This window comes from Isoptericola halotolerans (genome assembly GCF_045689585.1).
GTDB lineage: Bacteria > Actinomycetota > Actinomycetes > Actinomycetales > Cellulomonadaceae > Isoptericola > Isoptericola halotolerans_B.
In genome coordinates this window covers 1,526,406-1,641,748 of the sequence record NZ_CP140108.1, presented here as the reverse complement: position 1 = coordinate 1,641,748, position 115,343 = coordinate 1,526,406, and the positions used below count along the sequence as shown (strand labels likewise).

Below are 115,343 nucleotides of genomic sequence, written 5' to 3'. Positions count from 1 at the left end.
CGAGAGACTTCCCACGGTGCCGCGGCGGGCGCGGGCGGTAGCATCCACACCTGTCCGGTGCGCCACCCTGTGTCCTGCAGCCAGCCGAGGAGCCCTCCCGTGTCCGACACCCTGGAGCACATGGCCGTGGCCGTGCAGGCCGCCCCGAGAACGCACCCCTGCGCGTCCAGTACGCCCGCCTGCTGCTCGAGCACGACCGCCACGCGGAGGCGCTCGAGAACGCCAGCACCGCCCTGCGTCTCGACCCGGCGGACAGCGCCGCCCTCGCCCTCGTCACCGAGGCCGCGGCCGCGCTGACGGCCCCAGCGCCGGCGGCCCCGGACCCGGCACCGGACGTGGCGGCGTCGGAGGCTCAGAGCTTCGACTGGGAGCGGGTGGAAGCCGAGCTGGGCGTCGACGTCCCGCAGCCGTTCGTGGAGGACGCCCCGGCAGGACCGGACGACGCGCCGTCCCTCGTTCCGGTCCACGACGACGCACCCTCGGCGGAGGGTCTGCTCGAGGTCTCGCACGAGACGATCACGCTGGACGACGTGGGCGGCCTGGAGCCGGTGAAGAAGCGCATCCGCGAGGCGTTCCTCGAGCCGATGCGCCACCAGGAGATCGCCAAGGCGTTCGGCAAGTCGCTGCGCGGCGGGCTGCTGCTGTACGGGCCTCCCGGGACGGGCAAGACCTTCATGGCGCGGGCGGTCGCCGGCGAGCTCGGCGCACGGTTCCTCACCGTGACGCTGGCGGACATCCTCGACAAGTACATCGGGCAGAGCGAGCAGAACCTGCACGCGCTCTTCCAGCGGGCCCGGGCGCTCGCGCCGGCGGTCCTGTTCCTCGACGAGGTCGACGCGATCGGGGGCAAGCGGACGCAGTACTCGGGGTCGTCGGGGATGCGGACCGTCGTCAACCAGCTCCTGCAGGAGATGGACGGCATGGGATCGGACAACGACGGCCTGTTCGTGCTCGGCGCGACCAACCACCCCTGGGACGTCGACAGCGCCCTGCTGCGGCCCGGCCGGTTCGACCGCATGATCCTCGTGCTCCCGCCCGACGCGCCCGCGCGCCGGGCGATCCTCCGCCACTACCTGGAAGGTCGCCCCGTCGCGGGGATCTCGCTGTCGACGATCGTGGACCAGACCGACGGGTTCTCCGGTGCGGACCTGGAGCACCTGTGCGCCTCGGCCGCCGAGAAGGCGATGACGGACTCGATCGCCAGCGGCGAGATCCGTCCCATCAACATGGACGACGTCCGGGCGGCGCTGACCGAGGTGCGCCCGTCGACGACGGCATGGCTGCAGTCGGCGCGCAACGTCGTGTCGTTCGCCAACAACGACGGACGCTACGACGAGCTGGCGGCGTACCTGCGGTCGCGCCACATGCTGTGAGCACCGGGTCCCCACCCGGGCACGACCCGGTGGCCGGGCAGGTCACTCGCGCCGAGATGCTGGTCGACGCCGGCCGGCCCGAGCAGGCGCTCGAGGGCATCACGGCCGCGCTGGCGGAGCACCCGGACGACGTCCGGCTGCACCTGACGGCGGGCTGGCTGCACCTGCGCCTGCAGCGGTCCGCGGACGCGCAACGGATCCTCGAGCAGGTCGTGGTGGGCTCGCCGGACCTCGCGCAGGGACACGTGCTGCTGTCCGTCGCCCAGCAGAACCGCGGCCGGCTGACCGAGGCGCGCGCCGCCGTCGAGCGCGCGCTCGAGCTCCGGCCCGACGATGCGGCGACCCTCGTCCAGCACGCCGACGTCCTCGTGAGCGGCCGCGTGCGACCCCAGGACCGCAAGCTGGCGAGGGGACAGGCCGCCCGGGCCCTCGAGCTCGAGCCGGAGAACCCGAGCCGGCTCCTCGGCGCCGCGTCGATCCACACGCGGCTGGGCGAACGCGACCTCGCCCGCGCGCTCGTGCGCCAGGGCCTGGCGACGGCCCCGCAGCACGAGGGCCTGCTCTACGCCGACGCCCAGCTCTCGGTGGACGACGGGCAGCACTCCAAGGCGCTCGTCGGGGTCCTCGCGCAGAACCCCGAGCACGCCGAGGCGGGGTACGTGCTGTTCCTGCGCGTCTGGCAGCGGCTGCTCGCGCCGATGGACACGGCGATCGTCGTCGTGGCCACAGCCGTCCTCCTGCTGGCGTGGACCATGCGGAACAGCATGGTCGGACTCCTCCCGATCTGGGCCGCGGTCCTCGCCGTGCTGCTCGTCGTCTCGGCCTTCCGGTCATGGTCGGTGCTGCGCCACGTGCCCCGGGTGCTGGTGCGCCGCAGCCTGCTCGACGGCACCTGGCCCGGTCGCCTCGGCACGGTCGGGCTGGTGACCGGGTGGGTCGCCGCGGTCCTCGCGCTGGCCGCCCTCCTCCTGGTGCGCGACGCCGTCGCCGTCCGGTGGTTCCTCGTCCTGCTCGCCCTCGCGCTGCTGATAGCGGGGGCGGGTGCGGTCATGCTGCCGCGCACCATGGTGCGGCACGCGCGGGACGCCGGGTACCTCGGGGCCTCCGGGCCGGGCCTGGTGCGCGTGGACGCGCTGCGCGGCAGCTTCCGGGCGACGACCGCGCGCCGGGCCGTGCTCGTGGCGCTCCTCGCGCTGCCCGGCGCCGTGACCGCAGCGGGTGCCGCACGGCCCGACGCGCTGCCCGTCGCGGCTCTCGGTGCCGTCACGTGGCTGCTCCCCGGCGTGCTGGTCGTCTGGCAGCTCCGTGCGCTCGGCGCCGCCCTGCGCCGGGAGGGCGCCGAGCCCGCCGCCACCGGGGGCTCCCGGCGTGGCGCGCGCGACACCGTGGGCGCCGCGGGCCTCGTCCTGGCCATCGTGGCGCTCGGCGCAGGCGGGCTGCTCGCCGTCGCGCACGTGCCCGTCCTGCCGAACGAGCACGACGCCGCCGGCCGGTACGTCGCGACGTCAGGCTCCGGCGGCTCGGACCCGACGTGCGGAGGGTCGCGCTACACCCGGATCAGCTGCGTCCTGCGGGAGAACCGGGAACGGATGGAGGAGTGGGAGGACCGCGAGCCGATCGACATCCCGACCTTCGACCTGGACGTCCCGGAGATCCCCGACGTCGAGGAGCTCGACGTGCCAGCGCTCGACGTCCCGGACGGAGGGACAGGCTGAGGTCAGTCCCAGACGAGTGTCAGCACACGTTGCCCGTCCGGCACGGGCGGCACGTCGCAGAACTCGTCATGGTCGTAGGAGAGGCCCTCCCAGACCGGCTCCGCCTGCAGCTCCTCCACGCCGAGGCGAGCGTCCACGACGTCGTCGGGCAACGCCGTGCAGATCGCCACCGACTCCGCCGAGATGTCGTCGTAGCCGTCCTCGAACATCTCCTCGTGCAGCTGCACCCGCACCCACGCCACGGCGTCGTCGGCCTCCATCGCCCGCAGCCGAGCAGCGATCTCGATGAGGCCGGGCCGTCCGTAGCCGTGCTGGTTCGGCGCGATCGAGTCCTCGACGTCGTTGCCGTCGAAGAACTCGGCGAGGGTGAGCAGCGGGATCCGGTTGCCACGGTCGGCGGCGCGCGCCAGGATCTCTTCACGAGTGATCACGAGGACGATGCTAGAGCGCGGGCACACCGCCGCTGTACCTGACCCTCGACGAGAGGCATGCATGAGCACCGTCCTGTTCTGCCCGGTGATGTTCAACCTGGCCGAGACCACGCGCATGATCCAGGTCGCCCGCGCCCTCGACCCGGCACACTCACCGGTGTTCATGGGCTACGAGCACGACTACGTCGACCTGGTCCGCGACGCCGGCCTCCCGTACCGCGCGTGCCTGCCGGCCTGGTCGCGGGCGCAACGGGAGCAGGCGCTGGCGTTCGACCAGGGCCGGTCGGTGCGCAGCCCGTTCACCACCGCGCTGGTGCGCGACCGGGTGGCGGTCGAACGCCAGATCGTCCGGAAGACCGGGGCCCGTGCGGTGGTGACCGGGTCGAACCTCACGTCGTTCCTCTCGGCCCGGGCGGAGGGCGTCCCGCTGTTTTACCCGGTCCCGTTCGCGCTGACCGGTCCGCAGGTCGAGCAGACCCGCCGGATGGGGCTCGTCCCAGGCCGGAGCGGCCCGGCCCGTGCCGCCGACCGCGTCGCGACGTCGACCTTCCGCTGGATGTACACCACGGCACCGCTGGCGCCACGGGCGTTCACCACGGTCGCCCGGGAGAACGGGGTACCGCCACTGCGCACGGCGGCCTCGCTGCTGCGCGCCGACCACAACCTGCTCACCGAGATGGACTGGGAGCTCGACGGCTTCGACCTGCCGGACGACTTCGAGCAGGTGGGCCCGATCTTCGCCCACCTCGACGCGCCGCTGCCGCCCGTGGTCGAGGAGCTGGCCGCCGCACCGGAGCCGTTGGTCTACCTCGGGCTCGGGTCGTCGGCGAGCCGGGCCCTGGTGCTGCGGACGGCGCGAGCTCTCGGCGAGCTGCCCGTGAACGTCGTCGCGCCCGTGCGCCACTACCTCGAGCCCGAGGACGTCCTGCCGCCCACCGTGCACGTCACCGACCTGCTGCCTGCTCACCGCCTCGGCGGCCTGGTCGACGCCGCGGTGCTGCACGGCGGTCAGGGCACGGTCCAGACCGCGTGCGCGACGGGCGTGCCGTTCGTCGGCATGGGTCTGCAGCCGGAGCAGACGTGGCACGTGCGCCGGTGCGCCGAGCGCGGCAACGCCGTCGCCGTCTCACCGCGGCGGGTCGGGACGCAGGACTTCCGCACGGCGGTGCACCGCGTGCTGCACGACCCGGTCGTCCGGGCCGCCGCTGCCGAGGTCCGGGAGGCCTACGCGGGGGCGGACGGCGGCGCAGCCACCGCCCGCGTCATCGAGCGCCACCTCGCCTGAGGGAACGGCCGACCGGTAGCGACCGGTCGCGACGATCCGCCACCGTGGCAGCATGCCGCGCCACGACCGTCACCGGGACGACGAGCACTACGCCCTGCGCACGTTCCGCCGGAACGGCTCGGCGGTCTCGCTGACGGAATAGGAGAGCCGCTCAGCGCACCCGCGCGACCGCGAAGCCGTCCCAGCCCTTCGAGCCGACCGTCTGCAGCGCCGTCGCCTCCAGCCGGGGATCGCTGCCGAGGCCGCGCAGGAACGCTCGCGCGCCCTGGACGCTCGGGTCGTCGCTCGACGGGTCGACGACGGCGCCGCGGCGCACCACGTTGTCGCCCACGACGACGCTCCCCGCGTGCGTCAGCCGCAGCGCCAGCTCGAGATAGGCCGCCATGTTCGCCTTGTCGGCGTCGATGAACACGAGGTCGAACGGCTCGGTGCCGGCGTCGGCCAGGCCGGTGAGGACGTCGAGCGCCGGACCGACCTCGATCTGCACCCGGTCACCGACGCCGGCCCGCGAGAGGTTCTCCTGCGCCACCTCGGCGTGCCTCGGGTCGAGCTCGACGGTGGTGACGTGCCCCTGGTCCCCGACGGCTCGCGCGAGCCAGATGGTGCTGTAGCCGGCGAGGGTGCCCAGCTCGAGGACCCGGCGTGCGCCGGCCATCCGGGCGATCAGCGCGAGGAAAGCTCCCTGGTTGGGGGCCACCTCGATGGGCGGTAGCCCTCGCTCCCGTCCCAGCTCACGAGCGGCGACCAGCGCCTCGTCCTCGGCGACCAGCTCACCGGCCAGGTAGTCGTCGACGTCGCTCCACTGCGCCCCGGTGTCCATGCCCCGATCCTGGCACGCCAGGCTGGTCGGGGCACGGACCCGCTGCTCACTGCCCGAGGAACGCCCTGGCGAACGCCCGCCTGCCGTCGGAGATCAGCTCTCTGCCGAAGACGGCCGCGACGGTGGTCCCCCAGAGATACTGGGAGACGTAGGAGTAGACGTCCCGCGGCCCGGGGCCCATGTCTCGCCACCGGCCACGGAGCTCGGGGACCCCCCGGACGTCGACGAACATCGGGGCGATGCTCGGACCGCCGGTCGGCGGGTAGTGGCCGGGGACGTGCGGGACGTACTCCATGGCCGAGAACGCCGGGGCGCCGACCTGCGCGGCCTGGAGCACGTCGTCGAACGACGCCTGGGTGGCCTTGATGGCTTCGGCCAGGTTGTCGGCCGCCTTCGGCTCGAGCTCGACCCGGTCCCCGTAGGCCACCCAGCCGTGAGGCTTGCGCCCCGAGGCGACGTGCAGGCCGACGGCGTTCTCCTCGCCGTGCATCGCCCGCGAGAGCAGTCCGCCGATGGTCTGCCGCGACAGAGCGCCTTCCCCCGTCCATGCCGTGTCGTTGAGCAGGCGGCGCGGCGTGCGGACGTGTCCAGACGCGAAGAGGTCCGTGAGGAAGTGGTCGGCGAACGCGTTCATCGCGAGGGCGCGGTTGAGGTCGTGCGGCGCCATCGCGCACGCGGCCGCGTGGCCGGCCAGGTAGGCCTTCTCGGCGTCGGCGCCGAAGTGGTCCATGTTCGCGATGGCGAGGCGGATGAACCTCCCGGGCTTGGCCCAGAGCCCGTAGGCCCCCTCGCTCGCCGGGGCACCACCGGTCACCTCGTTCCACTTGTAGCTGAGCGAGTCGCCGAGGTCCCCGAACACTCGCTCGGGGCTGGCCGGGCGGTCCACGACGACGGCCTGCCACTCCTCGTCCATCAGGGCGAGGACGGCCCGCAGCTCGTCACGGTCTCCACGCCACAGCGTGTCGAACGCCTCTCGGAAGAGTCGCTCGCGGTCGGCGAAGGTGGCTCCGTCGCTGATCGGCTTCTCTCCCGGGACTCCGTAGAAGTCGCCCCCCAGCGCGACCACCTGGCCGTACGTGAGGGTCTCCGGCAGCCCTCCGGGGCCGGTCGGGTCGAGCTGTACCGTCACCACGCCGTCGCGCGTCTTGACCGGGGCCCCGGAATGAGTGAGCCGGACGTGGTCGCCGACGTACCGGTGCTCTGATGCCTCCATGCTTCCTCCTCTGTCGAAGCGGTCACTCCACAGGGAGGGGTCAAATGACGCGACAGGACACTGTGGCCGGGTGAAAGATGCCTGAGTCGATGATTGCTGTCAGCAACCCTGCAGAATTCTCGTGGCAGACGCCACGGGCCTCGCACTACGATCTCCGGCCATGGGAACACTGTGCTGCGCGCCGTCGACGGCGCTGCTCTTCCGCGACCGCCGCGCCTGACGGCGCGTCCGCGGGTCCACCACGCCACGCGCCGTCGTCCGGGACGTCCTCGCACCCCGGCCGCGCGTCATCTCGTCATGTCCTGACGCCCGTCGGGGTGCCCCGTACCTCTCGCTCGGAGCGCACCCGTGTCTACCCGTTCTCGCCATGGCGGCCGCCATGAGCTCGGCCAGAACTTCCTCGTCCACCACCCCACCGTCGACCGCGTCGTCGGTCTCGTCGCCGTGACCGACGGCCCGGTCCTCGAGATCGGGGCCGGCGACGGCGCCCTCACCGTCCCGCTGGCCCGCCTCGGCCGCGACCTGACCGCGATCGACCTCGACGAGCACCTCGTCCGCAGGCTGCGACGCCGACTGCCTAGCGTGCGCGTCGAACACACCGACGTCCTGCGTCACCCGCTGGACCGGCCCGTCGTCGTCGGCAACGTCCCGTTCCACCTGACCACGCCCGTGCTGCGGCGCCTCCTCACCCGCGACCGCTGGCAGCACGCGATCCTGCTCGCCCAGTGGGAGGTGGCCCGCAAGCGGGCAGGTGTGGGAGGGGCGACGATGATGACCGCACAGGCCGGTCCGTGGTTCACGTTCACGCTGCACGGCCGGGTCCCGGCACAGCACTTTCGACCTGCCCCCGGGGCCGACGGCGGCCTGCTGGCCGTGGCCCGTCGCACGGAACCGCTCGTCCCGGCCCGGGAGCGCAGCGGCTACGAGGCGTTCGTCCGCCGGGTCTTCACAGGGCGGGGCCGCACGCTGGCCGACGTCGTCGCCGGAGCCACCAGGTCAACCCGCCGCGAGGCGCACGCGCTGCTGGCCTCGTGCGGCGTCGCCGCCCGGGCGCTGCCGCGAGACCTGGACGCCGGGCAGTGGGCGCGGCTGTGGCGAGAGCTCCCACGGCGGCAGGGGGTGCGTCATGCGTAAGACGCTGCTTACATATATCCATGGACGTCTTCGAGGCCCTCGGCACCCCGCACCGGCGCCGCATCGTGGAGCTGGTGTCCGCCGAGGAACGCACCGCCGGGGAGATCGCCTCGTACTTCGCGATCTCCCGCCCCGGCGTGTCCCAGCACCTGACCGCCCTGGTCTCCGCCGGGGTCCTCACCGTCCGCAAGGCCGGCCGCGAGCGCCGCTACTCCCTGCACGCCGACGCCCTCGCCGAGGCAGGCTCCTGGCTCGAGGCCCAGCAGACCCGTTGGAACGACGCGCTCGACAGGCTCGAGCGCGAGATCGCCGCCGACGAGACCGGCACAGCATGACCACCGACACCACCCGCGGAACCCTGGGTCTCGACCCGTCCTGGACCGCGCAGATCCAGTTCGTCCGGCACCTGCCCGTGCCCACGGAGCGCGCCTGGGCGTGGCTCACCGACCCCGAGCTCCTGGAGCGCTGGCTGCCGGGCTGCCGGGCTGCCGCATCGAGCCGCATGTCGGGGCGGAGCCGTGTTCGACTTCGGTGAGGAGGGCACGGCCACCGGCGAGGTCACCGCGGTCGAGGAGCCCTCCCTGATCGAGCACACCTGGGTCTGGGACGGTGTCCCCGACTCGGTGGTGCGCTGGGAGCTGGCGGCCGACGGAGCGGACGACCCCGTGGCGGCCACGTGGTCGTAGATCGAGGACGTGGCCGCTCTCTACGCGATGTGACGGCAGCAGGACCCCGGTGGGCCGCGCCCGATAGGTTCGGGCCATGAGCCCCGTCGACGCCGCCGCCGTCAGGCACGATCGTTCCACCCTGGAACGCTGGGGACGACGCGCCTGGGCGTTCGTGGGGCTGGCGCTGGCGGCGGTCGCGGTCTACCTGGGCACGTCGCTGATCTCGGGGCTCGTCGTGCCGCTGATCGTGGCGCTCGTGGTGGGCGCGCTGTTCGCCCCGCTGTGCTCGCGGCTCACCCGGTGGATGCCCCGCTGGCTCGCCGCGATCATCGTGCTGCTGGTTCTCCTGCTCGTCGCGGCGGGGACGGTCGGACTCGCGATACGTGGCGTCGTGCAGCAGGCCCCGGAGATCGGCCGGCAGCTCACCATCGGGTTCGACGCCGTCCAGGTCTGGGCGGCTGACCTCGGCCTGGAGCTCCCGGAGGTCGACGACAGCGAGGCGGGCGGGCTCCCCCGGTGGGGCACCGTGCTGCTGTCCGGATTCACGGCGCAGCTCGGCAACGTGTTCTCCGGCACCGCGGCGCTGGCGATGGGCACGTTCGTCGGCCTCTTCCTGCTCTACTTCATCCTGGCCGACTGGGACTCCTTGACGCGGTGGACCGCCCGCCACCTGGGCGTCGCCGAGGACGTCGGCGCCGGGATCATCGACGACGGCACCTGGGCGATGCGGCGGTACTTCCTCGCCCTGACGGCCTCCAGCGTCGTCGTGTCCGTCATGGTCGGGGTCGCCGCCTGGCTCCTCGACCTCCCGCTGGCCCTCACCATCGCCGTCGTCACGCTCATCACCTCGTACGTGCCGTTCCTCGGCGCGATCGTCTCGGGGGCGTTCGCGGTGCTCATCGCGCTCGGCTCCGGTGGCCTGGTGCCCGCTCTGGTGATGCTCGCCGTGATCCTCGTCGCCCAGAACGGCGTGCAGACGATCATCCAGACCTTCATGACCCAGGGGGCACTCCGGCTCCACCCGATCGTCATCCTCGGCTCGACGATCGCGGGCGGCGCCCTGTTCGGCCTCCTGGGCGCCGCGCTGTCGACACCCGTGGTCGCCATCCTCATCAAGATCGTCGAACGGCTGCGTGCCCTCGAGCGGAGGGCCACGGGACCGGCCGGCGCACCGAGCGCCGACGACGCCGCACCGGCCCCGCCGGCGCGCGACTAAACTCGGACGATGCTCAACCCGTTGCGCCGCGCCGTCGCAGGCCTCTTCTGGCGGCTCAGCCGGTGGACCCTGCGCAGCGAGCCGGCCCCTCGCCAGGCCGGCATCCTCGTCGGCGCGCCCCACACCTCCAACTGGGACTTCGTGCTGATGCTCGCCATCTCCTGGCGGCTCGGCCTGGACATCCGCTGGCTGGGCAAGCACACGCTGTTCGACGGCTGGAAGGGCCCGGTCATGCGCGCGCTCGGCGGCATCCCCGTCGACCGCCGCGACCCGTCACGCGTCGTGCGCGACGTCCTGGATCACGTCTCCCGGGGCGAGGTCTTCCATCTCGTGGTCACCCCCGAGGGCACCCGCTCCGGCGACGGCTGGAAGTCCGGCTTCTACCGGATCGCCCGCGAGGCCGGGCTGCCCGTCACCCTCGGCTACGTGGACCGCACCACCATGACCACCGGCCTGGGCCCGACCCTCGACCTCACCGGCGACGTCGGTGCCGACATGGACCGCATCCGCGCCTTCTACGCCGACAAGGCCGGGTACAACCCGCAGCTGCGCACCGAGCCCCGGCTGCGCTCGGAGTCCGACGACGAGTAGCTAGGCTCGCCGTCGTGCCCCTGCCGATCTCCCTGCCCGACGGCGTCACCCTGCGCCTGCTGCGGCCCGACGACGGGCCGGCGCTCGCCGAGGCGTACACCCGCAACCGCGAGCACCTCGCGCCGTGGGAGCCTGCGCGGACCGAGGCGTTCTTCACCGCCGAGCGCCAGACCGCACAGGTCCTCGTCGGGCTCCGCGAGCACGAGGCCGGACGGCAGTGCCCGCTGGTCCTGGCCCGCGGCGACGCGATCGTCGGCCGCGTGAACGTCAGCGACGTCGTCCGTGGCGTCTTCCAGAACGGGCACCTCGGCTACTGGGTCGACGCCGGGCTCGCCGGCCGCGGGATCATGACGGCCGCCGTGCGGGCCACCGTCGGCCTGGCCCGCGACGACCTCGGGCTGCACCGCCTGCAGGCGGCGACCCTCCTGCACAACACGGCGTCCCAGCGGGTGCTCGAGCGGGCCGGGTTCGCTCGCATCGGCCTGGCTCCGCGGTACCTGCGCATCGCCGGACGCTGGGCGGACCACCTGCTGTTCCAGCGGATCCTGCACGACGAACCCGCCTGACCGCCAGGGGCCGGCGGTCAGGCGGGAGCGCGGGGATCACGGCTGCGCGTGCGCCACGATCACGGGGCACGGAGCCTCTCGCCCGAGACGGTCGGGCACGGACCGCAGGACGCGTCCCATGACCGGGGTGTGCCGGCGTCCGCCGACGACGAGCACGTCGTGGCGGCCGAGGCGCGAGGCGACGACGTCCGCGTCCGACCCGTGCTCCACCTGGACGGACCAGTGCACGGTCGGGTACTTCTCCTCCCAGCGCCTCAACTCCTCCTGGAGCCGCTCCTTCGCCTCGTCGCGGTACTCGTGGACCCAGCCGCCGGCGATCGCGTACGGGCCCGCGAGGAACTCCTCCGTCAGGGCGTGGACCGCGACCAGCGGAGCACCGGCGTGCCGGGCCTCGTCGAAGGCGAGGTCGAGCACCCGGCCCAGGTGGTCGTCGAAGTCCACCGCGGCGACGACCCGCCACACCGGTCCGACGACGTCGGCCGCCGAGGCGGACCGCAGCGCGACGGGGTCGGTGGGGACCACGGCGACCGTGCCCTTGGCCATCGCCAGGAGCGCCGCGGAGACCGAGCCGAGCACCAGGCGGTCCAGGGCGTTGAGACCCCGCCGCCCGACGACCACCAGCTCGCTGATCTCGGAACGCTTGACGAGCACGCCGGCGGGGGCCCCTTCGACGATCTCGTGGTCGACGTCCTCGGCGGCGGGCACAGACCCCGGCCTGCGACGACGCAGCTCGGCGAGGCGACGCATCGCCTGGCCCGACACGTCCTCGGCGGACTCCCGCAGGGACGCCAGCCCCATCCCGTAGGTGTCGGCGAGCGGCATGGTGGTCACCTCGAAGGCGGTCAGCACCGTCAACCGTTCCCGGCGTCGGACCGCTTCCGCGGCGGCCCACTCGAGCGCCTGGTCGCCGGCCGACGAACCGTCGACCCCGACCACCACTGCGTACCTCTTCGTGTTCATGGCGTCCTCCTCGTGTCCTGGACACCAGTACGCCACGCGGGCACGGGCCGGCAGAAGAGGCCGTCGACCCCGCCGCGCGGGACCAAGGTCCCGGGCCGGACAGGCCCGGCAGCGCTAGCGTGGCCGCATGAGCGACGACGCGGACGTGCTGCTGGGTGCGGTGCTGTCCGTGGGCCGCGGCCTCGACCTCGAGACGACGCTGCAGCGGGTCGTGCAGGCCGCCGCCGACGTCGTCGACGCCCGCTACGCCGCACTCGGGGTACTCGGCGAGGACGGGCAGATCGCCCAGTTCATCACCGTCGGGCTCACCGAGAACGAGATCCGCGCCATCGGTGCGTACCCCCGTGGCCGGGGACTGCTCGGCGAGCTGATCCGGCACCCGGTGCCCCTGCGACTGCCCGACATGGGCGCGGACCACCGCTCGGTCGGTTTCCCCGCCCATCACCCCCCGATGCGGACCTTCCTGGGTGTCCCGCTCCGGGTGCGCGGCAGCGCGTTCGGCAACCTGTACCTCACCGACAAGCGCGGCGGTATGGAGTTCAGCACCGAGGACCAACGGCTCGTCGAGGCGCTCGCCTCGGCCGCCAGCGTCGCCGTCGAGAACGCCCGGCTGTACGACGAGGCCCGGCTGCGGGAGCGCTGGGCGCACGGCAACGACGAGATCTCCCGCCGGGTCCTGGAGGGCGACGCGCCGCAGGAGGTGCTCGACGCCGTCGCGCGCGAAGCGTTGCAGGTCGCCGCGGCGGACGTGGCCGTGCTCGCCACCGTCCCCGACGAGTCCGACCGCCTCCGGGTGCGCTCGGCCCACGGACCGGGCACCGAGGGCCTCGTCGGCACCGACGTCCGGCTCGAGGGCACCTTCGCCGCGGAGGCCTACGTCTCCGGCCGGCCCGTCGTCACGGCCGACGCCGCCTCCGACCGGCGTCAGACGCTCTCGTTCAACCCGCCCAGCGTGGTGGGCCCGCTCGCCGCGCTGCCGCTCGGGGGGCCGGGGCGGACGGCCGGGGTCCTCACCGTCGGGCGCCGGCTGGGGACCGTGCCCTTCCCGCGGGTGGTCGTCGACGCGCTGGCCGCGTTCGCCGCCCAGGCGGCGGTCGCGCTCGAGCTGTCCGAACGCCGGCGCGACGGCGAGCGGCTCGCGGTCGTCCGCGACCGGGACCGCATCGCCCGCGACCTGCACGACCTGGCGATCCAGCGCCTGTACGCCACCGGGCTGTCCTTGGAGGGCGTCGGGCGGCGGCTGCAGGACGCCGCCCCCGCCGACGCCGAACGGGTGAACCGGGCCGTGGGCGATCTCGACGAGACGATCAGCCTGATCCGGACCACGATCCGCGGGCTGCGCCCGTCCACCGGGGGCGCGCGCAGGGTCGGCGTGCGCGCCCGTCTCGTCGCCGAGGTCGACGCGGCCACCCGCACCCTCGGCTTCACACCCGCGCTGCGCATGTCCGGGCCCGTGGACACGCTGGTGGCCCCGGACGTCGGGGACCACCTCGTGGCCGTGGTCCGTGAGGCGCTGTCGAACGTCGGCCGGCACGCCGAGGCACGCACCGCGAGCGTCGACCTCGTCGCCGGGGACGAGATCAGCCTCACCGTGCGCGACGACGGGGGCGGGCTCCCTGCCGACGCCGCCCGGAGCGGGCTGGCGAACCTCGAGAGACGCGCCCAGGAGCTGGGCGGGACGTTCGCGGCCGAGGCCGCGCGGCCGGGGACGCTGCTGCGCTGGAACGTCCCCCTGGCGCCTTGACGTCGTCGTCGGCTCAGGGCCGTTCGAGGCGGGTGGCGAGCACGGCCGCTTGGACGCGACGCTCCAGGCCGAGCTTCGCCAGCACGCTGGAGACGTAGTTCTTCACCGTCTTCTCCGCGAGGTACAGCTCGGCACCGATCTGCCGGTTGGTGAGCCCCTGGCCGATGAGGGCCAGCACCCGGCGCTCTTGGGTGGTGAGGTCCGCCAGGGGGTCGGCGTCCGGCCGGTCCTGGGACCGCATGCGTTCCATGACCAGCCGGGCCGCCCGGGGGTCGAGCGTGGACCCCCCGGCGGCGACCGTCCGGATCGCCGCGAGGAGGTCGTTGCCCCGCACCTGTTTGAGGACGTAGCCCGCCGCGCCGGCGAGGATCGCGTCGAACAGGGCCTCGTCGTCGTCGAAGGACGTGAGCATGAGGCACGCGACGTCCGTGGTGGAGCGCAGCTCGCGGCACACGCTCACCCCGTCGCCGTCGGGGAGCCGGACGTCCAGCACCGCGACGTTAGGCCGCAGCGCCGGGATGCGGGCCAGCGCCTCGGAGGCCGACCCCGCCTCGCCGACGACCTCGAGGTCGGGCTCGGCCTCGAGGAGGTCCGCGACACCGCGACGGACGACCTCGTGGTCGTCCAGGAGGAAGACCCGCACGGTCTGCTCGCTCATGGTCATCAGGCTACGCGTGGGCCACGATGACCGGGCACTCGACGTCCCGCCCGAGGCGGTCGGCGTCCGACCGGAAGATCCGTCCGAGGACGGGCGCGTGCGGCCGACCGCCGACCACGACGAGGTCGTGCCGGCTGAGCCGCCGGGTGAGCACGTCGACGATCGACCCGCGTGCCATCTCCATGGTCCGCTGCACCGTCGGGTGCTTCCGCTCCGCACCGACCAGCCTGTCCTGGAGGCGGGCCGTCGCCTCGGTCTCGTACTCGTGGACCCAGGCGGTCTCCATGGCGTAGGGACCGGCGATGAACTCCGAGTGGAGCGCGTGGACCAGGAGCAGCGGGACGCCGGCGTGCGCGGCCTCCTCGAAGGCGAGGTCGAGCACCCGTTCCAGGTGGTCGTCGAAGTCCACCGCGGCGACGACGCGCCACACCGGACCGACGACGTCTCCCGGGCAGTCCGTCGTCGCCGCGACGGGGTCGAACGGCACGACGGCCGCCGGCCCGTTCGCCCGGGCCGACACCACCGCGGAGACCGAGCCCAGGACGACCCGGTCGAAGGCGTGCAGACCACGTCGGCCCACGACCACGAGCGCGCTGCTCCCGGAGTGCTCGACGAGCGCGCCGGCTGCCGAACCGTGCACCGTCTCCCAGCTGGTGTCGTCGGCCTCGGGCACCTGGCCGGCACACTCCTCGCGGGCCTTCGCCAGCCGCTCGGCGGCCCGTCCGACCACCTGGGTGGCCTCGTCGTGCATCGCCTCCGGCCCGATCCCGTAGCCGGTGCCGCCCGGGACGGTCGAGACGTCGTACGCGCTCAGCACGGTCAGCGTGGTGCCCCGGCGGACGGCCTCCGCCGCCGCCCAGAAGAGCGCCTGGTCGCTGTCCGCCGAGCCGTCCACGCCGACCACCACTCCGTGTCGCTCGCTCATCGCATCCTCCTCGGTCCTGTTCCTCCATCGGGTGCGGGACCCGGACCTGCCCGGCACCAAGTGCCGCGGCCCCCGGGCCCCACCGTGCCGACGACCCCGAGTCCGGAGGCCCCGGGGAGTGTCAGCGGTGCGATCGGTCCCGCGCCACGCTCAGCGCAGGATCGGGTAGCGCTGGACGAGGTCGGTCGCGGCCCAGCGGCGGCCGAGCCCGAGCGTGTCGCCCGCAGCGACGGCGGCCAGACCGATGAGCAGGACGGCCTCGATGAGGTGGTCGTCCAGGAACGGGTTGACCTCGATCGGCAGCGCGGCCATCCACATCATGACCAGCAGCAGGGCGCCCGAGACGGCGGCGATCCGCATCCCGATGCCGAGCGCGAAGGCCAGGCCGATGCCGAGCAGGCCGAGCATGAACAGCCAGTCGATGACGGCGACGCCCGCGAGCGCCCCGAAGAACCCGGCGAACGGGCCTTCGACGTTGCTGAGGAAGCCCTCCGTCGGCGAGCCCCCGGTGAGCCAGGCGTTCTCGGCCGGCGTCGACAGCCCCAGCCCGAACGTCTTGTCCGCGAAGGCCCACAGGAACTGGAAGGCGATGAGCAGGCGGAGCACCGCGAACGTGTACGCGGCGGCGGGCGACAGCCTGCGCTCCGGCGTGGTGGGGACCGACTGCGGACCCCGGACGGTGGTCGTCATGGCTTCCTCCTCCGGCCGGGGAGCCCGGCCTTCGCTGCCCGGGTCCGTCCCCGGGCGACGAGACCAGCATCGCCGCCACGGACCCCGCCACGGCAGGGTGCAACGGCCCTGACCTGGGGGTACGTCGGCCCTGCGCGACGGGCCAAAGGTCCCGAGCCGGGCACGTAAGTCTCGGCGCGTCGCGGACACTACGTGGCGTGAGCTTCTCCTCCCCCGGTGACACGGCACCGGCCGAGCTCGACGGCGATCCCGCCGAGCGCCTCGCCGCGCTCTGGGATACCCATGCCGTCCGCGTCTAGGCCTACCTGCTGCGCCACACCGACCCGGACGCCGCCCAGGACCTGCTGTCCGAGACGTTTCTCGTCGCCTGGCGGCGCCTCGACGACGTCCCGGCCGACGCCCTGCCGTGGCTGCTCGTCGTCGCCCGCAACCTGCGGCGCAACGCTGCACGGTCCCAGGTCCGCCGCCGCCTGCTGACCGCCGAGCTGACCTCTCTGGAGAACGCCGCGCCGTCGGCCGCCGGGTCACCCGAGTCGGAGGTCGCCGAGCGGGACCTGCTGCTCCGCGGTCTGGTGACGCTCACCGAGCGCGAGCGCGAGGCGATCCTGCTCGTGGCCTGGGACGGTCTCGCCCCGTCCCAGGCCGCGGAGGTCGCGGGATGCACGACGGCGGCCTTCCACGTCCGCCTGCACCGCGCCCGACGGCGGTTGGCCGCGTCCGTCGCGGACGTCCCACCCGCCCTGCGTGCTGTCGACAGCACCTCGTCAGCCACCCGGAGGTCGGCATGAGCATCCCCCGCATCGACGACCGGCTCGCGCGCCTAGCACCGACCTCGTCCCCCGACCCCGAAGGTCTCGCGGCGGCGCGTGCCGCCGTCTTCGACGCCGCTGTGGAGGATCGGACAGGTTCACGTCGAGGCCGGGTGCACGAGCGCACCCAGGTCGTCGACCTCCACGACGAGTCGCTGGACGACGTCGTCGCCCCGCTCGGTGCCGCCCGGCGGCGGAACCGGCACCTCGGGGTCGCGGCTGCGGCCGCCGGCGCCGTCGGGGTGATCAGCGTCGGGCTCGTGCTCCTCCCCGGAGAGGTGGGGTTCGTCCCCGCGTCGCCCGGGGCGACGTGCGGCGACCAGCTCGTAGGCAACCTGGGCCTCCAGCCCGAGACCGCCGAAGAGCTGACCTGGCGCACCGTCGCGAGCGAGTCCGGCGGCACGGCCGACACCACCCTCCTCGTGCTCGACGGCGGCGGTGTCGCCGGGGTGTGCTCCGACGTCCGCGGCGACGGCGGCACGACGACATCGACCACCACCTGGTCGCTGCCCGGCGCCGAGCCGGCAGCGGACGAGATCCTCCCCCGCGGAGTCACGAGCGGCCCGGCGCCGGTCGTGTGGGGCGTCGCCGGCGCCGGGGTCGACTCGGTCGACGTCGCCCTGGAGTGGTCCGACGACGGCGGCTCGATGACCGGCGACTCCGGAGTGGTCGTCGAGGCCCGGATGACCGACGACGGCTACTGGTCCGCGTTCTTCTCCCCCGAGGATCGCGTGCCGCAGGACGCGGCGGTCGCGCTCACGTGGCGGCTGGCGGACGGCACCGAGGGGTCGATGTCGTTGGACGAGGCGTGGCCGGGCGTCGATGCCACCACACCCTTGGCCGAGGCACGGCGCGAGGAGTGCCCGAGCGGGTCGTCGTCGTCCGGCCTGCGGCCGGTGTTCGAGGAGGTGCGCGACGAGGTCGGCGTGACGCTGCTGGGGGACGGTGTCCGCAGGACGGTGCTGTGCGCCCAGGACGCCGACCCGCCCTACACCCAGCGACTCACCAGCGGCGGGACGGCCTCGGCACCCGCTCCTGCGGCCGACGAGGCAGTGGCGGACTCCGGCGGCGGGGGCGGCCATGCCGCGGCGCTCGTCGGCCGCGCCGGGGAGGACGTCGCCCGGGTCGAGGTCACGACGACCGACGGCCTCTCGCTCGACGCCGAGGTCGTCGACGGCTACTGGATGGTGTGGGTCGAGTCTCCGGCAGCCTCGGACGACAACGGCCTGTGGCAGGACGCCACGCTCCGGTGGCACCTGACCGACGGGTCGCCGGGCGGCGCAGGCACCGTCTTCGGGTGAGTCCCTACCCGCCGACGGGCGTCTTCGCGCCGTCGGTTCCGTCGTCGGCCACGTCTCCCGGCGAGGCGTCGTCCGGCGCACGCTCCGCCGTCGTGCCGGGCGCGGCGAGGACCGCGACGACCTGGGGCTCGGTGAGGACCGCGGGACGACGACGACGGCGGCGACGCACCAGCAGCACCGGCACGAGCACCAGGAGCGCGAGCAGGACCAGCCCACCGACGACGATGCCGATCCCGACCCAGAGCGCGCGGCCGGCCTGCTCGGCGGTGTCGCCGGCGAGCGCCTGGGCACGGTCGAGGTCGCCCGCGTGGAGAGCCGCACGGGACTCGGCCGCCGACGCCTCGACGTCGAGCACGGACTCGCCGAGCTCCGTGACCGGGTCGCCCTCGGCTGCGACCGCGTCCGAGGCGTCGCCGACCTGGACGATCGTGGCGGCGGCCTGGGGCAGGAGCGTCGCCAGCGCCTCGTAGTCCTCGGTGGACTCGGCGTCCTCGTAGGCGCCGCTGACGGCCACGGGCACGTCGAGCCCGGTGGTCTCGGCGGCGTCCTGGACCGCGACGGCGTCGGGTGCGACGGGCTCGAGCGCAGCGACGGCGGTGGCGGCGTCGTCGAACTTCCAGTCGGTCATGGCTCGCCGCAGGCCGTACGGCGGCTGCCACCCGCCGTCCGCCTCGTCGAGGCTCGCATAGGCCGCCCGGGCGTCGACACGTTCGTCGAGCAGCTCGACGCCGTCGTCGTCGACGACCCACTTCTCGTAGGCCTCGGTGCCGTCGACGCCGCCACGCTCGGCGACGAGGTCGAGGAACCGCTGCCAGTCGATCCGTCCCCGGTTGTCGACGTCGTTGCCGGGCCGTTCGTAGGCACCCACGCCGGCATAGGCGGCGGAGACCACCTCGGTGAACTGCTCCTCGTCCACGTCCTTCAGCAGCGAGTGCACGGCGGTGTACGCGGCCGCGTAGGCGTACGTCTCGGTCCGGGGCTCTCGCTCGGTCTCGGTCCAGTCGACCAGCGGCAGGGCACCCTTGGCGTCGCGCTTCGGTGTCTTGCGGGGTTCTCCTTCGCCCTCGACGGCGTCGATCACCCGGTACGCCGTCACCTCGGTGAGCCCCTCGTAGAGCCAGCGCCCCTCGAACCGTGCGTCGTCGAACCAGGCATGGCCGAGCTCGTGGAAGAGTGTCGCCTCGTCGAGCTCCTCGCCCAGGACGATCTCGTTGCCCGCGTCGTCGAACCAGGCGTAGCCGAGCACCTGGGGCGAGACGTCCTCGCGGACGACGTCGATGCGCCCGGGCCACTCCGCCCCGAGGTAGCCCTCCAGGAGGGGCAGCCCCACGGTGACCCGGTCCGCCGCGAACTCGCGCCAGGTGTCGTCGCCGGGGAAGCTCTGCAGCGTCAGGGTGGCGTCGCCCACCGTGACGTCCTCCGTGTCGGTGCGCTCCGGGTCGCGCACGGACACCGCCGCCCACGTGCCCCACTCGTCCGTGTGCTCCTCGAGGGTGTACACGCTCCGCTTGCCCTGCTGGTCGACGGCGAAGTCGGCGGTGGCGTCGAACTTCATCGAGCTCGGTGCCACGACCTCGACGCTCACCTTGCCGGGGTCGCCGGTGGCCTGTGCGGGGAAGGTGGCGTACCCGGGACCCACACGGCTCCACCGCTCGGAGCGGATCGGCGCCCCGCCGATGTCGTACGTCCACTCGATGGTGCGGGTCCGTCCGTAGTTCAGCGGCGAGAAGGACGCCGTGGCCCACTGGACGTTCGGGTCCTCGGGCTCGTCCTCCAGGTTCACGGTCAGCGATGCACCGCCGCTGGTGGCCCGCACGTTCTTCGCGCTGGCCGGCACCCCGATCCCGTACGCGTCGAAGTAGTAGATGTACGAGCCGCTGTTCGGCGTGACGTTCGTGATGGTGGTGGTGATCTCCGCGGTCACGGACCCCTTGGCCTTGACCACGTACCGCGCACGGGACTCCTCCGTGAGGCCGTCGGCCGCCGCCGCGGGGCCGACGGCGGCCGGCGCGAGGAGACCCCCGAGGGCCAGCCCGAGCGCGACGACGGCTGTCGCCACGCGGCGGAGCGGGCGCCCCGATCGATTCCGGGTCCGGTCCGCGCGCGCCACGTCTGCTCCGTCGTGTTGTCCTGCGACGACCCCCTGGCCGTCGCAGGTGATCGTAGCGGCACCAGGTGACCGGTCGGTATCCGGTCGGGCACGACCTCGGGTCGCGCGCACCCCCTCGGTGCGGTAGACCGGACACATCGGTCTGGACATCGGGGGATGCCATGAAGAACGAGGCAGGTGCGACCACCATCGCGCTGTTGACAGCGTGCTCGGACCCGGATCTCGGGATCCGGTCACCCGTCGTCCAGGAGCTCCTCGACGAGGCCAGCCGTGATCCCCAGCTCGCCCGTCAGGTCATCACCACGATGCTCACCGCCTCCGTGATGTCTCTTCATGCCTACACCGACGCCGCCCACCGCGACCCGTCCGAGGTGCTGCAGAGCCTCGGCCTGTCGTGGTCCGCCCGCAGCTGATCAATGGGGCCTGCTGACCACCGGTCAGGCAGCGGCAGCTGGCGTAGGCAAGATGATGCTGAGCCGCATGGTCGCCGACGGTGAGCTGGAACGAGTTTTCCACGGCGTGTACGCCACACCATCGGCCGCGGCAGATCGGAACACCGAGACCAGGGCTCAGTGGCTGGTCCTGGACCCTCACAGGCTGGCCGAGGACCGCCTGGCAGAGCCGCACGTCGCCGGTGTCATCTCCCACGCGACCGCAGCCGCTGCGTACAACATCGGGACCTGCCCTCCGACGAGGTCGAGATCACGATGCCACGACGCCGGCAGACTCGCCGCAGCGGGCTGCGCATCCATGTCATGAACCTCGACCCGCAGGACGTCAGGCTTGTCGACGGCCTGCCCACGACCACACCGGAGCGCACGATCGCGGACCTGGTGCGATCCGGGCACGACCTGAGCCACGTCGCCACCGTCCTGGGTGACGCGGTACGCACCGGACAGACGACGACCGAGAGAGCGCGTCAGGCTCTGCGACGAGTACACGGCGAGAGGTTCACCCGGGCAACCTGGCCGATGATCCTGCGGACCGCCGAGCTCGACCCCCTCCGCGTCCTCGAGCAGCTCAGACGCTGGGCGAACGATCCTGGACAGTCAGCGATCGCGCCCGAGCCATGAGCAAGCAGACGGGAGGCCGAAGGACGCACTGGTACGCGAGTACGCCTTCGACTGACGTGCGTGTCCCACCGTCAGTGCATGCGGGTCGCCACGGCCTCGGCGTTGCGCATGACGCGCAGCATGTTGCGGCTGGTGAGCTGACCGAGGTCCTCGTCGGACCAGCCGCGCCCCGCGAGCGCCTCCAGCAGCGCGGGATATCCCGACACGTCGGCGAGCTCGGGCGCGAACCCGTCGGCGCCGTCGTAGTCCCCGCCGAGGCCGACGTGCTCGATCCCGGCCACCTCGCGCACGTGCTCGACGTGCGCGACGACGTCGTCCAGGCGGGTCGGCGGTGCCGGGTGCTGCTCACGCCACCGGGCCAGGAAGGCGCTGAACCTCGGGTAGTCGCCGGCGCGGATGCCCTCCGCCGCGGCCGCCTCCTCCGCTCCGGCCTTCCACTCCGCCACCTCGGGCGTCACGAAGTGCGGTACGAAGGTGACCATGCAGACCCCGCCGTTGTCCGCCAGGCGGGCCAGGACGTCGTCGGGCACGTTGCGGGGCACGTCGCAGACCGCGCGGGCGCTGGAGTGAGAGAAGATCACCGGCGCCTCGCTGACGTCGAGCGCGGCGTGCATGGTGCCGACGGCGACGTGGGAGAGGTCGACGAGCATCCCCAGCTTGTTCATCTCCCGCACCACCTCACGGCCGAACCCGCTGAGGCCGCCGTGCCCGCCGGGCAGGTCGGTGGCGGAGTCCGCCCACGAGGTGCTGTCGTTGTGGGTCAGGGTCATGTAGGACACGCCCAGGGCGCAGAACATGCGCAGCACCCCGAGCGAGCCGTCGATGGAGTGACCACCCTCGGCGCCCAGCAGGCTGGCGATCCGGCCGTGGGCCCAGGCCTCCTCGACGTCGGCGGCGCTGGTGGCGAGCTGGAGCTGGTCGGTGTTGCGCGAGACCATCCGGTGCACGGCGTCGATCTGCTCCATCGTGGCCACGACCGCCTCCGCGCCGGGCAGCGTGGTCGGCACGTACACCGACCAGAACTGCGCGCCCACGCCACCGGCCCGCAGCCGCGGGATGTCGGTGTGGGTACGGCCCTTGGTGGAGCCGGAGATGTCGAGGCGGTCCCAGTCGTAGCCCACCTGCTCGCGGGCCTCCCACGCGAGGTCGTTGTGCCCGTCCCAGACGGGTTGGTCGGCCAGGAGGTCCCGGACTCGTTCACTCACCATGAGGTGACAGTAGCCCCGGGACGCCCCGATAGAGTGCTCGTCCCGCCCCCGCCGTCGTCAGGACCCGCTTCATGACCACCCCGCAGACCATGCACATCGGAGCCGTCGCGGACCGCACCGGCTTGTCGTTGCGCACCCTGCGGCACTACGACCAGGTGGGTCTGCTGCCGCCGTCGGCGCGCTCGGAGGGCGGGTTCCGCCTGTACACCGAGTCCGACGTCGAACGCCTGCTCCTGATCCGCCGCATGAAGCCGCTCGGGTTCTCGCTCGAGGAGATGGCCGACCTCCTCGCCGTCGCCGACCGGCTCGGGGGCGGCCCGGACGGCACCGACGTCCCCGACGGCGAGGAGGAGGCCCTGCGCGCACGGCTCGCCCGGCACGTGGCCGCCGCGCAGGAGCGCCGGGCCGCGCTGGCCCGCCGGCTCGACATGGCGGACGAGCTGATCTCGCTGCTCCGGGAGCTGTGAGCCGTGCGGACGTTCGAGGAGCTGGCGGCGGAGGCGACCGCCGCCGACGTGTCCGGCTAGGGATTCGCCTGGCTGGACGGGCGGGCCCGCGAGGAGCGCCCGCCGTGGGGCTACGCCCGCCTGCTGGCCGAACGGCGGGGGCAGGTGGGCTCGGCGCTCGACCTGGACACGGTCGCCGCGGCCGAGCGCGCCGGGCTCGTCGTGGATGACGTGCGGCGTGCGAGGTGCCGGATGGAGCTCGACGACGTCGGTGCCGTCATCTGGCCGCTGCGCAGGTGCGTCTGGCGGGTGCCCGACTTCTCGGTCGACCGGTACGAGGACACGCTGCGCGAGCTCGACGCCGAGATGCGCGCGGGCCGGCCGGTCGTGGCCCGCTCGACACGGCACCTGGTCGAGGCCCGACGCGACTAACGGCGTCGTCCGCGAAGCTTGTCGATCTCCCGGCGCTCGCGCTTGGTCGGCCGGCCGGTGCCGCGCTCCCGGAGCCCGACGGCCGCACGCTCCTCGCGCGTCGGCACCGGCGGGCTCTGGTCCTCGTAGGCCTTGACGGCGATCGGCGCGCCGACCCGCTTGGGGATCAGCTCGCGCACCACGACGACGCGTTCGCGCAGGGGGTCACGCCAGGTGATGCGGTCGCCGACCGCCACCGACGTCGCCGGCTTGGCGACGGTGCCGTTGACCCGGACCCGGCCGGCGCGCAGCGTGGACGCTGCGACGGAGCGGCTCTTGAAGAGCCGCACCGCCCACAGCCAGATGTCGACCCGCATCCGTCCACTCTGCCACGCGCCGCCGTCGGCGCCCTACCCCACGACGGCGGCGGTGACGATCCGCGGGTCGGCCGCCGTCACGACGTACCTCGTCCCGGTCAGCGCGACCGTCGCCCGTGGCGTCGCCGCCCCGGGCAGGTCCGCCCGGGCGACGGCCTTCTCGTTCGAGATCGCGCCACCGGTGGTGTTCTCGACGCTCTCGTGACCCGTCCCGTCGGTCGCGGCCGCGTGGGCACCGACCCAGACCTCCACGTCGCCGGGCTCGACGACGCGTTCGAGCCGTCGGTCGGTGAACGCGAACCGGGCCGCCGGCACCGAGAACGCGACGACCGCCGACTCGCCCGGCTCCAGCGCGATCCGCTCGTAGGCCAGCAGCTGCACCACGGGGCGGGGCAACGAGCCGACGACGTCGCGCCCGTAGAGCTGGACGACCTCCGCACCGGCGACGTCCCCGGTGTTGGTGACGCGCACGGACGCGACGAGCGTCCCGTGGGTCGGCGCCGCGGCGTCGACCTCCAGCTCGGAGTACTCGAACCGGGTGTAGGTCAGCCCGAAGCCGAACGGGCGCACCGGGGTGGAGTCGGTCGACGTGACGTCGCTCGGCCCGCCGAGGACGGGGTGCAGGTAACTGTACGGCTGGGCACCGGCCGACCGCGGCAGCGACACGGGGAGCCGCCCGGACGGGTTCACCGACCCGGTGAGGATCCCTCCGATCGCCGCGCCGCCCTCCTCGCCGGGGAAGAACGCCTGGAGCACCGCCAAGGGTCGCCGGTCGCCGTCGAGCGCCCAGTCGATCGCGTACGGACGCCCCGAGACGACCACCATCACCACGGGGGTGCCGGTGGCGACGAGGGACTCGACGAGCCGGCGCTGCACGCCGGGCAGGTCCAGCGACTCGACGTCGTTGCCCTCGCCGACGGTGCCCCGCCCGAAGAGCCCGGCCTGGTCACCGACCACCACGACGGCGACGTCGGCGGACCGCGCGGCGGCGACCGCCTCGCCGAACCCGGACGTGTCGTCGCCGTCGACGTCGCAGCCGCGCGCGTGCACCAGGGTGGGCTGCTGGACGCCCGCGTCCGCGAACGCGCCGCCCAACGACTCGAAGACGGTGGAGATCTCGAAGCCCAGCGGGTGCTCGGGGTGGTGGGCGAGCACGTGGTTGGCGAACGAGTAGCACCCCATCAGCGCGTCGGCACGGTGGGCGTTGGGCCCGACGACGGCGACCCGCCCCGGCGCGCGGGTCCACCCGCGCAGCGGGAGCACGCCGTCGTTGGACAGCAGCACCACGGACTCCTCCGCGAGCCGCCGGGCGACGGCCCGGTGGCGCGGCGAGTCCAGGTCCACGCTGCTGGGCGGCTCGCCCGCGAACGCGTCGAGCTCGAGCAGCCCGAGCTCCTCCTTCTGGGTCAGCGCACGCAGCACCGCACGGTCGACCAGCGACTCGTCGACGCGTCCGTCACGGACGGCCGCGGCGAGCGGCTCCAGGAACGCGTCCCCGGTGGGCAGCTCGATGTCGAGGCCGGCCGCGAGCGCCTGTCCCGCCGCGTCGCCCCGGTCCCCCGCGACCGCGTGCATCACCTGCAGGAACGCGACCCCGAAGTAGTCCGCGACGACGACGCCGTCGAACCCCCAGCGGTCGCGCAGCACCTCGGTGAGGTACTCGTGCGAGGCGTGCCCGGGCACCCCGTCGGTCTCGTTGTAGGAGGCCATGACGGCCCGTGCGCCACCGTCGCGCACGGCCATCTCGAAGGGCGGCAGGTAGACGTCGGCGACCTCGCGGGGGCCGGCCGAGACCGGTGCGTGGTTGCGTCCGGCCATCGACCCGGAGTAGCCGACGAAGTGCTTGAGGGTGGCGTGCACCCCCGCACCCTGGAGTCCCTTGACGTAGGACGTCCCGACGGTGCCCACCAGGTAGGGGTCCTCGGCGATGCACTCGTCGACGCGTCCCCACCGGGGGTCGCGCACGACGTCGAGCACGGGGGCGAGGCCCTGGTGGACGCCGAGGGTGCGCATCGACTCGCCGATCAGGGCACCCATCTCCTCGACGAGCGCGGGGTCGAACGACGCGCCCCAGGCGAGCGGGGTCGGGAACGTGGCGGCCTGCCACGCGGCGAGCCCGGTCAGACACTCCTCGTGGACGAGGGCCGGGATGCCCAGCCGGGTCGACGCCTTGAGGCGCCGCTGCTCCTCCCAGAGCCAGCGGGCCCGTTCGACGGGGTCCACGGGCCGGGTGCCGTACACCCGGGTGTAGTGGCCGATGCCGTGCCGGGTGACCTCGCCGAGCCGGTCGGACCCGACCTGCCCGGCGGCCATCTCTCCCTGCATGGGGGCGACGACCTCGCCGCCCTGGTCGAGCCAGTACCCGACGAGCTGGCCGAGCTTCTCCTCCAGGGTCATCTCCGCGTGGAGCGCGGCGACCCGGTCGGAGACCTGGGGGCCGACAGGTGCCGGCCCGGTCGAGCCCTCGGTCACGGTCTCGGTGGGCATGCGGTCCTCTCTCTGCGCGGTCATCCCTTCACCGCGCCCTGCAGTCCGTTGACGATGCGCTTCTGCATCGCCAGGAAGAACACGAGCGCCGGGATCATGGCGAGCGTGGTGAAGGCGAAGACACCGGCGGTGTCGGAGGAGTGCTCGGAGGAGAAGTCGGCGACGCCGAGCGGCAGGGTCTTCATGTCTCCCTGCAGCAGGAGCAGCGGCAGCAGGTAGGCGTTCCACGAGCCGACGAACGCGAGGACACCGACGGTGACCATGCCCGGTCCGGACAGCGGGATGAGGATCCGCCAGAAGAACCCGATCCGGCTGGTGCCGTCGAGCTGCGCCGCCTCCTCCAGCTCCTGGGGCAGCGCCTTGAGGAACGGCCGCAGGATGACCACGGTCATCGGCAGGGCGAACGCCGCCTGCGGCAGCGCCACGCCCCACCAGGTGTTGCCCAGCCCGAGGTTCTGCGTGAGCAGGATGAACAGCGGGATGACGGCGACCGTGGCCGGGAACAGGAGCCCGGCCACGAAGACCATGAACAGCGCCTCGCGCCCCTTGAACGTGTACCGCGCCAGCGGGTACGCCGCCATGACGCCGAAGACCACGACGATCGCGGTCGTGACGACGGCGACCACCACCGAGTTGAACGTGTACTGCCAGAACGACGGGTTGGCGACCACGCCGGCGTAGTTGCTGAAGATCCACGGGTCCGGCAGGGCCGCGGGGTTCTCCGTGAGCTGGCCGTTGCTGCGGAAGCCGCCCAGCACCCCGTAGACGACGGGTCCGAGGGTCGCGCAGACGACGACGAACGCGATCGCGTAGACGACCGGGTTGCCGCCCTGGAACTTGCCGGCGCTGCCCCCGCGGCGCCTGGCCGGCGGGTTCTTCGTGACGGCGGGTGTCTGAGTCGACGTGGTCATCACGCCACCCCCTTGGCGTCTCGGCGCAGGATGAGTCGCTGGTAGAGCACCGCCATGACGAGGGCGATGAGGAACAGGATCACGGAGGCGGCGCCGGCGATCCCGAAGTTGTTGCTCCGGGTGCCCTCGTTGACGAGGAAGACCGCCATGGTGCTCGTGGCGTTGGCGGGACCGCCCTTGGTGAGGATCCACACCATGTCGAAGAGCTGCAGGGACCCGATCATGGACAGGAACCCCCAGGTCCGGATCGTGGGGCCGAGCAGCGGGATGGTGATCCGGCGCTGCACCTGCCACCAGGAGGCGCCGTCGAGCTGGGCGGCCTCGTAGAGCTCCTCGGGCACGCCCTGCAGCCCGGCGAGGAAGAGGATCACGGCCAGGCCGAGGTACTTCCACGTCAGGATGGCGATGACGGTCCACAGCGCCAGGTCCATGTCGCCGAGCCAGCCCTGTGCCGGCGGCTCGATGCCGACCGACTGCAGCATCGTGTCGATCACGCCGTACTGCGGCTGGACCAGCTGGAACCAGATGACGCCGGCCACGACCTCGGCGAGGACGTACGGCACGAAGATGATCGTCCGCAGCGCGCCCTGGCCCCACATCCTGCGGTTCAGCAGGAGCGCGATCGCGAGCCCCAGCGGGAGCTGGACGGCGATCGACATCACGACGATGATGAGGTTGTTGACGAGCGAGCCGACGAACACGTCGTTGCCCAGGATCGAGACGTAGTTCGCGAGCCCGACGAAGTCCACCAGGGGACCTCGCCCGTTCCACCGGAACACCGACATCTGGACGGCCGTGATGACCGGCCAGACGACGAAGAGGACGAGCATCGCGAGTGCCGGCGTCACGAAGAACGCGATCTCGAGGTACTTGCGTCGTTGTGAGCGCTTGGCCCGTCGCCCCCCAGCCGACGGCCCGGCGGCCGGGCGACCCTGACGGGTCGCACCGGCGGCCGGACCGGAGGAGGTGACAGGCGAGGCGGCCGTCGCGACGGACGCGTCGTCTGCCATCTCGGTCACCCCTGCGCTGCCGCGGCTTCTTCGATGGCGTCGACGACGTCCTGCGGGCCCGCCTCGCCGGCGAACATCAGGGCGATCTCGTCGTTCATCGCGTTGCCGACGGACTGACCCAGGCGGGTGTCCAGGTAGAGCTGGGTCTCGCCACCGCCGTCACGGACGGGGATGAGCTGGGCCAGCGTCTCGTTGGCCACCGAGCCGGTCGCCGCCGGGTTGGTCGGCAGGCCCATGTCGAGCTCGGCGAAGCCGGTCTGGACCTCGTCGGAGAGCAGGTACTCGGCGAAGTCGACGGCAGCGTCCGGGGCGTCGTTCGACACCGCCCAGGCGTCACCGCCACCCATCTGGTCGCTGGGCTCGCCGGCCTGGCCCGGGAAGGTCGGGAAGGCGAACCAGCCGAGCCAGTCGGGCACCTGCTCGTCCTCGCGCAGACCGCCCACGACACCGGGCTCCCAGTGGCCGGCGAGCTCCATGCCGACACGTTCGCTGGCGAGCAGACCCGAGGCCGACGTCGGCCCCTCCTGCGCTCCGGTGGCCAGGAAGCCCGGGTTGAAGGGTTCCTTGGCGATGATGTCCTGGACGTTCTCGCCGGCCTGGAGGAAGCACTCGTCGGAGTAGTCGCCCGACTCGATGGCGGCCTCGACGGTCTCGAACTCGCACTCGCGCACGACGCCGTAGTACCAGTAGTGCGCGGCGGGCCACTTGTCCCCGGCGCCGACGGAGAGCGGGTCGACGCCGGCAGCCTTCAGCTGGTCGATGTAGCCGTAGAACTCGTCGATCGTCGGGTTGTCCGACACGTCGGTGATCCCGGCCTCCTCGAAGAGGTCCATGTTGTACCAGAAGCCCACCAGCCCCATGGAGAACGGCAGCGCGTAGACGCCGTCGTCCACGGTGTACTGACCGGTGAACGCCGAGATCGTCTCGACGGTGCCCGACGCGTCCTCGGTGAGGTCGCGCAGGAGTCCGGCGTCGACGTCGTTCTGCAGCTCGCCGCCACCGCGGCTCATGAAGACGTCGGGGATGCCGGAGCCGGCCTGCATGGCGGCCTGGAGCTTGGTGAGCATGTCCTCGTGCTGCATGGCCTCGACCTGGACCGTCACGCCCGGGTTGGCCTCCTCGAAGTCGGCGGCGACCTGGTCGTAGTAGACCTTGCCCTCGCCGGTGTTCGAGTTGTGCCACCACTCGACGGTGGAATCGCCACCCTCGGCGGTGGTCTCGCCGTCCGTCGTCTCCTGGTCGGCCGTCCCCTGTCCGGCGCAGGCGCCTGCCAGCAGGGCGACGGTCGCCCCGAGCGCGACGGCGGTCGCGCCTCGCATCTTCCTCGTCATCGTGGAACCCCTTGGTCGTCGTCGACAGTGGTACTTCGGTGGTGCAGCTGCGGGCGGTCCGCACCTGCCCCTCGGCGCTGCGGCTGCCCGTCCGATTCCCACCCTGGCAGGAGACCGACAGCGTCGTCAATCGTTTTCGATAACGGTTTCGACACGGCGCGACACGGTGCGCCGGGCGTCGTCGTTGCCGGATACTCTCGTCCTGTGAGCACCGCCGCCGAACCGCCACCCGCGGGAACCCAGTCCGGACCCATCGTGGGTCGCGTGACGATCTCCGACGTCGCGCGGGTCGCGGGCGTCTCCGTCGCCACGGTCTCGAAGGTCGTCAACAACCGCTACGGGGTGGCGCCCTCGACCGCGGAGCGCGTGCTCGGCGTCGTCGCCGACCTCGGCTACGAGTCCTCGCTCGTCGCCCGCAGCCTGCGCCGGCAGTCCACCAACGTCGTCGGCGTCCTGGTGGCGGAGTTCGAGCCCTACTCCACGGAGCTGCTCAAGGGGATCTCGTCCGCCGTCGACGGCACCGGCTACGAGCTCCTCGCCTACTCCGGCGGCACCGACGGCGGCGCCATCACCGGCTGGGAGCGCCGCTCCCTCTCCCGGCTCGCCGGCACCCTCATCGACGCCGCGATCGTCGTCACCCCGACCATGGTGCTCTCGGAGGCCAACGGCATCCCGGTCGTGGCCATCGACCCGCACACCGGGCCCGAGGGCACCCACACTGTCGACTCCGACAACACCACCGGTGCGCGCGAGGCCGTCGAGCACCTCCTCGGGCTCGGGCACCGGCGCATCGCGCACCTGGGCGGTCGCCCCGACCTCGAGTCGGCCCGGCTGCGCGAGCTCGGCTACCGCCAGGCGCTCGAGGCCGCCGGGATCACCGTCGACCAGTCGCTGATCCGCGTGGGCGGCTACCGGCCGAACACCGCCGACACCCCGGCGCGCGAGCTGCTCGCCCCGTCGCGCGGCGAGCGCCCCACCGCCGTCTTCGCCGCCAACGACCAGTCGGCCATCCACGTCGTCGAGGTCGCGCAGGACCTCGGGCTGCGCGTGCCGGAGGACCTCTCCGTCGTCGGGTTCGACAACGTTCCCGAGTCGTTGACCACGACGCCGGCGCTCACGACCGTGTCGCAGCCGCTGCACGAGATGGGCACCGAGGCGCTGCGCATGGTGCTCGACCTCCTCGAGGGTTCCCCCCGCGAGCAGCACCTGCGCCTGCCCACCTCGCTCGTGGTGCGCGGCAGCACCGGCCCCGCGCCGGCCTGAGGAGACGCTGGCGCGCGCCCCCTCCGGGCGCACGCCGAGGCCATGAGCACCGGCGCCACGGCGTGGCGGATCGTGCCCGCGCCGACGCTGCCTGGACGGCCGCCGCCCTGCACGCCGAGGCCCGGCACCAGGAGCATCGGCGCACGGTCTGGATCGTCGCGGTGGTGCCCGACACCTGGCTGGACGGGTTCGCCGTCCTCGAGACGCGGATGTCCACGGACGTGCCGAGCGGGGAGATGGACTGGGCTGAGGAGGTCTGGGACGCCCGTCGCGTCCGCGACATGGTCTCCCGGCACCGCGAGGGCGGCCACGAGGTGCTCGTGGCGGCTGCCGAGCACGCGGCCACCGGCGAGCTCGCCGCCATGACGATGCTGACGCTCCCCACCGCGGCCACCGGCTCGGGATGCTGGTCGAGGCCCTCAACCTCCGGGCCCTGGCCCGCACGCACCCCTCGGTGCGCCGGGTCCGCACCTGGAACGCCGAGGAGAACGAGCACATGCTCGCGATCGACGTCGCGCTGGGGTTCCGCCCGGAAGGCGGGTCCGCGACGATGCGTCTCACCCCGGACGAGCGGTGAGCCAGCTCTCGACGGTGTCCAGGCGACGGGAGGTCTGCCGCGGCCAGTCCGCCTCCTGGACCCGGTGCGGTCCGGTCGCCAGGGACAGCAGCACGCCGGCGGTCCGGGCGTACAGCTCGTCCGGGTCCACCACCCGCGCGAACCCGTCGGCGTAGTCCATCGCCAGCCCGTGCAGCCGCCCGGTGTCCCAGCCCCGCAGCAGGGACAGCGTCTCGACGTGCGCGACCAGGCACGCCAGGTCGTCCGCCCGCCGCCCGGGACCCGCCGAGTCCACGTCGAGGAGCCCGGTGATCCGACCGTCGCCGCCGAGCATGATCTGCGACTCGTACAGGTCACCGTGCGTCGGCTCCGCCGACCCCTGGCCCGCGATCCGCCCGGCGACGACGGCGGCGAGCTGGGCCGCGCGGTCCGCCTCCGCCGGGAGCGCCGCACCGATGACCGAGGCGTAGTGCGCCGCGTTCTCGCTCCAGGAAGCCCGCCGCGGAAGCTGCGTGACGCCGTCGGGCAGCCGTTCGAGGAGGTCGACGACGTCGCCCGCCGCCGGGACCGGGCCGCCGTCGCGCACGGCGTGCCGCATCGACTCCCCCGCGAGCGGCGCGATGACGAGCAACCCGTCGGCGTTGCGCCCCAGGGGCTTCGGCACCGGCAGCCCCGCACCCGCCAGCAGGGCGTGCCGGGCGTACAGCTCGTCGCCCTTCTCGGGGCGGACGACCTTGAGGAACACCCGCGCCCCGGGGGTGCTCGCCTCGATCACGGCGCGCCGCGTCGGCCGGTACGCGCGCACCCGCAGCGTCACCGGACCCCGGGCCACCTCCGGCACGCCGAGGTCCCCGAGCAGCGTGCTCACCGCCTCCGGGTCGTAGGCCGTGGCCAGGGCGGGCAGCCCCGGGTCGCCCGGGAACCGCCACACCGCCACCTCGTGCTCGCCGTCGTCCAACGTCAGCACGCCGGGCACCTGCTGGTCCCCCGGGCGCCCCAACGAGGCACCCAGAGTCTCGGTGCGCACCTGCGAGCCCGCGGCGCCGTCGGGCCCCCCGACGTCCTTGACGGTCCAGCGCACCCGCGCCCGGTACGCGACGGTGGTGGACCGACCGGGCCGGTGGTCCACCTGCCGGACGGTCCAGTCGACGAGCTCCCCACCGGCGGTGGACACGGCCGTCGCGAGCAGCTCCGTCGCGTCGTCGCCGGTGAGGAGCTCGAGGTTGCTGGTTCCCATCCCCCCATCCTCACCACGATCGGCCCTCGGCGCCCGAGATCGGCCCGACGGCGTGACGAGGTCGCGAAGCACCGGGATCAGCCCCCGAACATCTCCTTGAGCTCACGCGTCTCGGCGTCCGACAGGTTGCTGCTGACCAGCGTGGCCCGGAGTCCGTGCAGGCGCTCGCGGAAGCGGTCCGGGTCGCCCTGCTCCGTGATGAGGAACAGCCCCGACGTGCCCGGCACGACCTCCGCCTGGATCCGCTCCAGGTCCTCCTTCTTGATCCCGACGTCGGACAGCGCGCGGCTCAGGCCACCGATCGCCGCACCGGCCACCGCCCCTACGACGGGGATGAAGAACAGCGCACCGATGAGCAGGCCCCAGAGGGCTCCCCAGCCGCCGGACTTCGCGGCATCCTCGTTGACCCCGTGGGTCTTGGGGTGCTTCTCCCCCTCCGGCCACGCGACCACGGCATGGTCGACCAGGGTGACCAGGCCCTCCGAGGCGGCGTCCTTGACGATCGCGGCAGCCTTGGCCGCACCCTCGGGGTCGTCGAACTTCCAGACCGTGAACATGGCCATGAGCGGCGTCCTCTCTCCGTCCGAAGTGGCCGGGTTCGTCCCCGGCCGCTTCGATCCTGGCACCGGGGACGCAGGCCCGCCACAGGACGGGAGCACCGCCGACCGTCCGCCGTGTCAGCGGAGGAGGACGCCGGTCAGCTCCTCCGAGACGTCCCACAGGCGCGCCGCGTCCTCGGTGCGGCGCAGGGGCGCCCACAGCCGCTGCGGCCCGGGTGGACCGCCGGCGCGCCCGGGCCACTGCGGCCCGTAGAACCCGCCGTCCTGCGCCGTCGGGGACGTCACGGCCATCACCGCGGGCAGGGCCGCGCTCTCCACGGTCCCGGCGACGAGCCCGCGTTCCGAGAGCCACCGGATCATCCGGACGTCCCGGGTGTCCGCGGCGCGACCCACCTCGGGACGCGCCGCCAGCAGGCTCGTCGGGGCGACACCAGGGTGCGAGATGGTGCTCGTGACGCCCCAGCCCGCGGCCCGGCTGCGCCGGCCGAGCTCCAGGCCGAACAGGCCGCACGCGATCTTCGACTGCCGGTAGGAGCGCATGCCGTCGTAGCGCCGCTCGCCGTTCAGGTCGTCCCACTCGATCGAGCCGTGGCGTGCGACGATGCTGGTCTGCGACGTCACCCGGGCGCACCCCTGCCGGAGCAGCGGCAGGAGGTGCCCGGTGAGCGCGAAGTGCCCGAGGTGGTTCGTGCCGAGCTGCAGCTCGAACCCGTCGGCGGTGGTGCGGCGCTCCGGCGGTGTCATGACGCCGGCGTTGTTGACGAGCAGGTGGACCGGGGCCCCCTCACCACGCATCCGGCCGCCGAACGCCTCGATCGAGACCAGGGAGGACAGGTCGAGCTCCTCCAGGACGAGCCGGGCACCGGGGTGCCGCTCGCGGACGACGGCGGCGGCCCGTTCGCCCTTGGCCAGGTTGCGCACCGGCATGACCACCTCGGCGCCGGCGCCCGCCAGCCGGGTCGCGATGTGCACCCCGAGGCCGTCGCTGGCGCCGGTCACCACCGCGCGGAGGCCGGAGAGGTCGGGGACGGTCAGGTCGTACGTCCTGCGTGGCATGGATGCGCTCCGTGTCTGGGTCGGTCAGGTCTGCGTCAGGACAAGACTGCCCCCGGCCGTGGTTCTCATCCACGGCCTGACGATCCGTGGCTGAGCGGCCGCTCGCACGAGACGACAGGGCAGCGGCCCCGTGAGCGCCGCCGGCCGCGCGAGACAGCCGCGCACGGCGCGGTCCGGGTCACTACGGTAGGGGCCATGACGACCTCTCCTGTCGATGCCACCACCACGTCCGCCTGGGGTGGGCTCCAGCGGCACCACGACGAGCTCCGCGGGGACCTGCGCGGCTGGTTCGCCACCGACCCGGGCCGCGCCGAGCGTCACAGCCACACCGCCGGAGACCTCTTCGTCGACCTGTCGAAGAACCTCGCCACCGACGAGACGTACGAGCTGCTGGTCCGGCTCGCCGGCGAGGTCGACCTGCCCGGCCGCATCGAAGCCATGTTCACAGGCGAGCACATCAACGTCACCGAGGACCGCGCCGTGCTGCACACCGCCCTGCGTCGTGCGCCCGGCACCCGGCCGCCCCTCGTCGTCGACGGGCAGGACGTGGACGCGGACGTCGCGCGCGAGCTCGACCGGCTCAGCGCGTTCGCCGAGAAGGTCCGCTCCGGCGAGTGGACGGGCGTCACCGGCAAGCCCGTCGAGACGATCGTCAACATCGGCATCGGGGGCTCCGACCTGGGACCCGTCATGGTCTACGAGGCCCTGCGCCCGTACCTGCGCGACGGGCTGGAGGCCCGGTTCGTGTCGAACATCGACCCGACCGACGTCGCGCAGAAGACCGCCGGGCTGGACCCGGAGACCACGCTGTTCATCGTCGCCTCCAAGACGTTCGGGACGCTGGAGACCCTGACGAACGCCCGTCTCGCCCGTGCCTGGCTGTGGGAGGCGCTCGCCGCGTCCGGGGCGATCGAGGACACCGGCTCCGCGCGGCAGGCCGCCGTCGGGCAGCACTTCGTGGCCGTGTCGACGGCGCTCGACAAGGTCGCCGCCTTCGGGATCGACCCCGACAACGCCTTCGGGTTCTGGGACTGGGTCGGCGGCCGCTACTCGGTCGACTCCGCGATCGGGCTGTCGCTCGCCATCGCGTTCGGCCCGGACCGGTTCCGCGAGCTCCTCGCCGGCTTCCGCACCATGGACGAGCACTTCCGCACCACGCCGCTGGCGCAGAACGTGCCCGCGCTGATGGGCCTGCTCAACGTCTGGTACACGAACTTCCTCGACGCGCACACCCACGCCGTCCTGCCGTACGCCCAGCAGCTCCACCGCTTCCCGGCCTACCTGCAGCAGCTCACCATGGAGTCCAACGGCAAGTCGGTGCGCTGGGACGGCTCACCCGTCACGACGCAGACCGGCGAGGTGTTCTGGGGCGAGCCCGGCACCAACGGCCAGCACGCGTTCTACCAGCTGATCCACCAGGGGACGCGCACCATCCCGGCCGACTTCATCGCGTTCGCGACCCCCGCCTACCCCCTCACCGACGCTCAGGGCGACGGGAAGGCGGTGCAGCCCGGCGCGGACGTCCACGAGCTGTTCCTCGCCAACTTCTTCGCCCAGACCAAGGCGCTCGCGTTCGGCAAGACGGCCGACGAGGTCCGGGCCGAGGGCACCGACGAGGCGGTCGTCCCGGCCCGCGTGTTCTCCGGCAACCGGCCGACCACCTCCGTCATGGCGCCAGCCCTCACCCCGGCCGTGCTCGGCCAGCTCGTCGCGCTGTACGAGCACATCACGTTCGTCCAGGGCGTCGTCTGGGGCATCGACTCGTTCGACCAGTGGGGCGTCGAGCTCGGCAAGAAGCTCGCGCTGGAGGTCGCCCCGGCCGTCTCGGGCGACGACGCGGCGCTGGCCGACCAGGACGCCTCGACCCAGGCCCTGGTCGCCTACTACCGGGCCCACCGGGCCTGAGATCGCGGGCGCCACGGCGCCTCGGGTCGCCCGCTCAGTAAGGTCTGGACCATGCCTCCACTCGATCCGCGGGCGATCCTGGCCGGGCGGGCGACCGCCCGGCCCTCGGTCGGCACGATCATCACGATCGCCGTGTCGTCGTTGTGCCTGGTCGTGGCGCTCGTGATCATGCTGCAGGACGGGGCCACGGGCGTCCCGGCGGCCGTCGTCCTGGCGCTCGTCCCGCTGCCGCTCCTCCTCGCCGGGATCCTGGCGCTGGACCGTCTCGAGCCCGAGCCGCCCGACGCCCTCGTCGCCGCCTTCGGCTGGGGCGCCGGCGTCGCGGTCCTGCTCGCGATGCTCCTCAACACGGCCGGTCTCGACCTCGTGTGGGCGCCCATGCTCGGCTCCGAGCTCGGCATGTACGCCACCGCGGCGATCACTGCTCCCGTGGTGGAGGAGATCCTCAAGGGCGCCGTGCTGGTGGGGCTGCTGTGGTTCCGGCGCAGCGAGCTCAACGGTCCCACCGACGGGATCATCTACGGCTCGATGGTGGCGCTCGGCTTCGCCGTCGTGGAGAACATCAGCTACTACGCGTTCGCGCCGCCGGGCACCCTGGCGCTGACGTTCACGGTGCGCGGCCTCGTCTCCCCGCTGCTGCACCCCCTGTGCACCTCGCTGACGGGCATCGGCGTCGCCGCCGCCGCGTTGCGCCCCGCGGGCCGCAGCCGGGTGGCGCCGGTCCTGGCCGGGCTCGTCGGCGCGATGGCCCTGCACTCGCTGTGGAACGCGTCGTCGGCGTTCGGCCTGGCCGGGCTCGGCGCGGCCTACCTGGTGGGGCTCGGCGTGCTGGTCGCCCTCGCCGTCGTGCTGCACCGCGACCGGCGCCGCATCGTCGGTCTGATCCGCACCTACGTGCCGCCCTACCAGGAGATCGGCGTGGTGACCCCCCACGACGTCTGGATGCTGTCGAGCCTGCAGCGCCGCCGTCAGGCCCGCGAACACGTGCGAGCCACCCGGGGCCGCGGTCCGGCGCGAGCGCTGGCCGACTACCAGCAGGCGGCCACCGAGCTCGCCATGCTGCACCGGCGCCACAGCCTCGGGCTGGTGCCCGACGCCGGGTTCGTCGCCCGGCGCGACCCGTTGCTGCTGCTCATGCACCACGCCCGGGCGGCGTTCCTGCCGCCACCTGCGTCACGAGGTACCTGAGCCTGGAACAGCGGGCCCTCATCCGGTCGCCTCCCCGGCCGGGTCGACCTGCGACAGCTGCTGCAGGCATGCCGTGGCGTCGAGCACCTGCCGGGTCTCTCCCTGCCGGGCCGCGGCCAGCGCGCACCAGGCGAGCTGCCGGGCCAACGGCTCCTGCTCGGGCAGGATCTGCGTGTCGGCCACCGACCTCATCACCCTGACGAGTGCCGTGGCCACCACCTGCGGTTCCTGGCACCCGTCGTGATGGAGCCCGAGCGCCACCGACGTTCGCACGTCGATCGCTCCCCGCAACGCCCGCCGTACCGTGGGACCCGCCCACGCCACCGCAGCGTGGCGGCGCCGGCCCGGATGCTGTGCCAGGCGGCAGTGGAAGTCCTCCAGCTCGTCCGGGGTCAGCTCCGGGGGCAGGACGGTGTCGACCCTCCACGTCGCGCCGCCGGACGGGATCGTGCCGTCAGGCGTGCGGGTCAACGTGGCATACCCCCAGATCGTCGGCGTGATCACGCGGTGCAGGTCTTTCCCGAGCATCGGTCCCCCAGTGTCCGTGGCGGGCGGTGGGATGAAGGACGCCCCGCCTCTCGCCGCGCACAGCGAGAGGCGGGGCGGACCCGGTCAGCCTGCCGTTCGGCGTGCGGCCCGCACTCCGTAGGCGCCTGCCAGGGTCAGCAGGACAGCCAGGGCAAGGATGCCCGCGATCGTGGCACCGGTGCGGGGCAGAGACCCGACCGGGGTGACGATCGTGTCCGGTTCGTCCCCGGCCGGCGGCGGGGTAGAACCCGGCGGGGGCGTCGGCTCGGCGCAGGCCTCGGCGGCGGCGGTCAGGTCGTTGTGCCCGATCCCCGCGACGTTGGCGAACCCACCCGGCTCATCCGATCCTGGCTCCGGGCAGGTCCACGTCGAAGCATCCGCCGCCGACCCGTCGACCGTGGCCGTGACCTCCACCCGGTACGTGTGCTCGCCACCAGCCTTCAGCCCGACCTCCGCCGTGACCACGTTCTCCGCGGCACCCTGGTCACCCAGACCCGTCCACGACTCCAGCATCTCGGCGGCCTTCGGAGCCTCGGTCACCGTGGCCGACTCGACCTCGATCCCCGCACCGAACCGCAGCCGGTCCGTGAGCGTGTAGACCCCGCGAGCCGCGCCATCGTTCGACGCGACGATCTCGTAGGCGACCGTCCACACGCCGTCGTCCACGCTCGGCTCACCGACCACCGACTTGGTGATCTCGATCGAGGGCACCGGCGCGCAGTCGGTGTCCGTGACCGTCCCACCGGTCTCGTCGGTCAACGTCGCCGCGTTGTTCAGCCCCTGGGAGACCAGGTTCGAACCCGTCGGCTCGGTGCAGTCCGGCGAACCGGTCCCGTCCTCGCCCACCTCGTCGGTGAACGTCAACGGCACGTCCGCCACCACCGTCACCGTGTAGACGTGCGGGGCATACCGCTCGTCGTCCAGACCCGCGATCGACACGTCCGTGGCGATCCGCTGGTCGCCGTCACCGTCGAACCCGTCGTTGACGCTCACGCCGTCCGGACCGGACACCGAGACCGTGTCCACCGTGATGACCTCGGCGAACAACAGCTCGTCGTCCAGGTCGTACGTGGTCGCCTCGGTCCCGACGTTGCCCACCGTCAGGTCGTACACGACCTCCCACTGACCGCCACCGACGGGCTCCGCGGAGACCAGCTCCTTGTCCAGCGTGGGCTTGCCCGGCCGCACGCACTCGTCGTCCGAGTCCTCGATCCCGTTCCAGTCGACCTCGGCCACGTTGTTGAGCGCCCCGTCGACGGCGTCGCCGCCGCTGGTGCACTCGTCGGTGTCCGGCAGGACCACGTCGGACAGGTCCGCCGCGTACCGCACCGTCACGGTGTACGTGTGCACCACCGCGGCGCCGTCCGCGCCGGCGATCGACTGACCCTCGACGATCAAGGTGTCGTCCACACCGTCGAAGCCGTCGTTGACCCCGACCGAGTCCTCGACGTCGCTGGTGACGTCCTGGATCCCCACCACGGTGATGCCCGTCCCCCAGGTCAGGGTGTCGGTCAGGTCGTACTCACCGGCACCCGGACCGCGGTTGGTGACCTCCAGCTCGTAGGTGGCGTCGTAGACCCCGTCGTCACCCTCGACCGGCGCCACCGCACCCGTGATCGACTTGGCGATGTCGATCAGCGGCGGCTCGGTGCACGCCTCGTCAACCTGCACCTCACCGTTGTGGACCAGCTCCGCGGTGTTCGCGAAGCCGCCGGACTCGCCCGACCCCGGCTCCGGGCACTCGAGCGTCTCCGCAGTGACGGTCTCGAGGTCCAGCGAGGCCACCACCTCCACCTGGAACGTGTGCGAGGCACCCGCATCGAGCGACTCACCAGCCACGATCACGTTCTCGGGTGCCCCGGCCGCTCCTCGACCGGTCCAACCCGAGTTCGTGCTCACCCCGTCCGGAGCCGAGACGACGGCGGACTCGAGGATGTCGATGCCCTCGCCGTACTGCAGCTCGTCGGACAGGTCGTAGTCGCCTGTCGCGGCACCGATGTTCTCGGCCACCACGTCGTACGTGATCGTCCACGTGCCGTCACCGTTGGCCACGGGGCTGTCCTCGGACAGCTCCTTGTCCATCACGATGAGCGGCAGTGCGGCGCACACGTCGTCCTCGGCGACGATCCCGTTGTGGTCGAGCGCGGTCGAGTTGGCCAACCCGCCGCTCTCGCCCGATCCCGGTGGGGGGCACTCGAGCGCCGCCGGGTCGATGGTGTCCTCGTCCATCTCGACCGTGACCTCGACCTGATACGTGTGCACCTGCTCCGCCTCGAGCGTGACGTCCTCGGCCACGACGTTGGCCGCGGCGCCCTCGTCACCCAGACCGGTCCATCCGTCGTTGGTCGTCACACCGTCCGGAGCCGTCACGACGCCGGCCTCGGTGATCTCGATGCCCTCGCCGTACTGCAGCCGGTCGGTCAGGTCGTAGTCACCGGCCTCGCCGCCGACGTTCTCGGCCACGAGGTCGTAGACGATCGTGAACGTCCCGTCGCCGTTCGGCGTCGGACCCTCGGAGATCGCCTTGTCCACCACGATGTACGCGACCGCGACACACGCCTCATCGGTGTCGGTGAGGTCGTTGTGCTCGATACCCGCCGAGTTCGACAGGCCTCCCGGCCCGTCCTCACCCAGCGCCGAGCACGGTGTGATCACCGGGACGCCCGTGGTGCCCTCGGCGATCCCGACCACCACATCGATCTGATAGGTGTGCGTGCCGCCCGCGTCGAGCGGCACGTCGGAGGCGATGACGTTCTCCTCGGCCCCCTCCTCACCGAGGCCGGTCCACGACGCCGACGGCGTCACGCCATCGGGAGCCGAGACCACCTCACCCGAGACGACCTCCAGGTCACCGTCGGCCGTCATCTGGTCGGTCACCTCGTACGTGCCCTCGGCCGCGCCGTCGTTGGTGGCGACGAGGTCGTAGGACACCGTCCAGGTCCCGTCACCATTCGGCACCGGACCCGCGGACACGCCCTTGGTGATGTCGATCGAGGGCAGCTCGGCGCAGGCCTCGTCCACCTCGGTCTCACCGGTCGACTTGGTCAGCTCCGAGGTGTTCGTGAACGCCCGGTCCTCGGGCTCACCGTCCTCGGCGCCGCAGGCCGTCGGGTCATCGGCGCCGCCGGCACCCTCGAGCTGCAGCGGCACGTCAGCGACGACCGTCACCTGGTAGACGTGCGGCTCGTACTCCGGGTTGTCCATCCCCTCGATCTCGGCGAAGTCCGTGACCATCAGGTTGCCCTGACCGTCCCACGCCGGGTCGGTGAGCGTCACGTCGGCCGGGGACGCCGTGACCTCGGCCGAGGTGATCGTCGCCTGGTCGGTGAAGTGCAGCTCGTCCGCCAGCGCGTACTCCGCGGCCGGCGTCTGGACGCTCTCCACCACGATCTCGTAGACGATCTCCCACTGCCCGCCACCGATCGGAGCGGCCGAGACCAGCTCCTTGGTGTGCGTGGTGTCCCCCACCGGCGTGAACCCGGCCGGGTCGCAGTTGATCTCCGGCGGCACCTGAGAGTCCGCGGGGATGTCCGCCTCAGCACAGGCGGTGTTGACGACGTCGTCCTCGCCCACCGGCTCGGTCAGCACGATCTCGAACTCGTGGACGTAGCTCTCGCCCGGCGCGAGCGACTCGATGGTGAACGAGCCCTCCGGGAACAGGTCGTCCTCCACCACGACGTTCGTCAGCGACCCCTGACCGGTGTTCTCCACCACGATGCGGTACGGGACCGTGTCCCCGACGTGGAACTGCGGGTACGTCCCCGGCTCCTGCGCGTCCTGCCACTCCCCCTCGGAGTCCTGGACGTACTTCTTCAGGTTCGCCGAGTAGTAGTTCGCGATCTCGGTGGGAGCCGACGTGCGCATCACCAGACGGGTGTTCTCCGCCCGGCCCTGTGCCCGGTTCACCAGGACGTCCTCGCCCTCCATGCCGTCCGTGACGATCGGCACCGTGAAGCTGAACGCACCCCGCGGCTCCAGCTCGTCGGTGATGACACGCACCGCCGTCGCGTCCGGGTCGAACGTCGTGGTCCAGCCCACCGTGTTGCCCGTCGTGTCACCCGCAGACCCGTTCATCGCATCCGCCGGGTCGTCCGACAACGTCGCCGGATCCGCCGTCGTGTAGTAGACCGTCGCGCCCATGCTCACCGTGACGTCACCGCTCAGCTCGTACGTGCCCGTCATGTCCGTGCCTCGGCCGTCACCGTCGTACGGCAGGATGTCGATCGTGTCCGTGAAGGCCTGCGCCGACGAGTCCTCCGAGACCACGTCCACCGTCCATGACCCCTCGCCGACGCCGTCACCGTTGACGTTCGGGATGAACGCCTGATCCGCCGTCTTGAGGATCGACGTGGAACCGGCCGTGTTCACCGTCATCGACGCCGTCGCCGGCTCGCTGGCCGTGCCCCCGCCGACGCTGCTCTCCACGCTGTTGACCAACCGGTCACCGCCGGCGACGTCCTCGGAGATGTCCGCCGAGTACGTCAGCGTGTTCGCCTGGTTGGTCGGCACCCCGTCGAGCGTCCAGGTCAGGACCTGCTGGCCGTCGAAGTTGGTGGAGGTCTCCGGCTCAGGGTCTGCCGACCCGGGGGCGTACGTGGCACCCAGCGGCATGACGTCCCGCACGATGTAGCCGTCGACCGTCTCGGCCACGTCCGTGCCCTCAGCGGTGTAGTTCACGGTGAACGTCGCGGTGCCGCCGGCGTCGACCACCGTCGGCTCGACGGTCTTGTCCACCTGCGGCGTCACGGTGGAGATGCGCAGGATGTCCCGGCCGCTCCCCGAGTACGGATAGCGCGTGCCGGGAGTCCGCGCCCCGGTGTTGGGGGCGTCTCCCGGGCTCATGGTGCGATTGTTGTAGACCCACTCCCCGTTCCAGGTGTTCCGGTAGGCAGACCAGGTCCAGATGTCCTGACCGGCGGCCGCGTCGTCGCTGACGACCTGCGACACCAAGAGCTGCGGAGCCGCAGTCCGCATCCCGCCCCCCAGGCCGAAGCGGGAGCGCACCGCCTGCACCGTGGACAGGTCCGCGGGTGGGCTCGTGACCCAGTTCGCGTTGTCGTTCCCGCACACCTCGGTTCCGTTCGGGTCGTCGATCGGTGTGTCCCGCACGAGGTACTCGATCGGGACGTCGAGGGGAGATCGTTGGTCGTTCCGGTCGACCACCTGTGCACCGGTGTAGTTCACGTGCTCGCCGTCGAGGATCACGCACAGGCCACCGTAGCCGACCTGGGGATCCACGTTGGCGTAGTTCACAGATGTGCTTCCCTGGACCTCGGTGCCCGGTGCGACGCGATACTGGTCCAGCCAGAGCCTCGCGCTCGAGTTCGTGTACGAGGGGAACCAGTTGCCCACGCCGAAGCCCGAGGACCAGTTGACCTCCGAGCTGTTGTTCGCCGGATCGTCCTCGCTCGTCGATCCGTCTGCCGTGTAGGTCGGCGCGCTGGAGACGAGGCTGGCCGTTCCGGAGTTGGCGTCCGTGACGACGCGGAACACCACCTCGCCGGACGCCACCGCCACTCGTCGCGTGGGCAGAGCCTCACCCCTGGAGTCCTCGGTCGGGACCTGAGCGTGGCTGTAGTCGATCCCGGTCAGGGTGAGGTCGTACGTCGAGTTGTTGATCCGCGTCAGGGTGCAGCTCTCGACGAACGGCGCCATCTGCTCCGCCGGGTTGTCACCGCCGGAGTACGGATGGCCCACCGCCCCACCGGTGGTGAACGCGGCGCACTCCCTCGGCCCCACCTGCATCGGGGCGCCGTCGGTGTTGCTCAGGCTCAGCCGATAGGTCACCGTGTCCGGACCGTCCGGGCTGAGCGCCCCGTGGAACAGCGTCCAGTTGAAAGCCACGTTCCGCCCCGCGCCGGAGTTCAGCGTCTTGCCCGCGTTGTAGTCCCACACGACGTCCATCAGCAACGGGTTCTCGATCGGGATCTCGGGCAGCTCGGCCACCTGGTCCGCCACCGTCGCCGACATCGACACCGCACCGGACTCGCCGGTGACGGTCACGGACGTGTCCAGCCGGAAGGCCGTCCCCTCGTCGAACGTGCCCCCGTTGCAGACCAGGGTCGCGCCGTCGTCCAGGATCTCCGACGCCGGGTCGACGCCCTCGGTCAGGCAGGCCGGCGGGATCTCCTCGAAGACGGCGTTCACGGCCGTCACGGTGATCGTCACGTCGTCGACCGGCTCGTTACCCGGCGCCTCGGCGTCGTCGTTGACGTTCGCCCACCAGGTCCCGGCGATCGAGTCCCCGGTCGCGACCGACTCGGTCGGCGTGTCGTCGTCCCACTCGCCCTCGAGCTCGTAGACCGTCGCCGCCTGCGCAGGCAGCGCGATCGCCCCCGACGCACCGACCAGGGCGACCGCCCCCGCCAGGCCGGCTGCGACGAGGCGCGCACGCGTCGCTCGATCGCCGGAGCGGAGCGCGCGCATGACGCCTCCCGCCGCATGCCTTCCTCGATGGTCGGCGTCCGCCGCCCCCCACGAACGAGCCCGCATGATGTCTCCTTCGAGCCAAGCGCACGTGCCCCGTGCACGCGCCGTTATCACTCACGTGACCACGGCCCCCGTGAGTGCGACGGTCGAACGGGCCATTTTCATCAACGGCCTCATCAGGTCCGATGGTGCGTCCCGCAAGGTCCGAGCGGGTGAAATTTCTCCTCCGGCATGCGGTCTCTCCGCAGCTGACCGATCATCAGCGGCGTGGACACCGCAGGGGGCTCGTTGGACACACCGGAACGACAACAGATCGAGGAGGCGCTGAGGACAGGGGACGTCCACGCCGTCGAGCGATACTTCGACGAGCAGTGGTACGCCTTCCCTGCCGCGCACGCGTCCGGACTCATCAGGTTCGGCGCGTCGCTGGACGCCGCGGTCCTGACCAGACGGCCACGCCTCCTGCATGCGCTGCTCCTGGCCACGCACCACACCGAGCTGGAGGCGGACGACCCGCATCTGCGCACGGTCATCCAGGAGATCGCGCGGCGGGGCCGGGGGTACGCGGCGCAGCTGGAGCGGACGTCCTCGTTGAAGGACCTGGTGTCGATGGGCACCATCGCCGTCATCTCGACCCGCCTGCACGGCGACTACGCGGAGTCGTTGCGGATCGGCGCCTGGGTCGATCGACGGGCGTCGGCCATGACACCGGACCATGCCGTCCTGAGGAGCGCGGAGCTGCGCCCCGGGTGGCTGGCGAGCCAACGAGCACTGACGGCGCTGCTCGCGGGTGACGTGGACCGGGCCAGCGAGCTGAACGCCCAGGCGTACGCCGAGTCCGGGCCGCGCCCGCACGCCCACTACGCGGGTGCCAACGCGGCTGCCAACCTCGCCCTGATCTGCTCCTACCGCGGCCACCTCTCCCTGGCGCGGTCCTGGGCCGAGAAGAACGGACAGATGGGTCCCTTGACACCGCAGATCGAGCACCTGACGAGCCTGGGTGCGACGATCGCGCGAGCACTCTGCGCCATGGAGGAGGGCCGCCCGGCGCCCGCCCGGGCGTTGCTGGACGAGATCGGCCCTCCGACGCAGAGGGTCGAGCTGTGGCCGTTCGTCGCCTACGCCTGGGCGACCTTCGACTCCGCCTACGGTGACCCGGCCGAGGGGGCGAAGCGCCTGGACGAAGCGCGCACCCAGCACGGGGCGGGCAGCCCTGACCGCACGACGATGACCGGTGAGCTGGTCTACCGCTCGGAGGCCGTGCTGGAGTCCCGGATCGGCCCGGGCAGCCGTGTCGTCAACCTCGCCCGTGCCCTCGATCATCCCTGGTACCTGGACCACCACCTGGCCTGGGCCCACCTCGGTCATGGGGACGACCGGGAGGCGGTCCGGGTCGCATCCCGCGCCCTGCACTCCGCTGGTCCGACGCGCCCGCTCGCCGACCGCATCGGCCTGCACCTGGCCGGAGCACTCGGACGTCTCGGACTCGGCGAGGAGGGTGAGGCGAGGAGGGAGTTCCTCCTCGCTCTCGGCCTACGCTCGACGGCCGAGCACGTCCGGCCGTTCCTGGCGGCACGGAACGACGATCTCGCCCGGCTGTGCCGCGTCGCGGGCGTCGACCCCGTCCTCCCCCGCAGCGACCTGGTGACCAACCCGGTGCGGTTCAGCAGACCGGTGCAGCTGACGCCGCGCGAGCGCGAGGTCCTGCGGCTGCTCGACGAGGACGTGACGGCAGCGGGGGCGGCACGCGCTCTCTACGTCTCTCCGGCGACCGTCCGGACCCAGTTCCAGAGCATCTACAAGAAGCTGGGTGTCTCGAGCCGGCTCGACGCGCTGGCGCGTGCCCACATGCTCGGGCTGGTCCACGACGCCACACCCGGACCGCGCTGACGTCGTCCGGCCCCCTGACCAGGGGGCCGGACGACGGGTGCCGTCGCCGCTCAGGAGCGGCGCCACCGTGCCGCGACCAGCAGCAGGCACCCGAACGCGACCAGCAACGCCATCGCCACGAGCACCGCCGAGCCGACGTCGGCGCCGGTCCGCGGCAGCTCACCGGTCTGGCCGTCGACCGTCGGGGCCGCCGCGCTCGGAGTGGAGACCGTCGACTCCGGCGAGACCACCGGCCGGCCGTCCGGGTCCGAGCCTGCTGCCGAGGCGGTGTTGTCCACCGATCCCGCGGCGCCGTCCGGCACCGTCACCGCGTAGGGAGCGGCGGTGACGGTCACCGTCTGGCCCGGGGCCAGCTCGTCCACGCCGTCGACGCCGGTCACCATCGGGTCGTCCACCTGCGCGTCGAAGACCGTGGTGTTGCCGACGTTCGTGAGGTCGAACGAGTACGTGATCTCCTCGCCCGGGTCGGCGACCTCGTTGCCGTCGCCGTCGTCGAGGGCTGCACGCTTCGTCAGCGCGAGCCCCGGGACGGACTCCAGCGGGACCGTGACCGACGAGGCTTCCTCCAGAGCGTCTCCGCGCAGGGAGGAGGCGGTCGCGGTGGCGGTGTTCTCGAGGACACCCGCATCGATCTCGGCCTGGCTCACCGCATAGCTCGCCGTCGCCGTCACCAGCTGTCCCGGCGCCAGGGAGCCCGGCTCACCGGGCCAGTCGTCGAACACCACGTCCGACACGCCCTCCAGCTCGTCGTCGATCGTGAGGTCCGCGATCGTGACGCTGCCGGTGTTCTCCACCTCGAACGTGAAGGTCGCGGTGTCGCCGGCCAGGGGCCGCGTCGGGTCGGCCAGCGCCCCGGTCTTCGTGAACCGGAGGGCCGCGTCACCGTCCAGCACGACGGTCACGTCGTCCCGGGCGTCGACCAGGCCGCCACGAGCACCTGCCGCACCGACCGTCGCCTCGTTGAACACCTCGCCCGTATCCAGGTCGTCCTGCGAGACGTGATACGTCGCCCGGGCGACCACCGACTCCGCCGGGGCGAGCGTGCCCGGCTCCGCGGGCCACTCGCCGTACGTGATCTCGGAGAGTCCTGCCAGGGCGTCCGAGACCTCGACACCGCTGAGCGTGACGTTGCCCGTGTTCGTCACCACGAACGTGTAGTCGAAGGCGTCGCCGGCCGCCCCGACGTCGGCCGTCGACCCGGCCGACTTGTCGAGAGCGACGGCAGGCTCCGCGCCCAGCGGGACCGTGGAGGTGTCCCCGTCGGTGACGGCGCCGCCCCGGACCCCGGTCGCCGACACGGTCGCGACGTTCACGACCTCACCGCCGTCCAGGTCCGCCTGCGTGACGGCGTAGGTGGCAGTGGCCCGCACCTCGGCCCCAGGGCTGAGCTCACCGGGCGAACCCGGCCACGGACCGAACGTCACTGCCGAGACACCGTCGAGCTGGTCGTCGATCTCGACCCCCTCGAGAGTCACGTTGCCGGCGTTCGTCACGACGAAGGTGTAGTCGACGAGGTCGCCCGCCCTCGGCGCGACGTCGGTGATCTGTCCCGACTTGTCCAGCGTGACCCCGGCCACCGCGGGGAGGGCGACCGTGTCCCCGTCGAGAGCCGAGACCGATCCACCGTTCGCAGCCGTCCCGGTCGCCTCGACGACGTTGTCCACCCGTCCACGGTCGAGGTCCTGCTGGGTGATGACGTACGTCGCGGTGGCGCTGACCTCCTCGGAAGGAGCGAGCACACCCGGTTCACCGCCCGGCCACGGCCCGAACTCGATCGACGACAGGCCGTCGAGCTGGTCGTCCAGGGCGACGTCCGCGACGGTCGACGTGCCGGTGTTCGTCGTGACGAACGTGTAGGTGACCGTGTCTCCGGCTGCGGGCGCCCCGGCGTCGAGCCGCCCGGACTTGGTGACGGACAAGGAGGGGTCGGCCGGGACGGGCACCCGCGTCGCGTCCTGCGCGACCGCCGTCTGGCCGTCCGGCGCCGTGCCGGTCACCGTCGCCTCGTTGTCCACGCCGCCGGCGTCGACGTCGTCCTGGTCGGTGACGTAGGTGGCGGTCGCCGTCACGGACTCGCCGGGAGCGAGCACGCCGGCGTCCTGGGGCCACCCCTCGTCGCTGATCGGCGACAGCCCGGGCAGCGCGTCGTCGACGGTCACGTCGTCCAGGGTGACGTTGCCCGCGTTCTCGATCTCGAAGGTGAAGGTGACGGTGCCGCCGGCGGACGTGCGAGCCGGGTCCTCGGCGGCGCCCGTCTTCTCGAACGTCAGTGCCGGGTGGGACGCGAGGAGGACCGTCGCCGTGTCGGAGGACTCCACCGTGGTGGTGTCCGGCGCACTGCCGGCGGCCGTCGCGGTGTTGTCGACGGATCCCGCGTCGACGTCGTCCTGCGTCAGCTCGTAGGTGGCCGTCGCGACCACCGAGCCACCAGCGGGCAGCACTCCCTCGTCGCCGGGCCACGCACCGAACGTGAGTGCCGACAGGTCCGGCAGGTCGTCGACGATCGCGACGTCCGTCAGGGTGACGTTGCCGGTGTTCTCCACGTCGAAGGTGTACGTGACGACGTCGCCGGCGTCCGCGCCGGACGTCTCCCCCGACTTGGCGAGCTGGATACCCGGCGCGTGCGCGATCTCCACGGTGTGACCCGCATCGTCGGTCGCGACACCGCCATCTGCGGAGTCGGCCCGGACCGTCGCCGTGTTCTGCAGCTCGCCACCGTCGACGTCGTCGGCGGTCAGGGTGTAGGTGGCCGTCGCCGAGACCGACTGGCCGCTGCCCAGGTGGCCGGGCAGAGTGGGCCACGGCTCGTACGTCATCTGTGACAGCCCCGGCATCGGGTCGTCCAGCTCGATGCCGCTCAGGGGGCCGCCCCCCGCGTTGGTGATCGTGAAGCGATAGGTGACGACGTCTCCGGGTCGGGCGTCGGCCGGGTCCGCCGGCGTGGCGGTCTTGGTGAGCACGACCCGGTCGACGACGTTCACGTCGGTGCCTTCACCGCTGAGCGTCGTCCCCTCGAACGCCGGGTCGTCCACCGTCGCGGTCGCCGTGTTGGTGATGGCCGTGCCAGCGTCCTCGAGGACCCTCACCGTCATGCTCACCTCGACGGAACCGCCGGCGGGGATCGTCTCGACGACCCACGTGACGTCACCGTCGGCGTGCTGGCCGTCGTCGGACGCCGAGACGAGCTCGGTGCCCGCCGGGACCTCGTCGACCACGGTGACGCCGGTCAGCTCCTCGTGGTCGAGCGGGTTGGTGACCGTGATCGAGTACGTCGTCTCCTGACCCGGCACCACGGCGGACCTGGCGTCCGACTTCTCGACCTCGAGGTCACCGGCCGCCTCGGTCGTCCGGATCAGGACCGTGTGCTCGTTGTTCGTCTCGTCGGAGTCGTAGGTGGGGCCGTCGACCAGCGCGACGATCTCCGGGTCCGCGCGCGTCACGGTCGCCTCGAGGAGGAGCGGCGCGGGGCTGCCCGTCGTCAGCATCTCCGTCGGCGTGCACTCGAGCGTCGCCGGACCCTCGACGGGTGCCGTCCCGTCCGCCGTGCAGGTCCAGCCGTCCGGAGCGAGCCCGTCCACCCGGACGCCCGCCGGCAGCGAGAGGGTCACGACCGCCTCGGCCTCGGCCGAACCGCCCAGGTTCTCGAACTCGAACGGCACCACCACGGGACGTCCGACCTGACCGTCCACGGCGTCGGCTCCGCCCGCGACGAGATCGGCCTCCGTGGTCACCGCACACACCGGCCGGGGCTCGGAGGCCAGCGTGCGGTCGGAAGCGACCGCCACGGAGTTGCAGGCGAGGGCGTCGGCTCCCACCGCACCCTCGATCGCCGCGGTCAGGACGAACGACGCCGTCTCGCCCGGCGCCAGGTCTCCCGTGACGAGCGCCCGCACCGACCGCATGCCGGCGGGCTCCGCCGACCAGTCGTCGTCGCCGGGCTCCGGGTGGACCTCCGGACGGTCCGGGTCGGTGGACGCGGAGAACGCGAGCTCCACGTTCGGGCTCGTGCCCGTGACCGCACTGAGGCTCTGGTCGAGCTCCGAGCCCCGCGGTGTGCTCGCGGTGCTCGGCGTGATCCCGGTGTCACCGACGTGCGGGAGCACGTCGTAGGCCACCACGTCGCCGAGGGACGTGTTGCCGCTGTTCTGCAGCGTCACGCGGTATCCGATGCTGGTCGCGTTGGCCGGCACCTGCACCACCCGGTCCGGGTCGGCGATCCACTCGCAGCCGTCCGCGGCGGTCGGGTCCGGCTGGCAGATCTCCTTCACGACCGTCAGGGAGTCGGCGGCGGAGACGGCGACGCTCTGGGACGTCGTCGCGAACCAGGCGGCGACGTCGCCGGAGCCGTCCACGTCGTCGGTGTTCTGCGTCCCCTCGCGGAAGTCCGCCTCGGTGTCGTCCCAGGTGCGGGTCGAGTCACCGATCCACGCGTGCGCGACGCTGGTCGTACCGGCGGCCACGGCGAACGTCGGCTTCGCGACGACGGTCATCGTCGGCAGCGGCTCGTAGTCGTCGAACGTCGTCGCGTCCGGCCACACCGCCACCACCACGTCCCGCTCGACGCCGTCCACGGTGCGGGTCGCATAGTCGAACGTCACGCCGTCCGGCGCGTCGGAGAACGTCGCCGTCCCCTCGGAGACGGTCCATCCCTCCGGCGCGATGAAGACGTACTGCGGGGTGAAGGGGCTGTCGGACGGCATGTCGGTCACCGAGCCGGCGACGCTGAACGTGACGTCCCGGTCGGGTACCGCGCTGCCACCGCCCTCGACCGCGGGAGCAGCCGAGAAGTCGGCGACCACCTCGGGAACCGCCCGGGGTGTCTCCACGAGCCGCACGGTGCGTGAGGCCTCGGTCTCCTGGGGCTCCAGCTCCGGAGCGTCGGGCCAGGACATGGTCGACGTCGCCGTGTTGACCCGCTCGACGTCGACGGGCGACCCGGGCTGCACCCGGTAGCGGACGTTCGCGTTGAACCAGCTGAAGGTCCGGTCGCCGGGCTGCGCGCGCGCCGGCTGGATGTCACCGCTGGTGACCCTCATCGACACGATGCTGGTGCCCTCGGGCGCCTGGTACCGGGAGCCCGTGGTCGTCCCGGTCTGGCCGTCGTCGAGCTCCCACTCGATCGTGCCCGGTGCGGACAGCGCGATCTCGAAGACGTCGAGGTTCTCCTGGTCGAACGTGTCCTCGATGACTGCCGTTCCCACCTGGTTGCTGCCGTTGCCGGCGGACACCGTCCACCGGTACTCGTTGGCGGGCTCGCCGGCGTCCGGCACCTCGATCAGCCGCGTGGGCCCGTCCGTCCCCGTCCGCGACGTGTCCTTCGCCGTCGTCCCTGTACCGAACGGGTCCCAGCAGGCGACCACGACGTCGACGGTGGTGTCCGCGGACTTGGTGGTGCGAGCCGCGTCGAGGTAGGTCGCCTCGACGGAGAGGCTGACGGGAACCGTCGCCTCGAAGTTGCATCCGTCGGCGTCGGCGTCGGCGAAGTTCTCCCCCGGGAACCGGAGCTCGACCCGGTGCGGCCGGTAGTTGTCGCGGGTGTACCAGGCCGACTCCGGGCTGCCCCAACCACCCGCGGCGTCATACACGGGCTCGTCCTCGGTACCGCGCGTCCACGTGATCGTGTGGGTCGCCTCGTCGTACACACCGCCATCCGTGTCGACGACCTCCGCCTCGGGCGGCAGGGTCTGCGTGACGGTGTAGCTGCCGGCCGCGACCCACTCGGTGGTGCCGTAGGCGTCCCGGTAGGGCCCGCCGGTGACGAACAACGGGAAGGCGCCGCTGCCCATCCTGTTCGTGAGGGTCAGCGGGTCGTCGACGGAGACGGTCCTCTCCGCACCGACGATGGCGACGCTCGGGTCGGGGACCTCGTTGTGCCAGACGACGGGAGCAGCGGTCGCCTCGACCGGGTCCGGCACGTTCTCGGCCGACGCCTCCACGCCCATGACGATCTCGAAGCCGTCGGGGTAGAACTGCCCGGCTCGCGCCGTCGCGCCGAAGCCGCTCGTTCCCTCCGCTTCGACCTGGTAGGTCACGAGGAACGTCCCGGAGTCCCCGGCGGCCAGGTCTCCGAGCTGGAAGACCTTGCCGGTCAGGTCGTCGCCCGTCGGCGTCACGTCGGGTGCCCCGTTGGGGCGCGTCCACGTCTCGTACGCGAGGAGCGCAGGGGTGCTGTAGTCCGCGCTCGGCGCGAGCGCCGCCAGCCCGTAGGGGTCGGGCTGCGACGGGGAGAAGCGGACCTCCGCACCGGTGCAGTCCGCCACCGAGCACGCGTACGAGACCCGGTACGCCAGCCGGTCGTCGTGCTGGCCGTACGACGTCTCCGTGACGGGCTCACCGGTGAGGTGGTGCACCGGGGTCACGCTCACGGTCAGCACCGCGTCCGCCGCCGCCGCCGGGCCGGCCGCGACCGTCCCGGTGAGGGCGAGGGCGGCGACGACGGTGGCGGCGACACCTCGCACGAGCGATCCCACCCGGCGCAGCCCCCTGCGTCGTCCCGTCGCTGCCATGGTGGAGCCCTTCGTCTGCTTCATCGGTCCCTCGCGTCGTCGGTGGAGATCTCGAGCCGGACGGAGTAGTCGTCGTCACCGTCCGGATTGACGACACGAACCCGTGCCGTGTGGGTCTCGCCGGCGTCCGTCACCGTGCAGTCGTGCTCGGCGCCGTCGGCGACGCTCAGCTCGCCCGCGGCGCACCGGACCGTCGGCCGCACATCGATCTGTCGCTCGATCGTGGTCATCAGCTCCGTCGCGAGATGTTCGCCGTCGGCCGTCGGTCCAGCACTGCAGCCCGCGACGAACAGCAACGGGACCAGGGCCACCAGCCCCGGCCGGCGCGTGCTGCCCGAGCGCCGGCGCAGCCGCGTTGCACCGGTGCGTTCCACCACCGGACGACGTGTCGTGCACCCCACGTTGTGCTCTCCAGTCCTGGTCGTCGCAAGCCGCCTGAACGCGGCCAGCGAGACATATTCGACACGCTCCGGTCTGGTAGCGCTCGTCCACCGGACAGAGATCATCAACAGGGTCATCAACCACGTGGCCTCGAGACGGCCACCGGCCGAGGCCGTCCGGACGCCTGGTGCCCGCGCGGGCGCCCGCGAAGACCCAGCGCGATCGCGGCGCCGACGGCGACGTGCTCCGCGACGAGGAACCCCGCCGCCTCGCGGGTCGCCGCACCGAGCGGACCGGCCAGCGACACCAGCAGCACCACGCCGCACGCCACGAGCCAGGTGCGTTCGCCGTCACCGGTCAGCCGCCGCAGGAGCGCTCGCGTACCCCACCCGAGCAGCCCCGCCACCAGCCCGGCCACGACGACGTCGGCCAGCCCCACCTCGCGCAGCCCGTCCCCGGCACGGGCCCGCAGGTCCGCACCGCTCAGCGTCGCCACCGTCCACACCACGGCGGCGACCGCCGCGGCCAGCAGGGGGACGGCCCCCGGCGGTGTCGGACGGCGGAGCACCCCGCGCCGTCGGGTCCCGTGCCCGCCCTCCGGCGTCCGCCCTGTCACCTGATCGGTCATCGCCCTGCCTCCTCCTGCCGGCACGCACCGGCCGTCGTCGATCGTCTGTCGGAGACCAGCCTGGGAGCGCACGGCAGGGCCGCGCCTCGACCGGAGGGAGACATCGACCGCGACCTCCGTCGTCGGCGGCCCCGACCGCTGCCCGGGGGCACCCCCGACCTTCGTCGGTGTCGGGCCACGGCGACGCGTCGTAGCGTGCGGGCCATGGAGACCCTCGGCCCGCGACTGCCCCGGCGCCTGCTCGTCGGTGCCTGGCTGGTGATCGCCGCGCTGACCGTGCTGGTGGTGGTGACCTCGAGCCTCGACGCCCCCGACAGGTTGCTCCTCGACGTCGTCGTCGGTCTCGGCGCGCTCGGGCTGACCGCTCTGATGTTCACCCGGCACACGGTCGCGGCGGCCCTCGGGCTCGCCGTCCTGGCCGCGCTGTCGCCGGCCGCGACGCCCGCCGCCACGGCCGCCACGCTGCAGGTGGCGCGGAGCCGCCCGGTCCGCACCGCCCTGCCCGTCGCGGTCGCCGGGACGCTCGGGCACGCCGTCCAGGCGCTGTGGCACCCCGTCCCGCTACCGCTCGAGTGGTGGCTGCTGTGCGACGTCGCGGTGCACGCGGCGCTGCTCGGGTGGGGCGCGTACTGGCAGGAACGGGCGCTGGTGCTGTGGTCGCTGCGCGACCGCGCCCGCCGCGCCGAGGCCGAGCAGGAGCAGCGCGTCGCCGAGGCCCGCACGGCCGAACGCACCCGGATCGCCCGCGAGATGCACGACACCCTCGCCCACCGGCTCTCCCTGCTCGCCGCGACCGCCGGAGCGCTCGAGTACCGGCCCGACGCCGACCCCGCCGCGCTGGCCGCGGCGGCCGGCCGCGTGCGCTCCGGCGTCAGCGACGCCCTCGAGGATCTGCGCCAGGTGGTCCGGCTGCTGCGCGCGGCACCCGAGGACCTCGGCCACGCACCCGACCTGGACGACGTCGCCCGCCTCGTCGAGGAGGCGCGGTCGGCAGGGAGCGACGTCACCTACGAGGCACCGGCGGCCGACGCCGACGACGTGCCCCCGGCCGTGCGGACCACGCTCTTCCGCGCGGTCCAGGAGGGACTCACCAACGCCCGGCGGCACGCCGCCGGTGCGACCGTGCGCGTGGAGCTCGAGCTCGCCGGCGACGAGGCCCAGGTGCGCGTGGACGACGACGGCGGGCGGCCGGGCGCACCTGGTGACGGCCCCGGCAGCGGCACCGGGATCGTGGGGCTGCGCGAGCGGGTCACGCTCCTCGGCGGGCGCCTGCACGCCGGGGCGCGCGCCGACGGAGGATTCACGCTCGAGGCGTGGCTACCGTGGGACCGATGACCGAACCGCAGCAGCCCGGGGTGCGCGTCGTGCTCGTCGACGACGACGCGCTCGTGCGAGCCGGCCTGCGCCTCATGCTCGACGGCGCCGACGGCATCCGGGTGGTCGCGGATGCGGCGGACGGCGGCGACGTGCCTGGCGTCCTCGACGCCCACCCGGCGGACGTCGTCCTCATGGACCTGCGCATGCCCGGCGTCGGGGGGATCGCTGCGACCCGGGCCGTCCGCGCACGCCCGGCGCCGCCCGCCGTCGTCGTCCTCACCACCTTCGACACCACCGAGGAGGTCGGCGGGGCGCTGCACGCCGGGGCCGCCGGCTACCTCCTCAAGGACATGCCGCCCGCGCGGATCGCCGCCGCGGTGCGGTCCGCCGCGGCGGGCGAGCCCGTACTGGCGCCCGACGTCGCCCGGCGGCTCATGGCGACCGTCGCGGGAGCGGGCGGCGCCCGAGAACGCGCCCGTGACGCCCTGAGCGTCCTGACCGCCCGGGAGCGCGACGTCGCCGCCGAGCTCGGTCGCGGTGCCTCCAACGCCGAGATCGCCGCCCGCCTCTACCTGAGCGTGCCGACGGTCAAGGCGCACGTCTCCCAGCTGCTGGACAAGCTCGGCCTGGAGAACCGCACGCAGGTGGCGCTGCTCGTGCACGACGCCGGGGACTGAACGGTCGACGACATCCGGACCGGTCAGCGCCGTGCCAGCCCGTCGACGCTGACGACGCCGGTACGGACCATCTTGTTCCACGCGGCCGTCTTGCCGCGCGCCTCCTGCCAGAGAGCACCGACGACGACGAGGCCGAGCATCGTGGAGTACAGCGGCCACAGCGGCAGCGTCCACAGGTGGCGGAGATCAGGCCACGCACGGTTGAGCCCGACGGCCACGCCGGTCACGGCGAGCGAGACGAAGAGGCCGAGCCAGCCCAGCCGGCCCAGGAGACCCCCGTCGACGGTCACTCCGCCGGCCCCGAGCGCCAGCGGCAGCAGGAGGAGCACCACGAGCTGCAGCAGCGGCATCACCACCATGGTCAGTGTGTTGACCACCAGGTAGAGCCCGAACGCCCGGTAGCGCGGGTTGCCGATCATGTCCGGGTGCCGACGCATCGTCTGCAGCAGACCTCGTGCCCACCGGACCCGCTGGCGCCACAGCGTCCGCAGCGTCGCGGGCGACTCCGCGTAGACGAGGGCCCGCGGCCGGAACACGACGCGGTACCCCGCACGGTGCACCCGCCACGTCAGCTCGAGGTCCTCGCCGACCGTGCTCTCGTCGAACCCGCCCACCTCGGCGAGGACGGCGCGAGGGAACGCACCGATGTTGCCGGAGACGATCGGGAGGCAGCCCAGCATCGTCAGCGCGCGCCGGACCAGACCCGTCCCGGCATGGCTCAGGATGGCCAGCAACCGGGTCTGGACCCGATCGAGGTTGACGGGGCGGTCGTCCCCGCAGACGGCGCCGACGCGCGGATGGTCGAACCCGCGCAACATCTCGGCGACGGTGTCGCGGCCGAAGATGCCGTCCGCGTCGACGAAGAACAGGATCTCGCCCCTGGCTTCGGCGATCCCCCGGTTGAGCGCGGCGCCCTTCCCTGCGTTCGCCTGCTGCACCGCCCGCACCTGCGGGTGCGTCTGCTCCAGCCTCTCGGCGATCTCCGCCGTGCCGTCGTCGGACCCGTCGTCGACGATGATCACCTCGAGGCGCTCGTACGATCCGCCGACGAGCGAGCGGACGCAGTTCTCGAGGACGGGCGCCTCGTTGTAGGCCGGAACCACGATGCTGACCCAGGGACGCTCGGCGAGGATCGTGTGATCGCCGCGCCGGCGGCTGCGGCGGTCACCCAGCTCGAACGCGACCGCCAACGGCACGACGACGAGCTTGAGCAGGCCGAAGAGCATGAGCACCATGCCGCCGAGGACGACCGTCAGCGACACCGCGTCAACCGCCTCGCTCACGCTCCCACTCCGGCTCCGTGTGCCGGCAGGCCGGAGTCCTCGAGCACGGCGTCGATCACCTCGGGCGCTGCGGCGCTGTTGGCGCCGAAGCGGGCGTTCACCTCGAGCACCACGGGCCGGCCGTCGACGTCGCGCCGGACGTCGAGATCGACCGGCCCCGTCAGTCCCAGAGCAACCACCGCGCGGCTCGCGACCTCGGCGACGTCGTCGGCACGCACCCGCCGCACGGCGGTGGCGTTGCCGACCCGGCCGTCCGCGAGCGCCGTCTTCTCGAGCACCACGGTGACCTGCGCCCGGTCGGCGCCCGGCGCGCGGAAGACCATCGGGGCGTACTCGACACCCGGCGCGAACGCCTGGACGACGGATCCCGGCGGGACCTCGGCCCACGAGCCGGTCCACGCCTCGTCGACCACCTCGACCCCCCGCCCACCGCGCGAGACCCGCGGCTTGGTGACGACCGCGCCACCGAGCGCGCGCACCGCGGCGCGCGCGTCGTCATAGTCCTCCGGCACACCGAACGCCGGGACGGGCACCCCAGCGGACTCGAGCACCTGGCACGTCAGGAGCTTGTCGTGCGCGAGCCGGACCGCCCGCTCGGGGGCGACGACCGTGTGAGCCGGGTTGAGCTGCGCCATCGACGCCGCCAGCACGGGCAGCTCCTCGCTCACCGTGGGGATCACCAGGTCGATCTGCTCGAGGTCGACGAGTCGCCGCAGCACGGCGACCAACCCGGGGTCCGTCGCGTACGGCACCCGGACGACCCCGGGATGGTGCTCCGCGTCGACGGCCAGCACGTGCTGACCCCGTGCGCGCAGCTCGCGGACGAGCGCGGTGCCCGCGGGCCCACCGGCCCCGGTGACCAGCACCCGGGTCCTCACAGCTCTCCCAGGGCCGAGCCGAGCACGCGGACCGGCTCGTAGCCCTCGGCGAACTCACGCTTGGCCTGCGCCCCGCGGAAGGTGGCCAGCCCACGCAGACGCTGGGCGCTCATGTACGGCTTGTCGGCCTGGTCGCGGTGCAGGCGCACGGCCTGGACCTTGACGTCGAGGTGGTCGGCGATGTCGATGAACACGCTCGGGTTGAAGGAGCGGGTGACCGACGGAGACTCGAAGCACAGGATCGTCGTGCGCTGCCGTGCGGCTCGCAGCGTCGCGGCGTGGACGGCCGCGTGGTCCTGGTGCTGGTCGTGCCCCGAGTGGGTGAGGATGACGTCGGGGTCGAGATGGTCGATCGCTGCCTCGATGGCCATGACGAGCCCCTGCTCCGCCTGGGCGAGCGCCGTGTCGGGGAAGTCGTGGACCGTCACGGTCCGGGCACCGAGGAACGCCGCGCCACGCTGAGCCTCCCTCAGACGCGTCTCCTCGGCACCGCCCACCGCACCCCGGCTCATCACGACGGCGTGGACCTCGTGCCCCGTGTCGACCAGCTTGGCGAGGGTGCCCCCGCACGCCAGCTCGAGATCGTCCGGGTGGGCACCGATCGCGAGGACCCGGCGCGGCCGCGCCGCACGGACCGCCGAGCGCCGGAGCAGCAGCACCCCGGTACCGCCGAGCAGGACGACCGTCGTGGAGGCGAGGGCGATGCCCAGCGCGACGTCCGACCCGCCGGGGAGCGTGGCGGCAAGGACGTTGACCGGGACGAGAAGGGCGGTGACGCCGAGGACGCCCCACCGGACGGCGGACGGGCGGCGGAGGTACCGGTCCAGCCGGTCGCCGCGGGTGACCGCGACCGTCGAGGCGAGGACGAGGAGAAGGATGAGGAAGAGGTGATACATCATCGGTCCTGGTGGGTGCGGGCGCACGAGGGCGCAGGAGGGTAGGGATCTGGCGGCAGCGGTGTGTCGCGTGCTGAGAGGCGCGGACGCCGCGGCCCGGGTGAAGAGGTCGGGAAGGCCGGCGGTCAGGTACGTCGGCCGGGTCGACGTCGGCGCGCCGCCGCGATGACGATCACCGCGAGGACGGCGGCGGCGGCGAGGGCGCCGGCGGTCCGGGCGGCGACGGCTCGGGCGCCGGGAGCCGTCGCGCCGGCGGCAACGGTGTCGGCGGTGCCGCCGGCACGGTCGACGGTGCTGGTCAGCGGCTCGGGGGTGCCCTCGACGTCCGCGGTATAGGAGTCCTCGGTGTCGACAGGTGTTGCGGCCACGAGCAGCATCAGGGCCTCGCCGGGAGCACGCGGCTCCAGCGTGACCTCCAGCGCGCGGCCCGTGCAGGTGTACTCCGGTGCGTCCGCGCCGGGGATCTCCCGGCCCTCGTCCCCGCCGTCGAGCACGCGGAACGTGATCGCTCCGCAGTCGATCTCCTGGCCGGAGTCGACGACGAGACGCACCGGCGTCGGGGTGCCCAACGGAGTGACATAGCGCCACTGCAGCGCGCCCTGGGAATCGAGACGGTCCTCGTTCTCACGGTCGGTCCAGTAGCCGTAGAGACGTCCGCCGCTCAGGTCCGCCTCGTCCGCGCGGATGCTGACCCGCTGGGCGACCTCCTGGACGCCGGCCCGGAACGTCAGCTCCACGTCCTCGCCCGCACCGACGGCGCCCGGGTCCCAGGCCGTGGGCAGCTCCGCGGTCGCCCGGCCCTCCTGCGCGCCGTCCCAGGTCACGTGGGCCACGTCCCCGTCGACCTCGACGTGGCCCACGCGAGTCCCGTCAGCCGTCGTCGCATCCGTCGCGGGGACGAGCGCTCGCAGCTCGGGCGGCAGCTCGACGGTGAAGCCCTCGGACCCGCCGTCGCCGTCGAGCGACCACGTCAGGGTCACGGGCACCGTGTCCCACAGACCGGTGCTCGTCGCCGCGACGGCGTCCCACGACGGCGGATCCTGGTCCGGGGCGCCACAGGCGGTGGCGGTCGTCAGTGCGCCAGTTCCGACCAGCAGTAGGGCGATCCTGGCGACCAGGCGTCGGTGCTGCATGCGTCCTCCACGTCTCGGTGGCGGGCTCGAGCGGCCCACCAACTGATCACACGCAGAGCGGGGGCCGCCGTGACGCGAAGGAGTGGGTGAACCCCGTCACAGGGCGTGTCTCAGCCCGACGGCACGAAGAACGTCACCCTCCGCAGCGCACCGGCCCCGGCACCGGAAGGGTCGACGAAGCGGGTGGTGAGCTCGTGGGACCCGGCGTCCAGGTCGGCGAAGAAGTAGTTGAACGTGGTGTCGGTCTCGAGCGCAGGGAACGACGTCGTCCCACCGTCGAGCGTCACCTCGTACGGCGTGCCGGCCGGCACGTGGAGGTCGAACGCCACGAGGTTCCCGGGCAGCACGCTGACGTCCTCACCCGGCACGGGCGCGAGGATCACCGGCGCCTCGAAGACGTACGGTCCGGCTGCACCACTGGCGCCCGACCGGGCGGCATCCACGGTCTGCGTGGCGGTGTACGTCGTGGCGACGTCCGGCTCCCCGGGTTCCGGGACGGCCTCCCACGCGCCAACGGCGTCGGCGGTCGCCGTGGCGACGACCACACCGCCCTGGTCCACGACCTCGACCGTCGCCCCGGGGAGCGCGGTCCCCGTGAGGGTGACCGACGTGCGGAAGTCTCCCGCTGCCGGTGCGGTGATCGTCGGCGGGTCCGGCGTCGGGGTCGGAGTCGCGCTCGGCGACGGGGTCGGGGTCGGAGTTGCGCTCGGCGACGGGGTCGGAGCTGTGCTCGGCGACGGCGACGGACTCGGAGTCGCGCTCGGCGTCGACGTCGGGGCCGGTGTCGCCTGCGGCGGCGCACCAGGTGTCGGCTCGGCCGCGTCGGCGGCGGGCGGGTCAGAAGCTCCGGGCACCGGAGCAGCCGCCGGTTCGGCGGCCTCCGCCTCGTCAGGTACCGCCGGGGCCGCGTGCGGATCAGGGAGCAACGGCGGCTCAGGAGACGGCTCAGGCTGGTCGGAGGACGACGGCGAGGGCGACGGCGAGACGGGCTCGGCCCGTTCGGGGGCAACGGGCGCCGCGGGCGCGGCAACGGCCCCGGTCCCGGCCACTGACGACCCGGGTGAGCTCCCGGTGCCCCAGAGCACGGTCGCGCCGACGACCACGGCTGCCACGACGACGACGCCCACGGCCCCGGCCGCGATCCCGGTCGTGGTCAGCCCTCGATCGTGCGCCCGTCGCCTGGACCCGCGCGACGCTGCCCCGGCTCCGACGCCGGCCCCTGCGCCGGACGTGCCGGACGTGCCGGCGAACGCTCCGTCCACGAAGGAACCGGCACCGAGCACGACCGGCAGCAGGAGGACCGGCATCCGCAGGGAGACGTGCCGCAGCTCGGCCAGCACCTCCGAGCAGGAGGCGCAGCCGACGAGATGTGCGTCGACGCGCCGCGCCTTGGAAGCCCCGAGCCGACCGCGGTCGTAGTCGGCCAGGACGGCGAGCGTCTCGCGGCAACCTGGCTCGGCGTCGCGGGTCCGTACGTGCGCCTGCAGCCATGCTCCGCGCAGGCCCTCCCGGGCACGGCGGGACAGCTGGGCGACAGCGTTCGGACTGGAGGCGAACTGCGGGACCAGGTCACGCGGAGGCGTTCCCTCGACCTCCGTCAGCCACAGGATCCGTTGCCACTGGTCGGGCAGGGAGGCGAACGCCCGCGCGAGCACGTCCCTCTCCGCCAGCGCGTGCGCGTGGTCCGGACTGTGCTCGCCCTGTGCGTCCTCGATCTCCTGCAGCTCCATGAGCACGGACTCGGTCCGGCGGGACCGGTCGGTCACCAGGTTGCGCACGGTCCGCAACAGGTATCCGACGAACTCGTCGCGCGGCCCGTGCTCACCGCGCAGGGCGCGCAGGACGTTGAGGAAGGCCTCCTGGGCCACGTCGTGAGCGTCCGGAGCCGGGACGAAACGCCGGGCATACCTCAGCGCAGCAGCGTGGTGGCGCCGGTAGAGCTCCGCGTACGCGTCGTCGCGCCCCTCGCGGGCGAGCGTGGTCAGCCGTCCGTCGGGCACCTCATCCAGGATGTCTGGCACGTCGCCGCCCTCCGCCCCTTGGCCCCCGGGAAACCCGCACAGCCCCCCGTAGAGTGAAGACCCTCGCCGCCGTCGTCCATGACGTCTCAGTGATGCACATCACACCATCTGCGACCTGCACTCGAGCGAGGCCCACGAGAGGTCACCAACGAGGGCGGGGGCCGAGTGCACCCGTCCGTGCGCGCCGTCCACCCGCCGCCATCGGCCGCCCCTCCTTCGACGCCACGACGGAGGTCTGCCGGGCCCGGCACGCCAGAAGGGCCGAACACCGCTTCAAGGACAAGCCGCACGCAGGGGGCGCCACTCGTCCACGGCGCCGGGGCGCCGATCGACTCGCGATAGGTTGTCGCCCATGGTGGCCATGCTTCCCGCCGAGCGCCGATCCGCCTTGCTCGACCATGTCGCGGCCCACGGGTCGGCCCGCGTCGTCGACCTGGCGTCCGCTCTGGGCGTCTCACGGATGACGGTCCGCCGCGACATCGACGAGCTGGCGGAGCAGGGTCGGCTGCGCAAGGTCCATGGCGGCGTGATGACGATCGACGGCGACCCCTCTCGCCTCCCCTCGACGGGCTGGGACGCCCGGACCGCCGAGAAGGAGGCGATCGCCGAGGCTGCCGCCGCCCTCGTCGAACCCGGAATGTCCGTCGGGGTGTCGGGCGGCTCGACGGCGTGGCACGTCGCCCGCCGCCTGCGGGCCGTTCCGGACGTCACCGTCGTGACCAACTCGCTGCCGGTGGCCGACCTGTTCGACGATGAGGCCTTTGTCGCGGAGTCGCGCTCCGCGCACGTCGTGCTGACGGGCGGGGTCCGCACCCCGGCACGGGCGCTGGTCGGCCCGGTGGCCGTGCGCACCCTCGAGTTGCTCCACTGCGACGTCGTGTTCGTCGGGGTCCACGGGCTCGATCCTCGTGCCGGCCTGACGACGCCCAACCTGCTCGAGGCCGAGACGAACCGCGCACTGCTCGCAGCCGGGGGGCGTGCCGTCGTCGTGGCTGACCACTCCAAGTGGCGCATGGTCAGCCTGACGACCGTGGCGGACCTCGAGTCGGCCGACGTCGTGATCAGCGACGCCGGGCTGGACCCCGAAGCCGTGACGGAGATCGAGGGCCACGGCCCCGAGGTCATCGTCGCTCCGTCGCCCGACTGACACTGTCAGGTCGCGGTGCTGCCCCGTTCCACGACCGTGAACGGCACGGTGACCTGTTCGACCGGCTGGTCAGCGGCGACCGGGGCGGCGATCTGCCGCTCCAGCACCGCGAGCCCCCGCTCCACGAGCCGGTCCCGGTCGGGGGCGACGGTGGACAACGAGGGGACGGTCCAGCGACCGGCGGCGATATCGTCGATGCCGATCACGGCGACGTCATCGGGCACCCGGCGGCCCTCGGCGGCGAGACGGTGCAGCACGCCCAGGGCCACGGAGTCGTTGACGCAAACGATCGCGTCGAACTCCGCGTCGTTGGTGACGAGCCGCCCCAGCGCCGCGTCCCCCTCAGCCGGGTTGTACGCCCCGACGCTGGCCACCAGCGCCGGCTCCGGGTCGATCCCGTGGTCGAGCAGGGCGTCCACATACCCCTCGTAGCGTCGGTTGGCAGCGTCGGACGGTGCAGCCGACCGTCGCCCGACCATCGCCACCCGCCGTCGCCCGGCCCGCAGGACGTGCTCCGTCGCCGCGACCGCGGCCGCGTGGTTGTCGATCGTCACGTGGGCGAACGGGCCCGCCTCGACGTGCTCGCCAAGGAGGACCAGCGGGCCGGGCCTGGTCCGCCGGGTCAGGTCTGCGACCGTCAGCGAACGTGGGATGTGCAGGAGGCCGTCCGACGGCGGCACCCCGACCCCGTTGGCGACGTCCATCTCCTTCTCGTGGTCGCCGAACGTCTGACGCACGACGACGGCCCACCCCAGGTCTTCGGCGCGCCGCACCAGCAGCGACGTCAGCTCCGCGAACCATGGCTCCTCGAGGTCGGGCACCGCGAGGAGCACAATGCCGGTGCGGGGCCTTCGGGCGGCTCCCGTCCTGTCGGTCCTGGTCTCGGACGTCCCGCGCCGCGCGTCACCCATACGACGCATTGTGCCGCGTGCCGGGCTCACGCCTGGACCCTCAGCTGAACGACCCGGGCTTCCGGCGCTCCGTTCGTGCGCTCGACCACCAGTCGCACGGCCCGCACCGGGTCGGCGCCGACGAGTGCGTGCACCCGGTGGCGCCACCGGTTCTCCCGGACGGTGGCAACGGTGCTCCAGTCCCCGGCGTCTGCCGGGAGGACCTCGATGCGGTAGTCGCGCAGGAGCTGGGGCAGCACCTCGTCGGGGCTGCGGTGGTGGTGGAGCGTGTTCAGCTCGAGGTCCACGTCGTCGTCGAGGACGACGTGGACCTCCCGCGGGACGACCGCCACGTCCCAGTCCAGCCGCAGCCACTCCTCGACCCCCTCCCGCAGCGGCGCCGACGCCCACTCCTGCGGCCCCCCGTAGGGGCGGTGGTACCCGGACACGGCCCGCTCGGGCGCGAGGGCCTCCGACTCGGGTCCGGCGGTGAAGCACACGGCTCGCCCGCGCATCGGCTTCGTCGGCCAGGACAGGAGTCGACCCGCGGTCACCGAGACGTTCTGGTCGTCGGCGTCCTGCCCGTGCACGAGCGTCAGGACGCCGGGCGGCAGGGGACGTGCCGTCCGCACCTCCACGGCGGGGTTGGCCCGCAGCACGACGACGGCGTTCGCGGGCCGTTCGGGGGCGTACGGGGTCGGCAGCCGTACCCACTCCGGTCCCCCGGCCGGGACCGGCACGCTCGTCGCGTGCTCGAGGCGGGCGGGCACGACGTTCTGCGGCAGGCCGGTCGAGTGCACCTCGACCTCCAGGGTGGTGTCGACGTCGGCCGAGAGCAGGACGTCCACGTGCTCCAGGACGGGGTGGACCGGCACGACGATCCCGAGGTCGGACTCCAGCCGGTCCGCGCGGACGTCGTCGGCCGCGACCGTCCCGTCCTCGCGTCGATGCACCCCGACGACGCGCTGATGGCTCGAGGCGCTGATCCGGGCGGACCTGGCCAGGTCGCCCGGGTCCTCGTTGGCCACCCCCAGGACGGAGGCATCCTGACGAAGCAGCGTCTGCTGGAGCAGGGTTGTGTGGTCGGCGCCGAGCTCACGCGGAGTGAGCCCGTGCTCGACGCACAGAGCGGCTGCGGTGCCAGCCGCCTCGCCGAGCGTCCCGCAGGTCGCCATGACACGGCTCGCACCGAAGGCGATGTGCGTCGCCGAGATGTCACGGCCCGCCATGAGCATGTTCTCGACGTTCACCGAGTACAGGCAGCGGTACGGGATCTCGAAGACGCCGTCGGAGAAGCGCTGTACGGCTCCGGCTCCCGGCTCGTACATTCCTCCCACGGGGTGCAGGTCGATCGACCAGCCGCCGAACGCCACCGTGTCGGGGAAGCGAGTCTGGTCGACGATGTCCTGCTGGGTGAGTGTGTGGTCCCCGATGAACCGGCGATACTCTCGTTTGCCAGGGACGTTACCGATCCACTCCAGGGTGAGGTTGTCGGCGTCGAACTTCCCGGAGTTCTTGATGTAGTCCCAGATGCCGAGGATCACGCCCCGCAGCTCGTCGCGGATCCGCTCGTTGTCACCGACGATATCGAGCTCGCCACCCCACTCGATCCACCAGTAGTGCGCCCCGGAGTCCCCGCTGCGGATCACTCGCGACTCGGGGATAGGGGTCTTCGTGATGTCGACGGCGGTCTCGGGCGGGACGTATTTCACCGGCTTGCCGAGGTCTTTCGTGTAGAAGAGCAGCGTCGACCCGAGGAACTCGCGGCGCGGTTCCTCGAGGGCCCACTCCTCCCCGAACTCGGCGCGGGACTCCTTGCCGAGCCGGTACCGTGCACCGGCCAGATGCCCGACCAGCCCGTCGCCGGAGCAGTCGAGGAAGATCGGGGCCTCGAACCGGGTGAGGATCTCCGAGCCCATGGTCCAGCCGGTCACGGACACGATTCGCCGCGCGTCGTCCGGCCCGGTGGCCTCGACGTCGCGGACGTCGGTGTTGAGGAACAGCTCCACGTTGTCTTCACGACGGACCGTGTCGAGCACCACGTCGTCCCAGTAGACAGGGTTGCCCTCCGGGTTGCGGTACTGGTTCTCGACGTACATCTCCCCGACCACGCCGTTCTCCCTCGCCCAGCGCTGGTTGCCGTGCGCGGTGGCGCCGCAGACCCAGACGCGCACCTCCGACGAGGAGTTGCCACCGAGGACGGGGCGGTTGTTCACCAGCGCGACGCGACGGCCGAGGCGAGCCGCTGCGACGGCGGCGCTCACGCCGGCCAGGCCACCTCCCACGACGACGACGTCGGCTTGCACGGTCCGGTTCTGCACGGTGTTTCCTCACTCGGTGATGTGTCGGGCGATCGGTCGCCGGTCGTCCTGCCAAGGTGCAGCTGCGACCGGCGACCGTGGCGGGTGCCGGCGGTCGGTCAGTCGATGAGCGACTGGGCCTCGTCGCGAGCGGCCTTCATGGCCTCGCGCGGCGTGGCCGACCCGACGAGGACTGCCTGGACGTGCTCGGCGATCGCCGAGTCGATCTGGCCGTACTGGGGATAGACCCAGAACGGGCTCGGCGTCGAGGTCTCGGTGATCCGCTCGCCGAACTGGCTGATGAACTGGTCGGAGGCGACCGCCTCGGAGGACAACCCAGCCTGGGTGGTCGGGGGCAGGCCGAGCTGCTCGAAGTAGTCCACCACCACCGCCTCGTCGGAGGTCACCCACCGCGCGTAGTCGGCGGCAGTGCCTGCGCCGTCGCCGTCGACCACGACGATGACGTGCCCCCAGGCGAGCGCACGGGGGTCGTCGCCGGAGGAGGCGACAGGCCGGGAGAACGGCACGAGCTTGTCGCCGAGCTCGGTGTCGGGCGAGTCCGCGAGGACGGCGGACCTGCCGACCGGCGCGTCGTCGTACAGCGCGGTCTTCCCCTGGGCGAAGAGCGAACGAGCGTCGAAGCGGTCGACGTCGGCCCCGATGAGGCCGTCGTCGTAGAGCCTCTTGTACCACGTCATGGCCTCGACGGAGGCGTCGTCGCCGATCGTCACCCGACCGTCCTCGACGAGGGTGCACCCGAAGGTCTGCATCCAGGTCTGGACGTCCTTGAGCTGGGCGACCTTCGTGGACGCCGCGTACGGCACCAGGCCGCCGTCGAGCTTCTTCAGCTCGCGCAGCGCGTCCTCGAAGCCGGCGACGTCGGACGGCAGTTCCGTGATGCCGGCCCGATCGAGGATCTCCCGGTTGCCGACGAGCCCGATCGCGCCGAGCGTCCAGGGCAGGCCGTACTGGACGCCGTCGAACTGTCCGACCGACAGACCCGCTCCGATGTAGCCGCGACCCTGCGCCAGCGCCGAGAGGTCCTGGAGCTTTCCGAGAGCGGCCAACGTCCCCAGCCAGGCGATGTCGAGCTGGGCGGCTCCGGAGAACTCCCCGCCGCGGGTCTGGAGCATGAGTTGGTTGAGGTACTCGTTGTACGGGTAGGACACCGGGGTTGCGTCGACCCCTACGTCCGCCCCAAAGGTGTCGAGCTGCCCGGTGATGACCGGCTTGGCAGCCTCCTCGGACAGGGACCAGGACGCGAACGAGAAGTTCTGGGCCGTGCTCCCGCCCGAGGCGGCCGGTGCGGAAGCGCCGCCGCCGGACGGGGCGCACGCGGCCAGCGCGGCCGTCCCGGCGCCGATGCCGAAGAGCTGCAGGATGCGACGACGCGACAGGTCGTCGACGACGGTGGTCGCGGTGGGTCTCTGGGCAGTCATGTGTCTTCTCCTTCGAAGGCGACGAGCGGTGAGCAGGGACGATGGGGCAGGGGAGCTGTCAGCCCTTGACCGCGCCGGCGGTGAGCCCGCCGACGAGGAAGCGCTGAAGGGCGATGAACGCGACGGCGACGGGCAGCGAGACGACCAGCGAAGCCGCCATCAGTTCGGGCCACGCGGTCGACGCCTCACCGATGAACGTGTTGACGAGGCCTGGCGGCAAGGTCTGCTTCTCGGGGCCGGCGAGCGTGAGGGCGAAGATGAAGTCGTTCCAGCCACGGACGAAGGCGAACAACCCGGCCGCGACGAGTCCCGGCGCCGCGAGCGGCAGGACGATCGAGACGAAGGTCCGCAGCGGCGAGGCCCCGTCGACCCGGGCGGCCTCGATGAGCTCGTCGGGGATGGTGTCAAAGAATCCCTTGAGCATCCACACACACAGCGGGAGCGTGAACGTGGTGAACGACAGCACCAAGGCGGCATAGGTGTTGAGCAGGCCGTAGGCGCTGAAGACGGCATAGAGCGTGACCAGGAGCAGCGCCTGGGGGAACATCTGCGACGCGAGCACCAGGTACATGAGCGACCGGCGGCCGCGGTAGCGGTACTTGGAGAACGAGTACGCCATGCAGGCCGAGACCACGACGCTGAGCACGGCGGTCACGACGGAGACGACGACGGAGTTGCGCAGGTAGACGAAGAGCTGCTCGTTCTCCAGCAGCGCGGTGTAGGCGTCGAGGGTGGGCGATGACGGGAAGATCGCCGGCGGGTAGGCGAAGACCTCCGTGCGTGGCGTCAGCGACGTCGCGAGCAGCCAGTAGACGGGCAGCAGCGCGAACCCGCCGAAGACGACGACCGCGATCCATGCGGCGACGTTCGAGCGACGACGCCGACGGCGGCGGCGGCGGCGCGACGGTGCCGTCGGGAGGGGCGGGGCCGGGGCCACGGGCGGGGCGGTGTCGGTGGCGCTCATGCGCGCTCCCCCTTCTCCGAGAAGCGGATGTAGACGACCACCAGCACCATGAGCAGCACCATCCACAGGAGTCCGAGCGCGCCGGCCCGGCCGAGGTCGTAACCGTGGAAGGCGGTGTCGTAGACGGCGGTGGCGAACGTCTGGGTGGTGCCGGCGGGTCCACCGCCGGTGAGGACGTAGATGATGTCGAAGTGCTGGAAGTTCCAGATGAACTCGAGCAGCAGGACGAGCCCGACGATGCCGCGCAGGTGCGGCAGGGTGACGGCGCGGAACCGACGCACGGCGCCCGCCCCGTCGACGGAGGCGGCCTCGTGCAGTTCGGGCGGCACGGTCTGCAGACCGGCCAAGAGCATCACCATCATCCAGGGGAAGCTCTGCCAGGTCTTGGCGACGACGACGGCAGCCATCGCGGTCCCTGGCTGGGCGAGCCAGGCCTGGGGCTCGTCGATCAGCCCAACGCCCTCGAGGATGGCGTTGAGCACGCCGTAGTTGGCGTTGAAGATCCACATCCACAGGAACGAGACGACGACTCCGGGCACGAGCCAGGGGACGAGCATGATCCCGCGCAGCGCCTTGGCCCCGCGGATCCTCGTGTTGAGCGCGAGCGCCAACCCGAACCCGACGACGAACGGCAGGATCGTCGTCCCGATGGTGAAGACCATCGTCTGCCAGAGCAGCTGCCAGAAGTCGCCTGCGAGGACGTCATGAAGGTTCTCGAGGCCCACGAAGGTCCGCCCCGGGTACAGCAGGCTCTGCTCGAAGAACGCGCTGGTCATCGCGGAGACCAACGGGTAGACGACGACGGCCGCCAGCAGGGCGAGGCCCGGCAGGACGAGCAGGACGGCGAAGGTCCGCCCCTCGATCCGTGACCCGATTTGCCGCCCATCGTCGGACTTCGACATGGTACTTGGTGTGCTTATCTGTGCCATCTCTCACGTCTCTGTGTTTCATCATGCGCCACCATCGGCCAGATCTTCTGCAGGAATGCTGATCTGCGCTCCACCTTCCTGTCAAGTGCGCCCATCCGAGTGGGCTAATTTGGTTGGGCGTGATACTTCATGTGTGACTTGCCCTTGACGAGAGAACCAGCCCATGCCAGGTTGTGGGTACGCCGAGCACCGGCGTCCGCACGGCGCACCGCTGCGCCGCTGCAGGGAACTACCGACCACGACGAGGTGACTCGATGTCCTTGACCGCCCCCGGCCACCCTCTCCGGAGGATCATCGCCCCGGCGCTCGTCGCGACGCTCGCCCTGAGCACCGCGGTCCCGGCCGCAGCGACCGCCACGACCGCCACGACGAGTGCCGTCACGACGAGTGCCGTCACGAACGGTGTGCTCACCGACGACTTCTCCGGCCTCGGCGACGACTGGTACGTCGCGTCCGGCACGTGGCGCGCCGAGGACGGTCACGCCGTCGCCGACGAGCAGCCGGGAGACCGCGGCTACTCCCTCGCGCTGGTCGGCCATCGTCTCGACGGCGACGGCCGCGTGACGGTCGACGTCAGCACGAGTGCGGGCAACGACTCCTCCTGGGTCGGCGTCCACGTCCACCGTGACGCCGTGCTCGACGACTACACGATGTCGGGCTACACGGCGCTGCTGCGCCGCTCCGGCGAGCTCGTGATCATCGGCGCCGCCGGCAACAGCGGCGTGGACTACCTCGCCCGGGCCGACACCACGGCGCGGACCGGCGACGGCCCCGTCCGGATCGAGGTGGAGATCGTCGGCGACGAGCTGCGGGCCGCGGTCGGCGGCACGACCGTGACCGTGACCGACTCCTCGTTCCGCGGCGGCGGCGTCAGCCTGGTCGCGCACCGCGGCACCGCAGCTGCCTTCGACGACGTGCAGGCCGAGGGCGTCGTCCCGTCCGACGACACGATCCCGCCCGCACCCGGCTGCACCGTGCGCGACGACGCATCGGTCGGGGACGCCCGCGGACCCGTCCTGGTCGACGACGACAGGGTCGATGTCGTGTCGGCTCGCATCGCCGCCGGGACCGAGCCCCAGGTCTCGGCCTGGGACCAGCTCCAGGAGGCGCTGGCCGCCGACCTGGCACGCGAGCCCGACGCTCCCGAGGTGTTCTTCGTCCCCTGGTTCTACAACGACCCGGACGTGCACCGGGCAGCCCGCGACGGGCTCCAGCACGACGCGAACGCCGCCTATCGGCTCGCGCTCGCCTACCGGATCACGGGCGACGTCACCTACGGCGAGCACGCCGTCGAGTTCCTGGACGCCTGGACCGACGTGCCCTGCTTCCGCACCTCGGAGGACTCCGCGCTCGCCTTCAGCTACCACTTCCCGGCCATGATCTACGCGGCCTCGCTGCTACGCGACCAGCCCGTCTGGCCGGCTGCGGACGAGGCCGAGTTCGCCGCGATGATCGGCACCGAGGCGTTGCGCGTCGGGAAGTCGATCGACGGCGGCATGAACAACTGGGGCAGCTGGGCGCTGGCTCTCGAGTCCGCCATCGGCGGGTACCTGGACGACGATGCTCTCCTGGCGGAGGTCGCGGCGTCGGCCCGGGCCAAGCTCGACCATCAGATCGCTGCGGACGGTCACCTCGTCGAAGAGGTCGGGCGCAACGGTGGCGTGGGCGACTACGGCATCTGGTACTCCCACTTTTCCCTGGCCCCGACGGTCCTGACCGCCGAGGTGCTCGACGCCCACGGCCTGGACCTCTACGGGTACGAGAACAGCCAGGGCGCGACGATCGAGGACGCGACGGCACTGCTCGCCGACTGGGTGGACGACCCAGCGACGTTCTCGCACTACGACGGCGACCTCGACGGCCTGCACAACGTGCGCACCATCGACTACCTGGCCGATCAGGGCGTCACGGCGCACAGCATGGCCTGGTTCGAGATCGCGGCGACCCGCTTCGACCTCCCGGTGGTCGACGGCCTTCTGGCCGAGGAGCGCCCGATGACCGCGATCCACTCCGCGCCGGTACTCACGCTCACCCACGGTGACCTGGTGCACGACGCCACCGTGGTCCCCGCGTGGGGCGCGGCGACGGTGTACACCGAGGGCGACCGCGTCTCCTTCGACGGCACCCTGTGGGAAGCCACCTGGTGGACCTCTGCCCAGGAACCCGGGACCTCGCCCTACGGCCCCTGGCAGGAAGTCGCCTCCATTAGCGACGGCACGCCTGCCTGGACCGCGTCCCGCATCTTCACCGAGGGCGTGGTCGTCATCCACCACGACGAGCGTTACGAGGCGAAGTGGTGGACCCGCAACCAGGAGCCCGGCGCTCCCTACGGCCCCTGGCGCGCCCTCGACTGACTGTGACCTGTGCATCGCCAGCGTCTCTGGGTGCGCGTCGTCCACCGCGGACGGCAAGCACCCAGAGACGCTCGACGGTCAGGACGGGACGCCGAGGAACTCAGCGACGCGTGCGCTCGCCGGCTCGGCCTGCAGACGCTCGGGTGCGTCGACCTGCAGGAAACGTCCTGCATCCATGACGGCGACGCGGTCAGCCACCGTGAACGCCTCGGCGTGGTCGTGGGTGACGAACACCGCCGTCGTCCCGGTGCGGCGCAGCGTGTCGCGCACGTCGAGCGCGAGCTTCTCGCGCAGTTGCCGGTCCAGCGCCGACAGCGGCTCATCGAGGAGCAGGAGCCTCGGACCGGGGGCCAGCGCGCGAGCGAGCGCCACGCGTTGCTTCTCCCCGCCGGACAGTGTCGACACCGCGCGGTGTCCGTAGCCGGCCAGGCCGACGTCCTCGAGCAGGCCGGTCACCCGCTCCCGGCGCTCTGACCGCGCCATGCCCTGCATCTGCAGCCCGTAGCCGACGTTCCCCTCGACGTCGCGGTGCGGGAACAGCTGCCCGTCCTGGAACAGCAGCCCGAACCCGCGCCGGTGCACAGGCACACCGGCCAGGTTCTGCCCGTCGAAAGCCACGTTGCCCGCCGTCAGCGGTTCGAGACCGGCCACGGCCCGCAGCAGCGAGGACTTGCCGCACCCGCTGGGACCCAGCAGGGCGAGCACCTCCCCGACCGCGACGTCGAGCGAGACGCCGTCGACCGCCGTCGTGCCCGCGTCCCCGCGCCGCTGCCCGTAGCGCACGACGACGTCGCGCACGGTCAGACCCGCCTCACGTCCCGACGCTTCTGCCATCAGAACTCCCCTCCGGTGTCGCCGCGCATCCGTTCGGCCACCATCATGACGGTCGCCGTGAGCGTCGCGAGCACCACCGACGCCGCGAGCGCCATCCCGTAGTTCTCCGCGCCCGGCTGCCCGATCAACCGGTAGATCACCACGGGCAGCGTCGCCGCGTCGGGCCGGGCGAGGAACGACGTCGCGCCGAACTCACCGAGGGACACCGCGAAGGCGAACCCGACCGCCAGGCCCAGCGAGCGTGCGGCGAGGGCCAGGTCGACGCTCGCCAGCACCCGGCCCGGCGACGCCCCGAGCACGGCGGCGGCCTCCCGGAGCCGGGGGTCGACGGCCCGCAGCACGGGCAGCATCGTCCGCACGACCAGCGGGATCGCCACCACCGCCTGCGCGATCGGCACGAGCAGCCCGGAGGTGCGCAGGTCGACGTCCAGCCCGAGCGGACGGTCCAGCGTCAGCAGGAACCCGAAGCCCACCGTCACCGCGGACACGCCGAGGGGAAGCATGAAGACCCCGTCCAGCCCGGCGACCGCACGCTGCAGCCCGGGTGCCCGCGGCCGTCGTGAGACGACGAGCACGACGAGCCCCCCGACGACGATCGCGATCAGCGTCGCGAGCGTCGCGATCCGCAACGAGTTCAGCGTGGCCTCCCACACGGTGACCGTCAGCGCGTTGCGCCCGCCCGTGGTCCCCAGCGCCGCATAGTTGGCGAGCGACCAGGCGCCGTCCGGCCCCCGGAACGAACGCGCCACGAGCCCGACGAGCGGGAACGCGACCAGTCCCCCGACGACGACGGCGGTCGTCGCCGCGGGCAGCGCGTCGCGGGCGGAGCGCAGGTCGAGCGGGTGCGCGCCGGACGTCTCGCCGGTCAGGTGCAGGGCGCGCTCGCGCCGAGCACGCAGGCGGGCGCTCACGAGCAGGGCCGCCACCACCACGACGAGCTGCAGCACGCTCAGCACCGCTGCGGCGCGCAGGTCGAGGAACTGCGTCGTCCGGATCCAGATCTCCGTCTCGATGGTGCCGTACCGCATCCCGCCGAGCACCAGCACGACCCCGAACGCCGTCGAGCAGAACAGGAACACCACCGACGCCGCCGAGGCGATCGCCGGGGCCAGGGCGGGCAACGTCACCGTCCGGAACGCCCGCCACGGGGTGGCGCCGAGCGCGCGGGCCGCCTGCTCGGCCCGCGGGTCGAGCCGCTCCCACAGCCCGCCGACCGTGCGGACCACCACCGAGTAGTTGAAGAAGACCAGCGCGACGACGACCCCCGCGAAGCTCTCCTCCCACCCCAGCCAGCCGAGCGGCCCGGACGGCGTGAACAGGTTGCGGAACGCGACGCCGACGACGACCGTCGGCAGCACGAACGGCACCGTGACGAGGCCGCGCAGCAACGTACGACCACGAAACCGGCACCGGTACAGCACGTAGGCGCCCGGCAGACCGAGCAGCACGCTGAGCAGCGTCCCGACGCTCGCCTGCGCGAGCGTCTGCCCGACCACCCGCCACGTCCGGGGCTTGCTCAGGACCTCCGCGAAGCCCGACAGGTCGAGCGTCCGCCCGCCCGCGCCGTCGTCGGCGAAGAACCCCTCGACGACCAGCGCGACCACGGGCCACGCGAAGAAGACGGCGAGGAACACCAGCGGGACGCCGACCGCGGCGCCCCAGCCCAGCCACGCCCACCGGGGCCTCCGGCTCACCAGTGCTGGTGTCGGTCGACCCTGCGGCTCCGCTCCGGGCGAGTGCCTTGCTCCGCTGCGGCCCTCACCCTCGCTGCGCCTTCGGCTCACCCGATGCCGTATCGGGTGAGCCTGCGGCTCCGCTCCGGGCGAGTGCCTTGCTCCGCTGCGACCCTCACCCTCGCTGCGCCTTCGGCTCACCCGATGACCGTGGCCGTCCACTGCTCGATCCACTCGTCGCGGTGCTCGGCGATCTCCGTGGCCGGGACGTCGTAGGGCTCGTCGGCCAGTGGTGCGAACTGCTCCCACTCCGCCGGCAGCTCGACGGTCTCGTCGGCCGGGTACATGTACATGTTCGCCGGGACGTCCGCCTGGACCTCGGCGGACGCGAGGAAGTCCACCAGGGCCCGGGCGCCGTCCGGGTTGTCCGTCCCCGCCAGGACGCCCGCGTACTCCACCTGCCGGAAGCACGTGCCCAGCAGCGCCGCCGTCGTCGACTCGCTGCCGTCCTCGGTGACCGTGAAAGCGGGCGACGTCGCGTACGACAGCACGATCGGGCGCTCACCGCCCTCCCCCGCACCGGAGAAGTCGACGTAGTAGGCGTCGGACCAGCCATCGGTCACACGGAGCCCGTTGTCCGCGAGGTCGGCCCACCAGTCCTGCCAGCCGTCCTCGCCGAACGCGCTGATCGTGGCCAGCAGGAACGCGAACCCGGGGGACGACGTCGCCGGGTTCGTGACGACCGTCAGGTCGGCGTAGGCGGGGTCGGTGAGGTCCTCGAGGCCGGCCGGCGGCTCGATGTCCGCGTCCTCGAACCACGCCGTGTCGACGTTGAGGCACACGTCACCGCGGTCGATCGGGGTCAGCCCCTCCAGGCCGTCCTCGACCTGGGCGGTCACCGAGGGGTCCAGGTCCTCGGGCGTGTACGGCTCGAGCACGCCCTCCTCGACCGCCCGCGACGCGAACGTGTTGTCCACCCCGTAGACGACGTCCCCCAGCGGGCTCCCCTGGGTCAGGACCAGCTGGTTGACCAGCGCCCCGGCGTCGCCCGCCGCGACGTGCTCGACCTCCAGGCCCGTGTCCGCCTCGAAGGACTCGAGGAGCCCCTCGCTCAACGCGAAGGAGTCGTGCGTGACCAGCGTCACCGTGCCGGACAGCTCGGCGGACGAGTCCGCCGGGACCGGTGTGCCCCCCTGCCCTCCCGGGGCGTCGTCGCCCGTGCAGGCGGCCAGGGCGGGCACGAGCCCGACGACGGCGAGGGTCGCCAGGGTGCGGCGGGTACGGATGGTCATACGTCCTCCTCAGACGGATCTGAAGGGGGGCCGTGCCCGCCGTGCGCGGACCACGGGATCGAGAAGCCCGACTTCCTCCACCGGTGCTAACCGGATCAGGTTCGAGGGTCTGCGGCGGACCGCACTCTCAGCGCTCGGTGGCGCTCCCCTGTCGTTCCCTCCGAGCCTACACACCGCACGCACGCTACGGTGGTGGCGTCCGTCGGGCGGGCCGCTCGCGGCACCGTCCGATGCTGCCGTCTGGTAATGGAGGATCCGTGGAGCTTTCCGAGCAGTCCGAGCCCTCGCTGGGGGTCAAGATCGGGACGGTCGCCGCGACGTTCGCGGCCGGGTGGGTCGCGCAGAAGCTCATCAAGGTCGTCTGGGAGAAGGCCACCGGGCACGACGCCCCCATCGACCTCGACGCGGACGACATCCCGATCGTCCAGGCGATCACGTTCGCGGCGGTCACCGGTGGTGTCGCCGTGCTGGCCCGCCGCCTCGCCCGTCAAGGAGTGACGAAGGCGGTCGACCGGCGCGCCAAGAACGTCTCCGTCGTGTAGGTCCGACGGCGCCGCCCGCTCCGGACGCCGACCCTCAGCTCCGGGCGCGCTGACGGCGCCGGGCGAGCTGCGCCTCGTGCCCGTGAGGTCGTTCCACCGTGTGCACGGCGGCCAGCGCCGCGGCGAGCCGGTCGTGGGGGGCGAGGTCCGCGTGCGAGGCCAGGGCCGCGACGATCTGCGAGGCGGCCGCCTGGACGGGGATGCCGGCCCGTGCGGCTGCCTCGCCGAGCCGGTCACCCGCCTCGTCCTCCGTGATGCCCTGGATCGCCATGTAGGCGCCCTTCGCCTGCTCGACCGCGGCCGCCGAGACCATCGCCCGGCCCACCGCCCGGTGCGACTCGCGGTCGAGCGCCTCCCTCGTCACCGGGCTGACGTCGAGCACGTAGCCCACCACATGGCTGACCGCGCCGTCGTCGTCGTGCTGCGCCTGCCCGGTGACGACCACGGTGCGGGCCTTCCCGTGCGGGTCGACGATGCGGTGCGCGCTGCTGAACGGTCGACCGGCACGCAACGCCACGACCGCTGTCCGGGACAGCCGTGCACGGTCGTCGGGGTGGGTGCGGCTGCGCAGCAGGTCGACGGTGGGCTCGATCTCTCCCGGCTCCCGGCCGTGCATCCGGTAGACCTCGTCGGACCACCAGGTCACCCCGGACTCGATCTCGACCCGGTACCGGCCCACGACGAGCTGGACGCCGGCGGCCAGCGCCTCGGCGGCCGCGGCCAGACCTGTCGCTCGGCTGGTGCGGTGCGACGACGACCCGCTCATGACGACTCCCCGGATCTCCCGGGCACGGCGCCCGGTCAGGACTGGTGTGCCGCCCACCGTACTCCCGGGGCCGAGAACTGCCACCCGAGACCGGTCCTTCACCCGACGGGCTCGAGCGACGACGTGTCGTCGGGTGCGGGCGTCTCGCCGGCCGTCTCCCTCCGGTGAGCGCGGACCGAGTAGACGATCGCACCCGCCCAGGCGACGACCACGACGCCATGGACGACCGCCGCGCCGACCACTCCCAGCGACACGAGCCCGGTCCCGAGGAGCGTCCGCGTGTTCGTCAGGACGATGAGGCCGCCGACGGCCGAGCCGAGGACCCGCGGAGGAACCCACCGGACGATCCAGGCGGCGATCGGCGCGGCGATCAACCCGCCGATCAGCAGAGCGATCGCCCAGGAGGCCTCGATCCCGGCTGTCCCGAGCCCGACGAAGAAGCCGAGGCTGGCGGCCACCGCGACGAAGAACTCGCTGGTGTCGATCGAACCGATGACCTTCCGGGGCTCGAGCCGCCCGCTCGCGAGGATCGCCGGGGTGCCGACCGGCCCCCAGCCCCCGCCGCCCGTCGCGTCCATGAACCCGGCGACCAGCCCGAGCGGGGTGAGGAAGCGCCGCCGCAGCGGCTGGCCGACCCGGTCGGTGCGCAGGCCCCGGAACGTGAACCGGAAAAGGACGTAGAGCCCCAGGCCGAGGAGCAGCACGGACATCAGCGGACCGGCGATCTCCGTCGAGAGCCACGAGAGGAACGTGGCCCCGACGAAGGCCCCCACCGCCCCGGGGACCCCGATCCGCACGACGACTCGCCAGTCGACGTTCCCGAACCGCCAGTGCGAGGCGCCCGAGGCGAAGGTCGTCCCGATCTCGGCCAGGTGGACGGTCGCCGAGGCGGCCGCGGGGTTGGTGCCGATCATCAGCAGCAGGGTCGTCGAGGTGACGCCGTAGGCCATGCCGAGGCTGCCGTCGACGAGCTGCGCCCCCAGACCGACCAGGGCGAGGAGTACGAGGGAGTGCACGGTGACCTCCGGAGACGGATCGACATTACTCGACATACCCTATCGGCCCAGTCGGGTTTTAGGGAGTCGTTCGCCCGACGGGATCGATCCCGTCTCACGGGTTCTCCCAGGCCTCCTCGTCGTCCACCAGCCGGCGCAGCTCCTCGGGCACCGCCCCGGCGGCCAGGTCAGCCAGCGTGACCTGCGCGAGAACGGCGCGCACGTTCGCCCGCAGCGCCACCCACACGTGGAGCAACGATGCCGCGGAGCCCGAGTAGTCGAGGTCCGAGGGCCTCTGGTCGCGCACGTAGACCAACGGGCCGTCGACGGCCCGCACGACGTCGGCCACCGTGATCCGGTCCGCAGGACGCGCGAGCACGTATCCGCCGCCGACACCTCGCCGGCTGGCGACGATCCCGTCCCGCCGAAGATCCCGGAGGATCGCCTCGAGGAAGCGGTGGGGGACGTCCTGCGCGGACGCCAGGACCTCGGCAGACACGGGAGCGCCGTCCGTGACGGCCGCCAGCTCGATCGACGCCCGCACCGCGTAGTCGGCCTTCGCCGAGATCCTCACCTACGCCGCCTCTCTGTCCGCTCAGGCCTGTGCCGCGCACCGCGCGGAGCCCTTCGCATGATACGTGCCGTACCCTGCCCGAAATGCAGTCAGGCCCCCCGCACCGTGTGGTGTGGGGGGCCTGGCTGTGAAGGGTGTCCGGCGGCGTCCTACTCTCCCACCCCGTCTCCAGGGCAGTACCATCGGCGCTGAAGGGCTGAGCTTCCGGGTTCGGTATGGGACCGGGCGTTTCCCCTTCGCTGTGACCGCCGTAACGTTATCGAGTTGTTCGGGTTCCCCGTGTGTTCCCACCTGGTCAAGGTGGGTGGGGGGTGGTGCCCGTTTCTCGGGAACCGCACAGTGGACGCGTGCATAGCAGAAGTGTTGGTGTTGAAGTTGTTGGCTTATTAGTACCGGTCAGCTGCGACAGTCGTTGGTCCTGTCTTCCACTTCCGGCCTATCTACCCAGTGGTCTAGCTGGGTGCCTTCACCCCACGAGGGGGATGGAAACCTCATCTTGAAGCAGGCTTCCCGCTTAGATGCTTTCAGCGGTTATCCCTTCCGAACGTAGCGAACCAGCGGTGCTCCTGGCGGAACAACTGGCATACCAGAGGTTCGTCCGTCCCGGTCCTCTCGTACTAGGGACAGCCCTTCTCAAGTTTCCTGCGCGCGCAGCGGATAGGGACCGAACTGTCTCACGACGTTCTAAACCCAGCTCGCGTGCCGCTTTAATGGGCGAACAGCCCAACCCTTGGGACCTACTCCAGCCCCAGGATGCGACGAGCCGACATCGAGGTGCCAAACCATCCCGTCGATATGGACTCTTGGGGAAGATCAGCCTGTTATCCCCGGGGTACCTTTTATCCGTTGAGCGACGGCGCTTCCACAAGCCACCGCCGGATCACTAGTTCCGACTTTCGTCCCTGCTTGACCTGTCGGTCTCACAGTCAAGCTCCCTTGTGCACTTGCACTCGACACCTGATTGCCAACCAGGCTGAGGGAACCTTTGAGCGCCTCCGTTACATTTTGGGAGGCAACCGCCCCAGTTAAACTACCCACCAGGCACTGTCCCTGATCCGGATCACGGACCGAGGTTAGATGGTCGATGCGGTCAGAGTGGTATTTCAACGGCGACTCCACTCGCGCTGGCGCGCGGGCTTCATAGTCTCCCACCTATCCTACACAAACCGCACCGAACACCAATACCAAGCTATAGTAAAGGTCCCGGGGTCTTTCCGTCCTGCTGCGCGTAACGAGCATCTTTACTCGTAGTGCAATTTCGCCGAGTTCGTGGTTGAGACAGCGGAGAAGTCGTTACGCCATTCGTGCAGGTCGGAACTTACCCGACAAGGAATTTCGCTACCTTAGGATGGTTATAGTTACCACCGCCGTTTACTGGGGCTTAAATTCTGAGCTTCGCTTACGCTGACTCGTCCTCTTAACCTTCCAGCACCGGGCAGGCGTCAGTCCGTATACATCGTCTTGCGACTTCGCACGGACCTGTGTTTTTAGTAAACAGTCGCTTCTCCCTGGTCTCTGCGGCCCTCACCGCTTCCCACCGCTAGGGTGTTCACGGATCGGGCCCCCCTTCTCCCGAAGTTACGGGGGCATTTTGCCGAGTTCCTTAACCACGATTATCTCGATCGCCTTGGTATTCTCTACCTGACCACCTGAGTCGGTTTGGGGTACGGGCGGCTAGAACCTCGCGTCGAGGCTTTTCTTGGCAGCTGAGGATCACCCGATTCCCGCTTGTGCGGTCACCGTCAGTTCTCACCGTATATGCTTCGCGGATTTGCCTACGAAGCCGGCTACGACCTTGGACGTGGTCTACCATCGCCACGCCGGGCTACCTTCCTGCGTCACCCCTGTTAACACGCTTACCTACTACCGGATTGGGTCCCACGCCGTTGTACCGGTGTCACCCGAAGGTGACGGTGGTACTCGGGGGTGGTCAGCATCACCGGATTCGGTATGGGCGGTTCTTCGCCGGTAGGAGAATATCAACTCCTTGTCCATCGACTACGCCTGTCGGCCTCGCCTTAGGTCCCGACTTACCCAGGGCGGATTAACCTGGCCCTGGAACCCTTGGTCATTCGGCGGACGGGTTTCTCACCCGTCTTTCGCTACTCATGCCTGCATTCTCACTCGTGTGGTCTCCACCGCTAGGTCACCCTGCGACTTCACTGCCCACACGACGCTCCCCTACCCACCCACACACCTGAACAACCCCCGAAAGGGATGCTGGGTAAAGTGTGAGTGCCACGGCTTCGGCGGTGTACTTGAGCCCCGCTACATTGTCGGCGCGGAATCACTTGACCAGTGAGCTATTACGCACTCTTTCAAGGGTGGCTGCTTCTAAGCCAACCTCCTGGTTGTCTGTGCAACTCCACATCCTTTCCCACTGAGCACACGCTTAGGGGCCTTAGCCGGTGGTCTGGGCTGTTTCCCTCTCGACTACGAAGCTTATCCCCCGCAGTCTCACTGCCACGCTCTGGCTTACCGGCATTCGGAGTTTGGTTGACGTCAGTAACCTGGTGAGGCCCATCGGCCATCCAGTAGCTCTACCTCCGGCAAGGAACGCGTGACGCTGCACCTAAATGCATTTCGGGGAGAACCAGCTATCACGAAGTTTGATTGGCCTTTCACCCCTAACCACAGGTCATCCCCTCAGTTTTCAACCTAAGTGGGTTCGGTCCTCCACGCCGTCTTACCGGCGCTTCAACCTGCCCATGGCTAGATCACTTCGCTTCGGGTCTAGACCCGGCGACTCAATCGCCCTGTTCGGACTCGCTTTCGCTACGGCTTCCCCACACGGGTTAACCTCGCCACCGAGCACTAACTCGCAGGCTCATTCTTCAAAAGGCACGCCGTCACCCCTGCTAAGGAGGCTCCGACGGATTGTAGGCACACGGTTTCAGGTACTATTTCACTCCCCTCCCGGGGTACTTTTCACCTTTCCCTCACGGTACTTGTCCGCTATCGGTCACTAGGTAGTATTTAGGCTTAGCAAGTGGTCTTGCCAGATTCACACGAGATTTCACGGGCCCCGTGCTACTTGGGATCCCCTTCACCAGGCCGCACCATTTCGTCTACGGGACTCACACCCTCTACGGTCCGCCTTTCAATGCGGTTCGACTATGACACGACTTTCTTACTGGTCCAGACCATGTCAGTGATCTGAGAAAGGTCCCACAACCCCGCACACGCAACGCCTGACAGCTTGACACGCATACGGTTTGGCCTCATCCGCTTTCGCTCGCCACTACTCACGGAATATCTCTTCCTGCCGGTACTGAGATGTTTCACTTCCCGACGTTCCCCCCTGCACCCTATGAATTCAGGTACAGGTAACCGCACATGACTGCGGCTGGGTTCCCCCATTCGGACACCCTCGGATCACAGCTCGTTTGCCAGCTCCCCGAGGCTTAACGCAGGCTACAACGTCCTTCTTCGGCTCCTAGTGCCAAGGCATCCACCATGTGCCCTTCTAAACTTCGACACACACTACAAATATGCTACAGAAATCCAAGAATAATACTTGAACATCTGGGATGCTCGCGTCCACTGTGCAGTTCTCAAGCAACGGACGGTCCCGCCAGCCACCAGGCCCACCCGACCCCCACACACCTGCCCCACCACCACCCCCGAAGGAGCAGCGACCCGGCACGACGCGCGAAGCGGTATGAAGACCCGACCGACGACCCGTATCCATCAAAGGTCACCCGACCACGCAGGCCGGTTGCCTCAGGACCCAACAGTGTGCTCACACGACGAACCAGACACCACCGACCACGTTCCCACCCACCACCGAAGCAGCAGACGTACTAGCAGCCGGCACGCACCCAGCGCACCGCAAACAGTCAATGTTCCACCCAGAGCAACCACCAGACACACGTTCGGCGCCTACGATGGCTGTGCATGACCACCCACCAGCAGGGCAAGACCCCACCACGCGAGCAGTATGTGCTCCTTAGAAAGGAGGTGATCCAGCCGCACCTTCCGGTACGGCTACCTTGTTACGACTTAGTCCCAATCGCCAGTCCCACCTTCGACCACTCCCCCCGGACGAACCGGTTGGGCCATGAGCTTCGGGTGTTACCAACTTTCGTGACTTGACGGGCGGTGTGTACAAGGCCCGGGAACGTATTCACCGCAGCGTTGCTGATCTGCGATTACTAGCGACTCCGACTTCATGGGGTCGAGTTGCAGACCCCAATCCGAACTGAGACCGGCTTTTTGGGATTCGCTCCACCTTACGGTATCGCAGCCCTCTGTACCGGCCATTGTAGCATGCGTGAAGCCCAAGACATAAGGGGCATGATGATTTGACGTCATCCCCGCCTTCCTCCGAGTTGACCCCGGCAGTCTCCCATGAGTCCCCGGCATAACCCGCTGGCAACATGGGACGAGGGTTGCGCTCGTTGCGGGACTTAACCCAACATCTCACGACACGAGCTGACGACAACCATGCACCACCTGTGCACCGACCTTGCGGAACCACCATCTCTGGCAGCGTCCGGTGCATGTCAAGCCTTGGTAAGGTTCTTCGCGTTGCATCGAATTAATCCGCATGCTCCGCCGCTTGTGCGGGCCCCCGTCAATTCCTTTGAGTTTTAGCCTTGCGGCCGTACTCCCCAGGCGGGGCACTTAATGCGTTAGCTGCGGCACGGAACTCGTGGAATGAGCCCCACACCTAGTGCCCAACGTTTACGGCATGGACTACCAGGGTATCTAATCCTGTTCGCTCCCCATGCTTTCGCTCCTCAGCGTCAGTTGCGGCCCAGAGACCTGCCTTCGCCATCGGTGTTCCTCCTGATATCTGCGCATTCCACCGCTACACCAGGAATTCCAGTCTCCCCTACCGCACTCTAGTCTGCCCGTACCCGATGCAAGCCCGAGGTTGAGCCTCGGGTTTTCACACCAGACGCGACAGACCGCCTACGAGCTCTTTACGCCCAATAATTCCGGACAACGCTTGCGCCCTACGTATTACCGCGGCTGCTGGCACGTAGTTAGCCGGCGCTTCTTCTGCAGGTACCGTCCACCCGAAGGCCTTCTTCCCTGCTGAAAGAGGTTTACAACCCGAAGGCCGTCATCCCTCACGCGGCGTCGCTGCATCAGGCTTTCGCCCATTGTGCAATATTCCCCACTGCTGCCTCCCGTAGGAGTCTGGGCCGTGTCTCAGTCCCAGTGTGGCCGGTCGCCCTCTCAGGCCGGCTACCCGTCGACGCCTTGGTAGGCCATCACCCCACCAACAAGCTGATAGGCCGCGAGCCCATCCCCCACCGAAAAACTTTCCAACACCCACCATGCGGCAGATGCTCATATCCGGTATTAGACCCCGTTTCCAAGGCTTATCCCGAAGTGGAGGGCAGGTTGCTCACGTGTTACTCACCCGTTCGCCACTGATCCACCCAGCAAGCTGGGCTTCACCGTTCGACTTGCATGTGTTAAGCACGCCGCCAGCGTTCGTCCTGAGCCAGGATCAAACTCTCCGTAAAAGAGAGAAAACAACCAACGACCCCCAAGGGGCCACCAGTCGCCTATCGATACTGGCCAGACCAAACAGACTAGCTGTTCAATCCAGTCCAAAGGAACCAAAAAGGTTCAAAATTTGGCATTGACTATCAAGCACACTGTTGAGTTCTCAAACAACCGACGCACACCATCCAAGACCAGAACTTTCCGTTCCGACCCCGTCCGGGGCAACCCCTCTAACTTAGCAGTTCGAATTTCTCCCGGCAAATCGCTCGAACCGTATCGATCCGTGCCATTTCGGTGGAAACCGAACCCGCCCCACACTATCAGAACGCGCTCAGCGCGACTGATCCAGAAGGATGTGGTTTCCAGCCCCGGCCCGGCCACCGGTACCCAGCCGCAGTGGCTGTCTCCTCGGTGTCCGTCGGCCCGTCGGGCTGACTCAGAGAACATTACAGAGGTCCCCGCCCCGGCGTCAACGCGGCCGGACGTGGCGCGCGCCACTCCCCCGCGTGGCGGGGCCCGGGGAACGGCCGCAGTGCCCGGCACGACGACGAACGGCGGCGCCCGGCCAGTGCCGGGCGCCGCCGTCCCCCTCTGCCGGGCAGGTCAGCCGGCCGTCGCCGGTGTCACGCCCGCTGCCACGCGCCGCGCCTCCTGGAACTCCTGCTCGACGTCGTCGCCCGGAGGACCGGTCACCAGGCTGACCACGACCGCGGCCACCAGACCCACCACGAAGCCGGGGATGATCTCGTAGAGCGAGTCCGCCAGCATGCTCTGCCCCCAGACGAAGGCGACCACCGCGCCGCCGACCATGCCGGACAGCGCCCCCCACCGGTTCAGCCGGCGCCAGTAGAGGCTGAGCAGGACCACGGGGCCGAACGCCGCACCGAATCCTGCCCAGGCGAACCCGACGAGATCCAGGATCGTCGTCGTCCGGTCGAGCGCGATGACGCCGGCGACCAGGGCCACCGCGAGGACACCGGCGCGTCCCAGCATCACCTGTGCGCCCGCCGACAGCTCCCTCTTGGTCAGCATCTTGGCGAGGTCCTCGACCAGCGCGGAGGAGGACACGATGAGCTGCGAGGAGATCGTCGACATGATGGCGGCGAGGACCGCCGCGAGGACGAGCCCTGCGACCACCGGGTGGAAGAGCGTCTGGGCGAGGAACAGGAAGACGGTCTCCGGGTTGTCGAGCGTCACGTCGTTGACGTTCACGTACGCCACCCCGATGAGTCCCGTCATGACGGCGCCCGCGGCGGTCAGGATCATCCACGAGATGCCGATCCGACGGCCCATCGTGGCGTCCGCGGGCGACCGCATCGCCATGAAGCGGACGATGATGTGGGGCTGCCCGAAGTAGCCGAGCCCCCAGGCGAGGGCCGAGACGATGCCCGAGACCGACGCGCCGGCGACGAACGACAGGTGGTCGGCAGCGGCTTCCGTGTCCGCCGCGAGGATCCCTTCGCGCACGACGTCCCAGCCACCCATCTCCACGACGGCGACGATCGGCACCGCGACCAGCGCCAGCAGCATGAGGATTCCTTGGGCGACGTCGGTCCACGTCGCCCCGAGGAAGCCTCCGAACAGCGTGTAGGCGAGCGTCACGCCGGCCACCACCAGCAGACCCGTCGTGTAGCTCAGGTCGAACGAGCTCTCGAAGAAGGTCCCCCCGGCCACCATGCCCGACGAGACGTAGAAGGTGAAGAACACCAGCACGATGCCACCGGCGGCGACGCGCAGCAGTCGCGACGTGTCACGAAGTCGGTTCTCGAAGAAGCTCGGGATGGTGATCGAGTTGTTCGAGACCTCCGTGTAGGCCCGCAGGCGCGGCGCCACGAACTTCCAGTTGAGCCACGCGCCGATGGTCAGCCCGATGGCGATCCATGCCTCCACGAGACCCGCCACGTAGATGGCGCCGGGCAGCCCCATCAGCAGCCAGCCCGACATGTCCGAGGCTCCGGCGCTCAGAGCCGCGACGCCGGGGCGCAGCCGGCGGCCGCCCAGCATGTAGTCGTCGAGATCGTTCGTCCGGCGGAAGGCCGCGTAGCCGATGCCGAGCATCAGGGCCAGGTAGGCCACGATGGCGATAGTCGTCCAGGTCTGATCGCTCATGCGATCGTTCACCCTCTCGTGCGTCGTGCAGCGTCTGACCCGCACTGCTCCGTCGCAGTCCGGGTCGCCCGCCGCGTCGATCGCGACAGGCCGGGGCCAGGTCTGTTCCACCCGACGCGGGTTCGCCGTCGTCGGTGGGCCTCGCTGCGGAACCACCCCACGGGGTCGACAACGAGAAACGGCCCGATCCGTCAGGATCGAGCCGTTCTCTCGCTGTGCGCCCGGAGGGATTCGAACCCCCAACCTTCTGATCCGTAGTCAGATGCTCTATCCGTTGAGCTACGGGCGCAGACTGTCCGATGCTGTCGCACCGGCCGACGAGAACACTACCGTGCCGGATGCCGATCCCCAAACCGGGGACCACCATCGTGACGGACACCACGAGCGGTGCCCGGCGTCCTCGAGCCACAGAAAAGACCCCGGGCGTCGAGCTCCGGAGCCTTCCTGGCGGAGACGGGGGGATTTGAACCCCCGAACGGGTTGCCCCGTTACCACCTTAGCAGGGTGGCGCACTAGACCAGACTATGCGACGTCTCCTCGCAGCGGCCGTCAACGACGCCTGTGCTGCGGCGCCCAGACTACCCGTCGGAGGGGCTGCGGGGCAAAAGCCTGCGCCGGTCACCGTCCGCCGGGTCGGCACCCACGGTGCGCGCCGACCCGGCGTCCCGGCGGAGGGCGGGGGATTCGAACCCCCGGTGCGGGGTTGCCGCACAACGGTTTTCAAGACCGTCACATTCGGCCGCTCTGTCAGCCCTCCCAGGCCCCGCAGTCTAGCCGGGGCCGCACAGCACGAACGGCGGCCGGTCGATGGGCCGGAGCCCACCGACCGACCGCCGTCGGACCTCAGCTCGCGGAACCGCCCGTGCGAAGCTGCCGCATCGCCAGCTGCACCAGGGAGATCAGCGTCTGCTTCGTGGCCGCCCGGGACCGCGCGTCCGTGTAGAGCATCGGGACGTGCGCCGGGATCTGCAGCGCTTCCCGCACGTCCTCCAGGCGGTGCTTGGCCACACCGTCGAAGCAGTTGACGCCCACCACGAACGGCACGCCGCGCTGTTCGAAGTAGTCGATGGCCGGGAAGCACTGCTCGAGCCGGTCCGTGTCGACCAGCACGACCGCGCCGATCGCGCCGCGCACGAGGTCGTCCCACATGAACAGGAAGCGGTCCTGGCCCGGAGTCCCGAACAGGTACAGCCAAAGGTTGCCGGGCAGCGACACCCGCCCGAAGTCCATCGCGACCGTCGTCGTGGTCTTGCGGTCCGTCACGCCGCCTGCGTCGTCGACACCGACGGAGTGCTCCGTCATCGCCGCCTCCGTGTTGAGAGGCTCGACGTCCGAGATCGAACCGATGAAGGTCGTCTTGCCCACGGCGAAGCCGCCGGCCACCACGATCTTCGTGACGGTCGGCGCAGCAGCGCCGGACTCGGGTCCGGCCGCCGCTGCCGGCGCCTGCTGCTGCTGTCCACCGGGAGCGGGCTGCTGCGGTGCCTGGCTCACAGGTGCCGTCTGCTGCCCCACCGCACCGTTGGTCGCCGTCGACGCCGTGGCCGGCCCACCGTTCGACGGTCCGGGTGCGGCCGTGCCCTGCACAGCGCTGGACGTCGCCGGCGCCTGCGGACCGCCGCCACCCTGCGGGGCAGCCTGCACGTCGGCCTCGGTCCGTGGCGCGCCACCGAGCACGCTCTGCCGGACCGGCGTGCCGGTGTTCGTCACGCCGAAGGGCGACGGCGAGCCGCCGCCGGCCGGTGAGGAGACCGGCGCCCAGCTCGGGGCCAGGCCGGCGGACCCACCGGGCGACGCGCTGTCAGAGGGTGGAAATGCCATTGAGAACACTCTCCAAGACGCTCAGGGAAAGCCCCGAGTGGTTGCTGCCGTGGCCCGTGTGGACGTTGACCGGGGCCGAGGTGTGCACGGTGACGTGGCCCTCCTCCTGCATGTCCGCCACGAGGATGCGGACGACCCCGAGGGGTAGCTTCAGCAGGGCGGAGAGCTCCGCGATAGACACGTAGGTGTGCGCTGCGTGCTGCAGGATCGCGCGCTTCTCCGGCGTGAGACCGAAGCTGCTGACCGCCCCGGGCATCACCTCGACCAGCGCCTCGAGAGGCAGGTCGGACAGGGAGGAGCGGACCCGGCCACCCGTGACCGCGTAGGGACGCACCGTGGAAGCCTCGTAGCCATCCGCGGAGTGCGAGCCCAGGGAACCGAACGGTGCGTGCGTCATCCTCTATCTCATCCAACCTGCGCTGAGCGCGTCGTGCCGTCGACGGGAAGGCTGCCTCGCATCTCGGAGATGAGCTGCGGGGTGAGGGTCGCCTCGGTCCGCGAGACCAGCAACGCCATCTCGTAGCCGATGAGCCCGATGTCGCAGCTCGCCTCGGCGACGACGGCGAGGACCGAACCGTTCGAGACGTTCATCAGGAAGAGGTACCCGTTGTCCATCTCGATGATGGCCTGCCGGACGTTGCCACCGCTGAGCTGGCGCGACGCACCACGGGTGAGGCTCGACATCCCCGAGACGATCGCGGCGAGCTGGTCGCCGCTGACACGGTCGAGGTGGTCCGACATCGCCATGAGCAGTCCGTCCGCCGACACCACGAGGGTGTGGCGGCTGCCGGGCACGGTCCGGACGAAGTTGTCGAGAAGCCACCCGAAGTTGGTCGCTTCAGTACTGAGGGTCACGCTTCCTCCTCGTCAGGTGCGCTGAGTGCGCAGGTCACCGCTGCTGCGGAGACGATCCAGGGGACATCATTCACGGTCAAGGGGTCATCCGTCGAGGCCCCGTCACCCGGTTGCCTCGGAACGGCCACGGGCGGTTGCCGACTGGAAGGCCGACAGCCGTGCGCGCAGCTGCTCCGGATCACGTTCGATGCGGGCCGAGAACCGGTCCGCCGAGGCGGGCTGGTCAGCGGTCCTGCTCCGGCGGGTCAAGCCGTTCACGGCTTCCGAAGCCACCGCGGTCGGTCGGTACGTCTGCTCCTCGTTGCTGGTCGTCACGTTCTCTTCCTGGAAGACACCACGCTGCATGAGCGTGGACATCTCCTCGTACAGGACGGCCGAGGCCATCCACTCGGAGCGCGCCTCGACGGTGTCAGGCACGTACTGGGGGTCGAGCGGGTCGGCCTTGGCCTCCCCGGTAGAGCGCAGCGGCAGGACGGACTCGCTGTAGGACCTGGCCACCGGCCGGCCTTCGTCCGCCGACGCCGCGAACGCCGGAGCCGGCTGCGCCGGCTCGGCGGCGACAGGTGCTGGTTCGGTCTGCTGCGGCGGCGGCGCGTAGGGCACGTCCTCCACGACCGGCGGCTGGTAGGCCACCGGGGCCGGGGCCGTCGCAGGCTCCGGCACGAACGGGCGCGGGTTCGGAGCCTCCGTCGGGTCCGGCCAGCCGGTGCTCGCCGGGGCCGGCGCAGGTGCCGGACGTCCCGCCACCTCGGCGTCGGGCTCCTGCCGCACCGCGAGGGTCGGCGTCGTCAGCGGGTCGACACCACCGACCGATCCGACCGGCTGTGCCCCGGACCCTCGTGTGACCGAGTCCGCGGCAGCCGCGGCGGTCTCCTCGACCGCCGGCTTGCGGCCGAAGAGGCCACGCTTCCGTGCGCTCTGCTGCTGCGGGGCGTCGGCCCGCCGGGTCGGCAGGTCGGACATCAGGTCCTCGAACGCCGGGAGGGTCGTGTAGCCCTCGTCCTCCGGCGTAGCCGAGGCACCGGCCGGCACGTCCTGCACCGGCACGTCGTTCGCCGGCACGTCCCGCACCGGCACCTCGGCGCCACCGGCCGGCGACTGGACCGAGTCGGTGCTCGCCTCGGACGGGCTCAGGTCGACCGGCACGTCCGCCGGGTCGTCCGTCACGGCGTCGAGCTGCAACGTCCCCTCGGTGGGAGAGCCCTCGAGCCGCTCCATCGAACGGAAGCTCGAGAACAGGCCCGTGCGCTGCTCCGGCTCGATCGGCGCGGCGACCGGCTCGTCCTGCGGCAGCAGCGGCAGCGAACCCGAGCGGGCGTCGGGCTCCTGCGTCCCGGGAGCGGGACGCTGGCGGCTGGGCAACGAGCTGCCGGCCGGCGCGACCTCGGCCGGCGGCGTCCACGACCCGTCCTCGGCCGCCGCCTGCGCGGACTCGTCCATGTGCGGCGTGGCGAGCGGCGGCAGCACGATCGACTCGGTCGGCGGCCCCTCGTCCGCACGACGGCGGCGGGGCATCCCGGTGCGCGTCGTGCCGTCGGTCAGGGCGTCGATGTCCACCGGCTCGGCGGTCGGCGGTTCGGGCTCCGCCAGGCCGAACCCCGAGCGGGCTGGAGCGTTGTCGGCAGGGCGCGGGCGGGCGTCCGGCATCGCCAGCGACGAGGTCTCGGCGCGCGGGGCGTCGCTCGTGAACTGCGGCTCGGGTGCGTAGGCGGGCGCCGGAGCCGCAGGGCTCGAGGTACCCCGCGGGTCGGCCGGGACCGTCGCAGGGACGGCGTCGGCGAGACCGCCCTGCGCCGGCTCCTGGCCGAACTGGGCGACCGCCTGCTGCGTCGACGTCGCGAGCGGGTCCGTCGGCTGCGGCAGCGGGACCGCCTCGTCGGACAGGAAGAGCTCCGGCGGGAACGCCACCGTCACGGTGGTGCCCTTGCCGTTCGCCCCCGCGCTGAACTCGACGACGGCACGCAGCCGGACGGCCAGGCGGCCGACCACGAAGAGGCCGAGGCGCTGGGCGCCCACCGCGTCCGAGGCTGTGGTCGAGGCGACCTTCGTGTTCGCGTCCGCGAGCTCCTCCGCCGACATCCCGAGACCGTGGTCGCGCACCGTGACGACCACGCCGCGCTCGTCACGGGTCGTCGAGACCTCCACGGGCGTGTGCGGCTCGGAGAACATCGTCGCGTTCTCGAGCAGCTCGGCGATGAGGTGCGCCGCGTTCAGCGCGTTGTGGCCGAGCATGTGCGGATCGGCGTGCAGGCTCAGCCGCACGCGGTCGTAGAGCTCGATCTCCGACGAGGCGGTCCGGATCACGTCGGAGACCGGCATCGGGTTGCGCACCCGTCGACCGGAGTCGATGCCGGCCAGGACCAGCAGCGACTCGGCGTTGCGCCGCATCCGGGTGGCGAGGTGGTCGAGGCGGAAGAGGTTCGACAGCGTGCTCGCATCCTCCTCCGACCGCTCCAGCTCGTCGAGGAACGCGAGCTGACGGTTCAGCAGCACCTGGTCGCGACGCGCGACGTTGACGAACATCTCGGCGATGGACCCACGCAGCGCGGCCTGCTCCCGGGCCACCTCCATGGTCGTCTCGTTCACCTGGTTGAACGCGTAGGCCAGACGGCCGATCTCGTCCTCGGACTCGACGGGGATCTGCACCAGGTCGATGTCGGGCGACTGCCCCGGCACCGCCATCTGCTCCACCATCTGGGGCAGGCGCTCGCGCACGTCGGCCGTCGCGATGGTCAGACGCCGCAGCGGCGTGACGATCCGGCGGGCGATGACGAGCGCGATGAGGAGCGACAGCAGCACGACACCGAACGTGACGGCCAGCGTGCCGAGCGCCTGGGTGCGGGCCGTCGACGACTCGCCCTGCGCGTAGTCGACGGTCGCCGCGCGGACCTCGTCGCGCACGAGCTGCATCTCGGCGATCCAGGCCTGGGAGAGCTCCGCCCAGTTCGCCGCATCGCCCTGGTCGAGCCGGGAGAAGTCGAGGTACTGGAGCTGGAACCGGAGGTTGTCCAGCTCTTCGGAGTACTCCGGGAGCTGGATGTCCAGGCCCAGACGGTCGACGCGGTCCTGCGCTGCCGCCCGGAGGTCGTCCGTGGTGTTCAGCGCCGTGACCATCTGGCTCATGAGGTCGGCGTTGCGGTCCTCCGCCGTGTCCGCGCTGGCCGCGTTCGCGATGCCCAGCGCCACGATCGGCCGCTCGTAGGTGTTCGCGAGCATCGCCTCGTCCATGGCGACGTAGGCGTTGAGGTGCTCGGCCAGCGTCGAGTCGGTCGACGCGGCCGACAGCGCGCGCGGGACGTCGAGGGCCCGCTCGATCAGCTCGTTGTACTGCGCCGTCGCGGAGGCCGGCTGGATCTGGCCCGCGATCACGTCGGTCTGCAGGGCGTCGACGGCACGCCGGTCCTCGAGCGTCGCGTTGATCGCGTCGCGGACGTTCGTGCTCAGCCGGTCGGTGTCCAGCGCGCGGAACGCCTCGTTACGGGCGTCCACGGCCTCGTCGGTCTGCTCCTGCGCCTCGACGAGCCGGTCCTTCGCGTCCTCGACACCGTTGAGCATGGCCACCGCCAGCGCTCGCTCGGACGCCATCGCGGTGCCGGCCCGGTCCTGCAGCTCGAGGCTGTCCACCAGTCCCGACGTCTGGTCGGCCTCGACCGCGTCCTGCAGCGCGCCCCACGAGATGTACGTGGCGGCCAGAAGTAGGACGAAGATCGGCACGGCGAGTGTCGCAAGGATCTTCCCGCGAACGCCCAACCTGCGGAGCATGGGGACCTCTCTCCATCACTGATCGTTCGGAGCAGAGGGGCGTCCAGCCTCTCGACTCCGATGTTCATCGCACTCGCTGGGACCGCTCTCGTCGCTCGGCACCGCGCGGCGAGTAGCCTCCATGACTGTGCGAGCCGTCACGATATCGGGCGAAGGCCCCGCAGGGAAACTCACCACAACAGCCGTCAACCTACCCGAACCGGGCACCGGGGAGGTACTGGTCGACGTCGCTTCCAGTGGCGTCAACCGTGCTGACCTGCTACAACGCGCCGGACTCTACCCTCCGCCGCCCGGTGCACCCGAGTGGCCGGGACTCGAGATATCCGGTACGGTCCGCCGCCTCGGCGCGGGCGTGTCGACCCGGCGAGTCGGCGACGAGGTCGTCGCGCTCCTCGCGGGCGGGGGTTACGCGGAGCAGGTGATCGTCCGCGCCGACCAGACGCTGCCGCTGCCCGCCGGCCTCGACCTGGTCGACGCGGGGGCCCTCCCCGAGGCGGTGTGCACGGCGTGGACCAACCTCGTCGACACCGGCCGGCTCCGCAGCGGCGAGACTCTCCTGGTCCAGGGCGGCTCGGGCGGCGTCGGCAGCGTCGCGGTCCAGCTCGGTGCGGCCCTCGGTGCCCGGGTCGTGGCGACGGCGGGCGGGCCCGAGCGCGCCGCACGCTGCCGCGACCTCGGCGCGAGCGCCGTCGTCGACCACCGCAGCGAGGACGTCGTCTCCGCGGTCCGGGAGGCGACCGCCGGCCGGGGCGCCGACGTCGTGCTCGACGTGCTAGGAGGCGGCGGGCTGCCGGACAACGTCCGGCTCCTCGCCCCCGGGGGCCGGCTCGTGGTGATCGGGCTGCAGCAGGGCCGCACGGGCGACCTCGACCTCGCCCGGCTCATGGCGAGGCGTGCGACCGTCACCGGCACGACGCTGCGCTCGCGCAGCGCCGAGGAGAAGGCGGAGATCGTCGCGGCGGTCGGCGAGCACGTCTGGCCGATGATCGCCGACGGGCGCCTGCGCCCGGTGGTGCACGCACGGCTGCCGCTCGACGAGGCACAGGCGGCTCACGACCTGCTCGAGTCCGGCGAGGTGTTCGGCAAGGTGCTGCTCGTCCCCTGAGCGGGTGGGCTACTCGCGGCCGCCGGCCGTCATCACGATCGCCCCGGAGACGAGGACGAGGCCCGCGATCTCCGGCCATGACGGGACCTGCTGCAGCACGACGGCGCCGATCACGGTCGCCGTGGCCGGCAGCATCGCGAGGAGCACCGAGAAGGTGGCCGTCCCCACCCGGCGCAGCACGAGCTGGTCCAGCACGTACGGCACGACCGACGAGCACAGGGCGACGGCGAGCAGGAGGGCCAGGAGCCGGACGTCGGGCACGACCTCGAGCACCGACGAGCCGAAGAACGGCGCGAAGACGACGGCACCCACGGCCATGCCGATCGCGAGCCCGTCGATCCCCGCGCCGCCGCCGGCGGCCCCGGCGACCCGCTTGCCGAGCACGATGTACCCCGCCCAGCATGCTGCCGCCGCCAGGACCGCGACGAGCCCGACGACGACGTCGGACCGCGGGAGGTCGCCCTCCAGCGTCACGCCGGCGAGCAGGACCACCCCGCCGGCGGCGACGACGATCGCGCCGCGCTCGCGCCACCCCCGTCCGGTGATCGCGGCGACGGCGATCGGTCCCGTGAACTCGATCGCGACCGCGACGCCGAGCGGCAGGTGGTCGATGCCCACGTAGAAGACGATGTTCATCGCGGCCAGCGCCGTGCCGAAGAGACCGGCCACCACGACGTCGTGCCGGGTCCACCGGCGGCGCCACGGACGGCGCCACGCGAGCAGCACGACGGCGGCCAGGACGATGCGCCACCAGCTCACGGTGGGTGCGCCCAGCGTGTCGAAGAGCCCGACGGCGACGGCGGCGCCCAGGTAGAGGGTCAGGCCCGAGACGACGAACAGCGCCGGGGCCGGGACGCGATCGACACCGCGCGGTGCCGCGGACGACGGCGGACCGGGCGGGACGGGAGTCGTGGCGTCGGGCACCCGGGGAGCCTACGCCCGAGGCGTCCGTGCGGACGTCCACATCCCGGGAGATGTGGAGGAATCGCGGCGATGTCCTGGACGACGGGTGATCACGTCCTCTAGGTTCGCCTGCGGTCGGCACACCCGTGACGACATCATCGATCCCCAGGGGGAACCATGTCCTTCGGCGAAGCCGTCCGGTCCGTCCGCAGCAACCTCACGAACTTCACCGGCCGTGCGCGGCGCTCCGAGTTCTGGTGGTGGTACCTGTTCGCGTTCCTCGTCATGTTCGCCGCGGGCATCGTGTTCAGCGTCGTCGTGGGGATCATGACCGCGATCGACGTGCAGGCCCTGACGACCGTCGTCGGGATCGTCCTCGGCCTGGCGCTGCTCGCGATCTGGGTCTACGTCTTCATCGGGATCCTGTCGGCCGGGGTCCGCCGCCTGCACGACCAGGACAAGTCGGGCCTGTTCCTGCTGCTGGCCTTCGTCCCGTTCGTCGGCGGCATCCTCGTGCTCGTCTTCTGCGCCCTGGAGGGCACGCAGGGCCCCAACCAGTACGGCCCCGACCCGAAGGCCGCCCCCTCCACCCCCGCCGTCTGACCACCGCCTGCCCGACCTCGTCCCCTGCAAGGCGGAGGTACGGAACCGGCTGCGGGCACGGAAGAGCCCCGCGACGTCGTCATCTCCCGAAGTGGAGCGCCCCCTGGGGCGCGTGAACGCGACGTCGCGGGGCTCTTCCGTGCCCGCAGCACCCAGCTGACTCAGCCCTTGACCGCCCCCGCCAGCATCCCGCGGACGAAGTACCGCTGCAGCAGCAGGAACACGACGAGCGGCACGACCATCGCGATGAAGGCCCCGGCCGTGAGGATGTGCCAGTCGCCACCGCGGGAGCCCGCCAGCTCGGCGACCGCCACCGTGAGCGGCCGGTACTCCGGAGCCGCGAACGTCAGCCCGACGAGCAGGTCGTTCCACACCCACAGGAACTGGAAGATCCCGAACGCCGCGATGGCTGGGACGAGCAGCGGGAAGAGCACCCGGAAGAAGATCTTCACGTGCCCCGCGCCGTCGACCCGAGCCGCCTCCACGAGGGACCGCGGGATGTCCTTCATGAAGTTGTGCAGCAGGAAGATCGCGAGCGGGAGCGCGAAGATCGAGTGGGAGAGCCACACCGTCCAGAACGAGCCCTGCATGCCCCACTGGTTGTAGTTGGTCAGCAGCGGCACGAGGGTGACCTGGATGGGCACGACCTGCAGGGCGAAGACGCCGACGAACAGCAGGTCGCGTCCCCGGAAGTCGATCCAGGCGAACCCGTAGGCAGCCAGGAGCGCCACCGTGATGGGGATGACCACCGCCGGGATCGTGATGACGAAGGTGTTGACGAACACCTCCGACAGGTTGCTGCCGTTGCCGTAGAGAGCCTGGTTGTAGTTGTCGAGCGTGAACTCGGCTTCCCCGGAGAAGATGCCCGGCAGCACGGTCCACCAGCCGCTGGTGCGGATGTCGATCTCGGACCGGAAGGACGTCACGAGCAGCCCGACGGTGGGGATCGTCCAGAGGACCGCGAGGATCACCGCGGTGAGGGAAGCCCAGGGGGACGTGAGGCGCCCCTTGGTCGCGATCGCGCGCTTCTCGAGCCGGCTCAGCTTGCGCGGCTTGGTCGGCCCGGTGTCCTCGGTCCGGGGTACCGAGGCCGGGACGGCGGGAGTGGTGCTCATCGGATCTCCTCCGACCTGCGCATCTGGCGCACGTTGTACGCGACGATCGGGATCACCAGGACGAACAGCACCACGGCCAGCGCCGAGGCCAGCCCCTGGTTGTTCTGCCGGAAGGCCTGCGTGTAGAACTCGTTGGCGATCACCTGTGTGCCGAACTGCCCGCCCGTCATGGTGCGGACGATGTCGAAGGCCTTGAGCGTCGCCATGGCGATCGTCGTCAGGACGACGACCAGCGCCGGGCGGATGCTCGGGACCGTGATGTAGCGGAACATCCCGACCCCGTGCAGGCCGTCGAGCCGCGCGGCCTCGACGATGTCGTCCGGGATGGCCTTGATAGCCGCGGCCAGCACCGTCATGGCGAAACCGGTCTGGATCCAGATCATCACGAAGATGAGGAATCCGGTGTTCCACGGCTCACCGATGAGAAACTGCTGCGGTGGCAGGCCGAGCCAGACGAGCACCTGGTTGAGGAGACCGATCTGCTCGACGCCCGGCTGGTCGGGACGGAACTCGTAGACGAAGCCCCAGATGATGGAGGCACCGACCATCGAGATCGCCATCGGCACGAAGATGAGCGTCTTGGCGAACTTCTCGAAGCGTGCCCGGTCCACCAGCACGGCGTAGACCAGTCCGATCAAGGTGCTCAGAAGCGGCGCCAGGATGACCCACGCCGCAGTGACCAGCAGCACCTTCTGGAACGTCCCGACCGTGAGCATCTGGACGTAGTTCTCCGCACCGACGAACTCCGTGGTGGTGCGGTTGAAGAACGAGTTGTAGAGCGTCTCCAGCCCGGGACGCAACAGCCCGAACGCGATGAGCAGCAGCGCCGGCCCCACGAAACCTACGGCGACCACCCACGACGGGATGCGCCGCGGCCGGTCCACCAGGAAGAGGATCAGGCTCATCACTCCCGCGAAGAGGAGGATCGCCACCGCCATCACCGCGAACTTCTGACCCGGGGTATCGGGTTCGAGCAAGAACTCCGTCAACCAGTCCACGACTCACCTCCGCACAAGATAGGGCCGACCCGGCCCGTCGGACGCGCGCGGCGTCCGACGGGCCGGGCCGGAGAGATCACATCGGCCAGCTGTTCTCGATCTGGTCGGCGACCTCCTGCGAGGAGGCACCGGTCAGCCAGTCGACGATGCCGTTCCAGAACGTCCCCGACCCGACCTCGCCGGGCATGAGGTCGGAGGCGTCGAACCGGAAGACCGTCTCCTCGTCAGCGACCAGGGCGGCGGCGTCCTGGTCGAACTCCGAGGCGAGGTTGTTCACGTCCAGGCCGTTGTTGGCGCTGAACCAGCCGCCCTCGGGCGTGGCGATGGCCTTCTGGTTGGCCCAGTCCGCGCTGGCGAGGTACGTCTGGAACGCCTGGACCTCCGGGCGGTCGTCGAACGCCGCGACGAACTCCCCGCCGCCGAGTACCGGCTGCATGTCCGTCTGGTCGGTGGGCAGGTAGAACGCGTAGACGTCACCGTCCGAACCGACCTCGGTGCCCTCCGGCCACTGCGTGGCGTAGAAGCTGGCCATGCGGTACATCCAGCAGCTGCCGTCCAGCACGCCGACACCGGCCTGGTCCCACGCCGTGGTCGCGATCGAGTCGACCCCGCCGAGACCTGCGTTGACGTACTCCGGGTTCTTGAGGATCTCCCCGGCCGTGTCGAACGCCTCGACGATCTGCGGGTCGTTGAACGGGATCTCGTGGGAGATCCACTGGTCGTAGACGTCGGGGCCGGCCGTGCGGAGCACGACGTCCTCGATCCAGTCGGTGCCGGCCCAGCCGGTCGCGTCCCCGGACTCGACACCGGCGCACCACGGCAGGACCTCCTGCTCCGAGGCGATGGTCTCGGTGAGCTCCATCAGCTCGGTCCAGGTCTCCGGGACCTCGTAGCCGGCGTCGGCGAACATCGCCGGGTTGTACCAGACGAACGACTTCGCGTTGGCGCCCAGCGGTGCCGCGTAGAACGTACCGTCGACCGAGCCGTACTCCTTCCACTCCTCGCTGAAGAACTCGTCGACGTTGGCCACGGTGGCCTCCGGTGGCTCGACGATCGCGTCCGGGAAGTCGCTGACGATGGTGTTCAGCAGGCCGGGCTGCGGCAGGTACGCGATGTCGGGCGTGTTACCCGCCTGGATCCGCACCAGGAGCTGCGCCTCGAACTCGCGCGACCCCTCGTAGTCGACAGTGACGCCCGTGCACTCCTCGAACGCGTCGTAGGAGTTCTCCTGCTGGGTCTGCTCGGGCTCGACGATCGAGGTGTAGATGCTCACCGACGTGCCCTCGAGGTCGCCGAACTCGTCGTAGGCGGCGCAGTCGATCGACGACTCCATCATCTCGCCGTCGTCCGCCGTCTCTTCCGCGACGCCGCCCTCACCGTCGGGATCGCTGCACGCGGCCAGCAGGAGCGCGAGGCTCGCACCTCCCGCGACCGCTGCCAGGCCACGGCGTCGTGCCGTCGTCCTTGTGGTCATGTCCAACCCTCCACTGCGTCGTGTGGTCGCGCCGACGGCACGGTGCGCCGTCGGACTCGTGAGCCGTTTTGTCCCGTCTTCGGCACTCACGACCCCTTTGTAAAGTCGATCGCAAGTTTGCAAGGCATGCAACCGAGAGAGCGCTGCCCGACGGTTACGATGCGGTGACGATCCGACCCCGCGGCCAGTCGTGACACCCTTGGCGTCGGATGTCACGAGCACGTCGGACGAGAGCGGAAGGACCACCATGATCGAGCTGAGGACACCGCGGGAGATCGAGGAGATGCGCCCAGCGGGCCGCTTCGTCGCGGAGACCCTGCAGGCCGTGCGCGCGGCGGCGAAGCCGGGCGTCAACCTGCTCGAGCTCGACGAGCTCGCGCACCGCCGCATCAAGGAGCGCGGCGCCGAGTCCTGCTACATCGACTACCACCCTTCCTTCGGTGCGAGCCCGTTCGGCAAGGTCATCTGCACGTCCGTCAACGATGCCGTGCTCCATGGTCTCCCGCACGACTACGTCCTGCTCGACGGGGACCTGCTCAGCATCGACTTCGCCGTCGCCGTCGACGGCTGGGTCTCCGACTCGGCGCTGTCGTTCGTCGTCGGGGAGTCCGCGTCACCCGCACGGGCCGAGGCCGACGCGCAGCTCATCCGCACCACCGAGGTGGCCCTGGAGGCGGGCATCGCCGCCGCTCAGCCCGGGAAGAAGATCGGCGACATCTCCGCTGCCATCGCCGCCGTCGCCCGCGAGGCCGGCTACTCGATCAACACGGACTTCGGCGGCCACGGCGTCGGCCGCACCATGCACGGCGACCCGCACGTCCCCAACGACGGCCGCGCCGGACGCGGCTTCCCGCTGCGGCCCGGGCTCGTCATCGCGATCGAGCCGTGGTTCCTCGAGACCACCGCCGAGATCTACACCGACGACGACGGCTGGACGCTGCGCTCGGCCGACGGCTCCCGCGGCGCCCACAGCGAGCACACCATCGCCATCACCGAGGACGGCCCGCTCGTCCTCACGGCTCGCGACTGAGGCCTACAGCAGCGACTTCAGGAGCTGGGCGGCGCCGTCGTCCTCGACGGTCCCCGTGACCTCGTCGGCCGCACCGCGGACCACGTCGTCGGCGTGGCCCATCGCCACGCCGCGCGCCGCCCAGCGCAACATCTCGACGTCGTTGCGACCGTCGCCCATCGCGACCGTGCGGTGCGGCTGGACGTGCGTGCGCCGTCGGACCTGCTCCAGCGCCGTCGCCTTCGACACCCCCAGCGGGGCCAGGTCCATCCAGGCGCTCCAGCCCACCGCGTACGTGACGTCGTCCAGACCCAGGTGCTCCACGAGCTCGTGGAACCGCTCGGAGGTGGACTCCGGGCTGCGCACGATGACACGGGTGACCTCGCTCGACCACAGGTCCTCGAGCGGCACCACGACGTGCACGCCCTCCAGCTCGCCCTCCGGGAACCGCTCGGTCATGCGGAAGCCGACCCCGAGGTCCTCGACCGCGTAGCGGGCGTCGGGCAGCTCGTGGCGCAGCAGGCTCAGGGCGGGCTCGGGGTCGAACGTCACGACGTCCTCCGCGGCCCATCCGCCGGGCAGCCCCGGGTCGAGGCGCACCGTCACCGCGCCGTTCGAGCACACCATCCAACCCGTGGTGATCCCCAGGTGCGCGGCGACCGGCAGCATGGCGATCAGCGAGCGGCCGGACGCGAGCACCACCTCGTGGCCGGCCGAGCGCACCGCCGCGACGGCGTCGTGCACCGCCGGGGTCATGTCGCCGTCGTAGGACAGCAGCGTGCCGTCGATGTCGAGCGCCACCAGCATCCGGTCCGGCGGGGGGATCGTCGCCACCTCAGCGCACCGGCTCGAGGACCTCGAGGCCGCCCAGGTAGGGCCGCAGCCCGGCGGGCACCCGGACCGAGCCGTCCGGCTGCTGGTGGTTCTCCAGGATCGCGACGATCCACCGCGTGGTGCCGAGCGTGCCGTTGAGCGTCGCCACCGTGCGGGTGCCGCCCTCGGTGCGCTCGCGCACGTTCATCCGCCGGGCCTGGAACGTCGTGCAGTTCGACGTCGAGGTGAGCTCCAGGAACCGCTCCTGGCTCGGCAGCCACGCCTCGCAGTCGAACTTGCGCGCGGCGCTCGTCCCGAGGTCGCCCGCGGCGGTGTCGATCACGCGGTAGGGCAGCTCGACCGCCGCCATCATGGCCTCCTCCCACGCGAGGAGCCGCTCGTGCTCCGCCGCGGCGTCGTCGGCCGAGCAGTAGCTGAACATCTCCACCTTGTGGAACTGGTGGACGCGGATGATGCCGCGCACGTCCTTGCCGTGCGACCCGGCCTCGCGGCGGTAGCAGGCGCTCCAGCCGGCGTAGCGCTTCGGGCCGTCCGACAGGTCGAGGATCTCGTCGCCGTGGTAGCCCGCGAGCGCCACCTCCGAGGTGCCGACCAGGTACAGGTCGTCGCGCTCGAGGCGGTAGATCTCGTCGGCGTGCTCGCCGAGGAACCCCGTGCCCCGCATCGTCTCCGGGGTGACGAGCGTCGGGGTGATCATCGGCGTGAACCCCTCGGCCAGCGCCTTGTCCATCGCGGCCTGCAGAATCGCCAGCTCCAGGCGGGCACCGACGCCGGTGAGGAAGTAGAAGCGCGAGCCGGACACCTTGGCGCCGCGCTGGGTGTCGATGGCGCCCAGCGTCTCCCCGAGGTCGAGGTGGTCGCGGGGCGCGAACCCCTCGGCGGCGAAGTCGCGCGGGGTGCCGACCGTGCGCAGCGTGACGAAGTCCTCCTCGCCACCCGCCGGGGCGCCCTGGACGACGTTGGGGATCCGGTACAGCAGCTCGTCCAGCTCGGCGTCGGCCTCGTTCGCCGCGGCCTGGTGCTCCTTGACCTGGGCGGCCAGCTCCTTGGTACGGGCCAGCAGGGCCGCCTTCTCGTCGCCGGAGGCCTTCGCGACCTGCTTGCCCAGGGCCTTCTGCTCGGCCCGCAGGGACTCGAACTCCGCCAGGGAGCTGCGGCGTCGGGCGTCGGCGGCCAGGGCGGCGTCGGCGAGGGCGGGGTCCTCGCCGCGCGCCCGCTGGCTCTCGCGGACGATGTCGGGGTTGTCGCGCAGGAGACGGATGTCGATCACGCCCGCCAGCCTAACGGTCCGGGCGCGGGGCCCCGCGTGCACAGTGGGCACCCTCCGGGCACCCGGGGGCACCGGGGGCACCGCCGTCGCACGCCGCTCCCCCGGCGCGTCGCACGCCGCTCCCCCGGCGCGTCGCACGCCACCTCGCGCACGACGGCCCGGTTCGCCCTATGTTGCCCTCATGCCCTGGGAGCTCACCGTCGGAATCGTCGCGCTGGTCCTCGGCGCGGTCGCGCTCACGGTGGCGCTGGTCGCCGTGCGGCACGACCGGCAGCGGCCCGCGACCGCCTCGTCCCCCGCCGCGCGCGCCGGGACCCCCGTCACGGGCCCGCTGATCGCCGTCGTGGTCAACCCGTCGAAGGAGAACACCGACCGGATCGTCGACACCGCGCGCCGGGTCTGCGCCGAGGCGGCGCTGCCCGAGCCGCTCTTCTACGACACCACCGTCGACGACCCGGGCACGGGGCAGGCGCGCGCCGCCGTCGCGGCCGGCGCCGACATCGTCGTGGCCGCCGGTGGCGACGGCACCGTGCGGGCCGTCGCCGAGGGGCTGACCGGCACCGACACCCCCATGGGGATCGTGCCCGCCGGCACCGGCAACCTGCTGGCCCGCAACCTGGACATCCCGCTGGCCGACGTCGACGAGGCGATGGCCGTCGTCATCGGCGGACGCGACCGGCGCATCGACGTCGGCCGCGCGCGGGTCACCCCCGTGGCCGACGACGACCTCGACGTCACCTCGGAGGACGTCACCCCCGAGGGCGAGGGCGACGAGCGGGTGGCGCACCTCTTCCTCGTCATCGCCGGGCTCGGCTTCGACGCGGCGATGGTCGCCGACGCCGACGCGCAGCTCAAGGCCCGCATGGGCTGGGTCGCCTACTTCCTGGCCGGTGCCCGCCACCTGCACGGGCGCCGCATGAAGGCGCAGATCACCCTCGACGACGAGACTCCCGTGGCGGCCCGCCTGCGCACGTTCATGGTCGGCAACTGCGGGCGCCTGCCGGGCGGGATCACGCTCCTGCCGGACGCCGTGATGGACGACGGCATCCTCGACGTCGCCGCCATCGACACCCGGGGAGGTCTCGCCGGCTGGGCGCAGCTCTTCGGCGAGGTGGTCGCCCAGGGCATGGGTGTGCAGAACGAGGCGAAGATCAAGATCGGCCGGATCGACCACGTCCGCGCCCGCCGGGTCCGCATCGACGTGGACGGCGGCGAGCAGGCCCAGGTGGACGGCGACGTGCTCGGCCGCGCCGCCAGCCTCGAGTCCTGGGTGGAGCCCGGGGCACTGGTGGTCCGCGCGCCCGCATAGGCTGACCGGGTGCGACCCCCCACCCGTCTCCTCGCCGTGCTCGTCGCGCTGCTGGCGGCCTGCGCCCTGCTGCTGCCGTCCGCGGCGCACGGCGACGACGGTGGGGAGCCCCCGCCGGACACCCCGCTGGTCCTCGCCGGGGTCGCCGGGCTGCAGTGGAGCGACATCGACGCCGACCGCACCCCGCACCTGTGGCGGCTCGTCGGCGGCGGCTCGGTCGCGTCCGTGGCGGTGCGGACGCTCACCCCCACCTGTCCCCTCGACGCCTGGCTCACGATGTCGGCCGGCCGACGCGTCAGCTCGGACGCGGGCACCGAGTGCACCGACCTGCCCGTCCCGGACGTTCCCGACGCCGAGGGACCAGGTCCGGGCGCACCCGTCCCGGCGACCGTCCCCGGCGAGGCCGACCGGACCACCACCGGGCGGACCGCGCCGACGACGGCCCCGCCGGGCGCGCTCGGCGACCTCGTCGACGACGCCAGGACGTGCGCGACGGCGGTCGGGCCCGGTGCTGCGGTCGCCCTCGCCGCCACCGACGGCTCCGTCGCCCGCTATCTGCCCGACCTCGGGCTGCTCGACGCCGAGCAGGTGGCGCGGTGCCCCGCCACGGTCGTCGACCTGGGGACGCTGCCCGACCTCGCGGAGGACCGCCGCGCCGCCGTGGAGTCCGTCGACGACCAGGTCGGTGAGCTGGCCGCGATGCTGCCCGACGGCGGACGCCTGGTGGTCACCGGCATCGCCGACACCCCGCAGGGTCCCTCCGACCTGCAGGTCGCCGTCGACTGGACCGCGCCCGCCGGCGGCGAGGCCACCTGGCTCACCTCGACGTCGTCGCGCTGGACGGGCGTCGTGGTCCTGGCCGACCTCAGCGCCACCGTCGCCGACACGGTGACCGGCGGCGCACTCTCCGGCACCGCGCCCGCGCCCCCGGACGAGCCCGCGGACGAGACCGACGGCGACACCGAACCGCTCGCCCCGTTCACCGGGTCGCCCCTCGAGCGGGGCGACGAACGGCGCCTGCCCGTGGCCACCACGGTGGAGAACCGGCAGTACCTCGGTGTCCTCACCGACACCGTGCCGCGGCTCGCCCCGGTGCTCCTCGGGCTGGTGACCGTGACGGGTCTGGTCGTCGTCGCCGCGCTGCTCGCCGGGCGCCGTCGGGCTTCCCGGGAGGCGCCCGCCCGCACCGACCGGGACGCGTCGCCGCGGCCGTGGCGACGGGTGGCGCTCGCCGCCCTCCTGGTCGCCACGAGCCTGCCCGCCGCGGCCTCGCTGGCGACCCTGACCCGCTGGTGGGCGTGGCCCTCGCCCGTGCTGGCGCTCTTGCTGGCCCTGACGGTCGCCGCCCTGGGCACCGGCCTGGCGGCCTGGGCGGCACGCCGGCTCCTGCCCTCGTCGCCGTGGCGGGTCCCGACCTGCCTCGCCGCGATCACCTGGCTGGTCCTCACCGTGGACGGACTCACGGGAACCACCCTGCAGCAGGGCTCCCTGCTGGGTTCGACCCCCGCCGTGGGCGCCCGCTTCTACGGGTTCTCCAACGCCGTCTTCGCCGTGTACGCCGTGGCCGGGCTGCTCCTGGCCGCGGGCCTCGCGGCCGTCGTCCGCGCCCGTGGAGGCTCGCCGGCCCGTGCCGCCGGGACGGCGGGTGCGGTCGGCGTGATCACCCTCCTCGTGGACGGGCTGCCCGCCTTCGGCGCCGACCTCGGCGGGATGCTCGCCCTCGTGCCCGGCTTCGCGGTGCTGGTGCTCGGCATCGCGGGCGTCCGGACGACCTGGCGCCAGGCCGCGCTGGTGGGCGCCGCGACCGTCGCCGTGGTGGTGGTCGTCGCGGTGGCCGACTGGCTGGTCGGCAGCAGCACCAGCCACCTGGGCGACTTCGTGCAGTCGGTGCTGGACGGACAGGCCGTCGGCGTGGTCGCGGGCAAGGCCGCCGGCGCCTGGGCGACGATCGCCCACCCGGCCGGAGCGGCGGCGCTCGTGCTGTGCGCCGCGGCGGGCTGGGCCGTCCTGCGCCCGCGCCAGGCACGCCTCGACGGTGTGGCCGCGGCCTACCGGCGCGACCCGCTGCTCCGTCGGCTCGTCGTCGCGCTCGTCGTCACCGCCGTCGTCGGCACCCTGGTGAACGACTCGGGGATCCTCGTCGCGTTCCTCGTGCTGGTGCTCGCGACGCCGGCGCTGCTCGCCGGGCACCTCGAGCACACGGACAGCCCCGGTCGACCCGTCGAGACCACCCGGCCGGCCGAGGGCACCCGGCCCACCGAACCGGGCATCCACCGCCTGCCGACGGTGCTCGTGACCGTGAGCGGCGCGATGCTCGTGCTCCTGCTGCTCACGTCCGCCGCGCTCGGCTCCGTCGGGCTGCGGGCCGCCGCCCAGGAGGCCGACGCGGGCGGGCAGGTGGCGCCCGGCGTCGAGGACGTCGCCACCCCGGACCGGCCGGTCGTCCTCGTCGGGACGACCGGCGTCCGCTGGGACGACGTCGCCGAGGGGCGCGCACCCGCCCTGAGCGCGCTCCTCGCCGAGGGGGCCGGAGCCGGCGGGACCGCGCAGCCGACGGGGGCGTCGAGCCGGTGCGTCGTCGGCGGGTGGCTGGCGCTGTCCGCGGGCGCTCTGCCGGAGGTGTCCACCGAGCGCGCGGACGACGACACCTGGCGCTGCCCGGCTCCCCGCCCCGTGCCGGCGCACGACGGCGCCGTGGTCGAGGGGTGGGACGAGCTCGCCGCGCTCCAGCGCGGCTCGACGTACCAGGCCGCGCTCGGGACGCTCGGGAACCAGCTCGCCGCGGGCGGGTGCGCCACCGCCGTCGGCCCCGGCGCCGCCCTCGCGCTGGCCGACCCCGACGGCGACGTCGCGCGGTACCGCGAGCTCGACACGGCGACGGCGCCGGGCACGGACGCCTTCAGCTGCCCCGTGACGGTCGTGGACGCCGGCGACGCGACGGCGTCGCCCACGGACCCGGACGCCACGGCCGAGGACCTCGTCGCCCTGGAGGCGGAGCACGAGGCCGCGGTGCGCGCCGTCGACGCCACCGTGGGCGAGGTCCTGGCCGCCGCGCCGTCGGACGCGACGGTCCTGGTCGCGGACCTCGCGGGGACTCCCGGGAGCAGGCCGGTGCTCGGTGCCGCGCTCGTCCGGCCAGGCGCCGACGCGCCGCCGGAGCCACGGTTCCTCACCAGCGCCGCGACCCGGACCGACGGGGTCGTCCGAGTCCTCGACGTCCCGTCCACCGTCCTCCACGCGGCGGGCCTGACGCCCACGGCCCCGGTGGACGACACCCCGCTGGCGTGGGGGTCGCCGCGGCCGCAGAAGGCCGCCGAGGCCGCGGAGGGCCTGGCCGACCTCACGACGCTCGACCACTCGCGGCGCGCCGTCTACACGGCGTTCGTCGACCTCCCGCTGTACGCGGGCCTGGCCCTCGCCGCGGCCTGCCTGCTGCTCGGACCACGGCTCACCCGGGCGACCGGGCCCCGCGCACCGGCACGACGGCGAGCGGCCTGGGGCTGGGCCCGGGGAGCCGCCCTCGTCCTCGCCGCGCTCCCGGCCGGTGCCTACCTCGGCTCGTCGACCGGCTGGTGGCGCTTCGAGCAGCCCACGCTCGCGCTCGTCGCGTCCGCCCTGGGCGCGACGGCGGTCGTCGCGGCCGTCGGCGCGCTCGCTCCCCGGCGGCCGGTCTGGCTGGGACCGGGGATCGTCGCCGGGATCACCTTCGCCGTGCTCACGCTCGACGCGCTGATCGGCACCCCCCTGAACCGGACGAGCCCGTTGGGCTCCGCCCCGACGTTCGGCGCCCGCTTCTACGGCTTCAGCAACCCGACGTTCTCCGTCTACGCCGTCGCCGCGCTGGTGACCGCCGGAGCCCTCGCCCAGCTGCTCGTCGAGCGGGGCCGGCGGGCCGCGGCGACCGTGGTCGTGGGATCGATCGGTGTCGTCACGATGGTGGTCGTCGTGTGGCCCACCCTCGGCGCCGACCTCGGCGGCGCCCTCGTGGTCGTCCCCGCCTTCGCCGTCCTCGGGCTCGCCACCTCCGGGGCGCGCCTGACCTGGCAACGGTTCGTCGTCGTCAGCGCGGCCGGGGTCGCCGTCGTCGCGGCCGTCGGGGTGCTCGACCGGCTGCGGCCGGCCGAGGACCGCTCGCACCTGGGCCGGTTCGTCGGGCAGGTGATCGACGGCGAGGCCTGGGAGACGCTGGCCCGCAAGGCCGGCTACGCGGCCCGGTCCGTCCTCGACGGCGTACCGGTATGGCTCACGCTGGCCGTGCTCGTGGCCGGGGGCCTCCTGCTGTTCGCCCCCGGACGGTTCACCCCACGCTGGTTCGCCCGCACGGAGGCCGCGTGGCCGATCCTGCGCCCGACGGTCCTGGCGATCTGGGTCACCTGCGTGGCCGGTTCCGTCGTGAACGACTTCGGTGCCCGGATCGCCATGATCGCCCTGGTGCCGGCCGTCCCGCTGCTCACGGTGGCCGCGCTGCACGCGCTGGGGCCCGTCGGGACGGCGGACCCCGCCGAACCCCGCCCCCAGGACCGCCTCGTAGGCTGACCCGGTGCGCCCGACCCTCCGTCCCGTCGTCGTCATGGTCGGCCTGCTCTGCGCCCTCGCGCTGAGCCTGGTGCCGACGGCGCACGCCGACGACCGACCCGCCGGCAGTCCCGTGGTGCTGGCCGGGGTCGCGGGGCTGCAGTGGACCGACGTCGACGCCGTCCGGACGCCCCACCTGTGGCGGCTCGTGGGCGGCGGGTCCGTCGCGTCGGTCTCCGTGCGCACGCTCACGCCGACCTGCCCCGTCGACGCCTGGCTCTCCCTGTCCGCGGGCCACCGGGTCGTCGCCGAGCGGGACGACCGCAGCGACGGCAGCGAGGACGACGAGGAGCTGGCGTCGCCCTGCCCGCCGGTGCCCGTCCTGCCGGCCGCCGGCACACCGCACCCCGTGCACGTGCCCGGCTGGGACGACCTCGTCGCCGAGGAGGACGTCCCCGCCGCCGGGCCGGAGCTCGGTGCCCTGGGCGGCCTGGCGGAGACGGTCGGGCGGTGCACGACGGCGGTCGGCCCGGGAGCGGCCCTGGCGCTCGCCGACCCGGCCGGTGACGTCGGACGTTACCTGACCGACCCCTCGGACCTCACGAACGCCTCCGACCTGTCCGCCTGCCCGGTGACCGTCGTCGACCTGGGCATGCTGCCCGACGCCGCCACGGAACGCACCGAGGCCGTCGCGAGCGTGGACGCCGCCGTGGGCCGGCTCGCCGCCCTGCTGCCCGACGGCGGACGGCTCGTCGTCGCCGGCCTGGCCGACACGCCGCTGGGCCCGGAGGACCTGCAGGTCGTCGTGGACTGGACGGCGCCGGGCGGGGACGCGACCTGGCTCACGTCCACGTCGTCGCGGTGGCCGGGCGTCGTCGTCGCCGGCGACCTGTCCGCCACGCTCGCGGACGCGCTGCTGGTCGGGGCCGACCTCGAGGACGAGCAGGTCGCCGAGGCCGCGTCCCTGTTCACCGGGTCCCCGCTGCAGCACGGCGAGGACCGCCGGCTCGCCGTCCCCCGCACGGTCGAGAACCGGCAGTACCTCTCCGTGCTCACCGAGACGCTGCCCCGCATGACGCCGCTCCTCGTCGGCACGATGGCGCTGGCCGTCGTGGGTGCGGTCACCGGCCTGCTCGTGTCCCGCCGCCGACCTGCCCGGCTGGCGCCGGCGGTGCTCGTGGTCGCCTCCTGCCTGCCCGTCGCGGCGACCCTCGCCACTCTCTCCCGCTGGTGGGTGTCCCCGGTGCCGGTGACCGTCCTGTCCGTAGCGGTGGTGCTCGGCGCGACGGCGGTGGCGCTGGTGGCCTGGTGCGCGCGGCTGCTGCTCCCGCCGTCGCCGTGGCGCCTGCCGACCGTGCTCGCGGCGGTGACGTGGCTCGTGCTGACCGTCGACGGCCTCACCGGCACCACCCTGCAGCAGGGTTCGCTGCTCGGGCCGGCCCCGTCGCTGGGCGCCCGGTTCTACGGGTTCTCCAACTCCGTGTTCGCGGTCTACGCCGTGGCGGGGCTCGTGCTGGCCGCAGGCGTCGCCGCGGTGCTGCGCCGGCGCGGCAGCTCCCGGCGGACGCAGGTGCTCGCCGTGGCGGCCGTGGCCACCGTCACGGTGCTCGTCGACGGGCTGCCGCCCTTCGGCGCCGACCTCGGCGGCATCCTCGCGCTGGTCCCGGCCTTCGCGGTGCTGCTGCTGGGGGTCGCCGGCATCCGGGTCACGTGGCGGCGCGCGCTGCTGGTCGCCGGCGCCACCCTGCTGGGCGCCGCCACCGTCGCCGTCGTCGACTGGGCGTTCCCGCCGGCCACCCACCTCGGCGGGTTCGTGCAGTCCTTGCTCGACGGCGACGCGGCCGCCGTCGTCGCGGCCAAGGCGAGCGGGGCGTGGGCCACCGTCGCGCACCCCGCCGGTGCCTTCGCGGCCGTGGTCTGCGGGGTCGCGGCCTGGGCGGTCCTCGACCCGCGCCGGTTCCGCCTCACCGGTGTCGCCGCCGCCTACGACCGCGACCCGCTGCTGCGCCGCACGGTCGGTGCGGTGGTCACGGTCGCCGTCGTCGGCACCCTGCTCAACGACTCCGGGGTCGTCGTCGCGATGTACGTGCTGCTCCTCGCGGTCCCGCTGCTGCTGGTCGGCGGCCTCGAGACGGCCCTCGTCCCGCCGCCCGGCACCGGGGAGCCGTCCGCCCCCCGCTCCGGCGTCCCCCGCCTCCTGGCCGGGGTGGGCGCCGGACTGCTGATCACCTTGCAGCTCGGCGGTGCCGCCCTGCCCGCCAGCGGCCTGTCGCACGCCGGCGACGTGTCCGACGGCGGGTCGCCCGTCCTGTCCGACGGCGAACCCGTCGTCGTCATCGGCACCGACGGGCTGCGCTGGCAGGACGTCTCCCCCACCGCCACCCCCACGCTGTGGCGCGCCCTCCGCGACGGCGCGGGCGCCGGCGGCGTCACCGCGTCCGTGACCGGCGCCTCGGCCGACTGCGTGGCCGCGGGCTGGCTCGGGATGTCGGCCGGGCGCAGCGCGGTGACCGGCGCGGCCGTCGACGGCGCGTGGCGCTGCGCCGACTGGGACGTGACGCCGGCCGCCGGCGGCACAGGGAGCGCCACGGTGGACGGCTGGGACGGGCTCACCGACCTGCAGGCGGGCTCCGCGTTCGCGCCCCGCCTCGGCGTGCTCGGCGGTGCGCTCGCGGACGGCGGGGTGTGCAGCACCGCCGTCGGCCCCGCCGCGGCCTTGACCCTGGCGGAGCCCGACGGCAGCGTCGAGCGCTACCGGAGCGTGACCGACGCCCTCGCCGACCCGGACGACGCGTTCGGCTGCCCGGTGACCGTCGTCGACGCCGGCGCCGCGCCCTACCACCCCACGGGTGCGGGCAGCGTCTTCCGCCCCGTGCCGGACGAGGCCACCAGCAGCGGACCGACGCGTGACGCCGCGCTGCGCGAGGTCGACGCGACGGTCCGGGACGTGCTCGACGTCGTGCCCGACGACGCCACCGTGCTGGTGCTCGACGTCGGCAACCCGGCGCCGACCCGCCCGGCGCTCGGCGTGGGCCTGGCGCGCACCGACACCGAGTCCGCGCCGTCGTACCTGACGTCGTCGTCGACCCGCTGGCTCGGCGTCGTGCGGCTGCTGGACGTGCCCGTGACCCTCGTGGAGGACTTCGGTCTGCCCCGGCCCGCGGAGCTCTCGGGCGCGGTGGTCTCGCTCGGCGCGGACCGGCCGAGCAGCAGCGGTGCCACCGTGCGCGACCTGGCCGCCATCACCGACCGGGACCATGCGCTGCGGCAGGTGACCGACGCCACCACGGGCAGACCGACCGTCGTGGCGCTGGGCGCGCTCGCCCTGGTGGTGCTGGTGCTGCCCTGGCTCCGGCGGCGCAGGCACGCCCGCACCGTGCGGGTCTCCGCCCGCGTCCTGGAGACCGTCCTGCTGCTGTGCGCGGCGGTCCCCGCCGCGAGCTTCCTCATGACCAGCTGGACGTGGTGGCGCCTGCCCGACCCGGACGTCGGCCTGTGGGTCGCGCTCGGGGCCGGCACCGTGACGGTCGCGCTGGTGGGATCGCTGGCACCCCGGCGGCCCGCCTGGGCGGGCACGGTGGTCGTCGCGTCCGTGACGTTCGTCGTGCTCACCTTCGACGCCCTGCTCGGCACCCCGCTGCACCGCGGGAGCCCGCTGGGCGCCGCGCCGACGCTGGGGGGGCGCTTCTACGGGTTCGGCAACCCCACCTACTCCGTCTACGCCGTCGTCGCCGTGCTCTGCGCCGCCGGCGTCGCCACGCTGGTGGCGCGCCGCTGGAACCGCGTAGCGGGCGCGGTCGCGGCCGGGGTGGTCGGCGTGGTCACCACGGTCGTCACCGTGTGGCCCACCTTCGGCGTCGACGTCGGCGGCGGGCTCGTGCTGGTGCCGGTGTTCGCGGTCGTCGTGCTCGGTGCCCTGGGGGCCAGGTCGACGTGGCCCCGGCTGCTGCTGGCCGGCGGCGCCGGGGTGCTGCTCGTGGCCGTCATCGGCGTCGTCGACTGGTTGCGACCCCTCGACCAGCGGTCCCACCTGGGCGCCTTCGTGCAGGCCGTGATCGACGGCGGGGCGTTCGAGACGGTGTGGCGCAAGGCCGGGTACGCGTGGAGCTCGCTGGGAGCCGGCCTCCCCGCCGGGATGTCGCTCGGGGTGCTCGTCGCCCTCGCGCTCGTGCTGTGGGGCGGGCCCCGGCTGCGTGCCCGCTGGCTGGAGCAGTCCGAGGAGGCGTGGCCGCTGCTGCGTCCCGTGCTCGTGGCGCTGCTGATCGCCGGTGTGGGCGGGGCGCTCGTCAACGACTACGGCATCCGCGTGGTCACGCTCATGCTGTTCCCCGCCGTCCCGATGCTCGGGCTGCTCGCGCTGCGGGCGGCACCCGGCCTGCCGGCCGACGGACCGTCCGCGCGGGCCTCCCGGTCCGCCGGGACGACCTCGCGGTGAGGTCCTGGGCTCAGCAGTCCTGAGCCCAGGACCTCAGCGCCGCGAGCGCGGCCCCGACCGCCCCACCGCGTCGATGGCCCGCCGCATCTGGCGGGCGCCGACGGCGGCCATGACGTCCCGGTACTGACCCGCCCGGTGGAGCTGGCCCGCGAAGTCGTTGGACGACGGCCGGTGCCGGAGGTCGCAGGGCACCTCCACGGCGACGTATCCCGCACGCAGCAGGTCGATCGTCATGCCGGTCTCCACCCCCCAGCCGTGCGCGAGCGGGGTGGCGGCCTCGAACGCCTCCCGGGTCAGGCAGCGCATGCCGGACAGGGGCTGCGTGGGGCTCCACCCGGTGAGCCGCTGGATGGCCCGGCGGGCGGCCCCGACGACGATGCCCCGTCCGCCGGCGCCCTTCTGGGTCGGGAGCAGCGCGATGGCGAGGTCGGCGACTCCTTCGCGCACGGGGCCGACCAGGGGCGCGGTGTTCACGGCGGTGTCGCCGAGGTCCCCGTCGACGAACAGCAGCAGGCGCGCCGGCCGGCCGTCGGCGTCCCGCATGGCGGCGACGGCGGCCCCCGTCTCCATCGCCGCGGCCTTGCCACGGTTGTGGGAGTGCCGCACGACGACGGCTCCGGCGTCCCGCGCGGCGTGCTGGGTCTCGTCCTCGGACCCGTCGTCGACCACCAGCACGAGGTCGACGTGCGGGATCGCGCGCGCGGACCGGACGGTCGCGGCGATCCGCTCGACCTCGTCCTTCGCCGGGATGATGACGGCGACCCGCTGGACGCTGCGCCCACCGCGGGCGGTGGGCGGGCGCGGGGTCTTGGCCACCGGCATGCTCGGACGGCGTGGTCCCGGGCTCACCGGCGCGTCTCCGGGCGCCACCTCACGGCTGGTCCGTGTTCCCCCGTGCTCCGCGTTCACAGCTCCCTGCCTGTGCGGCCGTCACAGCCACGTTCGTCGATGTGATCCTCGGCGTGACTCGCCGGGATCGGAAGTGCAAAGAACTTCCCTCAGAATCCTACTCCCCCGGTACGCGGGATGTTGTGCCTCTGGGGGGCAGGTCCGCGTCCAGGGGGTGAAGTTTCTGTGCGGGTCAGCGCAGGGTCACCTGGCGCGAGACGATACCGGCCCGCGCGCGGCGCTCGTTCGCGTCCAACGGCGCGTCGACGGCCAGCGCCGCCTCGAACCGCTCCGACAGGTCCTGGACCGGTCCGGTCAGCTCGTCCGCCTCGGTGCCGCGCGGCAGCTCCCACACGGGCACCACGAGACCGCACGCCCGGAACATCCCGAGGAACTTGCCCCCCGCGAGGCCGGAGTCCCGCTTCGCGTGCAGCCGGGCGATCGCGTCGACCACCCGGTCCTCGTCCTCGGTGCGCGCCCACCGCACGAACTCGCGGCTCATCCGGCACCAGTAGGCGGCGTCGACGCCCTCGATCTTGACGGTGGGGATCGTCTGCTCGGCGGCCTCCTCCAGGCTCTCCCGGATCTCGGCGGTCATCTCCGCCGAGGCGTCGACCCAGTAGTCGTAGCCCTCGTGGACCGTCACGTCGAACGGCACGGAGGCGTCCAGCACGTCCTGCAGGCGAGGGGTCTCCGGCGTGACGTCGAGCTGCTCGGGCAGGACGCCGGTACCCGGCTCCGCCTCGATCGCGGCGAGCAGCGCGGCCGCCAGCGACCTGCTGATGTCGTCCGAGCTGAGCACGCCCTGGACGGACAGGAGGACCGTGCCGTCCTCACGGTGCAGCGCGGACCAGCCGCCCGGCAGCACGGTGGCGACGACGACGTCACGGCCGCCGTGCGCGTCGACGGTGCGGGCCGGTGCGGTCGCCGAGGGCACGATCTCCCGCATCGAGACCCAGTCGGCCTCCCCCGGGAGACCCTCGAACGGACGCAGCACGAACTCAGCAGTCTTGGCCATGCGCACGATCCTATCGGCGTGCGGCCGCTCGCGGGCACCCCGCACCGGTACCCGTCGAGGGACCGTCAGGGCCGGTCCGCGTCGTAGCGCGCTCGCGCGGCGTCGACGTCCGCCATGTGGCGCTCCGCCCACTCCTTGAGGAGGGTGATGCGCTCGCGCAGCGAGTCACCCAGCGGGGTCAGGGCGTAGTCGACCCGCACGGGGACCGACGGCGTGACCTCGCGCGTGACGAGCCCGTCGCGCTCCAGCGAGCGGAGCGTCTGCGTGAGCATCTTCTGGCTGACCCCGGCGATGCGGGCGGCCAGCTCGGAATACCGCAGCGGGCCGTCGCGCAGCGCGGCGAGGACGAGGGTGACCCACTTGTCGGAGATCCGGTCCAGCAGCCGGCGGCTCGGACAGCTCGCCAGGTAGGCGTCGTACGCCTCCTTGGCCCGCTGCTTCCGTTGGACGGCGGTTGTGGTGGCCATGGAACCTCCCGTGAGTTACCTGTGGGTACCTACCGTACTTGGAGGTGCCTTCTTCCTCTCGGAGAGCACCTCGGCGAGACTGAGGTCGTCACTCACCCCCACCGCGAGAGGAACCCTCACGATGCGTGCACTCGTCGCCCGTACCGGCAGCAGCACCCCCGTCCTCCAGGAGACGTCCCCGGAGTCCCTGGCGCCCGACGAGATCCGGGTCGCCGTCCGCGCGGCCGCCGTCAACCCTGCCGACGGTTGGGTCGCGAGCGGCGCCGCCCGGTCCCTGCTCGACCTGCCCGACGTCGTCGTCCTCGGCTACGACCTCGTCGGCACGGTGACCGATGTCGGTGCCGCGGTGACGGACCTGACCGTCGGTGACGTCGTCGCCGCCCTGCACGAGGACCGCACCGCACCCGTCCGCGCCCATGCGGACGTCGCCACCGTACCCGCCGCCGCGGCCGCCGTCGTCCCGGCCGGCCTCGACCCGGCCGGGGCCGCCTCGGTCCCGCTCAACGCGCTCACCGCGGCACAGGGGCTCGACCTGCTCGGCCCCGCCGAGGGGCGCACCCTGCTCGTCACCGGAGCCGCCGGCGGCGTCGGCGGGTACGCCGTCGCGCTCGCCGTACGGAGCGGCTGGCGCGTGACCGGCCTCGCCCGGGCGGCCGACGAGGACTTCCTCCGCCGGGCGGGAGCCGCCGACACCGTCACCGACGTGCCGGGACCGGTGTTCGACGCCGTCTTCGACGCCGCCGCGCTGCAGGAGGGCGCGATCGTCGCCACACGCGACAGGGGTGCCTTCGTCGGCGTGCTCCCGCCCGCCCCGGTCGCGCCCGAGCGCGGCATCACCGTCGCGGCGGTGAACGTGCGGGCCGACGGCGAGCGCCTGGCCGAGCTGCTCGGACTCA

General features: G+C 72.1%; 87 protein-coding genes, 3 tRNA genes, 3 rRNA genes and 1 riboswitch (1 of these 94 only partly in view). Of the genes, 35 read left to right on the top strand and 58 right to left on the bottom strand.

Features of this window, described 5'->3' with window-relative positions; all coding sequences use genetic code 11:
* Positions 1-335: 335 nt before the first annotated feature.
* Positions 336-1,373 (top strand): ATP-binding protein, encoded by a 1,038-nt coding sequence (locus UQW22_RS07645; RefSeq protein WP_407320311.1) that lies wholly within the window; start codon positions 336-338, stop codon positions 1,371-1,373.
* Complete coding sequence (locus UQW22_RS07640; protein WP_407320310.1) at positions 1,370-3,088, top strand: tetratricopeptide repeat protein; 1,719 nt, start codon at positions 1,370-1,372, stop codon at positions 3,086-3,088. The genes UQW22_RS07645 and UQW22_RS07640 overlap by 4 nt, the downstream gene beginning before the upstream one ends.
* Positions 3,089-3,090: 2 nt before the next feature.
* Here the strand turns inward: UQW22_RS07640 and UQW22_RS07635 are convergent, their stop codons facing one another.
* A complete protein-coding gene (locus UQW22_RS07635) occupies positions 3,091-3,519 on the bottom strand; it encodes a hypothetical protein (RefSeq protein ID WP_407320309.1) in 429 nt (142 codons plus the stop codon).
* 61 nt (positions 3,520-3,580) lie between these two features.
* Here UQW22_RS07635 and UQW22_RS07630 point away from each other — a divergent pair, with 61 nt between their 5' ends.
* On the top strand, positions 3,581-4,804 hold the full coding sequence (locus UQW22_RS07630) for a glycosyltransferase (RefSeq protein WP_407320308.1): 1,224 nt from the start codon (positions 3,581-3,583) through the stop codon (positions 4,802-4,804).
* Positions 4,805-4,955: 151 nt separating this feature from the next.
* Here the strand turns inward: UQW22_RS07630 and UQW22_RS07625 are convergent, their stop codons facing one another.
* Together UQW22_RS07625 and UQW22_RS07620 are read right to left on the bottom strand one after the other, a co-directional pair.
* A complete protein-coding gene (locus tag UQW22_RS07625; RefSeq protein WP_407320307.1) occupies positions 4,956-5,624 on the bottom strand; it encodes an O-methyltransferase in 669 nt (222 codons plus the stop codon).
* A 46-nt stretch (positions 5,625-5,670) separates the two neighbouring features.
* Positions 5,671-6,837: a hypothetical protein gene (locus UQW22_RS07620; protein ID WP_407320306.1), complete on the bottom strand. Its 1,167-nt coding sequence runs from the start codon at positions 6,835-6,837 to the stop codon at positions 5,671-5,673.
* A 348-nt stretch (positions 6,838-7,185) separates the two neighbouring features.
* Here UQW22_RS07620 and erm point away from each other — a divergent pair, with 348 nt between their 5' ends.
* From erm to UQW22_RS07585, 7 genes are all read left to right on the top strand, one after another.
* Positions 7,186-7,971: a 23S ribosomal RNA methyltransferase Erm gene (gene erm / locus UQW22_RS07615; protein WP_407320305.1), complete on the top strand. Its 786-nt coding sequence runs from the start codon at positions 7,186-7,188 to the stop codon at positions 7,969-7,971.
* A gap of 20 nt (positions 7,972-7,991) precedes the next feature.
* Positions 7,992-8,306 carry an ArsR/SmtB family transcription factor gene (locus UQW22_RS07610; protein WP_407320304.1) on the top strand — a complete coding sequence of 105 codons (315 nt, stop codon included), beginning with the start codon at positions 7,992-7,994 and terminating at the stop codon, positions 8,304-8,306.
* Complete coding sequence (locus tag UQW22_RS07605; protein WP_407320303.1) at positions 8,303-8,506, top strand: hypothetical protein; 204 nt, start codon at positions 8,303-8,305, stop codon at positions 8,504-8,506. Before UQW22_RS07610 ends, UQW22_RS07605 begins: the two co-directional genes overlap by 4 nt.
* A complete protein-coding gene (locus UQW22_RS07600; protein WP_407320302.1) occupies positions 8,490-8,657 on the top strand; it encodes a hypothetical protein in 168 nt (55 codons plus the stop codon). Before UQW22_RS07605 ends, UQW22_RS07600 begins: the two co-directional genes overlap by 17 nt.
* 76 nt (positions 8,658-8,733) lie before the next feature.
* Complete coding sequence (locus UQW22_RS07595; protein ID WP_407320301.1) at positions 8,734-9,855, top strand: AI-2E family transporter; 1,122 nt, start codon at positions 8,734-8,736, stop codon at positions 9,853-9,855.
* Positions 9,856-9,864: 9 nt separating this feature from the next.
* Positions 9,865-10,446, top strand: coding sequence for a 1-acyl-sn-glycerol-3-phosphate acyltransferase (locus UQW22_RS07590; protein ID WP_407320300.1), 582 nt, complete (start codon positions 9,865-9,867; stop codon positions 10,444-10,446).
* A 14-nt stretch (positions 10,447-10,460) separates the two neighbouring features.
* Positions 10,461-11,012 carry a GNAT family N-acetyltransferase gene (locus tag UQW22_RS07585; RefSeq protein WP_407320299.1) on the top strand — a complete coding sequence of 184 codons (552 nt, stop codon included), beginning with the start codon at positions 10,461-10,463 and terminating at the stop codon, positions 11,010-11,012.
* Positions 11,013-11,048: 36 nt separating this feature from the next.
* Here UQW22_RS07585 and UQW22_RS07580 read toward each other — a convergent pair whose 3' ends face one another.
* Positions 11,049-11,972, bottom strand: a complete 924-nt coding sequence (locus tag UQW22_RS07580) for a universal stress protein (RefSeq protein ID WP_407320298.1) — start codon at positions 11,970-11,972, stop codon at positions 11,049-11,051.
* Between the two features lie 127 nt (positions 11,973-12,099).
* Here UQW22_RS07580 and UQW22_RS07575 point away from each other — a divergent pair, with 127 nt between their 5' ends.
* Positions 12,100-13,716, top strand: a complete 1,617-nt coding sequence (locus UQW22_RS07575) for a GAF domain-containing sensor histidine kinase (RefSeq protein ID WP_407320297.1) — start codon at positions 12,100-12,102, stop codon at positions 13,714-13,716.
* A 13-nt stretch (positions 13,717-13,729) separates the two neighbouring features.
* Here the strand turns inward: UQW22_RS07575 and UQW22_RS07570 are convergent, their stop codons facing one another.
* The 3 genes from UQW22_RS07570 to UQW22_RS07560 all read right to left on the bottom strand — a co-directional run bounded on the left by UQW22_RS07570 (position 13,730) and on the right by UQW22_RS07560 (position 15,989).
* Positions 13,730-14,374, bottom strand: a complete 645-nt coding sequence (locus UQW22_RS07570) for a response regulator (protein ID WP_407320296.1) — start codon at positions 14,372-14,374, stop codon at positions 13,730-13,732.
* A gap of 10 nt (positions 14,375-14,384) precedes the next feature.
* Complete coding sequence (locus tag UQW22_RS07565) at positions 14,385-15,299, bottom strand: universal stress protein (RefSeq protein WP_407320295.1); 915 nt, start codon at positions 15,297-15,299, stop codon at positions 14,385-14,387.
* A gap of 150 nt (positions 15,300-15,449) precedes the next feature.
* Complete coding sequence (locus UQW22_RS07560; RefSeq protein WP_407320294.1) at positions 15,450-15,989, bottom strand: hypothetical protein; 540 nt, start codon at positions 15,987-15,989, stop codon at positions 15,450-15,452.
* Positions 15,990-16,294: 305 nt separating this feature from the next.
* Here UQW22_RS07560 and UQW22_RS07555 point away from each other — a divergent pair, with 305 nt between their 5' ends.
* Both UQW22_RS07555 and UQW22_RS07550 read left to right on the top strand, forming a co-directional pair.
* On the top strand, positions 16,295-16,777 hold the full coding sequence (locus UQW22_RS07555) for an RNA polymerase sigma factor (RefSeq protein WP_407320747.1): 483 nt from the start codon (positions 16,295-16,297) through the stop codon (positions 16,775-16,777).
* Positions 16,774-18,099: a hypothetical protein gene (locus tag UQW22_RS07550; RefSeq protein WP_407320293.1), complete on the top strand. Its 1,326-nt coding sequence runs from the start codon at positions 16,774-16,776 to the stop codon at positions 18,097-18,099. The genes UQW22_RS07555 and UQW22_RS07550 overlap by 4 nt, the downstream gene beginning before the upstream one ends.
* A gap of 4 nt (positions 18,100-18,103) precedes the next feature.
* Here the strand turns inward: UQW22_RS07550 and UQW22_RS07545 are convergent, their stop codons facing one another.
* Positions 18,104-20,158, bottom strand: coding sequence for a hypothetical protein (locus UQW22_RS07545; protein WP_407320292.1), 2,055 nt, complete (start codon positions 20,156-20,158; stop codon positions 18,104-18,106).
* A 212-nt stretch (positions 20,159-20,370) separates the two neighbouring features.
* Here UQW22_RS07545 and UQW22_RS07540 point away from each other — a divergent pair, with 212 nt between their 5' ends.
* The 3 genes from UQW22_RS07540 to UQW22_RS07530 are packed head-to-tail and all read left to right on the top strand — an operon-like array spanning position 20,371 to position 21,282.
* Positions 20,371-20,622: a hypothetical protein gene (locus UQW22_RS07540; protein WP_407320291.1), complete on the top strand. Its 252-nt coding sequence runs from the start codon at positions 20,371-20,373 to the stop codon at positions 20,620-20,622.
* Positions 20,543-20,968: a type IV toxin-antitoxin system AbiEi family antitoxin domain-containing protein gene (locus UQW22_RS07535; protein WP_407320290.1), complete on the top strand. Its 426-nt coding sequence runs from the start codon at positions 20,543-20,545 to the stop codon at positions 20,966-20,968. Before UQW22_RS07540 ends, UQW22_RS07535 begins: the two co-directional genes overlap by 80 nt.
* Complete coding sequence (locus UQW22_RS07530) at positions 20,965-21,282, top strand: hypothetical protein (protein WP_407320289.1); 318 nt, start codon at positions 20,965-20,967, stop codon at positions 21,280-21,282. The genes UQW22_RS07535 and UQW22_RS07530 overlap by 4 nt, the downstream gene beginning before the upstream one ends.
* A 71-nt stretch (positions 21,283-21,353) precedes the next feature.
* On the opposite strand, the gene UQW22_RS07525 is transcribed toward UQW22_RS07530, so the two are convergent.
* Positions 21,354-22,490: a dipeptidase gene (locus UQW22_RS07525; RefSeq protein ID WP_407320288.1), complete on the bottom strand. Its 1,137-nt coding sequence runs from the start codon at positions 22,488-22,490 to the stop codon at positions 21,354-21,356.
* A gap of 71 nt (positions 22,491-22,561) precedes the next feature.
* Here UQW22_RS07525 and UQW22_RS07520 point away from each other — a divergent pair, with 71 nt between their 5' ends.
* Together UQW22_RS07520 and UQW22_RS07515 are read left to right on the top strand one after the other, a co-directional pair.
* On the top strand, positions 22,562-22,957 hold the full coding sequence (locus UQW22_RS07520; protein ID WP_407320287.1) for a MerR family transcriptional regulator: 396 nt from the start codon (positions 22,562-22,564) through the stop codon (positions 22,955-22,957).
* 144 nt (positions 22,958-23,101) lie between these two features.
* Positions 23,102-23,368, top strand: coding sequence for a hypothetical protein (locus UQW22_RS07515; protein ID WP_407320286.1), 267 nt, complete (start codon positions 23,102-23,104; stop codon positions 23,366-23,368).
* Here the strand turns inward: UQW22_RS07515 and UQW22_RS07510 are convergent.
* The 5 genes from UQW22_RS07510 to UQW22_RS07490 are packed head-to-tail and all read right to left on the bottom strand — an operon-like array spanning position 23,365 to position 29,463.
* Entirely contained in the window at positions 23,365-23,724 is a 360-nt protein-coding gene (locus UQW22_RS07510; RefSeq protein ID WP_407320285.1) for an RNA-binding S4 domain-containing protein, read from the bottom strand. The two genes, UQW22_RS07515 and UQW22_RS07510, sit on opposite strands and share 4 nt — an antisense overlap.
* A 33-nt stretch (positions 23,725-23,757) precedes the next feature.
* On the bottom strand, positions 23,758-26,211 hold the full coding sequence (locus tag UQW22_RS07505; RefSeq protein ID WP_407320284.1) for a glycoside hydrolase family 3 N-terminal domain-containing protein: 2,454 nt from the start codon (positions 26,209-26,211) through the stop codon (positions 23,758-23,760).
* Between the two features lie 20 nt (positions 26,212-26,231).
* Positions 26,232-27,122 (bottom strand): carbohydrate ABC transporter permease, encoded by an 891-nt coding sequence (locus tag UQW22_RS07500; RefSeq protein WP_407320283.1) that lies wholly within the window; start codon positions 27,120-27,122, stop codon positions 26,232-26,234.
* Entirely contained in the window at positions 27,122-28,132 is a 1,011-nt protein-coding gene (locus UQW22_RS07495) for a carbohydrate ABC transporter permease (protein WP_407320282.1), read from the bottom strand. The genes UQW22_RS07500 and UQW22_RS07495 overlap by 1 nt, the downstream gene beginning before the upstream one ends.
* A gap of 5 nt (positions 28,133-28,137) precedes the next feature.
* Entirely contained in the window at positions 28,138-29,463 is a 1,326-nt protein-coding gene (locus UQW22_RS07490) for an ABC transporter substrate-binding protein (protein ID WP_407320281.1), read from the bottom strand.
* A 264-nt stretch (positions 29,464-29,727) separates the two neighbouring features.
* Between UQW22_RS07490 and UQW22_RS07485 the strand changes: the two genes are divergently transcribed.
* Together UQW22_RS07485 and UQW22_RS07480 are read left to right on the top strand one after the other, a co-directional pair.
* Positions 29,728-30,726, top strand: coding sequence for a LacI family DNA-binding transcriptional regulator (locus UQW22_RS07485; RefSeq protein ID WP_407320280.1), 999 nt, complete (start codon positions 29,728-29,730; stop codon positions 30,724-30,726).
* 403 nt (positions 30,727-31,129) lie between these two features.
* Positions 31,130-31,303 carry a hypothetical protein gene (locus tag UQW22_RS07480; protein ID WP_407320279.1) on the top strand — a complete coding sequence of 58 codons (174 nt, stop codon included), beginning with the start codon at positions 31,130-31,132 and terminating at the stop codon, positions 31,301-31,303.
* On the opposite strand, the gene UQW22_RS07475 is transcribed toward UQW22_RS07480, so the two are convergent.
* The 3 genes from UQW22_RS07475 to UQW22_RS07465 form a co-directional block, all read right to left on the bottom strand.
* Positions 31,284-32,519, bottom strand: a complete 1,236-nt coding sequence (locus UQW22_RS07475) for a phosphotransferase (protein WP_407320278.1) — start codon at positions 32,517-32,519, stop codon at positions 31,284-31,286. The genes UQW22_RS07480 and UQW22_RS07475 overlap by 20 nt on opposite strands.
* Positions 32,520-32,596: 77 nt before the next feature.
* Positions 32,597-33,082 (bottom strand): DUF1269 domain-containing protein, encoded by a 486-nt coding sequence (locus UQW22_RS07470; RefSeq protein ID WP_407320277.1) that lies wholly within the window; start codon positions 33,080-33,082, stop codon positions 32,597-32,599.
* A gap of 114 nt (positions 33,083-33,196) precedes the next feature.
* Positions 33,197-34,135, bottom strand: a complete 939-nt coding sequence (locus UQW22_RS07465) for an SDR family oxidoreductase (protein WP_407320276.1) — start codon at positions 34,133-34,135, stop codon at positions 33,197-33,199.
* A 195-nt stretch (positions 34,136-34,330) separates the two neighbouring features.
* On the opposite strand from UQW22_RS07465, the gene pgi reads away from it, so the two are divergent.
* Positions 34,331-36,040: a glucose-6-phosphate isomerase gene (gene pgi, locus UQW22_RS07460; protein ID WP_407320275.1), complete on the top strand. Its 1,710-nt coding sequence runs from the start codon at positions 34,331-34,333 to the stop codon at positions 36,038-36,040.
* Positions 36,041-36,091: 51 nt separating this feature from the next.
* On the top strand, positions 36,092-37,228 hold the full coding sequence (locus UQW22_RS07455; protein ID WP_407320274.1) for a PrsW family intramembrane metalloprotease: 1,137 nt from the start codon (positions 36,092-36,094) through the stop codon (positions 37,226-37,228).
* Between the two features lie 18 nt (positions 37,229-37,246).
* Here the strand turns inward: UQW22_RS07455 and UQW22_RS07450 are convergent, their stop codons facing one another.
* Together UQW22_RS07450 and UQW22_RS07445 are read right to left on the bottom strand one after the other, a co-directional pair.
* The gene (locus UQW22_RS07450; protein ID WP_407320273.1) at positions 37,247-37,732 is read right to left on the bottom strand and encodes a hypothetical protein; all 486 of its coding nucleotides are present in this window, start codon (positions 37,730-37,732) and stop codon (positions 37,247-37,249) included.
* A gap of 108 nt (positions 37,733-37,840) precedes the next feature.
* On the bottom strand, positions 37,841-44,248 hold the full coding sequence (locus UQW22_RS07445; RefSeq protein ID WP_407320272.1) for a hypothetical protein: 6,408 nt from the start codon (positions 44,246-44,248) through the stop codon (positions 37,841-37,843).
* 204 nt (positions 44,249-44,452) lie between these two features.
* Here UQW22_RS07445 and UQW22_RS07440 point away from each other — a divergent pair, with 204 nt between their 5' ends.
* A complete protein-coding gene (locus UQW22_RS07440) occupies positions 44,453-46,075 on the top strand; it encodes a LuxR C-terminal-related transcriptional regulator (protein WP_407320271.1) in 1,623 nt (540 codons plus the stop codon).
* Between the two features lie 50 nt (positions 46,076-46,125).
* Here UQW22_RS07440 and UQW22_RS07435 read toward each other — a convergent pair whose 3' ends face one another.
* The 3 genes from UQW22_RS07435 to UQW22_RS07425 form a co-directional block, all read right to left on the bottom strand.
* Positions 46,126-52,605, bottom strand: a complete 6,480-nt coding sequence (locus tag UQW22_RS07435) for a hypothetical protein (RefSeq protein ID WP_407320270.1) — start codon at positions 52,603-52,605, stop codon at positions 46,126-46,128.
* Positions 52,602-52,958 carry a DUF4333 domain-containing protein gene (locus UQW22_RS07430; RefSeq protein ID WP_407320269.1) on the bottom strand — a complete coding sequence of 119 codons (357 nt, stop codon included), beginning with the start codon at positions 52,956-52,958 and terminating at the stop codon, positions 52,602-52,604. The genes UQW22_RS07435 and UQW22_RS07430 overlap by 4 nt, the downstream gene beginning before the upstream one ends.
* Before the next feature lie 140 nt (positions 52,959-53,098).
* On the bottom strand, positions 53,099-53,590 hold the full coding sequence (locus UQW22_RS07425) for a DUF6069 family protein (RefSeq protein ID WP_407320268.1): 492 nt from the start codon (positions 53,588-53,590) through the stop codon (positions 53,099-53,101).
* Positions 53,591-53,794: 204 nt separating this feature from the next.
* Here UQW22_RS07425 and UQW22_RS07420 point away from each other — a divergent pair, with 204 nt between their 5' ends.
* Complete coding sequence (locus UQW22_RS07420; protein ID WP_407320267.1) at positions 53,795-54,925, top strand: sensor histidine kinase; 1,131 nt, start codon at positions 53,795-53,797, stop codon at positions 54,923-54,925.
* Positions 54,922-55,584, top strand: a complete 663-nt coding sequence (locus tag UQW22_RS07415; RefSeq protein WP_407320266.1) for a response regulator transcription factor — start codon at positions 54,922-54,924, stop codon at positions 55,582-55,584. Before UQW22_RS07420 ends, UQW22_RS07415 begins: the two co-directional genes overlap by 4 nt.
* A gap of 23 nt (positions 55,585-55,607) precedes the next feature.
* On the opposite strand, the gene UQW22_RS07410 is transcribed toward UQW22_RS07415, so the two are convergent.
* The 5 genes from UQW22_RS07410 to UQW22_RS07390 all read right to left on the bottom strand — a co-directional run bounded on the left by UQW22_RS07410 (position 55,608) and on the right by UQW22_RS07390 (position 61,774).
* Entirely contained in the window at positions 55,608-56,867 is a 1,260-nt protein-coding gene (locus UQW22_RS07410; protein ID WP_407320265.1) for a glycosyltransferase, read from the bottom strand.
* A complete protein-coding gene (locus tag UQW22_RS07405) occupies positions 56,864-57,745 on the bottom strand; it encodes an ATP-grasp domain-containing protein (RefSeq protein ID WP_407320264.1) in 882 nt (293 codons plus the stop codon). The genes UQW22_RS07410 and UQW22_RS07405 overlap by 4 nt, the downstream gene beginning before the upstream one ends.
* On the bottom strand, positions 57,742-58,644 hold the full coding sequence (locus UQW22_RS07400; protein ID WP_407320263.1) for a PIG-L deacetylase family protein: 903 nt from the start codon (positions 58,642-58,644) through the stop codon (positions 57,742-57,744). Before UQW22_RS07400 ends, UQW22_RS07405 begins: the two co-directional genes overlap by 4 nt.
* Positions 58,645-58,766: 122 nt before the next feature.
* Positions 58,767-59,774: a hypothetical protein gene (locus tag UQW22_RS07395; RefSeq protein WP_407320262.1), complete on the bottom strand. Its 1,008-nt coding sequence runs from the start codon at positions 59,772-59,774 to the stop codon at positions 58,767-58,769.
* Positions 59,775-59,884: 110 nt separating this feature from the next.
* Positions 59,885-61,774 carry a sigma-70 family RNA polymerase sigma factor gene (locus UQW22_RS07390; RefSeq protein WP_407320261.1) on the bottom strand — a complete coding sequence of 630 codons (1,890 nt, stop codon included), beginning with the start codon at positions 61,772-61,774 and terminating at the stop codon, positions 59,885-59,887.
* Between the two features lie 373 nt (positions 61,775-62,147).
* Between UQW22_RS07390 and UQW22_RS07385 the strand changes: the two genes are divergently transcribed.
* A complete protein-coding gene (locus tag UQW22_RS07385) occupies positions 62,148-62,942 on the top strand; it encodes a DeoR/GlpR family DNA-binding transcription regulator (RefSeq protein WP_407320260.1) in 795 nt (264 codons plus the stop codon).
* 5 nt (positions 62,943-62,947) lie between these two features.
* On the opposite strand, the gene UQW22_RS07380 is transcribed toward UQW22_RS07385, so the two are convergent.
* The 5 genes from UQW22_RS07380 to UQW22_RS07360 form a co-directional block, all read right to left on the bottom strand.
* The gene (locus UQW22_RS07380) at positions 62,948-63,763 is read right to left on the bottom strand and encodes a LacI family DNA-binding transcriptional regulator (RefSeq protein WP_407320259.1); all 816 of its coding nucleotides are present in this window, start codon (positions 63,761-63,763) and stop codon (positions 62,948-62,950) included.
* Between the two features lie 116 nt (positions 63,764-63,879).
* Positions 63,880-66,153, bottom strand: coding sequence for an FAD-dependent oxidoreductase (locus tag UQW22_RS07375; RefSeq protein WP_407320258.1), 2,274 nt, complete (start codon positions 66,151-66,153; stop codon positions 63,880-63,882).
* A 98-nt stretch (positions 66,154-66,251) separates the two neighbouring features.
* Positions 66,252-67,571: an extracellular solute-binding protein gene (locus UQW22_RS07370; protein ID WP_407320257.1), complete on the bottom strand. Its 1,320-nt coding sequence runs from the start codon at positions 67,569-67,571 to the stop codon at positions 66,252-66,254.
* Between the two features lie 58 nt (positions 67,572-67,629).
* Complete coding sequence (locus UQW22_RS07365) at positions 67,630-68,535, bottom strand: carbohydrate ABC transporter permease (RefSeq protein WP_407320256.1); 906 nt, start codon at positions 68,533-68,535, stop codon at positions 67,630-67,632.
* The gene (locus tag UQW22_RS07360; RefSeq protein WP_407320255.1) at positions 68,532-69,437 is read right to left on the bottom strand and encodes a carbohydrate ABC transporter permease; all 906 of its coding nucleotides are present in this window, start codon (positions 69,435-69,437) and stop codon (positions 68,532-68,534) included. Before UQW22_RS07360 ends, UQW22_RS07365 begins: the two co-directional genes overlap by 4 nt.
* Before the next feature lie 281 nt (positions 69,438-69,718).
* Between UQW22_RS07360 and UQW22_RS07355 the strand changes: the two genes are divergently transcribed.
* Positions 69,719-71,818: an alginate lyase family protein gene (locus UQW22_RS07355; RefSeq protein ID WP_407320254.1), complete on the top strand. Its 2,100-nt coding sequence runs from the start codon at positions 69,719-69,721 to the stop codon at positions 71,816-71,818.
* A 78-nt stretch (positions 71,819-71,896) separates the two neighbouring features.
* Here the strand turns inward: UQW22_RS07355 and UQW22_RS07350 are convergent, their stop codons facing one another.
* From UQW22_RS07350 to UQW22_RS07340, 3 genes are all read right to left on the bottom strand, one after another.
* Positions 71,897-72,652, bottom strand: coding sequence for an ABC transporter ATP-binding protein (locus tag UQW22_RS07350; RefSeq protein ID WP_407320253.1), 756 nt, complete (start codon positions 72,650-72,652; stop codon positions 71,897-71,899).
* A complete protein-coding gene (locus UQW22_RS07345; RefSeq protein ID WP_407320252.1) occupies positions 72,652-74,346 on the bottom strand; it encodes an ABC transporter permease in 1,695 nt (564 codons plus the stop codon). The genes UQW22_RS07350 and UQW22_RS07345 overlap by 1 nt, the downstream gene beginning before the upstream one ends.
* 176 nt (positions 74,347-74,522) lie before the next feature.
* Complete coding sequence (locus UQW22_RS07340; protein WP_407320251.1) at positions 74,523-75,617, bottom strand: thiamine ABC transporter substrate binding subunit; 1,095 nt, start codon at positions 75,615-75,617, stop codon at positions 74,523-74,525.
* Between the two features lie 55 nt (positions 75,618-75,672).
* Positions 75,673-75,777, bottom strand: a riboswitch (TPP riboswitch).
* 97 nt (positions 75,778-75,874) lie between these two features.
* Here UQW22_RS07340 and UQW22_RS07335 point away from each other — a divergent pair.
* Positions 75,875-76,159 (top strand): DUF4235 domain-containing protein, encoded by a 285-nt coding sequence (locus UQW22_RS07335; protein ID WP_407320250.1) that lies wholly within the window; start codon positions 75,875-75,877, stop codon positions 76,157-76,159.
* Positions 76,160-76,193: 34 nt separating this feature from the next.
* On the opposite strand, the gene UQW22_RS07330 is transcribed toward UQW22_RS07335, so the two are convergent.
* From UQW22_RS07330 to UQW22_RS07265, 14 genes are all read right to left on the bottom strand, one after another.
* Positions 76,194-76,925, bottom strand: a complete 732-nt coding sequence (locus UQW22_RS07330) for a PAS and ANTAR domain-containing protein (protein ID WP_407320249.1) — start codon at positions 76,923-76,925, stop codon at positions 76,194-76,196.
* A gap of 98 nt (positions 76,926-77,023) precedes the next feature.
* Positions 77,024-77,941 (bottom strand): sulfite exporter TauE/SafE family protein, encoded by a 918-nt coding sequence (locus UQW22_RS07325; RefSeq protein WP_407320248.1) that lies wholly within the window; start codon positions 77,939-77,941, stop codon positions 77,024-77,026.
* Between the two features lie 94 nt (positions 77,942-78,035).
* Positions 78,036-78,494 (bottom strand): RrF2 family transcriptional regulator, encoded by a 459-nt coding sequence (locus UQW22_RS07320; protein WP_407320247.1) that lies wholly within the window; start codon positions 78,492-78,494, stop codon positions 78,036-78,038.
* 136 nt (positions 78,495-78,630) lie between these two features.
* Positions 78,631-78,747, bottom strand: a 5S ribosomal RNA gene (gene rrf / locus UQW22_RS07315).
* 113 nt (positions 78,748-78,860) lie between these two features.
* Positions 78,861-81,972, bottom strand: a 23S ribosomal RNA gene (locus UQW22_RS07310).
* Positions 81,973-82,447: 475 nt separating this feature from the next.
* A 16S ribosomal RNA gene (locus UQW22_RS07305) occupies positions 82,448-83,974 on the bottom strand.
* Together the 16S, 23S and 5S rRNA genes form the textbook arrangement of a ribosomal RNA operon.
* Positions 83,975-84,560: 586 nt before the next feature.
* A complete protein-coding gene (gene putP, locus UQW22_RS07300) occupies positions 84,561-86,066 on the bottom strand; it encodes a sodium/proline symporter PutP (protein ID WP_407320246.1) in 1,506 nt (501 codons plus the stop codon).
* Between the two features lie 216 nt (positions 86,067-86,282).
* Positions 86,283-86,355 (bottom strand) — tRNA-Arg (locus UQW22_RS07295).
* 156 nt (positions 86,356-86,511) lie between these two features.
* Positions 86,512-86,603: transfer RNA gene (locus UQW22_RS07290), tRNA-Ser, on the bottom strand.
* A gap of 132 nt (positions 86,604-86,735) precedes the next feature.
* Positions 86,736-86,823: transfer RNA gene (locus tag UQW22_RS07285), tRNA-Ser, on the bottom strand.
* 86 nt (positions 86,824-86,909) lie between these two features.
* Entirely contained in the window at positions 86,910-87,455 is a 546-nt protein-coding gene (locus tag UQW22_RS07280) for a GTP-binding protein (protein ID WP_407320746.1), read from the bottom strand.
* A 412-nt stretch (positions 87,456-87,867) separates the two neighbouring features.
* Positions 87,868-88,284 carry a DUF742 domain-containing protein gene (locus UQW22_RS07275; protein WP_407320245.1) on the bottom strand — a complete coding sequence of 139 codons (417 nt, stop codon included), beginning with the start codon at positions 88,282-88,284 and terminating at the stop codon, positions 87,868-87,870.
* Positions 88,285-88,292: 8 nt separating this feature from the next.
* Complete coding sequence (locus UQW22_RS07270) at positions 88,293-88,742, bottom strand: roadblock/LC7 domain-containing protein (protein ID WP_407320244.1); 450 nt, start codon at positions 88,740-88,742, stop codon at positions 88,293-88,295.
* A 102-nt stretch (positions 88,743-88,844) separates the two neighbouring features.
* Positions 88,845-92,456 (bottom strand): nitrate- and nitrite sensing domain-containing protein, encoded by a 3,612-nt coding sequence (locus tag UQW22_RS07265; RefSeq protein ID WP_407320243.1) that lies wholly within the window; start codon positions 92,454-92,456, stop codon positions 88,845-88,847.
* A gap of 169 nt (positions 92,457-92,625) precedes the next feature.
* On the opposite strand from UQW22_RS07265, the gene UQW22_RS07260 reads away from it, so the two are divergent.
* Positions 92,626-93,609, top strand: coding sequence for an NAD(P)H-quinone oxidoreductase (locus UQW22_RS07260; protein WP_407320242.1), 984 nt, complete (start codon positions 92,626-92,628; stop codon positions 93,607-93,609).
* Positions 93,610-93,618: 9 nt separating this feature from the next.
* On the opposite strand, the gene UQW22_RS07255 is transcribed toward UQW22_RS07260, so the two are convergent.
* Positions 93,619-94,533, bottom strand: coding sequence for an EamA family transporter (locus tag UQW22_RS07255; protein WP_407320241.1), 915 nt, complete (start codon positions 94,531-94,533; stop codon positions 93,619-93,621).
* 156 nt (positions 94,534-94,689) lie between these two features.
* On the opposite strand from UQW22_RS07255, the gene UQW22_RS07250 reads away from it, so the two are divergent.
* Positions 94,690-95,115, top strand: a complete 426-nt coding sequence (locus UQW22_RS07250) for a DUF805 domain-containing protein (protein WP_407320240.1) — start codon at positions 94,690-94,692, stop codon at positions 95,113-95,115.
* Between the two features lie 161 nt (positions 95,116-95,276).
* Here UQW22_RS07250 and UQW22_RS07245 read toward each other — a convergent pair whose 3' ends face one another.
* From UQW22_RS07245 to UQW22_RS07235, 3 genes are all read right to left on the bottom strand, one after another.
* The gene (locus UQW22_RS07245; RefSeq protein WP_407320239.1) at positions 95,277-96,230 is read right to left on the bottom strand and encodes a carbohydrate ABC transporter permease; all 954 of its coding nucleotides are present in this window, start codon (positions 96,228-96,230) and stop codon (positions 95,277-95,279) included.
* Complete coding sequence (locus UQW22_RS07240; RefSeq protein WP_407320745.1) at positions 96,227-97,168, bottom strand: carbohydrate ABC transporter permease; 942 nt, start codon at positions 97,166-97,168, stop codon at positions 96,227-96,229. The genes UQW22_RS07245 and UQW22_RS07240 overlap by 4 nt, the downstream gene beginning before the upstream one ends.
* A gap of 136 nt (positions 97,169-97,304) precedes the next feature.
* On the bottom strand, positions 97,305-98,702 hold the full coding sequence (locus tag UQW22_RS07235) for an ABC transporter substrate-binding protein (protein ID WP_407320238.1): 1,398 nt from the start codon (positions 98,700-98,702) through the stop codon (positions 97,305-97,307).
* A gap of 247 nt (positions 98,703-98,949) precedes the next feature.
* Between UQW22_RS07235 and map the strand changes: the two genes are divergently transcribed.
* Positions 98,950-99,732 carry a type I methionyl aminopeptidase gene (gene map, locus UQW22_RS07230; RefSeq protein ID WP_407320237.1) on the top strand — a complete coding sequence of 261 codons (783 nt, stop codon included), beginning with the start codon at positions 98,950-98,952 and terminating at the stop codon, positions 99,730-99,732.
* 3 nt (positions 99,733-99,735) lie between these two features.
* On the opposite strand, the gene UQW22_RS07225 is transcribed toward map, so the two are convergent.
* Positions 99,736-100,518 (bottom strand): HAD family hydrolase, encoded by a 783-nt coding sequence (locus UQW22_RS07225; RefSeq protein WP_407320744.1) that lies wholly within the window; start codon positions 100,516-100,518, stop codon positions 99,736-99,738.
* Positions 100,519-100,546: 28 nt separating this feature from the next.
* Positions 100,547-101,815 (bottom strand): serine--tRNA ligase, encoded by a 1,269-nt coding sequence (gene serS / locus UQW22_RS07220; protein WP_407320236.1) that lies wholly within the window; start codon positions 101,813-101,815, stop codon positions 100,547-100,549.
* Positions 101,816-101,996: 181 nt separating this feature from the next.
* On the opposite strand from serS, the gene UQW22_RS07215 reads away from it, so the two are divergent.
* From UQW22_RS07215 to UQW22_RS07205, 3 genes are read left to right on the top strand one after another with little or no spacing between them, the layout of a single operon-like run.
* Positions 101,997-103,124: a diacylglycerol/lipid kinase family protein gene (locus UQW22_RS07215; RefSeq protein ID WP_407320235.1), complete on the top strand. Its 1,128-nt coding sequence runs from the start codon at positions 101,997-101,999 to the stop codon at positions 103,122-103,124.
* Between the two features lie 9 nt (positions 103,125-103,133).
* Positions 103,134-107,660 (top strand): hypothetical protein, encoded by a 4,527-nt coding sequence (locus tag UQW22_RS07210; RefSeq protein ID WP_407320234.1) that lies wholly within the window; start codon positions 103,134-103,136, stop codon positions 107,658-107,660.
* Positions 107,661-107,664: 4 nt separating this feature from the next.
* Positions 107,665-112,074 carry a hypothetical protein gene (locus tag UQW22_RS07205; RefSeq protein ID WP_407320233.1) on the top strand — a complete coding sequence of 1,470 codons (4,410 nt, stop codon included), beginning with the start codon at positions 107,665-107,667 and terminating at the stop codon, positions 112,072-112,074.
* A 33-nt stretch (positions 112,075-112,107) separates the two neighbouring features.
* Here UQW22_RS07205 and UQW22_RS07200 read toward each other — a convergent pair whose 3' ends face one another.
* The 3 genes from UQW22_RS07200 to UQW22_RS07190 all read right to left on the bottom strand — a co-directional run bounded on the left by UQW22_RS07200 (position 112,108) and on the right by UQW22_RS07190 (position 114,447).
* The gene (locus UQW22_RS07200; RefSeq protein WP_407320232.1) at positions 112,108-112,896 is read right to left on the bottom strand and encodes a glycosyltransferase family 2 protein; all 789 of its coding nucleotides are present in this window, start codon (positions 112,894-112,896) and stop codon (positions 112,108-112,110) included.
* A gap of 259 nt (positions 112,897-113,155) precedes the next feature.
* Positions 113,156-113,980 (bottom strand): DUF5926 family protein, encoded by an 825-nt coding sequence (locus tag UQW22_RS07195; protein WP_407320231.1) that lies wholly within the window; start codon positions 113,978-113,980, stop codon positions 113,156-113,158.
* A 65-nt stretch (positions 113,981-114,045) separates the two neighbouring features.
* Positions 114,046-114,447, bottom strand: a complete 402-nt coding sequence (locus tag UQW22_RS07190; protein WP_407320230.1) for a winged helix-turn-helix transcriptional regulator — start codon at positions 114,445-114,447, stop codon at positions 114,046-114,048.
* Between the two features lie 121 nt (positions 114,448-114,568).
* Here UQW22_RS07190 and UQW22_RS07185 point away from each other — a divergent pair, with 121 nt between their 5' ends.
* Positions 114,569-115,343, top strand: partial view of an alcohol dehydrogenase catalytic domain-containing protein gene (locus UQW22_RS07185; RefSeq protein ID WP_407320229.1) — the 5' portion only. The gene runs 119 nt beyond the window's last position; the window shows 775 of its 894 coding nt (coding positions 1-775); the start codon lies at positions 114,569-114,571; its stop codon lies beyond the right edge, outside the window.

Bases quoted from the DNA above. Each gene is read 5' to 3' on its own strand.
- UQW22_RS07630 (WP_407320308.1), top strand. From the start codon at position 3,581: ATGAGCACCGTCCTGTTCTGCCCGGTGATGTTCAACCTGGCCGAGACC.
- UQW22_RS07625 (WP_407320307.1), bottom strand. From the start codon at position 5,624: ATGGACACCGGGGCGCAGTGGAGCGACGTCGACGACTACCTGGCCGGT.
- UQW22_RS07620 (WP_407320306.1), bottom strand. From the start codon at position 6,837: ATGGAGGCATCAGAGCACCGGTACGTCGGCGACCACGTCCGGCTCACT.
- UQW22_RS07610 (WP_407320304.1), top strand. From the start codon at position 7,992: ATGGACGTCTTCGAGGCCCTCGGCACCCCGCACCGGCGCCGCATCGTG.
- UQW22_RS07605 (WP_407320303.1), top strand. From the start codon at position 8,303: ATGACCACCGACACCACCCGCGGAACCCTGGGTCTCGACCCGTCCTGG.
- UQW22_RS07595 (WP_407320301.1), top strand. From the start codon at position 8,734: ATGAGCCCCGTCGACGCCGCCGCCGTCAGGCACGATCGTTCCACCCTG.
- UQW22_RS07590 (WP_407320300.1), top strand. From the start codon at position 9,865: ATGCTCAACCCGTTGCGCCGCGCCGTCGCAGGCCTCTTCTGGCGGCTC.
- UQW22_RS07580 (WP_407320298.1), bottom strand. From the start codon at position 11,972: ATGAACACGAAGAGGTACGCAGTGGTGGTCGGGGTCGACGGTTCGTCG.
- UQW22_RS07575 (WP_407320297.1), top strand. From the start codon at position 12,100: ATGAGCGACGACGCGGACGTGCTGCTGGGTGCGGTGCTGTCCGTGGGC.
- UQW22_RS07570 (WP_407320296.1), bottom strand. From the start codon at position 14,374: ATGAGCGAGCAGACCGTGCGGGTCTTCCTCCTGGACGACCACGAGGTC.
- UQW22_RS07565 (WP_407320295.1), bottom strand. From the start codon at position 15,299: ATGAGCGAGCGACACGGAGTGGTGGTCGGCGTGGACGGCTCGGCGGAC.
- UQW22_RS07560 (WP_407320294.1), bottom strand. From the start codon at position 15,989: ATGACGACCACCGTCCGGGGTCCGCAGTCGGTCCCCACCACGCCGGAG.
- UQW22_RS07550 (WP_407320293.1), top strand. From the start codon at position 16,774: ATGAGCATCCCCCGCATCGACGACCGGCTCGCGCGCCTAGCACCGACC.
- UQW22_RS07540 (WP_407320291.1), top strand. From the start codon at position 20,371: ATGAAGAACGAGGCAGGTGCGACCACCATCGCGCTGTTGACAGCGTGC.
- UQW22_RS07535 (WP_407320290.1), top strand. From the start codon at position 20,543: ATGCCTACACCGACGCCGCCCACCGCGACCCGTCCGAGGTGCTGCAGA.
- UQW22_RS07530 (WP_407320289.1), top strand. From the start codon at position 20,965: ATGAACCTCGACCCGCAGGACGTCAGGCTTGTCGACGGCCTGCCCACG.
- UQW22_RS07525 (WP_407320288.1), bottom strand. From the start codon at position 22,490: ATGGTGAGTGAACGAGTCCGGGACCTCCTGGCCGACCAACCCGTCTGG.
- UQW22_RS07520 (WP_407320287.1), top strand. From the start codon at position 22,562: ATGACCACCCCGCAGACCATGCACATCGGAGCCGTCGCGGACCGCACC.
- UQW22_RS07510 (WP_407320285.1), bottom strand. From the start codon at position 23,724: ATGCGGGTCGACATCTGGCTGTGGGCGGTGCGGCTCTTCAAGAGCCGC.
- UQW22_RS07505 (WP_407320284.1), bottom strand. From the start codon at position 26,211: ATGCCCACCGAGACCGTGACCGAGGGCTCGACCGGGCCGGCACCTGTC.
- UQW22_RS07500 (WP_407320283.1), bottom strand. From the start codon at position 27,122: ATGACCACGTCGACTCAGACACCCGCCGTCACGAAGAACCCGCCGGCC.
- UQW22_RS07495 (WP_407320282.1), bottom strand. From the start codon at position 28,132: ATGGCAGACGACGCGTCCGTCGCGACGGCCGCCTCGCCTGTCACCTCC.
- UQW22_RS07490 (WP_407320281.1), bottom strand. From the start codon at position 29,463: ATGACGAGGAAGATGCGAGGCGCGACCGCCGTCGCGCTCGGGGCGACC.
- UQW22_RS07480 (WP_407320279.1), top strand. From the start codon at position 31,130: ATGCTGGTCGAGGCCCTCAACCTCCGGGCCCTGGCCCGCACGCACCCC.
- UQW22_RS07475 (WP_407320278.1), bottom strand. From the start codon at position 32,519: ATGGGAACCAGCAACCTCGAGCTCCTCACCGGCGACGACGCGACGGAG.
- UQW22_RS07470 (WP_407320277.1), bottom strand. From the start codon at position 33,082: ATGGCCATGTTCACGGTCTGGAAGTTCGACGACCCCGAGGGTGCGGCC.
- UQW22_RS07465 (WP_407320276.1), bottom strand. From the start codon at position 34,135: ATGCCACGCAGGACGTACGACCTGACCGTCCCCGACCTCTCCGGCCTC.
- pgi (WP_407320275.1), top strand. From the start codon at position 34,331: ATGACGACCTCTCCTGTCGATGCCACCACCACGTCCGCCTGGGGTGGG.
- UQW22_RS07455 (WP_407320274.1), top strand. From the start codon at position 36,092: ATGCCTCCACTCGATCCGCGGGCGATCCTGGCCGGGCGGGCGACCGCC.
- UQW22_RS07445 (WP_407320272.1), bottom strand. From the start codon at position 44,248: ATGCGGGCTCGTTCGTGGGGGGCGGCGGACGCCGACCATCGAGGAAGG.
- UQW22_RS07435 (WP_407320270.1), bottom strand. From the start codon at position 52,605: ATGAAGCAGACGAAGGGCTCCACCATGGCAGCGACGGGACGACGCAGG.
- UQW22_RS07425 (WP_407320268.1), bottom strand. From the start codon at position 53,590: ATGACCGATCAGGTGACAGGGCGGACGCCGGAGGGCGGGCACGGGACC.
- UQW22_RS07420 (WP_407320267.1), top strand. From the start codon at position 53,795: ATGGAGACCCTCGGCCCGCGACTGCCCCGGCGCCTGCTCGTCGGTGCC.
- UQW22_RS07415 (WP_407320266.1), top strand. From the start codon at position 54,922: ATGACCGAACCGCAGCAGCCCGGGGTGCGCGTCGTGCTCGTCGACGAC.
- UQW22_RS07400 (WP_407320263.1), bottom strand. From the start codon at position 58,644: ATGATGTATCACCTCTTCCTCATCCTTCTCCTCGTCCTCGCCTCGACG.
- UQW22_RS07395 (WP_407320262.1), bottom strand. From the start codon at position 59,774: ATGCAGCACCGACGCCTGGTCGCCAGGATCGCCCTACTGCTGGTCGGA.
- UQW22_RS07385 (WP_407320260.1), top strand. From the start codon at position 62,148: ATGGTGGCCATGCTTCCCGCCGAGCGCCGATCCGCCTTGCTCGACCAT.
- UQW22_RS07370 (WP_407320257.1), bottom strand. From the start codon at position 67,571: ATGACTGCCCAGAGACCCACCGCGACCACCGTCGTCGACGACCTGTCG.
- UQW22_RS07365 (WP_407320256.1), bottom strand. From the start codon at position 68,535: ATGAGCGCCACCGACACCGCCCCGCCCGTGGCCCCGGCCCCGCCCCTC.
- UQW22_RS07360 (WP_407320255.1), bottom strand. From the start codon at position 69,437: ATGTCGAAGTCCGACGATGGGCGGCAAATCGGGTCACGGATCGAGGGG.
- UQW22_RS07355 (WP_407320254.1), top strand. From the start codon at position 69,719: ATGTCCTTGACCGCCCCCGGCCACCCTCTCCGGAGGATCATCGCCCCG.
- UQW22_RS07350 (WP_407320253.1), bottom strand. From the start codon at position 72,652: ATGGCAGAAGCGTCGGGACGTGAGGCGGGTCTGACCGTGCGCGACGTC.
- UQW22_RS07340 (WP_407320251.1), bottom strand. From the start codon at position 75,617: ATGACCATCCGTACCCGCCGCACCCTGGCGACCCTCGCCGTCGTCGGG.
- UQW22_RS07330 (WP_407320249.1), bottom strand. From the start codon at position 76,925: ATGAGCGGGTCGTCGTCGCACCGCACCAGCCGAGCGACAGGTCTGGCC.
- putP (WP_407320246.1), bottom strand. From the start codon at position 86,066: ATGAGCGATCAGACCTGGACGACTATCGCCATCGTGGCCTACCTGGCC.
- UQW22_RS07275 (WP_407320245.1), bottom strand. From the start codon at position 88,284: ATGACGCACGCACCGTTCGGTTCCCTGGGCTCGCACTCCGCGGATGGC.
- UQW22_RS07260 (WP_407320242.1), top strand. From the start codon at position 92,626: ATGACTGTGCGAGCCGTCACGATATCGGGCGAAGGCCCCGCAGGGAAA.
- UQW22_RS07250 (WP_407320240.1), top strand. From the start codon at position 94,690: ATGTCCTTCGGCGAAGCCGTCCGGTCCGTCCGCAGCAACCTCACGAAC.
- UQW22_RS07245 (WP_407320239.1), bottom strand. From the start codon at position 96,230: ATGAGCACCACTCCCGCCGTCCCGGCCTCGGTACCCCGGACCGAGGAC.
- UQW22_RS07240 (WP_407320745.1), bottom strand. From the start codon at position 97,168: ATGGCGGTGGCGATCCTCCTCTTCGCGGGAGTGATGAGCCTGATCCTC.
- UQW22_RS07235 (WP_407320238.1), bottom strand. From the start codon at position 98,702: ATGACCACAAGGACGACGGCACGACGCCGTGGCCTGGCAGCGGTCGCG.
- map (WP_407320237.1), top strand. From the start codon at position 98,950: ATGATCGAGCTGAGGACACCGCGGGAGATCGAGGAGATGCGCCCAGCG.
- UQW22_RS07225 (WP_407320744.1), bottom strand. From the start codon at position 100,518: ATGCTGGTGGCGCTCGACATCGACGGCACGCTGCTGTCCTACGACGGC.
- UQW22_RS07215 (WP_407320235.1), top strand. From the start codon at position 101,997: ATGCCCTGGGAGCTCACCGTCGGAATCGTCGCGCTGGTCCTCGGCGCG.
- UQW22_RS07200 (WP_407320232.1), bottom strand. From the start codon at position 112,896: ATGCCGGTGGCCAAGACCCCGCGCCCGCCCACCGCCCGCGGTGGGCGC.
- UQW22_RS07195 (WP_407320231.1), bottom strand. From the start codon at position 113,980: ATGGCCAAGACTGCTGAGTTCGTGCTGCGTCCGTTCGAGGGTCTCCCG.
- UQW22_RS07190 (WP_407320230.1), bottom strand. From the start codon at position 114,447: ATGGCCACCACAACCGCCGTCCAACGGAAGCAGCGGGCCAAGGAGGCG.